At 40.0% G+C, this 115343-nt stretch carries 114 protein-coding genes (2 of these 114 running past the window's edge); 59 read left to right on the top strand and 55 right to left on the bottom strand.

The window, feature by feature from the left end:
* The 4 genes from AC0N32_RS00785 to AC0N32_RS00800 all read right to left on the bottom strand — a co-directional run.
* Positions 1–1788: the 5' portion of an alpha-amylase family glycosyl hydrolase gene (locus AC0N32_RS00785; protein WP_476391979.1), read on the bottom strand. Its footprint begins 1053 nt before the window's first position; 1788 of the gene's 2841 nt are visible here — the first part of the coding sequence; the start codon lies at positions 1786–1788; its stop codon lies off the left edge, out of view.
* Positions 1789–2020: 232 nt separating this feature from the next.
* Positions 2021–2887, bottom strand: coding sequence for a T9SS type A sorting domain-containing protein (locus AC0N32_RS00790; protein ID WP_476391980.1), 867 nt, complete (start codon positions 2885–2887; stop codon positions 2021–2023).
* A complete protein-coding gene (locus tag AC0N32_RS00795; protein WP_476391981.1) occupies positions 2814–4076 on the bottom strand; it encodes an NHL repeat-containing protein in 1263 nt (420 codons plus the stop codon). The genes AC0N32_RS00790 and AC0N32_RS00795 overlap by 74 nt, the downstream gene beginning before the upstream one ends.
* A gap of 106 nt (positions 4077–4182) precedes the next feature.
* Entirely contained in the window at positions 4183–5226 is a 1044-nt protein-coding gene (locus AC0N32_RS00800; RefSeq protein ID WP_476391982.1) for a T9SS type A sorting domain-containing protein, read from the bottom strand.
* A gap of 127 nt (positions 5227–5353) precedes the next feature.
* On the opposite strand from AC0N32_RS00800, the gene AC0N32_RS00805 reads away from it, so the two are divergent.
* Positions 5354–6223, top strand: coding sequence for a helix-turn-helix domain-containing protein (locus tag AC0N32_RS00805; protein WP_476391983.1), 870 nt, complete (start codon positions 5354–5356; stop codon positions 6221–6223).
* Between the two features lie 93 nt (positions 6224–6316).
* Here AC0N32_RS00805 and AC0N32_RS00810 read toward each other — a convergent pair whose 3' ends face one another.
* The 3 genes from AC0N32_RS00810 to AC0N32_RS00820 form a co-directional block, all read right to left on the bottom strand.
* The gene (locus AC0N32_RS00810) at positions 6317–6625 is read right to left on the bottom strand and encodes a hypothetical protein (protein WP_294300754.1); all 309 of its coding nucleotides are present in this window, start codon (positions 6623–6625) and stop codon (positions 6317–6319) included.
* 115 nt (positions 6626–6740) lie between these two features.
* The gene (locus AC0N32_RS00815) at positions 6741–7805 is read right to left on the bottom strand and encodes a serine hydrolase domain-containing protein (RefSeq protein WP_476391984.1); all 1065 of its coding nucleotides are present in this window, start codon (positions 7803–7805) and stop codon (positions 6741–6743) included.
* A 78-nt stretch (positions 7806–7883) separates the two neighbouring features.
* Entirely contained in the window at positions 7884–9491 is a 1608-nt protein-coding gene (locus AC0N32_RS00820) for a fumarate hydratase (protein WP_476391985.1), read from the bottom strand.
* 301 nt (positions 9492–9792) lie between these two features.
* Between AC0N32_RS00820 and fumC the strand changes: the two genes are divergently transcribed.
* On the top strand, positions 9793–11187 hold the full coding sequence (gene fumC / locus AC0N32_RS00825; RefSeq protein WP_476391986.1) for a class II fumarate hydratase: 1395 nt from the start codon (positions 9793–9795) through the stop codon (positions 11185–11187).
* 716 nt (positions 11188–11903) lie between these two features.
* On the opposite strand, the gene AC0N32_RS00830 is transcribed toward fumC, so the two are convergent.
* From AC0N32_RS00830 to AC0N32_RS00855, 6 genes are all read right to left on the bottom strand, one after another.
* Positions 11904–13178, bottom strand: coding sequence for a DUF6080 domain-containing protein (locus AC0N32_RS00830; protein WP_476391987.1), 1275 nt, complete (start codon positions 13176–13178; stop codon positions 11904–11906).
* A gap of 74 nt (positions 13179–13252) precedes the next feature.
* Positions 13253–14611, bottom strand: coding sequence for a T9SS type A sorting domain-containing protein (locus tag AC0N32_RS00835; protein WP_476391988.1), 1359 nt, complete (start codon positions 14609–14611; stop codon positions 13253–13255).
* Between the two features lie 86 nt (positions 14612–14697).
* Positions 14698–16239, bottom strand: coding sequence for a protein adenylyltransferase SelO (locus tag AC0N32_RS00840; protein ID WP_476391989.1), 1542 nt, complete (start codon positions 16237–16239; stop codon positions 14698–14700).
* Positions 16240–16314: 75 nt separating this feature from the next.
* On the bottom strand, positions 16315–18693 hold the full coding sequence (locus tag AC0N32_RS00845; protein WP_476391990.1) for a penicillin-binding protein 1A: 2379 nt from the start codon (positions 18691–18693) through the stop codon (positions 16315–16317).
* A 6-nt stretch (positions 18694–18699) separates the two neighbouring features.
* Positions 18700–19164, bottom strand: coding sequence for a gliding motility lipoprotein GldH (locus AC0N32_RS00850; protein WP_476391991.1), 465 nt, complete (start codon positions 19162–19164; stop codon positions 18700–18702).
* Positions 19157–20563, bottom strand: coding sequence for a PSP1 domain-containing protein (locus AC0N32_RS00855; RefSeq protein ID WP_476391992.1), 1407 nt, complete (start codon positions 20561–20563; stop codon positions 19157–19159). Before AC0N32_RS00855 ends, AC0N32_RS00850 begins: the two co-directional genes overlap by 8 nt.
* Positions 20564–20837: 274 nt before the next feature.
* On the opposite strand from AC0N32_RS00855, the gene AC0N32_RS00860 reads away from it, so the two are divergent.
* The 5 genes from AC0N32_RS00860 (at position 20838) to AC0N32_RS00880 (ending at position 26742) form a co-directional block, all read left to right on the top strand.
* Positions 20838–22070 (top strand): OmpP1/FadL family transporter, encoded by a 1233-nt coding sequence (locus AC0N32_RS00860; protein ID WP_476391993.1) that lies wholly within the window; start codon positions 20838–20840, stop codon positions 22068–22070.
* 9 nt (positions 22071–22079) lie between these two features.
* The gene (locus AC0N32_RS00865; protein WP_476391994.1) at positions 22080–23639 is read left to right on the top strand and encodes a G-D-S-L family lipolytic protein; all 1560 of its coding nucleotides are present in this window, start codon (positions 22080–22082) and stop codon (positions 23637–23639) included.
* Between the two features lie 86 nt (positions 23640–23725).
* On the top strand, positions 23726–24664 hold the full coding sequence (locus tag AC0N32_RS00870) for a ribose-phosphate pyrophosphokinase (protein ID WP_476391995.1): 939 nt from the start codon (positions 23726–23728) through the stop codon (positions 24662–24664).
* A gap of 55 nt (positions 24665–24719) precedes the next feature.
* Complete coding sequence (locus tag AC0N32_RS00875) at positions 24720–25364, top strand: 50S ribosomal protein L25/general stress protein Ctc (protein ID WP_476391996.1); 645 nt, start codon at positions 24720–24722, stop codon at positions 25362–25364.
* A gap of 157 nt (positions 25365–25521) precedes the next feature.
* On the top strand, positions 25522–26742 hold the full coding sequence (locus tag AC0N32_RS00880; protein ID WP_476391997.1) for a cysteine desulfurase: 1221 nt from the start codon (positions 25522–25524) through the stop codon (positions 26740–26742).
* 57 nt (positions 26743–26799) lie between these two features.
* On the opposite strand, the gene AC0N32_RS00885 is transcribed toward AC0N32_RS00880, so the two are convergent.
* Positions 26800–26991 carry a bacteriocin-like protein gene (locus tag AC0N32_RS00885; RefSeq protein WP_476391998.1) on the bottom strand — a complete coding sequence of 64 codons (192 nt, stop codon included), beginning with the start codon at positions 26989–26991 and terminating at the stop codon, positions 26800–26802.
* Between the two features lie 212 nt (positions 26992–27203).
* Between AC0N32_RS00885 and AC0N32_RS00890 the strand changes: the two genes are divergently transcribed.
* The 3 genes from AC0N32_RS00890 to AC0N32_RS00900 are packed head-to-tail and all read left to right on the top strand — an operon-like array spanning position 27204 to position 29436.
* Entirely contained in the window at positions 27204–27764 is a 561-nt protein-coding gene (locus AC0N32_RS00890; protein ID WP_476391999.1) for an RNA polymerase sigma factor, read from the top strand.
* Positions 27751–28365, top strand: a complete 615-nt coding sequence (locus AC0N32_RS00895) for a hypothetical protein (protein WP_476392000.1) — start codon at positions 27751–27753, stop codon at positions 28363–28365. The genes AC0N32_RS00890 and AC0N32_RS00895 overlap by 14 nt, the downstream gene beginning before the upstream one ends.
* A 33-nt stretch (positions 28366–28398) precedes the next feature.
* A complete protein-coding gene (locus tag AC0N32_RS00900) occupies positions 28399–29436 on the top strand; it encodes an outer membrane beta-barrel protein (RefSeq protein ID WP_476392001.1) in 1038 nt (345 codons plus the stop codon).
* A gap of 89 nt (positions 29437–29525) precedes the next feature.
* Here the strand turns inward: AC0N32_RS00900 and AC0N32_RS00905 are convergent, their stop codons facing one another.
* Positions 29526–30065 (bottom strand): SPOR domain-containing protein, encoded by a 540-nt coding sequence (locus AC0N32_RS00905; RefSeq protein WP_476392002.1) that lies wholly within the window; start codon positions 30063–30065, stop codon positions 29526–29528.
* A gap of 184 nt (positions 30066–30249) precedes the next feature.
* Between AC0N32_RS00905 and AC0N32_RS00910 the strand changes: the two genes are divergently transcribed.
* The 14 genes from AC0N32_RS00910 to ypfJ all read left to right on the top strand — a co-directional run bounded on the left by AC0N32_RS00910 (position 30250) and on the right by ypfJ (position 47467).
* Positions 30250–31614, top strand: coding sequence for a c-type cytochrome (locus AC0N32_RS00910; RefSeq protein ID WP_476392003.1), 1365 nt, complete (start codon positions 30250–30252; stop codon positions 31612–31614).
* A 22-nt stretch (positions 31615–31636) separates the two neighbouring features.
* On the top strand, positions 31637–34699 hold the full coding sequence (locus AC0N32_RS00915) for a TAT-variant-translocated molybdopterin oxidoreductase (RefSeq protein ID WP_476392004.1): 3063 nt from the start codon (positions 31637–31639) through the stop codon (positions 34697–34699).
* Positions 34700–34724: 25 nt separating this feature from the next.
* Positions 34725–36122: an NrfD/PsrC family molybdoenzyme membrane anchor subunit gene (nrfD, locus tag AC0N32_RS00920; RefSeq protein WP_476392005.1), complete on the top strand. Its 1398-nt coding sequence runs from the start codon at positions 34725–34727 to the stop codon at positions 36120–36122.
* On the top strand, positions 36109–36630 hold the full coding sequence (locus AC0N32_RS00925; RefSeq protein ID WP_089693017.1) for a DUF3341 domain-containing protein: 522 nt from the start codon (positions 36109–36111) through the stop codon (positions 36628–36630). Before nrfD ends, AC0N32_RS00925 begins: the two co-directional genes overlap by 14 nt.
* Positions 36623–37351: a c-type cytochrome gene (locus tag AC0N32_RS00930; protein WP_476392006.1), complete on the top strand. Its 729-nt coding sequence runs from the start codon at positions 36623–36625 to the stop codon at positions 37349–37351. The genes AC0N32_RS00925 and AC0N32_RS00930 overlap by 8 nt, the downstream gene beginning before the upstream one ends.
* An 8-nt stretch (positions 37352–37359) precedes the next feature.
* The gene (locus AC0N32_RS00935) at positions 37360–38691 is read left to right on the top strand and encodes a quinol:cytochrome C oxidoreductase (protein ID WP_476392007.1); all 1332 of its coding nucleotides are present in this window, start codon (positions 37360–37362) and stop codon (positions 38689–38691) included.
* Positions 38692–38846: 155 nt separating this feature from the next.
* Positions 38847–39848: a hypothetical protein gene (locus AC0N32_RS00940; RefSeq protein WP_476392008.1), complete on the top strand. Its 1002-nt coding sequence runs from the start codon at positions 38847–38849 to the stop codon at positions 39846–39848.
* 203 nt (positions 39849–40051) lie between these two features.
* Positions 40052–41053, top strand: a complete 1002-nt coding sequence (locus AC0N32_RS00945; protein WP_476392009.1) for a hypothetical protein — start codon at positions 40052–40054, stop codon at positions 41051–41053.
* Positions 41054–41109: 56 nt separating this feature from the next.
* Positions 41110–42291: a hypothetical protein gene (locus AC0N32_RS00950; RefSeq protein WP_476392010.1), complete on the top strand. Its 1182-nt coding sequence runs from the start codon at positions 41110–41112 to the stop codon at positions 42289–42291.
* A 3-nt stretch (positions 42292–42294) separates the two neighbouring features.
* A complete protein-coding gene (locus AC0N32_RS00955) occupies positions 42295–42831 on the top strand; it encodes an adenine phosphoribosyltransferase (RefSeq protein WP_476392011.1) in 537 nt (178 codons plus the stop codon).
* A 177-nt stretch (positions 42832–43008) separates the two neighbouring features.
* Positions 43009–43716 (top strand): YfgM family protein, encoded by a 708-nt coding sequence (locus AC0N32_RS00960; protein ID WP_476392012.1) that lies wholly within the window; start codon positions 43009–43011, stop codon positions 43714–43716.
* A 3-nt stretch (positions 43717–43719) separates the two neighbouring features.
* The gene (ribH, locus tag AC0N32_RS00965) at positions 43720–44238 is read left to right on the top strand and encodes a 6,7-dimethyl-8-ribityllumazine synthase (RefSeq protein ID WP_169231786.1); all 519 of its coding nucleotides are present in this window, start codon (positions 43720–43722) and stop codon (positions 44236–44238) included.
* A 216-nt stretch (positions 44239–44454) separates the two neighbouring features.
* A complete protein-coding gene (locus AC0N32_RS00970) occupies positions 44455–46539 on the top strand; it encodes an LTA synthase family protein (protein WP_476392013.1) in 2085 nt (694 codons plus the stop codon).
* Between the two features lie 76 nt (positions 46540–46615).
* Positions 46616–47467, top strand: coding sequence for a KPN_02809 family neutral zinc metallopeptidase (gene ypfJ / locus AC0N32_RS00975; protein ID WP_476392014.1), 852 nt, complete (start codon positions 46616–46618; stop codon positions 47465–47467).
* 44 nt (positions 47468–47511) lie between these two features.
* Here ypfJ and AC0N32_RS00980 read toward each other — a convergent pair whose 3' ends face one another.
* Positions 47512–48333 (bottom strand): GLPGLI family protein, encoded by an 822-nt coding sequence (locus tag AC0N32_RS00980; RefSeq protein ID WP_476392015.1) that lies wholly within the window; start codon positions 48331–48333, stop codon positions 47512–47514.
* Between the two features lie 15 nt (positions 48334–48348).
* On the bottom strand, positions 48349–49260 hold the full coding sequence (locus tag AC0N32_RS00985) for a GLPGLI family protein (protein ID WP_476392016.1): 912 nt from the start codon (positions 49258–49260) through the stop codon (positions 48349–48351).
* A gap of 215 nt (positions 49261–49475) precedes the next feature.
* Between AC0N32_RS00985 and AC0N32_RS00990 the strand changes: the two genes are divergently transcribed.
* The 5 genes from AC0N32_RS00990 (at position 49476) to sufD (ending at position 54130) form a co-directional block, all read left to right on the top strand.
* Positions 49476–49805 carry a HesB/IscA family protein gene (locus AC0N32_RS00990; protein ID WP_476392017.1) on the top strand — a complete coding sequence of 110 codons (330 nt, stop codon included), beginning with the start codon at positions 49476–49478 and terminating at the stop codon, positions 49803–49805.
* Positions 49806–49885: 80 nt separating this feature from the next.
* On the top strand, positions 49886–51334 hold the full coding sequence (gene sufB / locus AC0N32_RS00995; RefSeq protein WP_294265026.1) for a Fe-S cluster assembly protein SufB: 1449 nt from the start codon (positions 49886–49888) through the stop codon (positions 51332–51334).
* 146 nt (positions 51335–51480) lie between these two features.
* Entirely contained in the window at positions 51481–51867 is a 387-nt protein-coding gene (locus AC0N32_RS01000; RefSeq protein ID WP_476392018.1) for a GxxExxY protein, read from the top strand.
* A 106-nt stretch (positions 51868–51973) separates the two neighbouring features.
* Complete coding sequence (gene sufC / locus AC0N32_RS01005) at positions 51974–52720, top strand: Fe-S cluster assembly ATPase SufC (RefSeq protein ID WP_273075981.1); 747 nt, start codon at positions 51974–51976, stop codon at positions 52718–52720.
* Positions 52721–52822: 102 nt separating this feature from the next.
* A complete protein-coding gene (sufD, locus tag AC0N32_RS01010) occupies positions 52823–54130 on the top strand; it encodes a Fe-S cluster assembly protein SufD (RefSeq protein WP_476392019.1) in 1308 nt (435 codons plus the stop codon).
* 323 nt (positions 54131–54453) lie between these two features.
* Here the strand turns inward: sufD and AC0N32_RS01015 are convergent, their stop codons facing one another.
* Positions 54454–55380, bottom strand: a complete 927-nt coding sequence (locus AC0N32_RS01015) for a DUF3078 domain-containing protein (protein ID WP_476392020.1) — start codon at positions 55378–55380, stop codon at positions 54454–54456.
* Between the two features lie 242 nt (positions 55381–55622).
* Between AC0N32_RS01015 and AC0N32_RS01020 the strand changes: the two genes are divergently transcribed.
* From AC0N32_RS01020 to gdhA, 3 genes are all read left to right on the top strand, one after another.
* A complete protein-coding gene (locus tag AC0N32_RS01020) occupies positions 55623–56393 on the top strand; it encodes a rhomboid family intramembrane serine protease (protein ID WP_476392021.1) in 771 nt (256 codons plus the stop codon).
* A 64-nt stretch (positions 56394–56457) separates the two neighbouring features.
* Positions 56458–57567: a DNA-processing protein DprA gene (gene dprA, locus AC0N32_RS01025; protein WP_476392022.1), complete on the top strand. Its 1110-nt coding sequence runs from the start codon at positions 56458–56460 to the stop codon at positions 57565–57567.
* A 190-nt stretch (positions 57568–57757) separates the two neighbouring features.
* Complete coding sequence (gene gdhA / locus AC0N32_RS01030) at positions 57758–59116, top strand: NADP-specific glutamate dehydrogenase (protein ID WP_169231776.1); 1359 nt, start codon at positions 57758–57760, stop codon at positions 59114–59116.
* A 191-nt stretch (positions 59117–59307) separates the two neighbouring features.
* On the opposite strand, the gene AC0N32_RS01035 is transcribed toward gdhA, so the two are convergent.
* From AC0N32_RS01035 to AC0N32_RS01055, 5 genes are all read right to left on the bottom strand, one after another.
* Complete coding sequence (locus AC0N32_RS01035; protein ID WP_476392023.1) at positions 59308–59592, bottom strand: hypothetical protein; 285 nt, start codon at positions 59590–59592, stop codon at positions 59308–59310.
* A 181-nt stretch (positions 59593–59773) separates the two neighbouring features.
* Entirely contained in the window at positions 59774–60112 is a 339-nt protein-coding gene (locus AC0N32_RS01040; protein WP_476392024.1) for a hypothetical protein, read from the bottom strand.
* 121 nt (positions 60113–60233) lie between these two features.
* Entirely contained in the window at positions 60234–60722 is a 489-nt protein-coding gene (locus AC0N32_RS01045) for a YkgJ family cysteine cluster protein (RefSeq protein WP_476392025.1), read from the bottom strand.
* On the bottom strand, positions 60722–61042 hold the full coding sequence (locus tag AC0N32_RS01050) for a hypothetical protein (RefSeq protein ID WP_476392026.1): 321 nt from the start codon (positions 61040–61042) through the stop codon (positions 60722–60724). The genes AC0N32_RS01045 and AC0N32_RS01050 overlap by 1 nt, the downstream gene beginning before the upstream one ends.
* On the bottom strand, positions 61043–61693 hold the full coding sequence (locus AC0N32_RS01055; RefSeq protein ID WP_476392027.1) for an ion channel: 651 nt from the start codon (positions 61691–61693) through the stop codon (positions 61043–61045).
* A gap of 308 nt (positions 61694–62001) precedes the next feature.
* On the opposite strand from AC0N32_RS01055, the gene AC0N32_RS01060 reads away from it, so the two are divergent.
* From AC0N32_RS01060 to AC0N32_RS01085, 6 genes are all read left to right on the top strand, one after another.
* Positions 62002–62289, top strand: a complete 288-nt coding sequence (locus AC0N32_RS01060; protein WP_476392028.1) for a hypothetical protein — start codon at positions 62002–62004, stop codon at positions 62287–62289.
* 4 nt (positions 62290–62293) lie between these two features.
* Complete coding sequence (locus AC0N32_RS01065; protein WP_476392029.1) at positions 62294–63913, top strand: hypothetical protein; 1620 nt, start codon at positions 62294–62296, stop codon at positions 63911–63913.
* On the top strand, positions 63903–64157 hold the full coding sequence (locus AC0N32_RS01070) for a hypothetical protein (protein ID WP_476392030.1): 255 nt from the start codon (positions 63903–63905) through the stop codon (positions 64155–64157). The genes AC0N32_RS01065 and AC0N32_RS01070 overlap by 11 nt, the downstream gene beginning before the upstream one ends.
* A 149-nt stretch (positions 64158–64306) precedes the next feature.
* The gene (locus tag AC0N32_RS01075) at positions 64307–64717 is read left to right on the top strand and encodes a hypothetical protein (protein ID WP_476392031.1); all 411 of its coding nucleotides are present in this window, start codon (positions 64307–64309) and stop codon (positions 64715–64717) included.
* A 9-nt stretch (positions 64718–64726) separates the two neighbouring features.
* Positions 64727–65110 (top strand): hypothetical protein, encoded by a 384-nt coding sequence (locus AC0N32_RS01080; RefSeq protein WP_476392032.1) that lies wholly within the window; start codon positions 64727–64729, stop codon positions 65108–65110.
* Between the two features lie 134 nt (positions 65111–65244).
* Entirely contained in the window at positions 65245–65625 is a 381-nt protein-coding gene (locus tag AC0N32_RS01085) for a group III truncated hemoglobin (protein WP_476392033.1), read from the top strand.
* Positions 65626–65642: 17 nt separating this feature from the next.
* Here AC0N32_RS01085 and AC0N32_RS01090 read toward each other — a convergent pair whose 3' ends face one another.
* From AC0N32_RS01090 to AC0N32_RS01145, 12 genes are all read right to left on the bottom strand, one after another.
* Positions 65643–66713, bottom strand: coding sequence for a calcium:cation antiporter (locus AC0N32_RS01090; protein ID WP_476392034.1), 1071 nt, complete (start codon positions 66711–66713; stop codon positions 65643–65645).
* A 65-nt stretch (positions 66714–66778) separates the two neighbouring features.
* The gene (locus tag AC0N32_RS01095) at positions 66779–67117 is read right to left on the bottom strand and encodes a DUF6122 family protein (protein WP_476392035.1); all 339 of its coding nucleotides are present in this window, start codon (positions 67115–67117) and stop codon (positions 66779–66781) included.
* A 13-nt stretch (positions 67118–67130) separates the two neighbouring features.
* The gene (locus tag AC0N32_RS01100) at positions 67131–68357 is read right to left on the bottom strand and encodes a hypothetical protein (protein ID WP_476392036.1); all 1227 of its coding nucleotides are present in this window, start codon (positions 68355–68357) and stop codon (positions 67131–67133) included.
* Positions 68357–70420 (bottom strand): hypothetical protein, encoded by a 2064-nt coding sequence (locus AC0N32_RS01105; RefSeq protein WP_476392037.1) that lies wholly within the window; start codon positions 70418–70420, stop codon positions 68357–68359. The genes AC0N32_RS01100 and AC0N32_RS01105 overlap by 1 nt, the downstream gene beginning before the upstream one ends.
* A gap of 16 nt (positions 70421–70436) precedes the next feature.
* Positions 70437–71105, bottom strand: a complete 669-nt coding sequence (locus tag AC0N32_RS01110; protein WP_476392038.1) for a hypothetical protein — start codon at positions 71103–71105, stop codon at positions 70437–70439.
* 17 nt (positions 71106–71122) lie between these two features.
* Entirely contained in the window at positions 71123–71839 is a 717-nt protein-coding gene (locus AC0N32_RS01115) for a DNA alkylation repair protein (RefSeq protein ID WP_476392039.1), read from the bottom strand.
* A 51-nt stretch (positions 71840–71890) separates the two neighbouring features.
* Positions 71891–73171: a cation:proton antiporter gene (locus AC0N32_RS01120; RefSeq protein WP_476392040.1), complete on the bottom strand. Its 1281-nt coding sequence runs from the start codon at positions 73169–73171 to the stop codon at positions 71891–71893.
* A gap of 25 nt (positions 73172–73196) precedes the next feature.
* Positions 73197–73826 carry a DUF4919 domain-containing protein gene (locus AC0N32_RS01125; protein WP_476392041.1) on the bottom strand — a complete coding sequence of 210 codons (630 nt, stop codon included), beginning with the start codon at positions 73824–73826 and terminating at the stop codon, positions 73197–73199.
* Positions 73826–75055, bottom strand: coding sequence for a GTPase HflX (hflX, locus tag AC0N32_RS01130; protein ID WP_476392042.1), 1230 nt, complete (start codon positions 75053–75055; stop codon positions 73826–73828). Before hflX ends, AC0N32_RS01125 begins: the two co-directional genes overlap by 1 nt.
* Before the next feature lie 294 nt (positions 75056–75349).
* Positions 75350–75724: a VOC family protein gene (locus tag AC0N32_RS01135; RefSeq protein ID WP_476392043.1), complete on the bottom strand. Its 375-nt coding sequence runs from the start codon at positions 75722–75724 to the stop codon at positions 75350–75352.
* Between the two features lie 35 nt (positions 75725–75759).
* Positions 75760–76665 (bottom strand): AraC family transcriptional regulator, encoded by a 906-nt coding sequence (locus tag AC0N32_RS01140; protein WP_476392044.1) that lies wholly within the window; start codon positions 76663–76665, stop codon positions 75760–75762.
* A 486-nt stretch (positions 76666–77151) separates the two neighbouring features.
* Positions 77152–77325: a hypothetical protein gene (locus tag AC0N32_RS01145; RefSeq protein WP_476392045.1), complete on the bottom strand. Its 174-nt coding sequence runs from the start codon at positions 77323–77325 to the stop codon at positions 77152–77154.
* Between AC0N32_RS01145 and AC0N32_RS01150 the strand changes: the two genes are divergently transcribed.
* Together AC0N32_RS01150 and mutS are read left to right on the top strand one after the other, a co-directional pair.
* The gene (locus tag AC0N32_RS01150) at positions 77324–77482 is read left to right on the top strand and encodes a hypothetical protein (protein ID WP_476392046.1); all 159 of its coding nucleotides are present in this window, start codon (positions 77324–77326) and stop codon (positions 77480–77482) included. The two genes, AC0N32_RS01145 and AC0N32_RS01150, sit on opposite strands and share 2 nt — an antisense overlap.
* A gap of 171 nt (positions 77483–77653) precedes the next feature.
* A complete protein-coding gene (gene mutS, locus AC0N32_RS01155) occupies positions 77654–80242 on the top strand; it encodes a DNA mismatch repair protein MutS (protein ID WP_476392047.1) in 2589 nt (862 codons plus the stop codon).
* Positions 80243–80304: 62 nt separating this feature from the next.
* On the opposite strand, the gene AC0N32_RS01160 is transcribed toward mutS, so the two are convergent.
* Together AC0N32_RS01160 and AC0N32_RS01165 are read right to left on the bottom strand one after the other, a co-directional pair.
* A complete protein-coding gene (locus AC0N32_RS01160) occupies positions 80305–80733 on the bottom strand; it encodes an energy transducer TonB (protein ID WP_476392048.1) in 429 nt (142 codons plus the stop codon).
* 59 nt (positions 80734–80792) lie between these two features.
* Positions 80793–81587 (bottom strand): hypothetical protein, encoded by a 795-nt coding sequence (locus AC0N32_RS01165; protein ID WP_476392049.1) that lies wholly within the window; start codon positions 81585–81587, stop codon positions 80793–80795.
* 134 nt (positions 81588–81721) lie between these two features.
* Here AC0N32_RS01165 and AC0N32_RS01170 point away from each other — a divergent pair, with 134 nt between their 5' ends.
* The gene (locus AC0N32_RS01170) at positions 81722–82108 is read left to right on the top strand and encodes a ribosomal maturation YjgA family protein (protein ID WP_476392050.1); all 387 of its coding nucleotides are present in this window, start codon (positions 81722–81724) and stop codon (positions 82106–82108) included.
* A gap of 4 nt (positions 82109–82112) precedes the next feature.
* Here AC0N32_RS01170 and AC0N32_RS01175 read toward each other — a convergent pair whose 3' ends face one another.
* From AC0N32_RS01175 to AC0N32_RS01185, 3 genes are all read right to left on the bottom strand, one after another.
* Positions 82113–83030: a YARHG domain-containing protein gene (locus AC0N32_RS01175; protein ID WP_476392051.1), complete on the bottom strand. Its 918-nt coding sequence runs from the start codon at positions 83028–83030 to the stop codon at positions 82113–82115.
* Positions 83031–83072: 42 nt separating this feature from the next.
* Positions 83073–83711 (bottom strand): DUF2306 domain-containing protein, encoded by a 639-nt coding sequence (locus AC0N32_RS01180; protein WP_476392052.1) that lies wholly within the window; start codon positions 83709–83711, stop codon positions 83073–83075.
* A 104-nt stretch (positions 83712–83815) separates the two neighbouring features.
* Complete coding sequence (locus tag AC0N32_RS01185) at positions 83816–85018, bottom strand: BaiN/RdsA family NAD(P)/FAD-dependent oxidoreductase (protein WP_476392053.1); 1203 nt, start codon at positions 85016–85018, stop codon at positions 83816–83818.
* A gap of 301 nt (positions 85019–85319) precedes the next feature.
* On the opposite strand from AC0N32_RS01185, the gene AC0N32_RS01190 reads away from it, so the two are divergent.
* Complete coding sequence (locus AC0N32_RS01190) at positions 85320–85811, top strand: acyl-CoA thioesterase (protein ID WP_476392054.1); 492 nt, start codon at positions 85320–85322, stop codon at positions 85809–85811.
* Positions 85812–85892: 81 nt separating this feature from the next.
* Positions 85893–86945, top strand: a complete 1053-nt coding sequence (gene thiL / locus AC0N32_RS01195) for a thiamine-phosphate kinase (RefSeq protein ID WP_476392055.1) — start codon at positions 85893–85895, stop codon at positions 86943–86945.
* Positions 86946–87031: 86 nt separating this feature from the next.
* Here the strand turns inward: thiL and pepT are convergent, their stop codons facing one another.
* A complete protein-coding gene (pepT, locus tag AC0N32_RS01200; protein WP_476392056.1) occupies positions 87032–88279 on the bottom strand; it encodes a peptidase T in 1248 nt (415 codons plus the stop codon).
* 186 nt (positions 88280–88465) lie between these two features.
* Here pepT and AC0N32_RS01205 point away from each other — a divergent pair, with 186 nt between their 5' ends.
* On the top strand, positions 88466–89314 hold the full coding sequence (locus AC0N32_RS01205; protein ID WP_476392057.1) for a hydroxymethylglutaryl-CoA lyase: 849 nt from the start codon (positions 88466–88468) through the stop codon (positions 89312–89314).
* A gap of 29 nt (positions 89315–89343) precedes the next feature.
* The gene (locus tag AC0N32_RS01210; protein ID WP_476392058.1) at positions 89344–90180 is read left to right on the top strand and encodes a sulfurtransferase; all 837 of its coding nucleotides are present in this window, start codon (positions 89344–89346) and stop codon (positions 90178–90180) included.
* Between the two features lie 76 nt (positions 90181–90256).
* Here AC0N32_RS01210 and AC0N32_RS01215 read toward each other — a convergent pair whose 3' ends face one another.
* From AC0N32_RS01215 to AC0N32_RS01225, 3 genes are read right to left on the bottom strand one after another with little or no spacing between them, the layout of a single operon-like run.
* The gene (locus AC0N32_RS01215; RefSeq protein ID WP_042722805.1) at positions 90257–90583 is read right to left on the bottom strand and encodes an SUF system Fe-S cluster assembly protein; all 327 of its coding nucleotides are present in this window, start codon (positions 90581–90583) and stop codon (positions 90257–90259) included.
* Positions 90584–90586: 3 nt separating this feature from the next.
* Positions 90587–91291: a 3'-5' exonuclease gene (locus tag AC0N32_RS01220; protein WP_476392059.1), complete on the bottom strand. Its 705-nt coding sequence runs from the start codon at positions 91289–91291 to the stop codon at positions 90587–90589.
* 12 nt (positions 91292–91303) lie between these two features.
* Complete coding sequence (locus AC0N32_RS01225) at positions 91304–91651, bottom strand: tRNA-binding protein (protein WP_476392060.1); 348 nt, start codon at positions 91649–91651, stop codon at positions 91304–91306.
* A 269-nt stretch (positions 91652–91920) separates the two neighbouring features.
* On the opposite strand from AC0N32_RS01225, the gene AC0N32_RS01230 reads away from it, so the two are divergent.
* The 5 genes from AC0N32_RS01230 (at position 91921) to AC0N32_RS01250 (ending at position 97167) form a co-directional block, all read left to right on the top strand.
* Complete coding sequence (locus AC0N32_RS01230; protein ID WP_476392061.1) at positions 91921–92496, top strand: DUF4840 domain-containing protein; 576 nt, start codon at positions 91921–91923, stop codon at positions 92494–92496.
* A 97-nt stretch (positions 92497–92593) separates the two neighbouring features.
* Positions 92594–93160 (top strand): RNA polymerase sigma factor, encoded by a 567-nt coding sequence (locus tag AC0N32_RS01235; protein WP_476392062.1) that lies wholly within the window; start codon positions 92594–92596, stop codon positions 93158–93160.
* Positions 93153–94499 (top strand): outer membrane beta-barrel protein, encoded by a 1347-nt coding sequence (locus AC0N32_RS01240; protein ID WP_476392063.1) that lies wholly within the window; start codon positions 93153–93155, stop codon positions 94497–94499. The genes AC0N32_RS01235 and AC0N32_RS01240 overlap by 8 nt, the downstream gene beginning before the upstream one ends.
* Before the next feature lie 30 nt (positions 94500–94529).
* Positions 94530–95501: a T9SS type A sorting domain-containing protein gene (locus AC0N32_RS01245; protein WP_476392064.1), complete on the top strand. Its 972-nt coding sequence runs from the start codon at positions 94530–94532 to the stop codon at positions 95499–95501.
* 130 nt (positions 95502–95631) lie between these two features.
* On the top strand, positions 95632–97167 hold the full coding sequence (locus AC0N32_RS01250; protein WP_476392065.1) for a YifB family Mg chelatase-like AAA ATPase: 1536 nt from the start codon (positions 95632–95634) through the stop codon (positions 97165–97167).
* Between the two features lie 6 nt (positions 97168–97173).
* Here the strand turns inward: AC0N32_RS01250 and AC0N32_RS01255 are convergent, their stop codons facing one another.
* The gene (locus AC0N32_RS01255) at positions 97174–97650 is read right to left on the bottom strand and encodes a YdeI/OmpD-associated family protein (protein ID WP_476392066.1); all 477 of its coding nucleotides are present in this window, start codon (positions 97648–97650) and stop codon (positions 97174–97176) included.
* An 86-nt stretch (positions 97651–97736) separates the two neighbouring features.
* Entirely contained in the window at positions 97737–99938 is a 2202-nt protein-coding gene (locus AC0N32_RS01260; protein WP_476392067.1) for a S46 family peptidase, read from the bottom strand.
* A 111-nt stretch (positions 99939–100049) separates the two neighbouring features.
* Between AC0N32_RS01260 and AC0N32_RS01265 the strand changes: the two genes are divergently transcribed.
* The gene (locus AC0N32_RS01265; RefSeq protein ID WP_476392068.1) at positions 100050–100478 is read left to right on the top strand and encodes an META domain-containing protein; all 429 of its coding nucleotides are present in this window, start codon (positions 100050–100052) and stop codon (positions 100476–100478) included.
* 138 nt (positions 100479–100616) lie between these two features.
* Here the strand turns inward: AC0N32_RS01265 and AC0N32_RS01270 are convergent, their stop codons facing one another.
* From AC0N32_RS01270 to AC0N32_RS01300, 7 genes are all read right to left on the bottom strand, one after another.
* Positions 100617–101132: an SH3 domain-containing protein gene (locus AC0N32_RS01270; RefSeq protein ID WP_476392069.1), complete on the bottom strand. Its 516-nt coding sequence runs from the start codon at positions 101130–101132 to the stop codon at positions 100617–100619.
* Positions 101133–101149: 17 nt separating this feature from the next.
* Positions 101150–101434: a DUF6232 family protein gene (locus AC0N32_RS01275; protein WP_476392070.1), complete on the bottom strand. Its 285-nt coding sequence runs from the start codon at positions 101432–101434 to the stop codon at positions 101150–101152.
* Positions 101435–101535: 101 nt separating this feature from the next.
* Positions 101536–102606 (bottom strand): type I restriction endonuclease, encoded by a 1071-nt coding sequence (locus AC0N32_RS01280; protein WP_476392071.1) that lies wholly within the window; start codon positions 102604–102606, stop codon positions 101536–101538.
* Between the two features lie 10 nt (positions 102607–102616).
* Positions 102617–102949, bottom strand: coding sequence for a YegP family protein (locus AC0N32_RS01285; RefSeq protein ID WP_476392072.1), 333 nt, complete (start codon positions 102947–102949; stop codon positions 102617–102619).
* A 131-nt stretch (positions 102950–103080) separates the two neighbouring features.
* On the bottom strand, positions 103081–103743 hold the full coding sequence (locus AC0N32_RS01290; RefSeq protein WP_476392073.1) for a response regulator: 663 nt from the start codon (positions 103741–103743) through the stop codon (positions 103081–103083).
* Positions 103744–103746: 3 nt separating this feature from the next.
* Complete coding sequence (locus AC0N32_RS01295; protein WP_476392074.1) at positions 103747–105378, bottom strand: tetratricopeptide repeat-containing sensor histidine kinase; 1632 nt, start codon at positions 105376–105378, stop codon at positions 103747–103749.
* Between the two features lie 22 nt (positions 105379–105400).
* On the bottom strand, positions 105401–105589 hold the full coding sequence (locus AC0N32_RS01300; protein ID WP_476392075.1) for a hypothetical protein: 189 nt from the start codon (positions 105587–105589) through the stop codon (positions 105401–105403).
* 401 nt (positions 105590–105990) lie between these two features.
* Here AC0N32_RS01300 and AC0N32_RS01305 point away from each other — a divergent pair, with 401 nt between their 5' ends.
* From AC0N32_RS01305 to AC0N32_RS01325, 5 genes are all read left to right on the top strand, one after another.
* Positions 105991–106806 carry a hypothetical protein gene (locus tag AC0N32_RS01305; RefSeq protein ID WP_476392076.1) on the top strand — a complete coding sequence of 272 codons (816 nt, stop codon included), beginning with the start codon at positions 105991–105993 and terminating at the stop codon, positions 106804–106806.
* A 74-nt stretch (positions 106807–106880) separates the two neighbouring features.
* Positions 106881–108671, top strand: a complete 1791-nt coding sequence (locus AC0N32_RS01310) for a metallophosphoesterase (RefSeq protein ID WP_476392077.1) — start codon at positions 106881–106883, stop codon at positions 108669–108671.
* A 689-nt stretch (positions 108672–109360) separates the two neighbouring features.
* The gene (locus AC0N32_RS01315) at positions 109361–110662 is read left to right on the top strand and encodes a complement C1q domain-containing protein (protein WP_476392078.1); all 1302 of its coding nucleotides are present in this window, start codon (positions 109361–109363) and stop codon (positions 110660–110662) included.
* Between the two features lie 192 nt (positions 110663–110854).
* The gene (locus AC0N32_RS01320; protein WP_476392079.1) at positions 110855–111154 is read left to right on the top strand and encodes a DNA-binding domain-containing protein; all 300 of its coding nucleotides are present in this window, start codon (positions 110855–110857) and stop codon (positions 111152–111154) included.
* Positions 111155–111260: 106 nt separating this feature from the next.
* The gene (locus tag AC0N32_RS01325) at positions 111261–111587 is read left to right on the top strand and encodes a DUF4469 domain-containing protein (protein WP_476392080.1); all 327 of its coding nucleotides are present in this window, start codon (positions 111261–111263) and stop codon (positions 111585–111587) included.
* Positions 111588–111738: 151 nt separating this feature from the next.
* Here AC0N32_RS01325 and AC0N32_RS01330 read toward each other — a convergent pair whose 3' ends face one another.
* On the bottom strand, positions 111739–112182 hold the full coding sequence (locus tag AC0N32_RS01330; protein ID WP_476392081.1) for a hypothetical protein: 444 nt from the start codon (positions 112180–112182) through the stop codon (positions 111739–111741).
* Between the two features lie 121 nt (positions 112183–112303).
* On the bottom strand, positions 112304–113188 hold the full coding sequence (locus tag AC0N32_RS01335) for a cupin-like domain-containing protein (protein WP_476392082.1): 885 nt from the start codon (positions 113186–113188) through the stop codon (positions 112304–112306).
* Positions 113189–113383: 195 nt separating this feature from the next.
* On the opposite strand from AC0N32_RS01335, the gene AC0N32_RS01340 reads away from it, so the two are divergent.
* The 3 genes from AC0N32_RS01340 to AC0N32_RS01350 all read left to right on the top strand — a co-directional run.
* Positions 113384–114286, top strand: a complete 903-nt coding sequence (locus tag AC0N32_RS01340) for a bestrophin family protein (protein WP_476392083.1) — start codon at positions 113384–113386, stop codon at positions 114284–114286.
* Between the two features lie 63 nt (positions 114287–114349).
* Positions 114350–114880 (top strand): RNA methyltransferase, encoded by a 531-nt coding sequence (locus AC0N32_RS01345; RefSeq protein ID WP_476392084.1) that lies wholly within the window; start codon positions 114350–114352, stop codon positions 114878–114880.
* 185 nt (positions 114881–115065) lie between these two features.
* Positions 115066–115343, top strand: the 5' end (the start) of a protein-coding gene (locus tag AC0N32_RS01350; RefSeq protein WP_476392085.1) for a CBS domain-containing protein. It continues 373 nt past the right edge of the window; 278 of the gene's 651 nt are visible here — the first part of the coding sequence; it begins with the start codon at positions 115066–115068; the stop codon falls past the right edge of the window.

A 115343-nucleotide genomic window follows, 5' to 3' on the forward strand; every position in this document is an offset into this window, starting at 1 on the left:
CTGTTGCTCTTCCGCATCCGTTCCCAAATGTTCAAAGATCATGTAAGAATTCGGATCAAGCGCCCACTGTCTGTCGGCATAATATTTTAAGATGTCTACCCGGTCCTGCTGATAGGCATTGGTGCACGTTTCATCATTTTCGGAGCAGCTTTGGGTAAAGCCTTTCGTTAAATCCCAACGGAAGCCGTCGATACGGTATTCCGTAAGCCATTGCTGAAGACACCTTTCAACGTAATATTTCGTTGAAGCACTGGTGTGGTTGAAATCGTTAAAGACATTATAGGAATGTTTAGGCACCTGATTGAAGTAAGGATTATTGGCTGCAATATCGCCGTAACCGTCTCCGTCCGGGTCGATGTTCCACAGTCTGGCCAATGGAGAACGCCCTGTAGCATGGTTGAAAGCGACATCCAGAATCACTGCGATCCCGTTTTGGTGGCACAGATCTACAAATTCCTTAAATTTTTCCGGGGTTCCGTATGCTTTATCCAATGCATAATGGAAAGAGGTATTGTAGCCCCACGAAAGGTTTCCTTCAAATTCCATGATCGGCATCAGCTCAATGGCATTGATGTTTAACCCTTTTAAATAGGTGATTTTATTGATGAGTGACTGCCAGTTTTTCTCCTGTGTGAAATCCCTCAGCAATAATTCGTAAACCACAAGATTTTCTTTAGCCGGCCGCTGGAAGTTCGTCACCTGCCAATTGTACGGCGTTTGTCCGGTTTTAAACATGGAAACTTCAAAACCCTGTCCCGCAGGAAATGCCGGCAGGTTCGGATAAGTGGTAGCGGAAATGTACTGATCGTCATACGAAGACAGAATCTGCGGAGAATAAGGATCGGCTACCTTTCTCAGGTCATTCGTCCTGTACTGGAAAGTGTACAGCTGCTGCGGAGTAAGACCGCTCAACTCAATCCAGTATAGATCAGGATTCGCCGTGTCTCTTTTCATTAAATAAGCATCGTTTACCGTCCAGCTGTTGAAACTTCCGATCACATGAACGAAATTTTTAAACGGAGCATACAGAGCCAGCCCCACTTTCGTATTATCGGCAGGATTGTAGTTGATCCCCTGCTTTATCCAGCTTGGAATCGCCTGTGAAACCACGTTTCTCGGAACCTGCAATGTGAATGTCGCATTTTTAACGGTTGAATTGGCATCCGTTGCGATCAGTTCCATATTTGCATCCTGCGTTACGGTATAGCTGTAGGCATAAGAAGTGGAAGGTGTCGATGTAGAATTTACCACCGTTCCATTGGCTTTCAGCTGGAATGTGGCACTTACATTCGTTGTTGCGGTAATGTTGATTGGGTTTCCTGCAGGAACCGATGTTAAGCTGTTTGCCGCCGGGTTGGTCATCGTCAGGTTTAAGATTCCGACATTAACGTAGATATCCGGGGATGTCTGATGGGCTCCCGTTTTATCTTTCAGTAAAAACCCGAATCTTCCGATTCCGGTTCTCCCGTAAAAAGCAGTTGGGGTAAACGACAGCGAATACGTGTCGGTCGTTGCATTGTAAGCAAGCCTGTTCAGCTCGTTGGAATTGTTCCAACTTCCGTTGGTAGGGCAATCCTGGCTGTTCTGGTAATTGGTATCCAGCGACCAGGACCAGATGTAAATGGCATGGTTTGACACACCCCAGGCCGCTTCGTCGATCTGGTTTCCCGGAACGGTAAGGGTAATGGCGGTCGTCTCATTGAACGGGTTTGGGGTAATCGTATAGCTGATCTGGCCGAATACAAAGGCCACCATCAGCAATAAAAGACCTGAATAAAACTTTTTCATATAGTTTCTAATTTTTTAGTACAGTTTAATAAAGATAATTTATTTTTCATCACTTTTTGATTTTCGTCCGGAAAAAATAAAATTAACCCACTGAAATCCTATGCGTTGAATTACTTCTGAAAGTTTATTCAGCTAAACGATCAGCCTGGAAGTAATCAGACACAAGGCAAAATAAAAAGGCAGAAGATCCTTTTACGAATCTCCTGCCCTATCAACTTAATATGGACTAATTTTAATTTCTGATTACTTTTTTAACAATACTTTCCGATTGTCCTTTTAATTTTATTTCCACCATGTACAGCCCTTTGGGAAGGTTCTGCATATTTAATTGGCTGCCTGAAAGATCTGCCGGTATTTTCTGACCGACTGCATTAGTAATAGTTGCAGCCTCAACAGACAAATCGGCTTTTATGTACAGCATTCCATTAGTCGGATTCGGATAGACCTGAACCGGGTTTACGGTAAGGGCTATGTCGGAAGTAGCCAGTGCGGAGAAATCCTTCACACACCTTACGGATTCTCCCTGTCCTCTTGGCCCTCCGGAAGTTGGTGTGACAATCGTTGATCCGACGTATAAATACCTGCCGCCTGTACTGGCTGTTTCGGAACTCCAGAAATATCCGCGTTGCCCGACAAATGTGAAAGTTCCGGAAGTATTGCTCCGGTATCCTCCGGCCGGCAGTTTTAATCGGCTTGCATAAGCGGTTGCCGGATTATTAATTCCTTCTGCACTTACCAGGGTTACCCATTCCGCCGAAGTCGGAAGTCTCCAGCCCTGACTTATTGCCTTGCAGGGATCTGCTCCGGTTGCTGCGTTTACCGAAGATGGAGAATCAGCATTCCATTGGTTACTGGTTGCATTGGTTGCCCACCAGGAAGAAGCGCCTGAACCTATTACAAAAGCATTGGTCCCGGCTAATCCGTCCGGCGAATTTACTGTAAGGGTCGTTGCCGTTGCAGAATTTCTCAGCTGATGGCCGTCATCCCATCTTCCCCACTGGAAAAGATCCCCGTAAGAATTAGCATCATCGAAAGAAGCCGCCACCTGGGCACTTCCCAGATTCTGCTGAAGCCATACTTTTCCATCTGCTGCCCTCACGGTAGTATAGCTGCCCTCTGTAGTTAAATCTTACACAGCCTAAATCTCCAGGATTGCTTCCCGGATCGGTATCATTACAAGCCGGAGTAAGCGAAATCCTTTTCACTTTTGTTCCGTTTTGCGAATACGCCAAAACGAGATAATTATTCGCCTTGTCATAGGCTAGATCATTGTAAACCGCCTGCCCGTCGGAAATAAAACTTCCGCCGAATGCTCCCCAGGTCTGGGTAGCAGCGTCTAGCTTATAGACGGTATTTCTTGAAAAGTCATCATTCTCCCAACGGCTGGCCACAACATACGGATCTCCCGTATTGGTAACAGCTATCGCCAAATGCTGCACCCTGCCACTGGAAAAGTTAGCATTTCCCAACTGTGACCAGGCTGTTCCGTTGAATTTTTTTACATTTAACTTCTGTCCGTTGGCGGAATTGGAAACATAAGCCACATACAGATTATTATTCGCATCGATCGCTAAATCCGAATTGTACTGTTCGCTGGAAGATGCGGCATCCACAATACTGCCTCCTGCTAAAGTCCAGTTATCTGAAGCGGTGGCCGTCGTTGTGTTTTCATATACTTTCACACCGCCAGAGACATTGCAGGTATACACTTTATTATTACTGCCGATTACCATTTCCGCAAAAGATGCTCCGCCTGAAAAGCCGGCATTTCCTACCTGCTCCCAGGCTCCGTTCACAAAACGCTGCACCGTTCCCGAATTGTGGGTGGAATAGGTAAAAAGAATATTGGCAGAAGAAACAGCCGATGCCTGATAATTTACCATAGAGGTAGTGGGACTTGGCAGTTGCGACCAACTCGTTCCGTTGAATTCCCGGACTTCCAGACCTGTTCCCTGGTTGGTGTAGTAAATATTTCCGTTGGGAGCCAGCGACAAGGAGTTGTAGGTTGCATAAGTGTTGGTAATGCCCGGACTTCCGCCGACGTATGACCATAAGCTTCCATCAAACCTTTGCACCGAACCTTTAGCCGCGGCTACATCATAATAAGAAAGAAAATATTTTCCTGACGGACTTATCGCCAGATTGTTAAAGCTTGTTCCACCCGTAGAAACCGTTGGTACTCCCCCGACATTCTCCCATTGCTGTGCGTGGGAATAATTTGCAGCTATAGTAAGCAACACTACACTTACCCCGATTGTTTGTACTGCATTATATAAATTTTTGAACATAAGCAATTCTTTTTATTTCTAAATTATATTTAATCCTTTATGGAAATTATTTTACCAAAAAGAGATCATCATTTCCTAACATTCAATGATCATCTGCAATTGGGTATTACTTTTTCAGAATTTTTCGGGAAAGTGTTTTTCCGTCTTTCAAATGAATTTCCAGAAAATATGTTCCTTTTGGAAAGTGTTGTAAATCAATTTTATTTTCAGAAAATTCGACATTCAATTTTTGTCCTGCCGCGTTGAAAATCATTACATTTTCAGCAGGAGTATCTGTTTTGATGTTTAAAATACCGTTGGTCGGATTAGGATAGACGCCTGCATAAGACTTTCCTAAGTCAGAAGTTCCCAACATAACTGAAGTATCTTTAATGCATCTTACGGACATTCCGCCATCTCTTCCTCCATTATTGGTAAGTGCAGAGTACTGGCTGATATACAGATGCTGGCCGGAACCGGCATAAGGCGATGATGAAGAAGACCAGAGATAAAGCCTGGTTCCCGGTGAAAAGATTCCGTTGTAGTCTTTCATACCTGCAGGCACCAGCTTCAGGTTGCTGGCAAGCGCGGAACTTGTGTCCGAAATATTTTCCACTGTAAGAACAGTCTCTATTTCATTGACTGTAGGAAGCCTCCATCCGGCTCCGATGGCTTTGCATGGATCTGCTCCGTTTATCGCAGTGACAGAAGAAGGGCTTGATGCCGTCCACTGATTATCCGGGGCACCTCCCGACCACCAGTTGGCCGATGAATTATAACCTGCCGAATAAAAACCTGTACTGTTTCCGCTGAGTCCGGAAGGATTATTCGGTGTGGGAGCGTTCGCCTGCAGGGCGGAATTCCTCAGCTGATGGCCATCATCCCATCTTCCCCACTGGAACAGGTCTCCGTAGGCTCCGGTATCGGTTAATGATGAAGCCACCGCGCTACTTCCCAGGTTTTGCCGGAGCCAGATCTTTCCATCCGCGCTTCTTACCGTAGAGTAAGTCACTCCCTGTCCCCGATAGACGAAAGACACACATCCTGTATTTCCAGAAGTGTTTCCCGGATCTGTATTGTTGCAGGACTGTGCATCTGCATACCCTGATATTATTAATAACAAGACCGCCAGCCCTGTTGTGCAAAAAGAAGTAAATACCGTATTCATCATAAATATTATTTTTATTTATTCTAAATTATAATTAATTTTGCGCAAAAGTATTGGACTTATTTAAGACCAGGTTATCATTAACAAACTTTTTGTTATCGTATTTGTACTTATTTGTAAAATCATCCGTATGAAGAATCAGGAATTATTATTCAGTTCTGAAAACATCAACATTTTTATGAAGGAAAGGTTGTATGCCGGTATGTTTTCCAAATCTAATATGACAGAAGGCAGGGCAAGCTTCAATCTTCTTTTTTTTCTAAGCGAAAATATTCACCTCAGTGCCGAAGACTGCGGAACGGAATTCCTGTTTAAAAAAAACCAATATATCCTGCATTATTCCCGTGAAGAAAACACAGCCCAATTGTGGACGGAAGATGAAGGAATGCTCAAATACTTACAGATCCAGATCAATTACGACTATATTTTAAACCTCATCAATCCGGAATCCAATAAGGAAAATGCCGAGATTCTGGAAGGCATGATCCGGAACCGTTATATTTTCCTGCATAGGCAAACGCCTCCTTCTATGACAGTGGAAATGCACTTCATTTTACAGGAAATTATTAGCTATTCCAAAAAAGGAGTGCTGCAAAAATTGTTTGTCGAAGCTAAAATGATCAAACTGCTGCTCCTTATTTTTGAACAGTTTCATGAAAAAAATACGTTGGAAGAAGTTCCCCGGACTCCGTCCGTGATTAAAAAATTTATCGATGAGAATTACCACAGAAATATAAAAGTTGAGGAGATCGGGAAACTGATCGGGATCAACCAGAACAAGATCCGGAAAGAATTTAAAGCACAGTACCATCTTACGGTAAGCGATTATATGGCAGAACTAAGAATGCTGAAAGCCAAAAAGCTGATCATTGATAAGAAAATGATGATCAAAGAGATCGCCATTGAATGCGGATATGAGTATGTTCAGAATTTCACCCGCGCCTTTAAAAAGAAATTCGGCGTTGCGCCGGAAAAGCTTAGGGCAGAATCGTTAAACTAAAAAACCACTTACCGAGATAAGTGGTTTTAATATATGTTGTTTTGCTTTGATATTGCTTTCCCGGAATTCATGTGGGAAAACAATGACAATCAATTAATGATGTCCTTTTTCGTGGATATCGTGCCCATGACCGTGATCGTGGATGAACGGACCGTGTCCTTTAGGCTCGTTGTAAATCACCTCTACACCTTCCTGCTCATACACCATTTTGCTTCTGATGTCTTCAGGATTGAAGGGCTTCACTTTTCCGAAGTACTCTTTTAAACCTTCCGTTAACCATAACGGGATAACAAATCCGAAGAACATGAAAATACACCAGAACCCTACAAGGAACATCATGATGAAAAATACTGTCCAAAGGAACTGATAAAACGGCCAAAATGCTGATAAAATCGTTATCATTTTTCTTAAAGATTTTAGGCAAAAATAGGACTTTTTATTTTTTTACACAAAAGATATATCTCCTATTTTATTATTTATTTTGATTTTAAACTAATCAGAAGCGAATACTGTTCCATTATTGCGGGTTCTTCGCTACAAGCCCTGCCATATCTTTTATGATCTGGGTCGGGGAATGGCAGTCACAATTGCTGAATCCTACAACATAGATATCTCTTTCCGGGATATAGACCGCCATGGATTTGAATCCGAAAACACTTCCTCCGTGTTCTCTGTCGGGTACTCCGTTAATATCTTTCAGATGCCATCCGTAGCCGTAGGAAAATTCCTCACCGCTGTTGAGCTTATATTTTGTAAATGCTTTTCGGGTGTGGGCCGCATCCAGAATAAGATTGCCGTTAATAGCTTCTTGCCACCTCAGCATATCTTCTACCGTAGACATCAGCGAACCGGATGCAAACGGAACACTGAAGCTAATGACTGTTTTATTCACAAAGCCATCGCTTTTTTCATGATAGCCATAGGCCCTGTTCTTAATAATTTTCCGGTCGCTCGCATAAAAAGAATGGTTCATTCCCGCTTTTTCAAAGATGTTTTTCTTAACGAAATCTTCATATTTTTCACCGGAAACCAGTTCGATCAGGTATCCCAGCAATACATAGCCGGAATTGTTATAGTCGAACTTTTCCCCGGGTTGAAAATCTACCGGCTCACTTTTAAAAAAGTCTACCATCATTTTTGGAGACATTTCTTTCTGGGCAATCTCCGAAAGGGCTTTCATTTTGGTGAAATCTTTAATACCCGACGTATGCGTTAAAAGATGATGAATGGTAATTGTATTTCCCGAAGGATAATCAGGAATATATTTAGAAACGGGATCATTTACCTTCAGTTTTCCCTGTTGCTCGAGAATAAGAATTGAAACTGCCGTAAACTGCTTGGTCATGGAACCGATCTGAAAAACATTATCGGTAGTCATGTCGACATCTAATTCAAGATTGGCTTTTCCAAAAGCTTTTTCATAAATAATGTTACCTTTTTTTGAAACCAGAAAGGCTCCGCCCGGAGCATTCCGATCCTTAAATCCGGTTTGTATGATGCTGTCAATCTTTTGAGTAAGCTGAGCAAATGATAAATTAATAAGAGCAATGCTTAACAGTAATGCGAGAAATGTTTTTTTCATGATACTAATTTGTATTGCAAAAGTAGCTTTTAAAAAAGTACCATGCAATACAAAGTAGTGTTTATTTTATAGATTGTTTTAGTGAGCGAGATCTGCAAAAAAATCATTCCCTTTATCATCGGTAATGATGAACGCCGGGAAATCTTTCACTTCGATCTTCCGTACCGCTTCCATCCCTAATTCCGGGAAATCCACGACCTCAACGGAAAGAATATTGTCTTTCGCCAGGATTGCTGCCGGACCACCGATTGAGCCCAAATAGAACCCGCCATATTTTCCGCAGGCATTGGTAACGTCCTTGCTTCTGTTTCCTTTGGCCAGCATGATCATGCTTCCGCCGTGGCTCTGGAATTCATCCACATACACATCCATTCTTCCCGCTGTTGTCGGTCCGAAACTTCCTGAAGCCATTCCTTCCGGCGTCTTGGCAGGTCCCGCGTAATAGATCGGGTGGTTTTTGAAATATTCAGGCATCGGCTGGCCGCTGTCGAGGATCTCCTTGATCTTCGCGTGGGCAATATCTCTTGCTACGATCAGCGTTCCATTTAATTTTAATCTTGTTTTGATCGGGTATTTTGAAAGTTCGGCTAAAATTTCCGGCATCGGTTTGTTCAGATCGATTTCCACCGCTTCTTCCAGGTGTGGCGGCGTTGCCGGTAAAAATCTTTTCGGATCTACTTCCAGCTGCTCCAGAAAAATACCGTCTCTGGTAATTTTTCCTTTGATGTTCCGGTCTGCTGAACAGGAAACACCCATTCCAACCGGACATGAAGCGGCGTGACGCGGAAGCCTGATAACCCTCACGTCGTGCGTCAGGTATTTCCCTCCAAACTGTGCCCCGATGGCACTTTCCTGGCAGATCTTCTGTACTTTCGCCTCCCATTCCAGGTCTCTGAAAGCCTGTCCTGCTTCGTTTCCTTCGGTCGGAAGGTTATCGTAGTATTTTGCAGATGCTTTTTTCACCGCAGCCAGGTTGGCTTCAGCAGAAGTCCCTCCGATCACCAAAGCCAAATGGTAAGGTGGGCAAGCCGCAGTTCCAAGATCCGAAATTTTTTCTTTGATGAATTCTTCCAGGGATTTTTCGTTTAATAAGGATTTCGTCTTCTGATACAGGAACGTCTTGTTGGCCGAGCCTCCTCCTTTGGTTAAGAATAAAAATTCATAATAGTCCCCTTTTTTAGCATAGATGTCGATCTGTGCCGGAAGATTGGAACCGGAATTCTTTTCATCGAACATCGTTAAAGGAACGACTTGGGAATAGCGTAAGTTTCTTTTCTGATAGGTATTGTAGATTCCTTTACTCAAATATTCTCCGTCATCCACTCCTGTGTACACATTCTCCCCCTTTTTTCCCATCACGATGGCTGTTCCGGTATCCTGGCAGGAAGGTAAAGCTCCTTCTGCCGCCACCGCAGCATTCTGTAACAGGTTGTAGGCGACAAAACGGTCGTTATCCGTTGCTTCAGGATCATCGATGATTCTTCTCAGACTTTCCAGGTGTGAGGAGCGAAGCATAAAAGAAACGTCCGCCATGGCTTCTTCCGCCAACAATTCCAACCCTTTCGGATCAACGGTTAAAATTTCGCGGTCTCCCAGTTGCTCCACTTTTACATAGTCTGAGGTAAGCTTCTTATACACCGTATCATCTTTCTGAATCGGATACGGATCCTGATATTTAAATTCCATTCTCTTTTCTTTGGCTGCAAAAATAAAACATCGTGAAAAAAGCATGAGCAAAATCAGTGACTTGGATTGATATTTATAATGATTATAAATTGCGAATGTTTCGGGCAATGATTAACTTTAGGAAAACTTTTTAAACCACAAAAGGCACAAAAGTTTTTGTGGCACATTAGTCACGTAAGTTTTAAGTTGAGAACAAGAGAACACTTAAGTAAAAATCAAAGATTTCATTTTTTACTATCAATCTTAAAATTTAAACTGAATTTTTATGTCTTTTATGGTTGAATTAAATCTATCCATCACAATGAATTACAGAATAGAAAAAGACACCATGGGTGAAGTGCAGGTTCCTGCCGACAAATTCTGGGGTGCCCAGACCGAACGTTCCAGAAACAATTTCAAGATCGGACCGGAAGGCTCCATGCCGCATGAAATTATCGAAGCTTTTGCTTATCTAAAAAAAGCCGCCGCTTTTACCAACACGGATCTGGGCGTTCTGCCAGCGGAAAAAAGAGATATGATCGCTAAAGTATGCGATGAAATCTTAGACGGAAAGCTAAATGATCAGTTCCCTCTCGTAATCTGGCAGACCGGCTCTGGAACACAATCGAATATGAACGTGAATGAGGTGATCTCCAACAGATCGCATGTAAACAACGGCGGTACCCTGGGAGAGAAGGCGGAAGTTCACCCGAACGACGATGTCAACAAATCCCAATCTTCCAACGATACGTATCCTACCGCTATGCACATCGCCGCTTATAAAAAAGTGGTGGAAGCGACAATTCCTGCGGTTGAAAAATTGCGGGATACTTTAGCTGAAAAATCAGAAGCTTTCAAAGACATCGTTAAAATCGGAAGAACCCACCTGATGGATGCCACCCCGCTGACTCTGGGACAGGAATTCTCCGGGTACGTAGCCCAGTTGAATTACGGGATCAAAGCATTGAAAAACACCTTACCTCATCTTTCCGAGCTGGCTTTAGGCGGAACGGCAGTAGGCACAGGTCTAAATACACCGAAGGGTTATGATGTAAAAGTAGCGGAATACATTTCCCAATTTACCGGACTTCCTTTTTTAACGGCAGAAAATAAATTCGAGGCACTGGCGGCCCATGACGCTATCGTGGAATCCCACGGTGCATTGAAACAGCTGGCCGTTTCCCTGTTTAAGATTGCCCAGGACATCCGGCTGTTGGCCTCGGGACCACGTTCGGGAATCGGGGAAATCCACATTCCGGAAAATGAGCCGGGATCTTCCATTATGCCGGGAAAAGTAAACCCTACGCAGAATGAAGCGATGACGATGGTTTGCGCACAGGTGTTAGGAAACGACACCACGATTTCATTCGCCGGAACCCAGGGGAATTATGAGCTGAATGTTTTCAAACCGGTAATGGCGTACAATTTCCTGCAGTCGGCCCAGCTGATCGCGGATGCCTGTATTTCTTTCAATGACCATTGTGCCGAAGGGATCGAGCCGAATCATGAAAGGATTAAAGAACTGGTGGATAAATCATTGATGCTGGTGACCGCCCTGAATACGCACATCGGTTATGAAAATGCAGCCAAAATCGCGAAGACGGCCCATAAGAACGGCACCACTTTAAAAGAAGAAGCCGTGAATCTCGGCCTTTTAACTGCCGAACAGTTTGATGAATGGGTAAAGCCTGAGGATATGGTGGGAAGCCTGAAGTAGATTTACGGCAAAAAAGCTCATCATTAATAACTCACAATCTTATTAAACTCCGGTATTTCAGCCGGAGTTTGGTTTTATTTTTACCACTTAATTTGTTGACCTTTAAAATTCACCTTGATGATTTCCGGAAATCATCAAGATAAATCGTTCAATTTACCTTGATAAATTTTAGGGTTCATGCGGATAAATATTTCTGGCTATACCAATCTCTGAAAACCCGGCATCACCAACAAGCACGTAAAAGAGGGCTCATCCATCAAAAATGTTTCTGCCTGAGTTTATTTTTACACATGAGTCACAGAAGATATTTGGCATATTTTGAAAATATTTTAGATCACATAAGAGAAAAAGAAATTCATGTTATTATATTTTATAATTACGTCAAGCTTTAGCCCGACATGAAATTGTAATTCCAAATTGGCTTTAGCCAAGATTATCGTAGGTTTCGGCTAAAGCCGCTGATTATCCGACATAAGGTAAATGGGCTAAAGCCCATTTCTATTGATATTTGAATAGTATCGTTAAACCGAACTCACTTTAATTAAGAAATTAAACCTTAATTCTAAATGTTAAAAATAAAGTTAGAATTTAAAAACGATTTAATAAATTTATAATAAAGAGGATTTCCGAAAAGGATGTCACTGAAAACTAACTTTTAGTCAAATTTATTTTAAAACGGAATGCTTTCGAAAGATAATTTCTATGAAATTTTTTAATTAATAATATTTATTTAAAAATATAAAAAATTCGTTCATTCTCAGGCAGTTATTTGCTAATACATAAACGAAAAGTATAAAGAATACAGAGATGATGAATGAAAGTGTTTTCGGGGAATTTTTATAAGCACTCATCAGCCATCCGATAAGTAAAGGGTATACGAAAACAAAGTGCCCTCCATAGATGAAAGCGGTATGCAATCCGAATCTCATCACGCAATGGATGATGATGTCAAAAATGAATGATACCATAAGAATCTGCACCAGTTTATTTCTGAAATTTTTAAAATAGCTCCACAAAATCAATGCGAGTAAAACGGCGATAAAGATGTAAGGAACCCACGAAGAATAAACATCCATCAAGAGTCCTTTGTACTCATATCCCTGCATATTGTTTCTGTCGGTAACAATGAAGTTTGAAAATAATACGTTCCCGCCGAAGAAATAGGAAAGAATCATATCCCATAAAGGTCTTGAATTTACGTTTGAGAATTTTTCGTATTGTTCATTCGTTTTGCTGAAAATGTTTTCGTACTTAAAATCGATTCTGTTAAGATAAAGCAGGATAAAACAGGTGCAGGTCAATACTACCCTTAAAGCAGCATTTCCGAATTTTCTCCAGTTTTTAAAAACCCCTTTTTCAAAGGTTACAGGAATGAAAACCTTAAAAATATTGGTAATTGTAAGACCGCCAATGGCTACTCCCGAAAAGGCCAAAGCCAGCGCAGGTATCTTCTCCTCATTGTTAAGTTTTACCGCTGAATAATAATTGAATAGGGCGAGCAATAAAAGCGTATAGGTGAAGTTTTCCGGGGTAAATGATAAGAGAATTGTTGTAGAAAATGACCCTAAAAAAAGGATGAGTAAAATACTGATGTACACGGGCAAATGAATGATATTCTTCAGATATTTATACACCTGAACAATACTGAGACTTACTGCGATATTACTAAACCAGGCCAGGGCAAATCGGAAATTCCCGTCCATTTTACCGTCTGAAAAAAACAAAGCAGTCTTTCTGATACCCTTAAAGAAATAATAGGAAAGCGGATGTCTTTCGAAGCTTCCTCCGGTCATAACAATAGACTTGTTGTCGAAACTGAAATAAGCATCCCACGGAATTCTGCTGTCAAAAATAATCTTGTAGTGGATGGCTATATAAGAGCCCAGATAGCCGTAAACAACCAGGAAGAAGAGGAAAATGACAAGTTCAATTCCGGTTGATGGGAAGATGATCTTCAAAAGATCTATAAATTTTTTCTTGAATGTTGGCACTTCTAATGTTTTTGCAAAAATAAAATAAAAAAACTCACCATGAAGGTGAGTTTAAGAATTTAAATACGATGTAATTATTCTTTAATAATTTTTTCAGAACTTGAAGATCCGTCTGTAAATTCTATCTTCAATACATAAGCTCCTTTTGCAAGTGAAGAAAGATCTGCTTTTTCTGATGAGAAACTTAAGATTGATCTTCCGGCAATATCTAAAACCTCAGAAGACTTAATTTTCTTGTCAGACTTGATGCTGATTTCCCCTTTGGTTGGATTAGGGTAAACAGATAAATTGCTCATTGCTTTATTTAAATCTTTTGTTCCCAGAGACTGTGATGATTTAAACATTCCACCAACTGTAGCCGAAGTATTAAACCCTCCGGAATAGCATGTATTAGCGTCTGAGCATCTTACGCTTAAATGTTGCACATTATCTATTGCAGTCCAAGTCGATCCATTGTCTAAACTTTTCCAAGACCCGCCTGCAGAACTTGTTGCCAACAAAATATTTGTGCCCGGTACATATGTGATATCATTAATTCTATTAGAAGCAGTAATTCCTGTAAATGTTACACTTGACCATGTCGATCCGCCATCTGTAGTTCTGTAAAGTGCGATAGCTGAAGGTGTTGGATTGCTCGATGATCCGATAAAATTCTTTTTAAGCACGATCCCTCTATTCGCATCACTCCACGCCATATCTCCGTTTACCGTTGCTGATCCAAAATCTGTAAGGCTATACGTTGAACCCTCAAATGCAATGCTCCATGTTGCCCCTTTATCTGTTGATTTAAAGATACGCCCTTTATTCGTATAGAAAAATATATTGTTGCCTACAGCATAATATCCTGCATTATAACCATACTCATTAGCAAGAGGAAAAGGAATATTTATTTCAGAAACTCTCGTCCACGAAGTTCCTCCATTAGAACTTGTATACACTTCGAATACTCCTGTTTCTGGATCCCCACCTGCAACGACGTTGTTTGCATCAAATGCATGTACAAAATTTAAATAAGACTCTCCAACCGAAGAAAACTCCTGTTGAGCTGTCCAGGTTAAACCTCCATTAACGGTTTTATATACGGCACCCAAACCATCAGTATTAGTAGATGCCAAGGCACCTACCCATGCAGTTGTACTACTAACTCCTGAAATATTCGTTATTGTTAATGTAGGGTCTCCAACATTAATTGTTCCTGAAGTCCAAGTGGTACCTCCATTAGACGTTTTAGTAAACTCTTGTATGTTTGGTGGTGTACCAGATTGAGCACTTCCATCATAAGCAAAAGCCCAAACGGTAGAGGCATCATAAACCTCCAGTCCTGCAATACCTCTAGATGCAGTAGCGAAAGCAGTATTTTGTGTTGTCCAATACTGAGAAAAAGCCGATGAGCTAATAGCCAGCGCAAGAGCAGATAGTAAAATTCTTTTCATAAAAATTCTTTTTTTGTAAAACTAATAAAAAAAGCAGATATGTTGACCTATTTCTATGTTAATATTTTTTTATTTGTGACTTTAACTTAAGAACTACACGAAAGCATTGAGCATCCTGAAATATCATCATACCCTGACGGCCTCTTGGCAGAGAATTCCGGATAAATGGTATGGTACGGATTTTCAAGGGCATGGGTTAATTTTTGCAGCATTTCCGTTTTTCCTTCATTAATTTCTTGAATGCATTGGTACAAGAGGTAATTTCTTAAGATAAATTTGGGATTGGTTTTGTGCATGATGTCCAAAGATCTTTCTTTTGAAATAATATTTTTCTCCAATCTTGACTGATATTCTGTCATGAAATCTTTCAGTCTCAGAATTTTCTCATCATTCAGAAAAGCATAGGAAACATTCTCAAACTGAAGTCTCAGATCTTTCTGATCATCATACTTTTCAAGTTCATTAAAGAACAGAGTGTAGTCAAGCTTAAGATCCTGCATCAGGCTTTGCCAGTTTGTGAAAAATTTCTCATCATTTGTCAGCAACTGATCAAAACCGAATTTTCTGCAGAGCATTCTGTCGTGAGACTCCCAAAAATAACTTCCATAATCATTCAGGACGTCTTCCAGGAACTTTTCATCCTTGATTATTGGGTGAAGTGAATTCGCCAGCTGCCAAAGATTCCATTGGGAAACCTGGGCCTGTCTTCCGAAAGCATATCTTCTTCCTGGCAAGTCGGTCGTATTGGGTGTGAAATTCAGATCGTATTCATCCATCATTGAATATGGGCCAAAATCAATAGTAAGGCCTAAAACCGACATATTATCCGTGTTCATTACGCCATGTACAAACCCTACACGGTACCATTCGACCATAAGATCAGCGGTTCTTCTGCAGACAGCTTCAAAAAAATCCCTGTATTTCTGATGGCCTTCTGATTGGATTTCTTTAAAATAATGCTCAATAGTAAAGTCTACGAGTTCCTGCAGGGTGGTATATTCTTTTTGGGCGGACATCAGTTCGAAATGACCGAAACGTAAAAAGCTTTCTGCTGTTCTGATGATTACAGCCCCTTTTTCGTATTGTGGGTTTCCGTTATACATCATATCCCGAATCACTTCTTCTCCTGTAAAAGTAAGGCTTAAGGCTCTGGTTGTAGGAATTCCGAGGTGGTACATGGCTTCACTCATCAGATATTCCCGAACCGATGATCTCAGGACGGCCCTTCCGTCTGCATGTCTTGAGTAGGGCGTTGCTCCGGCACCTTTCCACTGTATTTCGTTTTTCTGTCCCAAGCTGTTCGTGATTTCTCCCGCAAGGATTGCCCTGCCATCTCCCAGCTGCCCTGCCCAATTGCCAAACTGATGCCCTGCATAGGCGGTTGAATAGGTTTTTATGTTTTGAGGCAGGTGGTTTCCAACGAGGAAATCAAGATCTTTTTTTTCATATGTCCCCAAACCGATTTCTTCCGAAAGTTTTTCATTAAAAACGATAAGTTCATGACGCTCAAAATCCGCCGGGCTTACCGTTGAAAATAAAACTTTGGGAGTATTTCTCTGCATCATATTCCCCGAAAAATCTCCCGGAAATTTTTTTATAAATGGTTGCTCTATATTTTCAATATTCATATCCCAAAGGTATTAATTAAAAAAGAAAAGACCTTCCAAATCATTGAAAGGTCTTGTGTATTTCTAAAAGAGAATTTATTTATTGTTGAAGTCTATATCTTCGCTGGAATTAAGATTCTCATTTACATTTTCTTCTTTTTTGCCTTGGCTTTTCGGTCCGGATGGCTCTGCAGGTCTTGGATTTTTGATCTCATCGATGGTCTGTAATCCGCCTTCGTCGCCGTATCCTGCGCCGAGTCCTTTCAGATTCGAGCAGCCGTCTTTCCATTCGGAAGGTTTCACGAATTTATCATCCGGAGAAATTTTCAGGCTCTTATCTGCCCAGACCTTCTTCATATAAATCGCCCAGATCGGAAGTGCCATTTTAGCTCCCTGACCTTCACCGGTTCCGTAGAAGTGGGTGGCCCGGTCTTCCCAGCCAACCCATGCGCCGGTGGCAAGCTTCGGAACAATACCCATAAACCAACCGTCTGAGTTATTCTGTGTCGTACCGGTTTTACCAGCAATTTCGATATCTTTAGAAATCCCTTTTCTTCCAAGCTCTCCTGAAGCAGTTCCATATTGTGCTACCCCTTTCATGAGTTCAATCATGGTGTAGGCATACATCGGGTTCATAACTTCTTTTGGTTCTACATTTACTTCTTTAATTACTCTTCCGTTTGCATCTTCAATTCTCCAGATCATTTCCGGTTTGTTGTAATTTCCATAGTTGGCAAAGGTACTGTATGCGCCTACCATTTCATAGATGGTAATATCTGATGAACCTAAAGCCATTGGGAGACTTGTCGAGATTTCCTCTGTTACCCCAAGATCTCTGGCGGTCTGAATAACACTCTGGGTTGTCGTCATTTCAGCAAGACGTAACGCAACAGGGTTTTGGGAATGGGCGAGCGCGTCTTTTAAAGTAAGCATTCCACCTCTTCCAGGAACATGATAAGTTCCTTTGTTAAAGCTCGCATTGGAGACTACTGAACAAGGTGTCATTCCCAGTTTCATAATCGCCGTTGCATACACGAAAGGTTTGAATGTGGATCCCACCTGTCTTTTTCCCTGTTTGATGTGGTCGTACTGGAAATGCTGCCAGTCGATTCCGCCTACCCAGGCTTTGATTTCCCCGGTTCCCGGAACCATAGACATCAGACCGGCCTGCGCCACTTTCTTGTGCCATCTGATAGAGTCCCAAGGTGACATTTCAACCTCTTCTTCACCTGCCCACGTGAAACGTGATGTTTTGATCGGTTTTTTAAATTCCATCATAATGGAATCTTCAGACACCCCTGCGGCTTTCAGCTGCTTGTAACGCCCTGTTCTTTTCATGGCCTGAACCATCAGGCTATTGATCTGCTTGCTGTTCAGGTAATAGAACGGCCAGTCTTTTCGCCCTCTCTGTTCTGCATCGAATCTTTTCTGAAGATCGGTCAAGTGTTCTCGGATTGCCTCTTCAGCATATTTCTGCATTTTAGAGTCAAGCGTAACGAATATTTTTAAACCATCTTTGTACAGATTCAGTTTTTTGCCATTTTCTTTTTCGTAATCTTTAAGATAAGCATCAATTTCCTTCTTCAGATAAAACTTATAATAAGCAGAATAATCATCATTGATATTTTTGATAGGATGATAATCTAAAGTAATCGGTGTTGCTGCCGCTTTATCATAAGTAGCCTGGTCGATATATCCTGTTTTGAGCATCTGTTCCAAAACCACATCTCTTCTGGCCTTAGCTCTTTCAGGATTTCTCATCGGATTATTCTTTACCGGATTTTCAAGCATTGCCACAAACATAGCAGCTTGCGGCAGAGTAAGTTCGGATGTTTTTTTATTAAAATAAATCTTTGAGGCCATTTCAATACCGTTGGCATTGTAAAGGAAATCGAATTTATTAAAATACAAAGTAACGATTTCTTCTTTCGTATATCTTTTTTCAAGACTTACGGCCACAACCCATTCTTTCAGTTTTTGAAAGGCTCTTTCAATTTTGTTCTGAGAAGCACCATTCGTAAAAAGCAATTTTGCCAGCTGTTGTGTAATGGTGGAACCACCACCACGGCTACCACCGTAAACCACTGCTCTTGCCACTGATTGCAGATCAATCCCTGAGTGTTCTTTAAAACGCTCATCTTCTTTAGCCTGTAGGGCATACACAAGAAAAGGCGGTAGATCCTTGTAGGTAATAGGCTGGGTTTTTTCTTTTTCGAATTTACCCAGCAAAACGCCGTCCGAAGAATAGATTTCGGAGGCTACATAAATATCCGGATTTTCCAGTTCTTTTACATCAGGCATTTCTCCGAGAAAGCCCTGCGAAACAGCAAAGAAAAGTCCTGAAATTCCCAATACTACGGCGATAAGTCCGACCCAGATAAATTTCACCCACTTTTTCCAGCCGGTATTTTTCTTCTTAGGAGGAAGAGGGAATGTTTTCCCCTTGTTTCCTGTATTTTGTTTGTTCACTTCCATTTATGATTACGGTTTAGCCGTTTCTATTTTTACTCCAATGTCTTCAATTCCCGGAAGGTTATCATTTCTCATAGCCTGTGAGAGGCCGATTTCATATTTTCCTTTTGCCGGAAATCGATAATTCAGTTTATACTGAAAGAAAGTTTCCTTGGTATCGCCAAAACCTGTTCCCAGCCATTCTCCATTAGGCTTTGCCAAAATATAATTCAGCGTATCCGTCTGTTTCTGTTTGGTTTGCAGGTCGGTAAAGTTCACAATAAACCTGATATTGCTGTAAGGATATTCATTGTTATTTCTTACAACAAATATAATATTTTTAGGATTTTGCGGATCTGAAACTTCAAGATTAAATTTCTGTTCACTTTTCTTATTCCATTTGTTATTAACGGAATTCATCATCACTTCTCCTTCTGAAGAAGAGTTGCAGCTCAAGAAAAGGATAAATGAGAATAATCCTAAAATTTTACGCATTGTTGTCTTTTTTTGGAGGAAACTTCTTTTTAAATTTTTTCTTGTTCGGATTCGGTTTTTTATCGGCCGAGGAATCTGTAGAAGCAGCTTCAGCTTTTTCCAACTGAGGTTTTTGCGGTTGGTTTTTTTGTTGCTTCTGCTGGTTATTCGGACTCTGCGGTCTTTCCTGTCTTTGAGGCCTGTCGGATCTTTCAGGACGGTCCTGTCTCTCGGATCTGCTGTTTTTTTTCTGGCCCTGATTCTGGCTGTTCTGGTTGTTCTGACTATTATTAGGTCTGTTTTGATTTCTGTTCCTGTTATTGCTTCTGCCTTTTTTCTCAAAACGGTCTACATTATTCTCCTGAATCAGGTCAATGCTTGCAAATGGCGTTTCAGGCTGTTTCAGATCTTCAAGAGGAAGCGTTTTTTCGCCACGCTTGTTTTTGGCAATTAATTTTTTGACAAGATCAATATCAAAGTCATACCAGGCTATTGAGTGATCTACATAGGCAAACCACATTTTCTTTTTGAAAACGTCGATTTTTATACAGAATGCTCTTCCTTTTTCAGTGTCCAATGTTGTAGAAGAAGAAGGGAAATTGCTCAATGCATCCAGGTAACTGTCCAATTCGTAATTTAAACAACATTTAAGCTTACCGCACTGTCCTGCCAGTTTCTGGGGATTAATGCTCAGCTGCTGGTATCGGGCTACATTTGTATTTACAGACCTGAAATCCGTAAGCCATGTCGAGCAGCAAAGCTCTCTTCCGCAAGAGCCGATTCCTCCCACTTTTGCAGCTTCCTGCCGGAAACCGATCTGTTTCATATCGATCTTGGTGCGGAATGCGCCTGCGAAATCTTTAATCAACTGCCTGAAATCTACGCGGTTATCGGCGGTATAATAGAAGGTGACTTTTGAAGCATCACCCTGATATTCCACATCGGTGATTTTCATTTCCAGACCAATCCTGTGAGCGATCTTTCGTGCTTCTATCTTTACATTTTCTTCTTTTTTCCGTGCTTCCTGCCATACCTCCAGATCTTTCTGGTTGGCCAGCCTGTATATTTTCTGTACCGATTCTTCAGAAAATTTTTTCTTTTTCATCTGAATTTTTACCAGTTCGCCGGTGAGACTTACCACACCTACATCATGTCCGGGACTCGATTCTACTGTTACGACACTACCTATGTGTAATGGAATATTATTTACATTTTTATAAAACGATTTTCTGTCATTTTTAAACCTAACTTCAACAAAATCACACCTGTTCGGTGCGGGATTGTTGATGTTGGAAAGCCAGTCGAAAACACTTAATTTATAACTATTACCACAGGTATTTACATTTTCACAGCCATTCGCGGTCTTCTTGGGTCCGCAAGAATGTGCAGAATCGCCGGATGTTTTACATCCACAACTCATATATTATATATTTAATTTGCAAATTTATGATTTTTATCTTTATAAGGTCTAAAATAATGAAATAATCAGAAAGACTGCTGTTTAGTTTTAAACAAACCGACAATTTCTTTCATTTGGGTTTTACTAATTTCCTATAAATGTTTTATTTAACTCACTTTTTAATGAAAATATTATTTTAAACATAGTTTTCTTTGGTTTTATTGTTTAAAATTTTATGATTTATTAACAGGCGTAAGCAAATTAATTTTATATTTGGGTTATATAATAATAGTCTATGAAAAAAATATTAGTATCAACTGCATTATTGGCAGGGGTTTTATCTTACGCAGGCGGCTTCAGGGTTTCTTTGCAAGGGGTAAAACAATTGGCAATGGCACATACGAGTGCTCATGCTGAAGATGCGAGTGTGGCATTCTTTAACCCTGCCGGGATGTCATTCATTCCCTCGAAGTTAAGTATTGTAGCCGGTGGATTCGGGGCAAGCAATAAAGTGACTTTCCAAAATCTAAATACATTACAGAGTACACAAACCGACAACCCGATGGGAACGCCTATTTACGCAGCAATAGCGTACAAGCCAATTGAAAAACTATCCGTAGGTTTCAGCTTTTCCACACCTTTCGGAAGTACGATCGAGTGGCCAAACGATTGGGAAGGAAGAGAAATGGTTCAGAGGCTTGAGCTGAAGAGCTATTATTTCCAGCCTATGGTTTCCTATAAATTTAATGATTGGTTGGCATTCGGAGCCAGCTATATTTATGCAAGAGGAACCGTAAACTGGGATAAAGCGATCACTCAATTCGGCGGTCAGCTTAATCTTGACAGCAAAGCGAGCGGCCATGGCTACGGATTCGGTTTTTATTTCAGACCGGACCCAAAACTGGATGTGAGCATCGCCTACCGTTCTCCTGTTGATATGAAAGCAAAGGATGGTACCGCAACCTTTAAATTTCCTTCACAGTCTGTTTATCCGTTGTTAGGCTTAGATTCATCCGGAAAAGACGGCTTTACGGCAACTTTACCTTTGGTGGAAGAATATACCATCGGCTTAACGTATAAAGTAACCCCGAAATGGTTGCTTTCTGCAGATTTCAACTATCACGGATGGTCAAGGTATACACAGCTGACACTGGATTTTGCACACGCGCCTGTAGGAAATCAGGCAGATCCTACGATTTCTGTTTCGCCTAAAAACTTCAGAAATTCAAAAACCGTAAGATTAGGGACTCAGTATGCCTTTACCAATATGATCTACGGAAGACTTGGAGCTTACTACGATGAATCTCCTTACTCTGATGAAAACTTTATCCCGGAAACACCTTCTTTCAACACTTTTGTTGTAACGGGAGGGGTAGGATTTAAGCTGAAACAGTTCGGTGTTGATGTGGCTGGTGGATATGCAATGCCACAGGCAAGAGATGTAAATAATAAAACCCTTGCTTTTTATGGACAGGCTAAAGCTACAGCATTCTATTTAGGTTTAGGTTTATCTTACAATCCTTTTTAATTGAAAACTATGAAAAAAATTATAATTTCTACTTTCGCGATTTCCGCACTTCTGTTTACAACGAGCTGCGAGGATGATTTTGATACCGATGTGAATGACGTGGTGGTAACCAGCGGTGATGCGAACTTTTCAAAATATATTGCCTTAGGAAATTCCCTGACATCAGGGTATAGAGACGGAGCGCTTTATCTGGATGGGCAGAACGAATCTTACCCTTCAATGATTGCAAAGCAAATGAAGCTTGCCGGAGGTGGTGAGTTTAAGCAACCTTTGATGCCGAACAATATCGGAGGCTTCAGTGGATTGCCGGGATTCGGCGGTAAACTTACGCTTCAGGTAGTCAACGGATCTTTAACTCCTGTACCAAGTACTCCCGGAGGAACATTGGATAACGTGGCTTCAGGAAGACCTTATCAGAATATGGGAGTACCCGGGGCAAAATCTTATCATCTTGTAATACCGGGCTATGGAAATCAGGCAGGTCTTGCCACAAGTACGGCAAACCCTTATTTCGTAAGATTCGCTTCATCTCCTTCGACTTCTGTTTTGGCTGATGCGATGGCTCAGGCTCCTACATTCTTTTCCCTTTGGATAGGAAGTAATGATGTTCTATTATATGCAACAAGCGGAGGAACCAATTCCCAGACAGCAGGAGGGGTTACCACTTATACAGCAGCGACAGTACAGCCCGCAACTGCAAGCCCTGCAGATTACAAATCCAATGATATTTCGAATCCTAATGTTGTTGCAGCTTCTATTAAAGGAGTTCTAGACGGTCTTAAAAGTGTAGGCGCTACAAAAGGGGTCATTGCAAATGTTCCTTATGTAACTTCAATTCCTTATTTTACTACAGTTCCTTATAATCCTTTGACGCCGGCTGCTTTGGGAGCAAATCTTACAACACTTAATACCAGCCTATATGGGCCGTTGAAGCAGGCTCTTACTGCTTTTGGAGCAGGAGACAGGATCAATTTGCTTTCAGCAACTTCCAACAACCCTGTTTTAATTAAAGATGAATCGCTACCTAATCTTTCTCTTCAGCTTACGGCAGCATTAACGCCTTCATTGGGATTGCCTACAGCGACAGCCTTCGGACAGATTTTCGGACAGGCAAGACAGGCGACATCAGAAGATTATATCTTACTTACATCAAGCTCTTTAATCGCAACCGTAGCACCTGGAGCACCTTCTCCGGTAAATATTTACGGGATTTCTTATCCTCTGCAAAATCAGCATGTGCTGACAAAAACAGAAGCAGGATATGTAAAGACAGCGATAGACGCATACAATACTTCAATAAAATCTATGGCAGATTCTTACGGACTTGCTTTTGTAGATGCCAATGCTAAAATGGTTGAACTCAACGGACAGTCCGGGATTACATTCGAGGGAGTGAAGTATACGGCTAAATTCGTAAGCGGTGGTGCTTTCTCTCTGGATGGTGTACATCTTACCGGAAGAGGATATGCTATTGTAGCGAATGAATTTATCAAATCAATCAATGCAAAATACAGTTCTACCTTACCACAGGTAAATCCAAATAATTATTCGGGGGTGAAATTCCCTTAATAAAGGCATTCAGTAAAAACTTAGAAACCACAAGACAGATTCTTGTGGTTTTTTTTTAAATTTGCAAAATCTTTTAAAAAGTAAAAATGGCCCACCAGTTAAGTTATCTATTTTGTACAAGGACCAGCAAGGACCTGGCAGAGAAAATTGCCCAGTATTATGGGAAAGAATTAGGGAAAATCAACTTTCAGACCTTCAGTGACGGAGAATTCGAACCGGTATTGGATGAGTCTGTAAGAGGAGGAAGAGTTTTCTTAATCGGATCTACCTTTCCGCCGGCAGACAATTTATTGGAACTTCTTTTAATGATTGACGCTGCGAAAAGAGCCTCTGCAAAGAGTATTACCGTAGTTCTTCCTTATTTCGGACTTGCCAGACAAGACAGAAAAGACAAACCGAGAGCGCCGATCGGTGCCAAGCTTGTTGCCAATCTTTTAACGGCAGCAGGAGCAACACGAGTAATGACCATGGATCTCCATGCAGACCAGATCCAGGGATTCTTTGAAATTCCCGTAGATCATTTGTATGCATCTACAATTTTCGTAGACTACATCAGAGACCTGAACCTGGAAAATCTTACCATTGCTTCTCCGGACATGGGTGGAGCCAAAAGAGCAAAAAACTATGCAGGTCACTTGGGTGCTGATGTGGTAATTGCTTACAAGGAAAGAAAAAAGGCAAATGTAGTGGAAGAAATGTTCCTGATCGGGGACGTAGTCGGAAAAAATGTAATCCTGATCGATGATATGATCGATACGGCAGGAACGCTTTGCAAAGCTGCGGATATCCTGATGGAAAAAGGAGCGAAATCGGTAAGAGCCATGGCGACACACGGCGTCCTTTCAGGAAAGGCTTACGACAATATCGAGAACTCAAAATTGCTGGAAGTGATTGTAACTGACTCAATTCCTGTGAAAAATAATTTGTCATCTAAAATAAAAGTGCTATCTTGCGCCCCATTATTTGCGGACGTTATGAAGATGGTTCATGAGCATCAGTCAATTAGCAGTAAATTTGTTATTTAATTGATATTTAGAAGTTTGCAAATTTAATTTGAAACAATTTTTTAAATTTTTATAAATGAAATCTATTACAATTCAAGGTACAAAAAGAGAAAGCGTGGGCAAAAAGTCTACAAAAGCTTTACGTGATGCTGAATTAGTTCCTTGTGTTGTTTACGGAGGTGGTGAGCCATTGAACTTCTCTGCTACAGAGAAATCGTTCAAAGGTTTGGTATATACTCCTGAAGCACACACGGTATCTATTGAGGTTGATGGTCAAACAATTCCGGCTGTTCTTCAGGATATTCAGTTTCACCCGATTACAGACAAAATCCTTCACGCGGATTTCTACCAGTTAGCGGAAGACAAGCCGGTAATTATGGAAGTTCCTGTAAGAATTACAGGTCGTTCCAAAGGTGTTGTTGCGGGTGGTGTTCTTCGTCAGTCTTTCAGAAAGCTTAAAGTAAAAGCGATTCCTGCTAACTTACCAGACGAAATCGTTGTGGACGTTACGCCGTTAAGAATCGGTAACAAACTTTATGTAGGAGGAATCAAAACGGAAGGATATTCTTTCATGCACCCTGACAACGCAGTAGTAGTTGCTGTGAAGATGTCTAGAAATGCAATGAAAGGAGGAGCAGCAGCAATGGACGATGAGGATGAAGAAGAAGTTGCAGCAGAAGAAGGAGCGGCTCCGGCAGCTGAAGAAACTGCAGCAGAATAAGAATTTCTTATCTGAAAAATATAAAACCTGTCATTTTTTGGCAGGTTTTTCTTTTTAGATTACATCTATAATCATATTTATTCGCAAGCCTTTCAGAAAAAAAACCGTAAATTTGAAGAGTTCTAAATAAGAACAATTTAATTTAAATTTTTAATAAATGTTTGACATTCAGAATATCAGAAGTCAGTTTTCTATATTAGATCAGAAGGTGAATGATAAGCCATTGGTTTATCTCGATAATGCGGCAACATCACAGAAACCAAACTCCGTTTTAGAAGTTTGGAATACATATTATACGGAGCTCAATGCCAACGTTCACAGAGGAATCCACACGCTCAGCCAATTGGCAACCGAAGAAATGGAACTTTCCAGGAGAAAAATTCAGACATTCATCAATGCAAAGCATGATTTTGAAGTCATCTTTACCAAAGGAACCACCGAAGGATTAAATCTTATCGCTTATGTTTTAACCCAGAAATTAAAAAAAGACGACGAGATCATCATTTCTTACCTCGAACACCATTCTAATATTGTTCCGTGGCAGATGCTTTGTGAAAGAACCGGTGCAAAGCTAAAGGTAATTCCTATCGATGAAGACGGAATCCTTCAGTTGGATCAGTTTGATGAGTTTTTAAGCGAAAAAACAAAGGTGGTTTCTGTAAATCATGTTTCCAACGCATTGGGAATTGTAAATCCTATTGAAGAAATCATTGCCAAAACCAGAAAAAATACAGGAGCTTATATCGTCATCGACGGAGCGCAGTCTGCCCCGCACTTTACCATCGATATTCAGAAAATGGACTGCGATTTCTATGTCTTTTCAGGACATAAAATGTACGCACCGATGGGGACGGGAATTTTATACGGAAAGCAGGAAGTCCTCGAAAATCTGCCGCCTTTTCACGGCGGAGGCGAGATGATCGCTACGTGTTCTTTTGAAGGAACTACGTATGCGCCGCTGCCATTTAAATTTGAGGCCGGAACTCCTAATGTGGGCGGTAATATTGCTTTGGGGGCAGCTGTAGACTTTATCCTTAAAGTCGGACAGGAAAATATTCAGAAGCACGAAAATGCCTTGCTGGAGTATGCACAAAAAAAACTCCTGGAGCTTGACGGGATTAAAATTTATGGAGAAAAAGCCAACAGAACCGGAGTGGTTTCCTTTAACCTTGAAGGGGTAGGAATTGCTTCTGACGTAGGAATGATCCTGGATAAACTGGGAATTGCCGTGAGAACCGGGCATCACTGCACACAGCCTATCATGGATTTTTTCAATATTGCCGGAACGGTAAGGGCAAGTTTTGCCGTTTATAATGATTTTAATGAAATCGATCTTTTAGTAGAAGGGGTAAAAAAAGCACAGAGAATGCTCAGTTGATTTAAAAGGATGCTAAAATATAAAACAATGGCCGGAAATGACTCCGGCCATTTTTCATTAGCTGACTTCCGAATCACACATTTCAACAGGAACCAGGCATGAGGTAGACGTACATGGATTTCCCGTCGGAATTTGCAGGCAACAGGCATGATAGCCGTTGTACGTGATGTGGTACGTGTTCGGAGGGCACGTGTGGCCGCCCATTACCTGCTTTAGGCTTTCCCGCTGAAGTTTTTTTAGATTTTTCATAATGTTTTGTTTTGTAATGGTTTGTATTAATCACTAAATTATGAAAAAAATATTAATCATGACTTTTTTAATCTGATTTAAATTTTTACACTGCTAAATATTTTGTCTGTTTTTAAATGATTTCTTTTATTAGCTAAATTTTTTTTAAAAATAAATTTGTGCTTTGTAACCTTTTCTGTTTTTTATTGTCTTACTAGTAGAAACAAATAATTATGAAACTTTTGTTCGGAAATAAAAAAGATGATTTGCTCAGCCGCCTCAAAAAACAGGACCCGGCTGCACAGAAAATTTTTTATGATCAGAATGTCAAAAAATACCTGAGCGTAAGCAGAAGCTATATAAACGATCTTTATCAGGCAGAAGACTGTGTGATTAAGGCATTTTGCAAAATTTTCAAGAATATTGAAAGTTTCCGGGGAGAAGGTAGTTTTGAGGGATGGGGCCGGAGAATAGTAGTAAACGAATGTCTTAATTTTATTAAAAGCAATAAAACCGTTTTTTATCTCGAAGACATCAATCCCAATTACTCTGAGGAAATTCCGGAAGAATATGTTGACTTCAATTTCAATGCACAGGAACTGCTGGATCAGCTGCCGGATGCCTACAGAATGGTCTTTAATCTTTATGTACTCGAAGATTATTCCCATCAGGAAATTGCTGAAGCCCTGCAGATTTCTACGGCGGTAAGCAAAACCCAGCTTTTCAGAGCAAAAGAAAAGATGAGAAAAATTTATCATCAGCAACAAAGAAAATTACAAAATGAAAATTACTGAAAACACCATAGAATACCAGATCAAAAAGCAGATCGGTGAACGGGAAGTGACTCCCGCCCGTGATCTGTGGGCTGAGATCGAAAGCCAGACGGAGAATAAAAAGGTAAAATCGGGAGTGAATTGGTTTCTGGTAGCCGCATGTCTGGTTTTAACATTCAGCCTGGTAGCCGTACTCTTCTTTAACCATGAGAACCCAAAAGTTGAGAAATCCGCAAATCTCGCTAAAGCAGTAAATCCGGAAGTTCAGATTTCTGTACCGAATGAAACTCAGAAGAAACCTTCGGAATTAATCATTAAAAACAATCAGCAAAAAATTGCGGTAGAAAAGGTTTCTCCAAATATAAAGGAAGATTTCAAGCAATCGCCGGCTATAATTCAGGAAGAACTTCCTGCGATACGGCAAACTTTATCTGACATATCGGAAGCCTCAACTAATGAACCGTCTAAAGCTATGGCACAATCGGATTCAACCAAAATCCAGGTGAAAAAGAAACGGTATGTAGATCCTTCCACGCTGCTTTTTTCAGTAGAGCATAAAGATGTCATTGAAAAAACCAAAGGAAAAAGCAATATGGCGAGCATTGATCTGAACGGAAACTAAAATCATTTTTAAACAATTAAAAACTATTATAATATGATCAAGAAATTTATCATGATGGGCGGACTATGCCTATTGTCTGCATCAATATATGCTCAAAAAAAGCCTGTATTCAATCTCCAGCCTAAAGACGACACCGAAGTAAGCCCGATCGTAAAGGAAAAAGTGGATGAGTATGCCAAGAAAATCGATGCCATAATCAAAGAGGAAAAAAAGCTGATGGAAGTAGAGCTCACTGAGCTTCAGTCGAAGAATCTCTCTAAAGCGGAATTCGATGAACAGAAATCCCTGATTGCCAGCAGGTACTCTGAGAAAATAGATCAGCGGATTGAAGAGCTGGGCTTTGATATGGACGCCGTTATTCAAAAACAGGTGCGATATTCTCTGCTTAATTCGGACGTCACTTCGAATGAAGAACTGAAAGAAAAACTGTTGAAGAAGTTCAGGCCAACAAAAGACCTTTCTCCTTACATTTCTTACGGGATCATGAACCTTACCAACGATAAGCCGGACAATGCGCTGGACACGAATTTACGCTACGCCGGAAATTTTGAATTCGGCCTTAAATTCAATTACCAGTTTGGACGTACAAGCCCCTGGGGATTGATTTCCGGAATCGGGTTTTCCTGGAGAACACTCATTATTGATAACGATATGTTTGTGACGAAAGATGCCAATTCCAATGTATATCTTGCAAATTATGACAAAGGATTGAGCAAAAGCAAACTCAGAACAGGATATATTATTGTTCCATTGGGATTGCAGTACAATTTCTCAAAGGTGAAAAATGCCGGTCTCGATGTGCAGTACCTGGATTATTCCAAAGGATTCAGGGTAGGAGCTAATATCTACGGAGGCGTAAAAATGTCGACCAACAACATCATCAAAGGCGAAGGAATCAGCGACAGGGATAGAAGTGATTATAAAGTAAGTCCCTTCATTTACGGAGCGCAGTTTACGGTTTCTTATGACGACTTCAGCATCTTTGTGAAAAAAGACTTTGGAAACTTCTTCAAAAGCGGAACCTTCGAAAATGATAAAGCATTGGTTTTCGGACTGGCACTTTGGTGGTAAAAATATACCTTATTTATTCATATTAAGTGAATTGGCTGCCCAAAAAGTTTGGACAGCCAATTCGCTTTCTAATTCTTTAAAAATACTTTTTATTTCGCTTCTGCGCAGAAAATTCTGTATTGAACCGCTATAGCAGATTTGAAATATTCTCTTACCCTCGCCAGATCGGAAGCAGCACTTTGTTTTGTGAAATAACTTCCTGCAAGAATTTTATAATTAGGTCGTAACGAAGCATCCGTCTCCACTTTTAAGTTGGGAAATCTCTTCCTGAAGTAAGACTTTACTTCATTGGCTTCATCATTACTTTTCACCGTAGTGATTTGGATTTTATACCCCAAGATCCTTGGATTTTTTCGGCAGATCTCAGCATTGGTAAGCTCACGGCTCGGTACATAGATCTTTGCCGGCTTAGACGGTCCGAAATCTTCATCATCATCTCTGGACACCACCGTATTTGTGGTTCTGGAACATTTATCCTCAATGCCTTCCAAGGCCGCATTTACCTTAGAATCCATCGTCATTACCAATTCCGTACCTGCTAAGGTATCTTTTTTTACAATCTGTTGGGCATCAATCGTATAAAATCCTCCAAACAACAATATCGAAAATATTTTAATCAAATTTTTCATTTAAACTTGTTTCCGCAAATTTAGACAAATTAAAAAATTATACCAAATAGAGTTATTTAGAATGAGTACAAATTAAACGTAAATGATATTTTCCCCTTTCTATATACCGTTAAATTCCTGTTAAATATATTATTTTTGCGGAATTGATTGAATGTTCAATATTTACTAACATAAGATAATTTAAATGATTAGTTGGAGAAAGCATTATAGACAAACGTTGATCGCAATAGGCTTATTGTTATCAACCAGTGCTTCAATTTACGGGCAGGACGGTGATCCTAAGAATGGTGAGAAGCTTTTCAAAGCAAATTGTACTGCATGTCACGCACTAGACAAACAAGTTGTAGGACCACCCCTCAAAGGTGTTGTAGAACGGGTAAAGACAGAAGGCGGTGTAGACAAAGATTGGCTTCACAAGTGGATCAAAAACAACAAGGAGCTCAGAGCTTCCGGAGACAAGTACGCCAATGAAATTTTTGAAAAGTACAACAAGACTGAGATGCAGGTCTTTCCGAATCTTTCAGATAAGGATATCGATGACATCTTAGCATATACAACTAATCCTCCGGCTCCGGAACCTGCCAAAACAGATACTTCCAAAGATACAGCCAGTGCCGGAACAAACGCAGCACCACAAAGTTCTGCAACGACAAACGTAGTTATCATTTCTCTTTTAGCCATAGCCGGTTTATTAGTTTGGATCTTACTGAAACTAAGACAATTGGTAAAACTGGGCCAGTCTGAAGACTTGGCGGGGCTTAACGAAACAAGGGTTAAATCTTTCCGTGAAATATATGAGAAATACCATTATGTAGGTAAGGGATTGATCGCAATCCTGGCAATTCTAGCAGCTTATGGAGTATGGAACTGGATCATGTGGATCGGGGTTTACAAAGGATATAAGCCTGAACAGCCTATCTACTTCTCTCACAAAATCCACGCAGGGGAACAGAAAATCGACTGTCAGCTTTGTCACTCCAGTGCCAAATACGGTAAAGTATCTGAAATTCCTTCGATGAACGTTTGTATGAACTGTCACAGAACAATTTCCGAGTACAACGCAGAGCACTATATGGAGCCAGGAAAAGACAAGGCTTTCTATGACGGAGAAATCCAGAAAATCTATGCGGCTACAGGTTGGGATCCTGCAAAACAGCAGTACACCGGAAAAACCCAGCCGGTTGAATGGACAAGAATCCACAACATGCCGGACTTCGTTTACTTTAATCACTCTCAGCACGTTGTAGCTGGTGAACAGGCCATCATAAATTCTTTCAACAAAAAGAATCCAAACAACAAAATCGATGTTGTATGTAAAGCATGTCACGGTAAAATTGATACCATGAATGTTGTTCAGATGGCTAATGACTTCACCATGGGATGGTGTATCGAATGTCACAGAACTACTGAAGTTGATATGAACAACGGTTATAATAAAGAATACTTCAAGAATCTACATGACAAGTTGAAAAAACAATACCCTAAAGATGGTGGTAAGATTACTGTAGATGCAATTGGAGGTCTTGAGTGTGGTAAATGTCATTATTAATAACTAAAAATTAGAAGTATAAATGGCTTCAAACAAAATACAATTTAGAAGTATTCACGAACTTAAAGATCCGGCTTTAAACAACAAGCTGGCTCAGAAAGAGTTCCAGGAAGAAATTCCGGTAGAAGATTTCCTTGGAGATGCTGAAAAGAACGGATCCAGTACTTCAAGAAGAGATTTCTTAAAACTGTTAGGATTCTCTACAGCAGCGGTAACATTGGCTGCCTGTGAAGCTCCGGTAATCAAAACGATTCCTTATGTGGTAAAACCGCATGATATCATTCCGGGGATTCCAAACTATTACGCTTCAACATATTTCGATGGTTTTGACTTTGCGAGTGTTTTAGTAAAAACCAGAGAAGGAAGACCTATCAAAATCGAACCGAACCCTACAGCAGGGGATTTAGGAAAAACAAGTGCGAGAGCTCAGGCAAGTGTACTTTCTCTTTATGACAACGATAAAGTAAAGCAGCCTAAATTTGAAGGTAAAGATGAAACTTTCGATAAAGTAGACAGCTACGTTATCAAAGGACTAGAAGAAGCTAATGCGGCCGGAAAAAGAATTGTTTTATTATCACATTCTTTCGCTTCCCCTACTTTCAAAAAATTATTCACTGAATTCAAAGCAAAATATCCTACAGCTGAATTAGTAACGTATGACGCTTACCCTTATGCTGCCGCACTAGACGCAGCTCAGGAGGTTTTCGGAACAAGAGCTTTACCGGTTTATGACCTTAGAGGAACTGAACTGGTTGTTGCTTTCCATGCTGATTTCTTAGGAGACTATAACGGAGGAGGTCTGGAATCTTCTTACGCTGCTGCAAGAAAGCCGGGGCCAAACATGTTGAGACATATTCAGGTAGAATCAAACATGTCATTGACCGGTGCGAATGCAGATTCAAGATATAGATTAAAGCCTAGCCAGGTAAATAAAACTTTGGTTGAAGTGTACAATGCTATTGTTGGCGGAGGAACTTCAGACAAAACAGCTTCCGAAATTGCTAAAGAACTACAGGCAAAAGGAAGTAAGGCCGTAGTTTTCGCTGACGGTTCCAAAGGTGCTCAGGTTTTAGCTCACCTGATCAATCAGAAACTTGGTTCTACAGCTTTTACAGGAAAGGCGAACTTATTAAAAGAGTTTGACAAAGCAAGATTCGAGGAATTCCTTGGATGGGTAAATGCAGGTCAGGTTGGCGTATTGATTGCCAATAATGTAGACCCTATTTATTCTTACCATAAAGGAGAAGACTTCAAAAAATCTTTGGCAAAAGTTCCTTACGTGATTGCTGTTGCCGATAAGAAAAATGAAATGTACAAAGCTGCGAAAGCGGTAATTCCTGTTGCCAACTGGCTTGAATCTTGGGGTGACATCGAACCTCAGACAGGTGTATATTCATTAATGCAGCCTACCATCCAGAAAATCTATAAATCAAGACAGATCGAAGAATCTTTATTGGTTTGGAAAAATGGTAAAAACAATGCTGCCAATAATTACTACGATTATTTAAAAGCAAACGCTTCCTCTATTTTAGGAGGAACTTCTTTCAATAAAGCTTTATATAACGGATTCAATACCTCTACCAATGCTACTACATTGTCGTATGCAGGAGGTAATGGCGCTCAGGCTGCCGCTGAATTAGGAAACTTCAAAGCTTCCGATCTGGAATTGGTGTTATATACCAAGACCGCAATGGGAGATGGTACACAAGCTAATAATCCTTGGCTGCAGGAGTTACCGGATCCGATTACCAGAATGTCCTGGGATAATTACCTGACGATGTCCCCTAAGGATGCAGAAAAATTAGGAATCGACAACGATCTTAATGCAAGGATGCAGCTGGATGGTTCTATCGTAAACCTTACGGTAAACGGAGTAACCATAAAAGACGTTCCTGTATTCGTTCAGCCTGGACAAGCAGAAGGATCTCTTGGTCTTGCGTTGGGTTACGGTAAGAAAAACTCAGGAGCTACGGCTGATACAGGAGTAAATGCTTATCCTTTGTTCGACGGTTCTAATTTAGCCGTATCTAATGTTAAAATCGAAAAAACCGGAGAAGATCACGAATTCGCAGGTATTCAGCTTCAGAATACATTAATGGGACGTTACGAAATCGCAAAGGAAGTTCCTTTGGCAGAATTCTTAAACGTAGCATTTGATGATGAGCACAAAGGATGGAATAAGCCTTTGGAATATCACACCATCAGCGGAGCACTTCCTGCAAGAAAGATTGACCTTTGGGATGCATTTGATGATACGGACGGTCCTCACTTCAACATGTCCATCGACTTGAACTCTTGTACAGGTTGCGGATCTTGTATCATTGCCTGCCAGGCGGAGAACAACGTTCCTGTTGTAGGTAAAGAAGAGATCAGAATGTCCAGAGATATGTACTGGTTAAGAATCGACCGTTACTATTCTGCAAGACAGAAGGTAGAAGTATACGAAGGATTAAAAGAAGGAATGGCCGTTCCTGAATTATATGGAACAGCATTCAACAAAGAAGGCGGTGCATTGAATCACCCTGCTGACAATCCTGATGTAATCTTCCAGCCGGTAATGTGTCAGCACTGTAACCACGCACCTTGTGAAACAGTTTGTCCGGTAGCGGCAACTTCGCACGGTAAGCAGGGACAAAACCACATGGCATACAACAGATGTATCGGTACAAGATATTGTGCAAACAACTGTCCTTATAAAGTAAGACGTTTCAATTGGTTTACATATAACCTTAATGACAAGTTCGACTTCAATATGAATAACGATCTTGGAAGAATGGTTCTTAACCCGGATGTTGTCGTAAGAACTAGAGGGGTAATGGAGAAATGTTCAATGTGTATCCAAATGACTCAGACGACTATTCTTGAAGCTAAAAAAGAGGGTAGAATCGTGAAAGACGGAGAATTCCAGACGGCATGTTCAAAAGCTTGTACAACGGGATCTATCCAATTCGGAGACATGAATGACAAGGCATCTGAAGTTAGAAAGTTATATGCTGGCGACAGAAGATATTATTTACTGGAAGAGATCGGAACCAAGCCAAACGTGTTCTATCACACCAAAGTAAGAAACAGAGTAGAAAAATAAAGTTTAAATAATAAATAGGTAAAAAATGTCAGGACATTACGAAGCTCCGATAAGGGAACCTCTAATTATTGGTCACAAAACTTATCACGATATTACGGAAGATATCGCACGACCTATCGAAGAAAGAGCAGGCAAATTATGGTGGATTTCATTATATGCAGCCTTGGTTCTATTCATCTACGGATTCGGGTGTATCGCTTATACTATCGGAACAGGTATTGGAGCATGGGGACTTAACAGAACTATTAACTGGGGTTGGGATATCACTAACTTTGTATGGTGGGTAGGTATCGGTCACGCCGGAACACTAATCTCAGCGGTATTATTATTATTTAGACAGCGTTGGAGAATGTCTGTAAACAGATCTGCAGAGGCGATGACGATCTTTGCGGTAGTACAGGCAGCGATCTTCCCGGTAATTCACATGGGTAGAGTCTGGGTAGGATATTGGGTATTCCCTTTACCGAACCAGTTCGGCTCTCTTTGGGGGAACTTCAACTCTCCTCTACTTTGGGACGTATTTGCGATCTCCACTTATTTCTCAGTATCTACGGTATTCTGGTTCATGGGATTGATTCCTGACTTTGCAATGATCAGAGACAGAGCAAAAACACCCTGGACCAAAAAGATTTATACATTCCTTGCCTTCGGTTGGGGTGGTAAAGCAAAACACTGGCAGAGATTCGAAGAGCTTTCTTTGGTTCTTGCAGGGTTGGCAACACCACTTGTATTCTCGGTACACACCACGGTATCCTTTGACTTCGCCACATCGGTAATTAAAGGATGGCACTCTACGATCTATCCTCCTTACTTCGTTGCCGGTGCGATCTTCTCAGGTTTCGCGATGGTACAGACCCTTTTGTTGATCGCAAGAAAAGTTTGTCACCTTGAAGACTACATCACAATGTATCATATAGAGATTATGAATATCGTAATCATCTTAACAGGAGGTATGGTAACGGTAGCTTATGCTACGGAATATTTCATCGGATGGTATTCAGGATCAAGATTCGAAGACTTTACGTATCTGTCTCCGGGTGCTGCCGTTGGTCCTTACTGGTGGGCATTCTGGGCATTGATTACCTGTAACCTTATTGTTCCTGCATTATTCTGGTTCAAGAGAGTAAGAACAAATATCATTGCTACGTTTATCATTGCACTGATCATCAACATCGGTATGTGGTTTGAGCGTTTTGATATCATCGTTATCAACCTTTCAAGAGACTACTTGCCAGGTTCATGGACAATGTTTAAGCCGACGATCATTGATGTGGGTGTATATTTAGGAACAATCGGATTCTTCTCTGTATTATTCTTATTGTACGCAAGAACATTCCCTGTAATTGCACAGGCCGAATTAAAATCGATTTTGAAAATCTCAGGTGAAACTTATAAAGCAAAAGAAGGAGATGAGCACCACTAAAATTGTATACGGACTTTATGCTGATGACGACGATTTAATGAACGGCGTTAAAGCATTCAACGATAAAGGAATCGCAATTAACGAAGTTTATACTCCGTTTCCGGTTCACGGACTAGACAAAGCTTTAGGTTTAAAGAAAACAAGAATTTCTGATGCAGCCTTTCTTTACGCTCTTTATGGAGTGACGATCGGGGCTACTTTAACCTGGTATGTGATGAATCACGACTGGCCTCAGAATATCGGTGGTAAACCGGCTTTCGACTGGGCTCACAACATGCCTGCATTCGTAGTTCCGATGTTTGAGCTTATGGTATTCTGTGCCGCTCACATGATGTCATTAACATTTCTGGTAAGAAACAAAATGTATCCCGGAGCACCGGCACAAAACCCGGATCCGAGAACAACGGATGATAAATTCATGATGGAATTCGTAACGGAAGATGTAGAATCTGTGAAGCAGTTGCTTATTGAAACCGGAGTTGAAGAAATAACTGTTAAAGATGCTTAAAATGAAAAAGAATGTATTAAAAATTACAGCAGTTTTAGGTTTAACAGCAGTTTTACTTAACTCTTGCGGACCGAAAGAAAATACGCCTCTGGTATACTTTCCGGACATGTATTTCCCGGTAGCTTATGATCCTTTGATGAAAGCCCAGGATGCATATTCAGATCATGAAAATGAAATCCCTGCTTTCGTAAAAAATAACGGGGCAACAGGCCTTACTCCAGTAGAAGGATCTGTTCCGCAAAATAAAGACGGCGTTTTTGAAGAAGGTTTGCTTCCGAAAAATGTGGATGAATATAATGCAGGCTATGATGCTTCTAAGAGCATGACAGCCTCTCCACTAAATCCAGCCAACGCAGCAAAAGACCTTGAAAGAGGAAAGATATTGTTTGAACATACTTGTGCTGCCTGCCATGGTGTAGGAGGAGACGGACAGGGACCAATCGTTCAGTCAGGAGCATTCTCCGGTGTACCGAACTATGCCGACAGAGAAATTACGGTAGGATCTGTTCATTATGTGATAACAAACGGTAGAAACGCCATGGGATCTTATGCGGGCCAGCTGAATGCAGGAGACCGTTGGAGAGTAGCCATGTATGTGATGAATGCCTTCAAAAAAGGAGCAGCGGCACCAGCAGCAGCTACGGCAACACCTGCCGGAACGACAGCTACAGCGGCAGCACCGGCAACAACTGAAACAAAGACTACCGAAACTAAAAAATAAGAAAAGAAATGTATAGTTTTTCACCAAAATTAAAATCAACTTCTATAATCCTTCTTGTTGTAGGTTTAGTTCTGTTTGGTATCGGTTTCTTTTTAAATAAAGGAATTTCCACTGAGAAAATAGAACAGATGATGGAGGCGGTTCACGCTTCCGGTCATAATGCACCTACACACTCCAGTGAAATGGTAGGTCCTCAGGATCATGCGGCTCACCTTGAGCATGCTACTCTTCAGGTACACAACCAGCCTTTAGCGGCAATACATTTTGTAGCTGTATTTTTCTTCGGAGTGAGCTGCTGCGTATTGTTTTTCTACTCTATTCAGCACGCTGCACACGCAGGATGGCCGATTATCATTACCAGAGTAATGGAAGCCATTGCTTCTTATATTCCTTATGGTGGTGCTATTCTGATCATCTTAATGCTTTTAAACATTACCCACCAAGGTCACCTTTTCCACTGGATGGATCCTGAATTGACAAACCCGAATTCTGCTCACTTTGATGTGATCTTATTTGAAAAGAGAATTTTCTTAAACATACCTTTCTATGCCGTAAGAACATTTATCTATGTATTAGGTGCTTCTTTCTTTGCATGGAAACTGAAAGCGCAGTCTAAAAAAGTAGATGAAACAAAATCTAGAACAGAATATCAGATGCTTTACAGATGGGCTGTGGGATATATCGCCTTCTTCGGATTTGCGTCTGCAGCGTGGGCCTGGGACTGGTTGATGTCTATTGACCCTCACTGGTACTCTACCATGTATATCTGGTATTCTATGGTGAGTTGCCTTTCAAGTGGTATTGCGGTAATCATTCTTTTAAGTGTTTATTTAAAGAAAAACGGATTCCTTCCTCAGTTCAATGACAACCATTTGCATGACCTTGGAGTATTCCTTTTTGCTACAAGTATGCTTTGGACGTATACCTGGTTTGCACAGTTTATGCTGTACTGGTATGCGAACATTCCGGAAGAGGTAAACTACTTCTTCGGAAGATTCCAGCACTACTCTCCTACTTTCTTACCGATGCTGATCGTAAACTTCTTATTACCACTATTGGTATTAGTGAGCAGCAGCATCAAGAGAAACTACAAAGTAGTAACAACAATGGCAGTCGTGGTGATCTGTGGTCACATTTTAGATTACTTCAACATGGTAATGCCAGGAACAGTAGGACCATACTGGAAAACTCCTGAAGTATTCATCCTGATCTTGGGAGCTCTTCTTTTCGTAGTTGGATTATTTATGTTTACCGTGCTTTCCGCATTATCTAAACTTAAACTTATCCCTACAGGTAACCCTTACCTACACGAATCTGAAATTTATGAATATCCTTTCTAAGGATTTTATACAAGATAAAACGAAAAAGACTGATTGTAATGATCAGTCTTTTTTTGTAAAATAATTTGAAGAAATTTTCAAATTAGGGCAACCTTTTTAAATTTCTGTTGTCTTATGATTAAAGAAGATTCATTTAATCATTTAACAGAAAAATTATGAAAAAAAGTCTCCTATTATTATTTTTGACATTCGCACTAGGCCTATTCAATGCACAAACCATTACTTTCATTTCTGAAAAAACCACTAAGCCTTTGCCAAGAGTTTCAGTTTTTGCCAAGGACGGAAGTATCGTTGCGTATTCAGACATTGATGGCAAGATTGATAAAAATTTAATAAAACAGGATCAGGAAAAATTCCAACTGGTGTACGACAATGTTGTTTTGGCACAGCTTACTTTTTCAGAAATTAATAAAGATGTGGTGAAACTTGATGATAAAATCAAGGATATTGAACCTGTAGTAATCAAGAACAACAAGCCGGCAAAGTATATTCTTATCAAAGGAAATTTCAATACCTACGTAACCGTCAACAATCAACTCAAGTCTTATGCTGACGGAATCGTAACTTATATATTCGACAATAAAACCAAAAAACTGAAAAGTACGAATGTGGAACAATACAGAATCTTCGCATTGCAGACTGAAGTAAATGGTTCTTTCTTATCTTACACAGCAGGATTAGAGATCCCAAGACTTAAATACGTAGGAAACCCGGAGGAATATAAAACCGAAAAAAAGAATTTTAAAGAACTAAAGGGCGACAAAAGTGATCAAGTAGAAATCATAGATAGAATGGGTTCGGAAAAAGGATCTACGTCTTTCGGAATAACCCTTTACGATTTTAAAAAAATTATAAACCTATCCTTTGAAAAAGAATCAGGAAAAACGCTTAGAGACTTTCTGGAATATAGTGATGTACGCTACTCAAAAATTAAATATAAAGAAAAACCAGATCCTAATCAATTAGCGTTATACAATAATTTTTATACGACAGAATATAGTTTTAGTGATGATAAAGACATTAAAAGAGTAAAATTCAACAAAAACAACAGCAATTACCAGACCGCATACTGGCAGGATCTTTCTTTTCCAAATATGCAGACGGTCTTCAGCAGTTTCTTCAGAGACGATTTAAAAGAAAAACCAAATGAAAACTAAAAGAAATTTTTCACATTTTATTTTTTATAATCCGACAAGCATCCCGAAATAACCGAAAATCAAAGACATTTTCATAGAATATTTTGTACAGTGAAAGACTGATGGTAGAGGTCAGTCTTTTATTCACTTTAAAAATTCATTTTAAGAAACTATTTTGCCTTTTAAAAAGCGCTATAAATACAACAATTTCAATTAATAAAACTATGAAGAGAATTATCCTATTATTATTTTTGATGTTTGCGTTTGATTCTTTCAATGCACAAACCATTACGTTCATTTCAGAAAAAACCAATAAGCCTCTGCCAAAAGTTTCAGTTTTCGCAAAAGACGGAAGCATTGTTGCCTTCTCGGATATTGACGGTAAAATCGATAAGCAATTGATAAAACCCGAACAGGAAAAATTCAGGCTTGTTTACGAAAATATTGTTCTGGCAGAACTTCCTTATTCTGAGATTGATAGAGATATTGTAAAACTTGATGAAAAAATCAAGGACATTGAGCCCGTCGTGGTAAAAAATAATAAACCAGCAAAGTACCTTTTGATAAAAGGCAACTTTAATGCTTATGTCACCGTAAACAATATGCTTAACTGTTATGTGGATGGAATCGTAACGTATGTTTTTGATAATAAAAACAAAAAAGTAAAAGATATTAAGGTACAGCAATATCGTATCTTCAGTCTTGAAAGCGCCACATTTGAAAAAAAGCAGGCCTGGGCCTGGGATTACAGAATGTTTTTAGACTTACCAAAATTGAAATACGCCGGAAATCTTGAAAAATACAATAACGGAGAACTTAGGGTAAAGGAACTGAAAACGCCAACCAAAGACGAAATAGAAATACGTGGGGAAGACCTCCAGGAAAAAGAACTTTCCATTTTAGGATACCGGCTTTTCGATATTCGGGGGATTGCCAATTTTTCATTCGAAAAGGATTCTAAAAAATCGTTGCGTGATTTTACTGAATACAATTCAATCAAATACCTGAAACTGAAGCATAAAACGGAACCCGAATATAACCAGATCATTTCCTACAAAAACTTTTATCCGACCGAGCTCGATTTCAGTAATGACAAAGATATTGCGGACGTAAAGTATAATATAAATCAAGGCCATTACACCTCAAAATATTGGGAAGACTCTTCGTTTCCAAACATGCAGACTGTTTTCAGTTCGTTCTTTAAGGATGACTTAAAAGAAAAATAAAAAATAAAATCCCCTATTAATAAACGTTTTAGTAAATTTGTGGCAAACGAGAAAAAATGAAAAAACTGTCTTTTCTACTAATTTTCAGTTTGTTGCTGTTTACAGCATGCAAAAAGGATCACGTAGATGCCACCAATACCAAAACGTTACAGTCGAGTATCAATGATATGACGGCAAGTCTTCCTACCATTAAACAGATCAAATTTAATGAAGCGCTCTACATTTTAAAGACTTTTGGGGTAGAGGCAGATGGAGATGTTGCGGAACTGAAAGCACTGGGCCAGCTGATCAACGGAAAAAAAGTTCCGGAAATTATGGCGATGGCAGACGAGGTAGCTCAGAAAAACGGCATTGAGTGGGCCAGCACAGCACCTCCTTCTCTTGGAGAAATGAATATCTTCGGAGATGATAAGGCAAAAGAAAGTGATCCCAACGATGTAAAAGCAAATTCATTAAGCATCATTACAAGACCTTCCGGTGACGATGGAACCGGCGCCCCTACGGCGATCCAGGTGGTTCCGAGACTTGTTGACAACGCAGGAAATCCCGTGTCATTCACAGGAGCAGGACTGGAAGCCACCCTTGAGGTTTTCAGTAATGGGGTGAAGCTTTCTACCGCAAAAAACCTGATGCAGGATAATAATTTTAAAGGATTTAATTTAAAATTCTCTTCCATTCCGGCAGCTAAGGTCGTAGACAATAAAATCGATATTACCGTATCGGTGAAAACCACGGCAAAAACATTTAAAATGACAAAAATCGGGTTAGATGTAAATCCTCTGTTACTGAAAATGCCTGCACAGCCGGTTGTTGATTCTACAGCTGTAAATCAGGATCCGGCAGTAATCGACCCGAATAATCCTGAGGGAAATATACCTTCTGCAGATCCAAACGTTCCGGCTACTCCAAAGCAACCGGCAGCAGAACCTAAAAATGTTGTGTCAGGCTTCCTGAACAATGTAAGTTCTCAAAACCTTAAAGCAGCTTATAATGCGGCAAGCAATCCAAACTGGGGGAGCTACGAATCATTTGCCAATCCTACCTCCGGCTTCGGATCTGTAAAAAATGTGAGCGTTAAAAACATTTCCACCAATCTTTCGAATGCCAATGTAGCCAGCGTAAACGCGACGTATGATGTGACCGACAAAAGCGGAAGAACCACTTCGTTAAAAGCTACTTTCGGTTTAAAAAATGTAAATGGGGAATGGAAAATTTCCAGCTATAAAATCAATCCTTAAGCAATGCCTTCACAAGAATTAATCAACAGACTAGAAGAAACCATAGAGAATATTCCTGATTTTCCGATTCCGGGAATTCAGTTTAAGGATATATCTCCTATTTTCTTGGATCCGAAATTATATGAAGATGTCATTTCAGATCTTGTGGAATTCAGCAGAGGAAAAGTTGATGCCGTCTGTGGAATCGAAAGCCGGGGCTACCTTTTCGGAATTGCCATCGCTGTTGCGTTGGAGGTCCCCTTCGTTTTAATAAGAAAATCAGGAAAACTGCCACCGCCGGTCATTTCTGAAAAATACGATCTCGAATATGGCAGCGCTATTATCGAGACCCGTGAAGGCCAGATAAAACCGGGGCAAAGGGTTTTGATCCACGACGATCTCCTGGCCACAGGAGGAACGACGGAAGCCGCGGCAAAATTAGTTGAAAAACAAGGGGCAACTGTCGCACAGTTCAGTTTCCTGATCGGCTTAAAAGAATTAAACGGCGAGGAAAAATTGAAGAAATTTAATGCTGAAGTCTATCATATTTTAGAATATTAAGCTTTTAGAATAAAATAAATGCTTTGTGAATGATTTCATAAAGCATTTTTTATGACATTATATCGCTATTTAGTCAATGAAGATTTACAATTCATAACATTTCATCAATAATACGCAGAAAGTATTTTGTAAATCATTCAGAAACAATTAAATTTGCAATTCAATTTTTAACAATTTATGGCAAAACTTACAAAGAATGCTCAGCACGAGCAAGAAGGTAAAGAAACAGTGGAGTTTTTTAAAGATCTTGACAGAGAAGCTTTAAACACCGAAAGATTTATTGAAAGATATTCAAAACCGTTAGGTATTGTTTTCGGGGTGCTTGTTTTAGGCGTTCTGGGGTTCTTCGCTTACAAACAGTTTGTGGTAACGCCTAAAAATGCTGAAGCTGTAAAAAGTTTCCTAGCTGCCCAGAAAAATCTTACAGAAGGTAAAGATAAAGAGGCTTTAGGAGGAAAATCTGCTGCAAATCCTGGTTTCTTAGGAACTTATAATGAATATTCTGCCACAAACATCGGTAAACTTTCTGCTTATAATGCAGGAATTCTGAAGTTTAAAGAAGGAAAATTCCAGGAGGCGTACGATCTGTTAGACAAGTTTTCATCAGACAATAAAACATTGATGGCCATGAAGTACGGTGCAATGGCAGATGCGCAGTCCGGTCTTAATAAAAATGACGATGCTTTGCAATTGCTTGATAAAGCATCTTCTGCTTCAGATGATCCGTACACCACCTATTATTTCACAAGAAAAGCAGGTATCTTGGCATTAGGGCTTAACAAAAAAGCAGATGCTAAAAAATATTTTGCAACCATTGATGAAAAATATCAGGACTATGACAACGGAATGTCTGATTCTTATATTGAAATGACTAAATATTACTAAATAATGGCAACAGTTAATCTTTCCGATTACAAGCCACTTCATATAACCAATGCCGATGAATTTTCTATCGGCATTGTTTTTTCTGAGTGGAATGATTTTGTAACCTACAATCTACGTGACGCAGCACTGGAAATTCTTCAGAAAGAAGGGGTAAAACCTGAAAACATAAAGCTTTTCCCTGTTCCGGGTGCTTTTGAGCTCAATTATGCAAGCATGCAGCTTTGCAAAGAACGAAAATATGACGCGGTAATTTCTATCGGATGTGTCATTCGTGGAGAAACACCTCATTTTGACTACGTTTGTTCGGCGGTAGCCCAGGGAATTAAGGACTGCAATATTTTAACGGATACTCCCACTATTTTCTGTGTTCTTACAGACGACACCAAAGAGCAATCCATAGCCCGAAGCGGCGGAGATTTAGGAAACAAAGGAGTTGAAGCTGCAGTGACGGCTTTACGAATGATTGATTTCAGGAAAAATTTATCCGGCAAAAAAGGGAATATCGGGTTCGGACATTCGTAAATCCGCATATTGCTTATAAAATTTCAGACTGCTTTTGCAGTCTTTTTTTTATTGAAAACACTTCAAACTCTTTCTGCAAAAGGGTTTAGCATACTATTAAATTTTTAATATTATTTTAAATAATTATAAATATTCCAATTATTTCCAAATTTTATGATTTTATAATGAGAGATTCTTGTCAATTGCTAAATTTGCAGGAATTAATATTCAGTTAATATGTTCCTTCAAAAAATAAAGCCGTTCTTTTATTTAGGCATTTTTTATCTCACCATTTCTTTGGCTTTAAGGCTTATTTTTATCTTTCATCCTATTACCACCGCGGATTTCAGCTTTTTTGAAGTGGTAAAGATTCTGATGATCGGAATTTTAAATGATGGTCTTGTATTTGTCCTAACGTGTCCTTTTCTGGCTTTGTATTTTTTGTTTTTATCCGATTCAAAATACCAGAAGCCGTATGGACATATCATCCTGGGATTACTAGTCATTTTATTTTTATATATCCTCCTCATTCCGAACAACATATTCAAACAGTACGGAGGATCGGTTGCCGAGATAGCCCTGGCTTTCATTGGGCTGAAGATCATCTTTTTCAGTCTAATGCTTTTCTTGCCGGAAAGACGGGTAAAAATCAGAAATACCCTCTATTTCGTTACGGTTTTCCTCTACGTGCTGCTTATCGTTTTTAATGCCGTAAGCGAATATTTCTTTTATAATGAATTCGGGTTACGATATAATTTTATCGCGGTAGACTACCTGATCTACACCAATGAGGTCATCGGGAATATCATGGAAAGCTATCCTGTGGTGCCTTTGTTTCTGGCTATTTTCGGGGTTGCTGCAGCCATTAGCATTTTCATTTACAGAAAAACAAAAAATGAACTTCTGGCACTCCCGAATCTGAAGCAAAAAACCATTTTACTGGGTTCTTTTATCATCTTAGTCGCTCTAAGCCTTATCGGATTAAATTTTACAACAAAAATCAGATCTGCCAATGTTTTCGAAGGAGAAATCCAGGCCAATGGACTTCCTAAATTTTACTGGGCATTCACCCATAATGAGCTGGATTATTTTCAATTTTATCCGGTTATCAATCAGCAGGAAGCCGAGAAATCTTTTTTAAGCCAGTATTTACCGCCTGTTTTGAAGAGAACCATCAAACCCGAAAAACCTGAATTAAAGAAAAATGTGGTTTTAATCTCTATTGAAAGCCTCTCGGCAGATTTTATGGAGCATTATGGAAATACCCAGAAAATAACGCCTTTCTTAGACAGCCTGGCAGACCGGTCGCTACTCTTTACAAACCTTTATGCTACCGGAAACAGAACCGTTCGCGGACTGGAAGCGCTTACCCTGTGTATTCCTCCCACTGCCGGCGAAAGCATCATTAAAAGAGAAAACAATAAAAATAAATTCACGACCGGAAGTATTTTCAAATCAAAAGGATACGACGTAAAGTTCCTGTATGGCGGCTACAGCTATTTCGACAATATGAAAGACTTTTATGAAGGAAATGGCTACGGGATCGTTGACCGAAACAATTTTAAGCCTGAAGAAATCACCTTTGCCAATGTCTGGGGCGTTGCGGATGAAGATATGGCTATAAAGGCCATCCAGACCATGAATGCCGAAGCAAAATCGGGCAAACCGTTTTTCAATCACTGGATGACCGTTTCCAATCACCGTCCGTTTACCTATCCTAATGGAAAAATAGATATTCCCGGAGATGCCAAATCCAGAGAAGGCGGCGTGAAGTACACCGATTATTCCCTAAGAAAGTTTTTTGAAATGGCTAAAAAACAACCTTGGTACGCCAACACCGTTTTTGTGATTATCGCCGACCATTGTGCCTCCAGTGCAGGTGACACCGAACTGCCTATGGATAAATACAGAATTCCGGCTATGATTTTTTCCGAAGGATTTATTCAGCCTCAAAAATTTACCCAGACCATGTCACAAATCGACGTAATGCCCACTCTTTTTGGTATTCTTAATTTCAATTATCAGTCGAAATTCTTAGGGCAGGATGTTTTCACCAAAGAGTTTCAGCCTAAAGCTTATGTGGCAACTTATGAGGACCTGGGATTGATTAAAGATGGATATTTAACGGTAATTTCTCCGGTCAAAAAAGTAAAACAATATGTCTTAACGCCGCAAAAAAACAATCTTTCCCCTGAATTCAACATTTACTACGAAGAGAAAGACCTGAAACCCGATGCACAGGATAAGAAACTTATAAATCAGACCATTGCGGCCTATCAGTCAACTTCATACTGGCTTAAAAGAAACCAACTTAACCGGTAATTTCTAAAAATATTTTTTCATCCATAGAAAATACATTTTAAATAGTTAAATTTATATATCACAAAATAATAAAACTATGAGATGGACTGACGACAGAGGCGGCAACGTTGAAGACCGGCGTGGACTAGGCGGTGGTGCCGTGGTAGGTGGCGGGCTGGGAACGCTGATTATTGCTGCCATTATTTTTTTCCTCGGAGGAGATCCCTCTTCCATATTATCTTCCGGAAGCGGATCCGGGTCGGCAAGGACCGAGCAACGCGAGCTAACCCCCGAAGAAGTAAAAATTGGGGACATGGTAGATATGATGGGAAAATGGAATACCACTACCTGGGAGCAGGTTTTTAAAGAAAACGGAATGACCTACGAACCTCCGAAGATTGTGCTTTTTGAAGAAACAACACAGTCCGGCTGCGGAACGGCACAGGCTGCAATGGGACCTTTCTACTGTCCTGCAGATCAGTCCGTTTACATGGACATGACCTTTTTTAATGAGCTTCAGCAACGATTCGGAGCCAAAGTCACCGAATTTACGGTTGCGTATGTTCTTGCCCATGAAGTGGGGCACCACGTACAGACGCTTTTAGGAACCACCCGGAAAGTAGATGAAATGAGAAGAAGCGGCCGGTACAGTGAAGCAGAGATGAACAGGGTTTCTGTAGCAACAGAATTGCAGGCTGATTTTTATGCCGGACTTTGGGCAAAGAAAACAGATGACCAAAAGCACATCTTAGAGCCTGGAGACATTCAGTCGGCTATAGATGCCGCAGAGGCAGTAGGAGATGACAACATACAGAGAAGATCTCAGGGCTATGTGAACCAGGAAAGCTTTACCCACGGATCTTCCGCACAGCGTAAAGAATGGTTTATGAAAGGCTACAACACCGGAGACATCAGGCAGGGCGATACCTTCGACCAGCTGCTGAAATAATAACAAAATAAAACCTGAGAACAATTTATTCTCAGGTTTTATTTTTACTGCAGTTCTATAGGATTGCTGTTTCTTTTGGCTTCATCTTTCACCCTTTCCTCCATTCTTTTTCTGAAATCAGCCGGAGGGTTACCTCCTCCGCCACCACCGATTCTGATCTGGCCGCCTCCCTGCGTCATAAAAGACATCGGATCTTCCATATATTTTTTCTGCTGCTTTAGATAATCCGCTCTTTTTACTTTAATGATGTTTCCGAATTGGCTTAATGCCGGAAAATCGGCAATTTTATAATTCTTCATCAAGTCAAAAGAATATTCGCCTTTATCATCTTCCACTTTTACGATAAGTCCGGGCAGTCCGCCGAACTTGTACGGACCGTCCTGATAAGGTAAATCGGTGGTAAACCAGGCCGTCCATTTTCTGCCGCCGAAATCCGTTTCCGCTTTCTGAACTTTGTATTCACCGATTTTGGTGGTTTCCGGAAGGATTTTCCAGTTTAAAGAACGGTCTTCCTCATAAGTATAGAGATCACGGCCAATTCTGTCCTTGAAAGTAATTTTCTGGGTTTTCTTATCTTTCTCCACAGAATAGTTGATTATTGACCGCAGCCCTTCCATCTGTTCCCTGTTGAAGCCTCTTGCACCGCCACTCTGCATGGTCGCCTGAATGATTGAATCCCTTTTAATCCTGTTCTCGGAATAAAACACCGATTTTTCAGGAGAAATATCGAGATAGGCATTTTCTGTTTTTACATCGCTTTTATTGGAAGCGTCCGGTTTCATAGTAACCTGATAAACAAATCTGTTCACTTGCGCAAAAGCGGTCTGCATAACCAACATTAAAGCAATGATTCCTAATTTTTTCATTTATAATAATTTTTTCTATTTTAATTCTATCGGATTCTGACTCCCAACATTAAAGGGAACATTTACACTTCCGGCACTTTGAACAGGAAAGCTATTACCGCCACCTTCCATTCCCATACCGCCGCCGCGCATTCCTCTTCCTCCTCCGTGGCCTCCTCCATTCATTCCACCGGCACGATCTTGCATTCCGCCTCCGTTATTTGCCGCAATGGGTTTTCTGCTCTTCATCACTTCCAATTGAAGTGCCGCTTTATCACCGTGGAAATCAATTCTTGTACTTTGTTTTGCGGCAGGACTAATCGGTTCTTCAAAAGAATTTTTAAGGATCATTTTTTTAACCAAATCAAACTTATAATCCCCTTTATCATCTTCCAGTCTGACAATCAATCCCGGCAAGCCTGAAAATTTGTAAGGACCGTCGGAAACAGCAATATCTTTTGTAAACCAGGCAGTCCAGGTTCTTCCTGCAAAATCAAATATTGCTTTCTGAGCCGGATAACCGTTTTGCTTTTCTACGTCATTGGTGATCTCCCATTTTATCGGTCGGTCTTCCTGATAATAAATTTGCTGGTCTCCTACCCTGTCATAGTAGTAAACTTTTTGCTCAGGAATGACCTTCGTTATAAAATATTCAAAAAAAGTAGGCTCGGAATGCCTGTTCAGCTTGGGAAAATCTTTTCCTTCTTTTTTATGAGTTTCTTTGTCTTCCAGCTTAATGGAAGCAAACAGAGAATCTTTAATCAATTTATTTTCACTGATGAACAGTGACTTTTCTCCCTTAACATCCAAAAAAGTACGCTCCGTTCTCATACTGACGAGATTAATGGAATCAGGATTTACCGCCGTTTCGTAAATATATCTCGTTGTCTGTGCCTGAGAAAATACCATTGCAAATAATACAAAAAAACCTAGTAGTTTCTGTTTCACTGTCAATTTATTTTTATAGATCATAATTACATTTCAAAGTTAAATTAAAAACAGCCCGAATGGTTTACGACTAAACATTTTATCTAATTTTAACATTAATTTAATTCATATTAATCATGTTATGAGAAGAGAATCATTAAAATAGATATCTTCGATTTGAGATTGCGGAAATTAGTTTGTACTTTTGCATTATTAAATCATTCTAAATAAATACAATGATAAAAGTATCAGATCAAGCGAAGGCAAAAGCGATTCAGCTGATGACAGAAGAAGGCTTTAACCCTGCCGAAGACTTTGTAAGAGTAGGGGTAAAAAGCGGAGGATGTTCTGGTTTAGAATATGTTTTAAAGTTTGACAACCAAAAAACAGACACTGATCAAATATTTGAAGACAATAACATTAAAATTATTGTAGATAAAAAGTCCATCCTCTATTTAGCAGGAACCACTCTTGAATATTCGGGAGGATTAAACGGAAAAGGATTTGTTTTTAACAATCCCAATGCGTCCAGAACTTGCGGATGCGGTGAAAGTTTTTCTTTATAATTAGAAATTAGAATCTAGAGGTTAGAAATTAGCGGATTGCAAAACTAACATCTAAAATCTAATATCTAAAATCTAATAAAATGAATAAATATACTGAAGACGACCTAAGAGTCGATCTGGAAAATAAAAAATACGAATTCGGCTGGGAAACCAAAATCGATTACGAAGAATTCCCTATCGGATTGAATGAAGACATCATCCGCGCTATCTCTGCCAAAAAAGAAGAACCGGAATGGATGACGGAATGGCGCCTGGAATCTTTCAGGATCTGGTTGAAGATGACCGAACCGGACTGGGCCAACATCAAATACGAAAAGCCTGATTTCCAGGCTATCCGATATTATGCTGCACCCAAAGTAAAACCGGAGCTCGAAAGCCTGGATGAAGTAGATCCTGAATTATTGGCTACTTTCGCCAAATTGGGAATCAATATTGAAGAACAGAAGAGACTTTCCGGAGTGGCTGTGGATATTGTGATGGACTCGGTTTCCGTAAAGACGACTTTCCAGGATACTCTGATGGAAAAAGGCATCATCTTCTGCTCTATCTCCGAAGCAATCAAAAATCACCCGGACTTAGTAAGAAAACACCTGGGGAAAGTGGTTCCTAGAGGCGATAATTTTTATGCTGCCCTGAATTCTGCGGTATTTTCTGACGGAAGTTTCTGTTATATCCCGAAAGGCGTAAAATGCCCGATGGAACTTTCTACCTATTTCCGTATTAACCAGGCGGGTACAGGCCAGTTTGAAAGAACGCTGGTGATTGCCGATGAAGGAAGTTACGTTTCTTATCTCGAAGGCTGCACTGCACCATCGAGAGACGAAAACCAGCTTCACGCCGCGGTAGTGGAACTGATCGCTATGGATAATGCCGAAATTAAATATTCCACCGTTCAGAACTGGTATCCGGGGAATGAAGAAGGAAAAGGCGGGGTTTTCAATTTTGTAACGAAAAGAGGCCTTTGCGAGAGAAACGCCAAGATTTCATGGACGCAGGTAGAAACCGGTTCTGCCGTAACCTGGAAATATCCTTCGTGTATCTTAAAAGGTGACGGATCAATCGGAGAGTTCTACTCGATTGCCGTAACCAACAATCACCAGTATGCCGATACGGGAACCAAGATGATCCACATCGGAAAGAATACGAAATCAACGATTATTTCCAAAGGAATTTCTGCCGGAAAATCACAGAACTCCTACAGAGGGCTGGTAAAAGTAATGCCTTCCGCAAAAGGGGCACGAAACTTCTCCCAGTGTGATTCCCTGCTGATGGGTAATGAGTGCGGCGCGCATACCTTCCCTTACATCGAAATTAAAGATCCGACGGCACAGCTGGAACACGAAGCGACCACTTCAAAAATCGGAGAAGACCAGATTTTCTACTGTAACCAGAGGGGAATCGATACGGAAAGAGCAATTGCTCTGATCGTGAACGGTTTCAGCAAAGAAGTTTTAAACAAACTGCCGATGGAGTTTGCCATTGAAGCGCAGAAGTTGCTGGAGATTTCTTTGGAGGGATCTGTAGGGTAAAAGTTATTCTCGCAAAGGTAAACTAAGATTTTTAATGCTGTTGTGTAATACTAAGATAAACAAAGGCGCTGAAGCTTAATAAAGTAATACAAAGGTTATATTGAATTCCTACAATTAACTTATGTATCTTTGCGAAAATTATACAAATGACTGAGAATGAAATTTCAAAAATTGTTTTTGAAAGCGGTTTAAAAATCCACAGAAAGTTAGGAATCGGCTTGTTTGAAAGCATTTATGAAGAATGTTTATTTTACGAGTTAAAGAAAGAGGGGATTCAAGTAGAAAGACAAAAATCTCTTACCCTGCAATATGAGGAATTGCTTTTGGAAAATGCTTTTAAAATGGATCTGTTAGTTGAAAATAAGGTTGTTTTGGAACTCAAATCCGTTGAGACCTTAAACAATTTCCATGCGGCACAATTAAAAAATTATTTAAGGCTAGGAAATTATAAGTTAGGGATGCTTATAAATTTCAATTCTCAACTGTTTAAAAATGGTGTTATGAGAATCGCAAACGGTCTTGACCAATTTTAAGATAATAAAAATAGTATTTCATTGATAAGCGTTAGCGCCTTTGTTTATCTTAAAAAGCAAAGGAGATTAAAAAATCTTTGTCTAACCTTGCGATAAACTAAAATATATGTTAGAGATAAAAAACTTGCACGCCAAAATTGAAGATGGCGACAAAGAAATTTTAAAAGGAATTAATCTTGAAATAAAGCCGGGTGAAGTTCATGCCATTATGGGACCGAACGGAGCCGGTAAGTCTACCCTTTCTTCCGTTATCGCCGGAAAAGAAGATTATGAAGTGACAGGAGGGGAAATTATTTTCGGGGGAGAAAACATTATTGAAGATGCTCCTGAAGAAAGAGCACACAAAGGGATTTTTCTTTCTTTCCAGTATCCGGTAGAAATTCCGGGGGTTTCTGTAACCAACTTCATCAAAGCGGCGATGAATGAAAACAGAAAAGCCAACGGATTGGGAGAAATGCCTGCCAAAGAAATGCTGGCAATGATCCGTGAAAAATCCGAGAAATTGGGCATTAAAAAAGATTTCCTTTCAAGATCCCTGAACGAAGGGTTTTCAGGAGGAGAAAAGAAGAGAAATGAGATCTTCCAGATGATGATGCTGGATCCGAAACTGGCTATTCTTGACGAAACCGATTCCGGACTGGACATCGATGCCTTGAGAATTGTTGCAGACGGAGTGAATGCGTTCAAAAACGAAGGAAATGCAGTATTGCTGATTACCCACTATCAGCGATTGCTTAATTATATTCAGCCTGATTTCGTTCATGTTCTTGCTAACGGGAAAATCATCAAAACCGGTGATAAATCTCTTGCTTTAGAGCTTGAAGAAAAAGGGTACGACTGGCTTTTAAATTAATTAAAAGGAGAAAAATTCGGGGATTGACGAATTGATCTTCCGGTTTAACAATTCAGCCAAAACAAACAAGAAAAAATGGTGCAAACCACAGATATACCAGTAATGGCATTAAAAGAACAGATTACAGAAAACCATCAGGAATTCCTGGAAAGTCTTCGTCACCGATTTTTGGATGAAGACCGGAAAGCAGCTCTGGAAAGATTTGAAAGCATTGGTTTTCCTACAAAAAGAGACGAAGAATATAAATACACCAACTTAAAGGAGATTACGGAAAAAGCCTATAATTTTTTCCCGAAAGAAAATCATAACATTACCAAAGAGCAACTGGACCAGCTGCACCTGGGTGAAGAAAATTTCGATTGGATCACTTTCGTCAACGGCAAACTTCATAAAGAACTGTCTAAAGTTTCGATTGAAAACGTTGAGTTCCTTTCCTTCAATTATGCTTTAAATGATGAGAAGCACCGGGATATTTTCGACCGGTATTTCAATACGATCGCTTCCGATAAATCCGCATTTACCAATCTGAATCAGGCTTACTGTAAATACGGTTTTTTCCTGAAGGTTCCTAAAAATGTAGTGATTGAAAAGCCGATCCATATTTTCTATATTTCTCAGAATCAGGAAGAAAACACCTTCTATAATACCAGAAATTTATTAATTGTTGACGAAGGTGCCAAAGTGGAAATCATTGAAAGCCACCATAATTTTGACAGCACGTATGTTCTGACCAATTCGGTAACGGAAATTTTTACTTACCCGAATGCAAAAGCAGACTGGCATAAATTGCAGAACGATAACGATACGTCTTACCTGATCGACAATACGTTCGCAAGGCAGGAAAAAGACAGTTTAACGACGGTAAATACATTCTCTTTCGGTGGTAAGCTGGTAAGAAATAACCTGGATTTCATTCAGAACGGATCGAACATCAATTCGTTCATGAACGGGATCACGATTATCGGTAAAGACCAGTTGGTAGACCACCACACGGCGGTTCACCACAACTTCCCGAACTGCGAAAGCTACCAGAACTACAAAGGGATCTTCGACGGAAAATCCCGCGGCGTTTTCAACGGAAAAGTTTTTGTTGATAAAATTGCACAGAAAACAAATGCCTATCAGCAAAACAACAATGTATTGCTGAGCGAAGGTGCAGCCATCGATACCAAACCACAGCTGGAAATTTTCGCAGATGATGTAAAATGTTCTCACGGCTGTACAGTAGGCCAGTTGAACGAAGATGCTTTGTTTTACCTGAGAGCAAGGGGAATTTCCAAAAAGGAAGCACAGGCTTTATTGTTGTACGCTTTCGCCAACGATGCGATGCAAAATATCGATATCGAGCCTTTGAAAGAAAAAATCTCTAAGCTGCTGGCGGAGAAACTTAACGTTGATATAGAGTTTTAACAATATATAATTGATAATAATAAAGCACTCCAAATGGGGTGCTTTTATTTTTATTGTTTTTAAAATATTGAGAATATCTTCGTTCGCAAAGGCATTTCATTCAGCAAATTACAAATACTTTTTCACTGTTGAGAAGAAATGATTTAGACTTTGAACACAAAGCGTTACATTTATGAATATGGATGTAATTTTGTGAACATATTTGCGGTAGTTGCTTAACTCCTTTTTAAATTTCGGCTAAAGCCTTTATGGTACTTAATAAAAAGTGGGCTAAAGCCCACTCCTACTGTTATTTATAATATTTTTATTCAATTTACTTTTGATTATTTTTTGATCCACCACTGACTGTCTTTTCTTCCGGAACGCTTCACGCCATTATCAAGAGTATAGGCAAAACCTACGCCCAGCGTTTGTTTCAGCTGTGTTTTCTGGATCTGGTTGTGATCATACATCAGATCGACGGTGATATTAGAAGAAATGAATTTATTAACCTTTAAATTTAAAATCATCCCATAAGCAAGAACCAGTCTTTCAGGGTGATCCAGGTAATTGGAAAAGACGGATGCGGTATTGGTAACATTCACGTTTTCCATCAATTTAAATTTATAATAGGCCGTTCCCAGGAAACCATATTGTAAGAGGGAATTATCACCATCGGCTTTCAATCCGTAGGTTCCCGCAGTCTGAAGATCTTTGTCAAAAACAAAAACCCATCTTGCGTTGGAAGGCCTCAGCGTTACATTAATATTATCATTAGGCCTGTAGGTGATCCCCATCCCGACATTCAGATAGCCTGGTGCCATAAAATTTGAGATTTTCTTCGCTTCGGGATTATTGCCGTCTTCGTATCCTGCCATAAACTGAGATAATACGCCGGCTCCCGCAGAAAGATACCAGCTTTTAGACACTTTTCTTCCGTAATTGGTAGATACATTGATGACATCCTGAGTTTTTCTTACACCGATACCCTGCGTGTCATTTTGCCCGTAATTTAGAAGAATGATATTCTCCCAAAGATCTTTGTCTTTTTCGTAAGTAATATTGTAATCTGCCCCTAGTAGCCAGCCGACATTATTGGCGCCTCCACCAACCCAATTGGAGAATGCCGCCTGATTGATCATTAACGATTGCTTGCCGAGAACCGACCAGTGTTTTACGGTATCTACTTTAATGGACGCCGTATCCAGAATAACCTGTGCATGGCTGAAAATCCCTAAATAAAAAGAGAGAATTAATAAAAACTTCTTCATGAGTTCGCGATTTCATTTTACAAAATTCTACACAAAAATATTAAATATAAATTTGAAAGGAGAACATCCGCGTGTAAATCTATGCCTTAATGGTTTTTATTCTTTAAATTTTAATGACAATAAATAATTGCAGCTGAATAAAATAATATTACTTTTTGGCTGAAATAAAATGAATGCCTGTGTGATTCATCGACAAATTTTCCGAAATTTAGCATTGGCTTTTCATTTGACGTAGACAGTACATGCTAAAAAACAATGTAATTTCCAAAAAAGCGCTCATCAACCCTTTGCTCATGCTTGCGGCAATGTGGCTGGGCTATTTTCTACAGCAGCACGGCTTTTTTGAAAGTTGTTTTGGTGCTATTATTCCGCTTTTGCCAGAAGGGCTTTTGGGAATCGTTACTTCTCCCCTGCTTCACGGAAATTTGGATCATATTGTAGGAAATTCTATTCCCATTGCTATTCTGATGTTTCTCCTGTATCAGTTTTATCCTTTGGTAGCCAATAAGGTTTTTGTGTTGGGATGGCTCGCTACAGGACTTCTAGTGTGGCTTTTGCCTCCCATCGACATAATGACCGGCGAGTATCTTTATACCTGTACCATTGGCGCCAGCGGTGTGGTGTATGTCCTGGCTTTCTTTCTTTTTTTCAGTGGTATTTTTAAATGGAATATGAAGCTGCTCACCATTTCTCTCCTGGTTGTGCTTTACTACGGAAGCCTTGTCTGGGGAATGCTGCCGGAAGAATTGTTTTATAACCTCCAGGAGCCTAGCAAAATCGCGTGGCAGGCACATATTGCCGGTGCCGTAGTGGGTATTATCCTGGCATTTATGTTTAAAAAAGTAGGTGACAAAAAGAAAAGATTTATCTGGGAATTTCCCAATTACTATAATGAGAAAGATGATAAACTCTGGCAGGAATACAAGGAAAACCATCCGGAAGATTTCATGGAACTGCCTTATAAAAAGAGAGATGATATCTGGGAACACCTGGAAGAACTGAGAAGAAAATAAGTTTAAGTCTTCACACCCATAAAAAATTAACAATAATTTTTTTACATTTGCGAAAACAACACAAATGTATTCTGAAGAACAATTATACGCGATCGCACTCCGCGAATGTAATTTAATCGGTGACATCAACTTCTACAAACTCGTCAGGGCCTTTGGCAGCGCAGAAAATGCCTGGCAGCACGCCAAAAGGGACTACCGGAAACTTGACGGCTTCGGGTATAAAATAGTCTCCGACATTGGCAATTCCAGTCATCTGAAATTTGCCGAAAAGGAGCTGGCCTTCTGTGAAAAGAATAACATCCTGATTAACCTTCGGCATCTCGGCCAGCTTCCCAGATTACTTCATGAGTGTTATGATGCACCGGCCATTCTTTATCAAAAAGGAAAATTCAACGATCACCAGCAAAAGATAAGCATTGTAGGCACCAGAAATATGACTTCTTATGGCAGCCATTTCCTGAATTCTTTTTTTGAAGAAACAAAATCTTGTCGTTTTACATCGGTCAGCGGCCTCGCTCTAGGCATTGATAAAGAAGTACATGAGCTGTCTCTGCATAATGGGATTCCAACCGCAGCAGTTTTAGCCCACGGATTTCACATGGTTTACCCTTCAAAAAACCGGAAGCTTGCCGAAAAAATCGTCGAGGAAGGCGGAACATTATTTACGGAATTCAATTCTTCCCGGAAACCTGACCGGGAAAATTTTATCCAGAGAAACCGAATTGTAGCGGGAATTTCCCCCTCCACCATTGTCGTGGAAACCGCTTTCGGAGGCGGTTCGGTAAGTACGGCTACTTTTGCCAATCAATACAATCGTGAGGTATTTGCGCTGCCTGGAAAAATTACGGATAAACAAAGCCAGGGCTGCAACCATTTAATCTTTCAGAACAAAGCTGCGGCGATCTCCACGGTAAAAGATCTTATCGACAATTTAGGAATCAAAAAGCCCAAAACAAGAATGGAAGAGTTATTCTGCCATAGCGAAATCAATATTCAACTTACTGACAGCCAACTGCTCATCCTGAACACCATTTCAGACGCTCCGCAAATTTCTCTGGATGATATGATAGAGAAAATAAACCTGCCTTCTCACAAAATTTTACCGATAATTCTGGAACTGGAACTTTTAGGGAAGGTAAAATCACTTTCGGGGAGACAATTTATTGCAATATGAGATTTAACCTTTTCTTAATATTGCATTATTTTAAAGATAACATTTAATTTTTAATAATATTAGAGCTAAAATTATCAATTTAATAATATTAAGTATTTATATTATTAAACTTTCAACAATCATTCATTAAGGTGTTGTGAATCTTGAAAAAAAAATTAAATTTGTTGACAATAATATTCAACCCTAATATATGGAACAATATAATATTGACCAGAAAATCCAAGAGTTTATCGCAAAAATTGAGGCCAAAAACCCTAACGAGCCAGAATTTTTACAAGCCGTAAAAGAAGTTGCTGTGACAGTAATTCCGTTTATTATGACTAAGAAGGAATATACGGGCATGAAACTTCTTGAAAGAATGGCGGAGGCTGAAAGAATCATCATCTTCAGAGTTCCGTGGGTTGACGATAAAGGAGAGATCCAGGTAAACAGAGGTTTCAGAATTCAGATGAACTCTGCTATCGGACCATATAAAGGAGGAATCCGGTTCCATCCTACGGTAAACCTTTCGGTTCTTAAATTCTTAGCATTCGAGCAGGTATTTAAAAACTCCCTTACCACATTGCCAATGGGTGGTGGAAAAGGAGGTTCAGACTTTGATCCGCAAGGAAAATCTGACATGGAAGTAATGCGTTTCTGCCAGGCATTCATGACTGAACTTTGCAAGCACGTTGGTCCTGAAACCGATGTCCCTGCAGGAGATATCGGTGTGGGAGCCAGAGAAATCGGTTACTTATTCGGTCAGTATAAAAAAATCAGAAATGAATTTACAGGAGTGCTTACCGGTAAAGGCCTGGCCTACGGTGGTTCACTGATCCGTCCTGAAGCAACAGGTTACGGGGTGGTTTATTTCGCTGAACAGATGCTTAAGACGATCGGGCAGACCTTTAAAGATAAGACCGTAACGGTTTCAGGTTTCGGAAACGTAGCCTGGGGAGTAATCAAGAAAGTATCGGAACTTGGCGGTAAAGTGGTGACCATCTCCGGACCGGACGGATACGTATACGATAAAGACGGAATTGATGGCGAAAAAATCGATTATCTGTTGGAATTAAGATCTTCAGGAAATAACAGAGCCGAAGACTACGCAAAAAAATATCCTTCTGCGCAGTTTTTTGCAGGAAAGCGTCCTTGGGAAGTAAAATGTGATGTTGCCATCCCTTCTGCAACCCAGAATGAGCTTGACCTGGAAGATGCTAAACTTCTTGTAGAAAATGGATGCGTTTGCGTAACGGAAGCAGCCAATATGCCTTCAACTTTGGATGCCATCAATTATTTCCTTGATAATAAAGTGCTTTTCTCTCCGGGGAAAGCTTCAAACGCAGGTGGTGTTGCCACTTCCGGATTAGAAATGACCCAAAACTCTATCCGTCTGAACTGGACTTCAGAAGAAGTAGATGCAAGACTGAAAGAGATCATGATCGGAATCCATAAAGCCTGTAGAGACTACGGTAAAGAGGAAGACGGCTATGTAAACTACGTAAAAGGCGCCAACATCGCCGGTTTCGTGAAAGTTGCTGAAGCAATGCTCGCTCAGGGAGTCGTATAAACACAAGGTTGGGAAATTTTCCTGACCTTTTTTGATACAACCTGTTCCCGGGATTATAAATGGGATAAAAGTAAAAAGTGAAAGGAGAAAGCGTTGATTATTCAGCGCTTTTTTTGTGAAGTGCTTTTAGGCTATTAAAAATGATCCAAAAAAAAATCCTGAAAAAAATTCAGGATTTCAAATATGATGCATTATCTATTATTTTTCTTTTTCATTTTTCTGTCGCCTGTTGTTGCATCTTTATTTTTTAAGGCGGCTGTATCAGTCTTGGCCTTATCCCAATCTTTAGTACTATTCATAGTCCCCTCGTTGTTTCCGTTATTCATGGTACCGTTGTTTCCGGTATTCATGTTGTCGGTTCTCATGTCTTTGTTCTTAGTCGTATCGGGTCTTGCCGTATCAACTGTTGTCGTCTGTGCAGATACTGCGATCGTTCCAAACATTGCGAATGCTGTCGCTAAAATTAACTTTTTCATAATATAAATGATTTGTGGTTGGTTGTGTTACAATAAGTACAATAATCGTACAAAGTGGTAGGCAGTAGAAATGTTTTAACTTGATTTATAATAAATTAAGACAATTTACATTATCAGGAGGTTGAATAAAAATCCCGGAATATAAAATTCCAGGATCTCATTTCTACTTTCACTTAAATACTTACTTAGACTTTTTCTTTTTAGACTTCTTATCTTCTTTAGTAGCCTCGTCATTAGGTTTGGTGGCCTCTGCATTCGGATCTGCACTTACACTTGCTGACGCATCAGTAGCGGTGGTTGCAGCAGATGCATCTACCGTGGCAGTAGCCGTTGTGTTTTGGTCCTGACCAGCGGCGGCACTTGTTCCTGCGCTTGAAGCTGCCTGTGGATCCTGTTGTGTTTGAGTTGTCGATGGGTTATTAGAATTTTGATTTTGAGACGGGTTTTGTTGTTCCGTCTGAGCCGATACTGCGATTACTCCGACTAATGTAAACGCTGCTGTTAAAACTAACTTCTTCATAATAATTAATATTTTTAATATGGTTTGTTTAGCTAAAACGCCGTCGATTTACTGAATATTGTCTGTGAACCCTTTATTTAACGTACTTTATAATTATTTAAGAATGATTTTGAATAATAAATCATTTTGCTAAATTTTTCATAATTCTCTCCACAAACTCGTATGCAGCGGGACATATGAGCGTATTTTTCATGGTCAGATTATTGATCTGATAGATTTTTTTCCGGTCGGTATGCGGATATTCCCGGCAGGCTTTGGGACGCACATCGTAGATAGAGCAGGTGTTATCGCTGTTGAGAAATAAACAGGGAAGACTCTGTAAAACTTTGTCGTTGTCTTCGTCTGTACGCAAATATTTAGCCTCAAAATCAGCAGGCTTCATGCGGAGGTGCTTAGCTATTCTTTCGATATCTTTCTCTGTGTACAGAGGTCCCGTGGTTTTGCAGCAATTGGCACATTCCAGGCAGTTGATTGTTTCAAAAACTTCATCATGGGTTTCCTGAACAACATAATCAAGATTTTTCGGCGGCTTCTTTTTAATGCCATCCAAAAACTTTTTATGCTCTTTCTGCTTCTGTAGAGCCTGTTTTTTATAAAATTCTAAATTCATTATCTGTTTTCTTCCTGAATTGCAGGAAGCTCTGCCCGTTGATATTGGTTTATTTTGTCCAGATCAAGCACCGTTGAAAGATTTTGCCTATCCGGGTAATACATCGGGATAAACTTTGCTCCGTACACAATTTCTTCCGATATATAAGATGTTCTCTGCACAACAGTATTGGAAAACACTTCATCGAACGCCCGTACATGAACGATAATTTCAATGTATGTATTTTTAAAATCTTCTTCCGAAAACCCGAAGAAAGGTGAATTTTCATCAATCTGATGCACTATCGTCCAGTTAAGAGCCAGCGTGTTGATCTTATTCAACTATGTTTTCAGGGTATAAAAATTACTTCTGGGCACGCTGTTTTCGATAACCTCAATGGCTGCAGAGACAATGACATCTGCATCGGTCAGCGAATTATTTTTATAGGGAGCCAGCCTGAACATTAACGCCGTCTTATCTTTAAAAGGGGCAATTAATGCTATATCCGAAAATTTCAGGTAAGCCCTCGGCCTTGAAAATCTTCCGTAAAAAAGTCCCGTTGCAATGGCAAAGGTAAGCAATCCCAGGAAAGCTTCAAAAGTAGCCACCAGACTTGCCAGAAATCCTACCGGCGCGATCCTGCCGTAACCTACTGTGGTAAAGGTCTGCGAGCTGAAGAAGAAAACATCGATAAATTCATTGATCGGATCACTCTTGTCGATTCCCGTGAGATGCTCTACCCCAATGAGATAATAAATCAGAGCAAAGAAAAGATTGACCAGGATATAGGCAATCACCAGATATGAAAGAAACTGAAAGGTGGAAAGATCCAGCATGGTATGATACCAGCTGAAGCGATTGAAAAGATTTACCCCTTTCCTATTGACATTCGGAAGTCCGTCTTTATTGATGAAACGCCCTGAAGCATTATCTCCGAAGCCACTGTTATCGGTATTTTTCTGGCGAATTTTCTGCCGGAATCCTTTTGCCATGGTACTGTTTAGTTTTAAAATTTACATTTAAAATGACATGCAAAGATAAAATATTGTTTCCATGAAATTTATCTTATGTTTTTGATAAAGTAGAGAAAATCATCTCATGATAGAAGACAATGAAAATAACATCCAATCAATTTAAGAATATTCAGGTCGAACAATTAACATATTTAGCCTAAGCAATTAACAATCAGTCCAATATACTTTCTGGAAAATAAAATTAATACGACGTGTTCTGACGCTTCATGCTTTGATATTTGTAAAACAGAAATAATGACATAGGATTTTAAAACTAAAAAAAGAAAATGATGACCTACGAAGAATATTTAAAAGAGATAGAAGATTTTGACGAAATCACGAAACAGGAGCTCCTTGCAGATTTTCCGAATTATATTCCCCTACATAATCCTGCGATGATGGAAGAAATGGGCTATGTCATGCCATCAGGAAAAGACCCTTTTGAAGGAATAAGAACAGATAAAACATTTTACGAAATTTCAAATGAGATCGGACTTAGTACACCTTTTGGAAAAGACAGCGTCTTTTACAGAGAACTGCGAGAAATAATAACCGGGAAAATACCAAAATTATAAAATTATGGGCTATTGGAAATATGAAATAATACACGATTATGACGCTACAAAACTCATCAATGAATTCCGGGAAGAAAATTTAAAAATTAAAAATTCCAAAGGAGCAGAAGATAACGAGACAGACTTTATCATGTATGCAGAAAAAGACGACCATACCATTAGCTTAGGCAGAGTGTTACTCATAAAGATGAGCGATGTAATGGTGAAATATTATTACGGATACACAGGAACTGAAGATCTGCCAAAATATTGGGCAACATACATTTATGAGGAAAATAAAAACAACAAAACGTTTCAATTCAAGGAAGATGAAATAGCAGAGGCTTTTATAGAATCGATTAAGTTGCAGACAAGACTGATCTCCAATATATCGGCTTTAGATGCACAGAATTTTATCAAGAAAATCACGGAAAATATGTCAGCATCTTTCCGAAGAGATGAGCGCTTTTCACAGGAACAATGGGATCCTACCCTAAAATCTCCCGAATATCTTTTTGCAGAACCGGAAAAAGCCATTAATTTCTTCATTAAAAAATGTGATGGCTTGCGAAATGTTCTTCATCGAACTAAAGTCCAGCTGGAAATTCTGAAATCGTTTAAAATATTTGGTCATGAATTTAAAATTCAACCGATCGAAGACATCATCGAAGGAATTGATGAGCAGATAAAAAGCGTTGAAGAACTTAAGAATTGGCTCATTGAGAACCGGGATGACATTGCATTAGAAATTCCGTTTCTTTGCGGGGTATGGAATGGTTTGGTTGAATTTATAGGCGGATTTTTAGATCTTGGTTTATTAGCTATAAATATTACCGTAAGCGATTTGACAGGTGGCGAAACCAATCTTGAACTGTTGTCGGTGAAGGAAGGCATAGAGGAAGCCCTGGCTGCTGTTTTAAAAGATCCGGCAAAAGTGTTTAAGGACGCAATAGAAGGCATTAAAAACTATAAATACTCCCGGTATAACGATCCGAAACTAAATCAATACCAGATACAGCACAATGAAGGAGAAGACCTTAATTTCGCGGTAGATATAGTCATTACCATTGTTACCATTATAAAAGGTATTGTCAAACTTGCTCAACAATTATCTAAATTTGTAAATTGGATAAATGAAGTTTTGCTAAGAAGAGGGAAAGGAGCCTTAAAAGCAGAAGAAGCTTTGCAAGAAGCCAAGCGGATAGAATTATTTTCTAAAATTGTAGGAAAACCTATAAGCAAAGAATTACTTAGAAAATTACAAGATGAATTTAAAAAACTCGGCGGAGATTTAGTATATGACAAAAATTCTTTTGAGTATATAGCATCACGAGAAAAAGTTTATAATGAAGAAATTGAAGCACTTACGTTTAATGAAGAACTTATTTATCTTAATAAAAATGCAACAACTTCAGCTGTATATGAGGAATTAATTCATGCTGAACAATTTAGAAGTGGAAAGTATAATGATTGGGTAAATAAATATAATAATATTATTGCTGAAAACTTAATGGAAAAAGAAGCAGCAGAAGAACTGTTGGAAAATGCAACAAAATGGAATTTACCAAAAGATGAAGTACAATTAATAAAAGAAAGATTAGAATATTTTAAAAACGAATTAAAAAGATTAGAATATGACAAATAAAATAGAAGTACTTGAAGTATTTAATTTATCTAACAAAATAATTTTTGTAGTAAAAGTTGAGGGAGATAAATATTTGATAAATGATAAATATCAAAACTCTGAAAATAATTTAGCATTTATTTTAAAAGGAGTAGGAATGGAGAATAATCCTAATAGCGAAAGTAAGTCTATTTTAGTAGAGATATTAAACGAAAATTATTCATTAGAAGATTTTAAAGATAAAATATTTATCAAGAAAGATTAATTCCGCAAAACTCCGAAGCTTTTGGCTTCGGAGTTTTGTTTTGAAAAATTGCCAAACTTTTATCTAATTTTACGAAGTGGGTAGATGATGTTTTGGTAAGAGGTGGGAAAGGGGCGAAGAAAATTATCAATAAGATTAAAAAAACTACTTTGCAAGATGTACTCAATTGGAGCAAAAATGATTGGTTAGCAGCTAAGATATTAAAATTTAGCGATGATGGTGCTACCTTTCATAATTCAATAAAGCTGCTTCAAAGAGAGGAAGAAGACATATTTAATATTGTGGCCCATGGCAGTGATAATGGGAACTTTGTTGATTACTCTGGAAAATGGACTAAAGCCGAAGAATATGCAGACATTATAAAATCTGAAGGCTGGATAGAAGGCACTCCAATAAGATTAGTTTCTTGTTATTCAGGCTCTATAAAAAATGGTTTTGCAGCAAAATTAGCTAAAATACTAAAAGTGGAAGTTGTAGCTCCTACTCTTAAGATTCGAGTTGATGACCTCGGTAACTTTGTTCATGACAAAAATGGAAAATTTATGACATTCAAACCTTAAACAAAAAATATGGAATTTATAGGATTTATAAAAAAGCATGATGATTACTTCTTCGCAAGAGATTTGCAAAAATATTATTTAGCAGGTACTGAGGAAAATATACATAGAAATGAAGTTATTGAGTATCTGAAAAAAGGAATATTATGTGGTGCAATAATGTGTATTGCCGAAGACACAGATGATGAGAGAATGGGTTCAGTCTCTGCATATACTGACGGTGAGTGGTATTGGCCAGAGTATTTGGTAAATTATTTAAAGAAATATCAAAATTTTAAAATTGATGAAGATTTTGTAAAACATGTGCTGAAAAATAAAGATAAAAAAATAGAGTTAAACGAAGAAGAAGTTTCTGAATTGGAAAATGAATTTTTTAAGATTGCTTGGGATAAGTAATATTTGAAAAAATATTTTTGACAAGTTTCGTATGAACCAGAGCTTTTGCTCAGCAGATAAAAAAATTAATAGCCTATGAAATTTATCAATTGAACCATTGAATTTTACAAAGAATTTTGACTTAATTTTGAGCTATGAAAAAGCTGGAAACAAGAGAAGATATTGAGCATTTGGTCAATTCGTTTTATGCAAAAGTCATTAAGGACGAAACGATAGGAATTTTCTTTACCGACATTGCTAAAGTAGACTGGAACAAACATTTACCAAAGATGTATTCCTTTTGGGAATCGATATTGTTTGGGCAGATGACCTATAAAGGAAATCCAATGGGTGCCCACTTCCCCATTAACGAAATCCAGGCTATGGAACAGAAACATTTTGACCGCTGGCTCCACCTATGGAAAAACACGATAGAAGAAAATTTTGCCGGCGAAAATGCAGATATGGCAATCTATAAATCCGAGAACATCGCCAAACTCATGGCCTTCAAGATGGATCTTGCAAGAAGATTATAGTTTAATTAAGTATACCATTACGGAACAATTACCGTGAAGATGTAAGCTGCCAGGTTGACGAGGAGAACCGTTCCATACAGAATATTGGTTTTACCGCGGCTTAAAGACAGCATGACGATAAAAACAGACAGAGATAGAAGAATAATATCCTTTTTATCTAAACCCAAAACCAGTGGAATATCGTACATGATGCACACGATAGAAACCGCGGGAATCGTAAGTCCTATACTCGCCAAGGCAGAACCCAGAGCCAGATTAAGACTTGACTGGATCTGATTGCTCCGCGCCGCCCTGATCGCTGCCAGCCCTTCGGGCAACAATACCACTGCCGCAATGATCACTCCAACAAGTGATTTCGGCGCGCCGAGGCTTTGCACCATGTTTTCTATAGTTCCCGAAAGTCCTTTAGCCATGAGCACAACAATCGCAAGACAGATGACCAGGAAAACAAAACTGATCATTGTTTTCTGAAATGAGGGAATATAATTTTCTTCAGGATGCTCATCCGGAACGATAAAGTAATTACGGTGACGCACGGTCTGCACCATCAGAAAAACACCATAAATCACCAGACAAGCAATCGAAACAAATATCAGCTGGGCCTGATTATAGAAAGGGCCATTGACACTTGACGTGAAATTAGGAAGAACAAGGGTAAGAATGAGAATTGAAACAATACTGACCAGATAGGTCGTAGCCGATGTTCTTGCAAAAAACTGTTCGTAATATTTTACACCTCCTACCAGTATTCCGATTCCCAAAATACCGTTGAGAATAAGCATGACGGCCGCAAATACCGTATCTCTGGCCAGCGTGATCGCCTGATCGCCGCCGGCTACCATCAGCGAGATAATCAGCGCTACCTCAAGAATGGTGATGCAAAGTGCCAGGATGATGGTTCCAAAAGGTTCCCCAACTTTATGAGCGACCACTTCCGCATGGTGAACCGCAGAAATTACGCTTCCTGTCAATAAAATTCCCGCAATAATATCAAAAATAATTCCGGTTCCCATTAGTCCGGAGAAGTAATATCCTACTGCCAGAACAGGAAAAATATAGGTATAATGTAAAAGTTCTTTTAATTTCATAAGCGTCTACAAAATACAAAAAATCTATGGTTTTTGAAATATTAAAAGAAAATATTAATCTTATTTTAATGGTTCCAGAAGTAAAAATCCTGGAAATCCGTCAGCATGTGGAAGAGAAGACCAATGCCGATGATTCTGATATTTCCTTTAAAAAAGAGCATCAAAAAATACACCGCAATAGCAAAATACGAGTGCAAAAAGTGAAATCCGATGCTTGCCCTGTCCGGATCGAAAACAGGATCCGCGAAAAGATGATCCAGATCCACAAGCATGGTCGCCAATAAAATAAGGTACACCTTTTTCCAGTCTTTACGGTAAAAGATCAATGCAATGAAAACCGGAAAAACAAAATGCAGAAAATAATGTACAAATGTCCTGGCGTTAATAAAGTCTGATAAATCCATCTTTTTGGGCTTGCTACCACCTCAGAAGTAAAGGCAGATTGTTTTCTCTAAATTTAAATTTAACATAATAATCCTGGTCTTTCTGACCATAAAAAATATAGTCAATATCAGAAATCATCTTCTTTTCCTTTGGGGTAACCGATTTTAAATCAGCATATAATAACTCATTATTTCTGATAAAAATATAATTTTCATTCAGCCTCAATGAAGGTTGAATATTTTTTCCTTTAGACCGAATTTCAAAACCACCTTGCTTTTTTTCGATCACATTCGGCTGAAAAGGAATCGCCACAAACTGTCGTTGGGCATTCATCCACTTTTTGTTTTGAAAATATTGCTCAGTCTTTTCAGGATCGGAACTATGAAGAGATATAATGTAAGCAGGCTGCACAATTTTCCGGACGGTCTTTTTTTCAATTTCATTAAAATCATCATCATATTCGTACGTGATGATGGTGTCATTGACCTGTTGCAGGTCTGCATGGACTTTTAAATAATCAATTTTGGTATCTCTCAAATTCAAAGGAAAAACAGGACTCAACAAACGTATATTCTCAGCATCCAATTCCGTCTCAAGAAATGACCTGGTTCTTAATAACTTTCCGGTAACAGATTCAGGATCGTAGAAATTTGAATTGGTTTTAATCTCTATCTCGTTTGAATTCAGCTCAATAGTAAGATTAAAGCTGCTTTTACCGTTATTAAAAATGATACTGCCGATGCCTTTATCAATAAGAGAATTCGCATCAAAAATATTTTTTTGTGAAAGCTTAAAAACCTGTTTATAAATATTTTCCAGTCCCGCGACTGAAGTTCCTGCAATACATCCGTTATCGTAAACCCAAATGAAAATATGATCTTTCTTGAATACATTTCCGTTCAGCGCCTTAAATTTCTGTGACTTCAAAAACTTTAAAAACTGTTCTTTGTCCTTCAGGTCAAAAATACCGTACCAGTCTGCGGGTGACGAATTTTTAAGATGAAAAAACTGAAAAAAATCGGGAATAATAATCCCCGAATCTTTCAGGAAATCTGAATTTTTATGTCTTTTTTCAAACCACACCGACGGATGTGTCAGGAAATCAGAAATATATTGCCACTTTACTTTTTTAGCATTGATTAAAACGATTGCATCTGCATTTAGAGGCACCGGGGTATAGCTGTTCTTCGTATCATAAAAAACAAAATAGATGATCCCCGCAATAAGCAGTATAAAAGCAACAATAATTTTCTTCTTCATTACAGAACCGGCTGCTTTTTGTCTAATTCACTCAGTTTATAAATCTCATCGAACAGATCGAAGAAATACATCAGGCTGTTTTCAGAGGAATTTTCAATAGAATAATCGATTTCCGTTTCGATATTATTTCCTTTTGACTGGGATTTAAAATAAACTTCTCCCACATTCTTACGCAAGAGGTCGAGTATTTTTCTTTCGGAACCGCTTTTAAATTCTTTTTCCATCCCAACCAGAAGTTTCCTGACATCAAATCTTCCGGAAGCCGGATATTTTGATGAGTCCTTCATCCAGTCTTTAGATTTAGCACTTTGGTTATCAGTATTTAAACTCTCCACAGAAGTCGTCACATACACAATATTTTCTTTTACCGTGAAAAAAATCTGATCCATAAATCCACTTTCCTTATCATCTTTAAAAATGTAGAAATTCCCGTTTTTAGAGAAGTTCTTAGAGGTGTTCTTATTGGTGGCCAGCAGATTGAAGACCCGGTTCCAGTAGCCTTCATTTTCAGTAGCGAAAGCAAAAGTAAAATCCGGAACCACTACTTCTTTTGTTTTTTTCACTTCTTTTTCATTGTAATCATCGTCGTATTCGTAATCGGTATACGGTACGGTCTTGGATTTCAATTCATTGAGGACAAAAATTCCGTTTCCGGGGGCAATTTTAGAGATTTCTTTTTCATCCAGAACAATTTTTACAGTCTCCATGATGAGTTCCGCTTCCTTTTGATATTTAACATCTCCAGCATTTTTCATGAGTGCGTAGATCATATCGAAGTATTTGCTGCCATCCATATTGACGGCATAATACCCAATGCTTTTATCATTGATGAGCCTTGCGAGCTTCTTATTCTTTTTGCCGTTATAAATTTCTGCAAAGCTTTTCTGAACTTCAGGATCCGAATGCTGGTAACTGTTGACAAGTCTTACTTTATCCTTATCAAAATAAAGATTGTAGGATGAATTGGAATTATACACAGATGTAAAAAGACCGCCGAACTCGTAATTTTTCATCATTTTACCATACACCCCATTATTAACCAGGCGCCCATAATCCGTGTATACGAACACATCCGAACCTGCATCTCTGAAAGCGGTCATTTCCTTGGGAACTTCCAGTTCCATATCGGAGGAAAAGTATTCATCAAAAGACGTTTCGGCAAGTTTTTTCAGCACTTTAAATTTTTCTATTTTAAGAGAATCCATTTCTTTCTTAAAATCATCATATTCAGGAATCCGGAGATCCTCCATGTCTTCTTCCGGGCCGGGTTCCGGAACCGTTTCCGGAATTTTTTCAGAATAATTTTCATCGGTGGTATCTTTCTTTTTTTTCGGATACTCGTGATGTTTTTCGAGGTATTTGATATCTTTCTGTATTCTTTGTATTTCCGCATTATTGTCTTTAATGCTTTCCTTTAAATATTTAATATCATCTTTCAGATAATTAATCTCTTCTTTATAATCGAACGGTTTTTCAGGCTCTTCAACATAAGCGCTGTCTACGACAACACTATCTACCGCAGCGGCAACACTGTCAATGATTACAGCTGCACTATCTGCAACAGCCATATCTCCCCATTTGTCCTGATAAGGCTTTTCGTAACTTATCATTTTCAAAACGGCTCTGCTGCCATTCCATGCCACAAAAACATCATCATCCAGATTCACATAAGAATAATTGTTTCTCTTGGAAATTTCGAGTCCTTCTTTTTTAACCGAATGAATAAACTCACTGAATTTATCTTTATTATCCACGATAAAATGTGCCGAATACATCTTCACGGAATCATTGAAGGAAGCATAATGATACTGGGTGGCATCGTATTTAATGCCGGTCTTCGAATAATCGGTCCATGAATTTTTACCTTTTCCCTTTCCTTTTTTCGTCACTTCCTGGAGGATCGGGTTAAACTTCTGCCAGTTGATCTTTTTATCCAGCTGTTTCCCGTTGATTTCCATATAAAACAGGACATCAGCAGGCATTTTCATGCGCTGTTGGGCAAAAGCGAACGAAAAAACAAGGAATAAAATAAAAATTTGCGTCTTCTGTACGATAGATTTCATGAATCGTGGGGTGTATTTATTGAAAGAGGATATTATTTTGGAGCGGTTTCTTCTGAAGAATCAGATCTAAAAGATTAGCCTCAAGCTTCAGCGCTTTTCTGTTCGGAGAAAGTGAATAGGCGCTGTTGGATTGCGATTTTACTGTATTTTCAAATTGTAATACCGAAATGTAGCGCGCATTATTGAAGATTTCTTTATCGGCAGTGCTCATCTTCTCGTAATCGGTTTTGAAAGTATTCACTTTATTTCTGGTAAATGTCTTTTTAGCCGTGTTCTGGCTGTAAATATTGGTAGGAACCATTTTTCCGATGACGTTCCTGTTTTTCAGCTGTTCCAGTCCGACATTGATGTTTTCGATCTTCGTAAAATGACAGCTTAATTTAATGATGTAGTTATCAAAATCCATCGAAGTTTTCACATCCGAAATCCCGGGAGTCGACTTAAAAATCCTTGCTGCTTCATTAATTTTAGCTTCAATTTCCGGCTTCTTCGGAACTTTCTTCCCGTTGACGGTTTCCATTTTAGAGATGGAAGCCAGCCTTGTTTTACTCTTACTTGCATTCAGGATGATGGTGTATTCGCCGCTTCCGTCAGCATTTACGTGTACTTTATCTAAAATATCGAAACAGCTCGTAAGCATCAGCAAAGGCAGCAAAACGAAAAGCCGTTTAATATAATTTTTCATAGGTGTTATTTATTTCATTAAATTCTGCCTTTCAGATAATCCTGCCGCACATTTTCGTCAAGCTTTTCTATGGCATAACGCAGGCAGGTTCTGGGCATTTCTTTATAATACAGGTTCAGATAGTTCACTAATTCCAATTCATTTCTCTGCCCCATTTCCCGCAGCATCCAGCCATTGGCTTTATGCATCAGGTCGTGGGAATATTTCAGGTTCCGGATAACCAATTCCTTGGTGAGTTCAAAAACACCCTTTTTAATATAAAACAGGGTTCCCACAACCGCAATTCTCTTGTGCCACATTTCATCGGAGGCGGAAAGTTTTTGAAGCAGATCTTCTTTCTGATTTTCAAAACAATATCTGCCCAGAATTTTATAACAGCTTGAATCGACCAGATCCCAGTTGTTGATATAGTTCAGATGATCCAGATAAAACTCAACGATCTCTTTTTTGATCCTTTCATCCTTTGTTTTTTCAAATTTAGAAACCAAAATCAATAAAGCCGTGAGCCTGTGCTCATGGTATTTTGATGAAAGCAGCCCGCCAAGTTCCTGCAGTGTGATTTTAGAAAAAAATGCTTTGGCAACAGACCGCTGATCGGGAACTTTCACTCCGAGAAACAAATCTCCTTCACCATATTCTCCTTTTCCTGTTTTAAAATACTTCGGAAAGAATTCCGCTTTTTCGGGGATGGACAATACGGCGAGCGCTTCCTGTATTTCTTTTACTGTACTCATCTGCTGCTTCCGGATTAAAAATCAGATCTTAATTAATGTATTGACAGCCTTTTACTTCTCGTTATGTAAAGCGACCGTTTCCAACTCTTCTTCTTCCTTGGCAATCTTCTTGGGGTTGGCTATTTTGGCAATGGTAAGTCCCTGAACCACTATAGAAAATACAACCACACAATAAGTAATACTTAAAACAGCATTGCTGTATTCATTTTTCGGAATAGAAAGCGCCAGTGCAATAGAAACCCCGCCCCGGATTCCTCCCCATACCAGAACTTTTACCGTCTGCGGACTAAAGGTTCTCTGCATAAATTTGGTAGGCCCGTAAATGGAAACCAGCCTGGCGACAAGAACCACGACGATAGCGACGAGCCCCGGAATCATATAATGGCTGAGATCTTTGATCACCAAAAGCTCAAACCCGATAAAAAGGAATAATACCGCATTGAGTATTTCATCGATCAGTTCCCAGAATTTGATCAGATAATCCTGGGTGATGGATTTCATTTTAAATTTAACATTAAAGTTACCCATGAACAAACCTGCGGCAACCATGGTCAGCGGTCCCGAAATATGCATCTGGCGGGCAATAAGATATCCTCCCATGACCACCGACAGCGTTACCAGTACGGAAATAATATAATCATCCACTTCACGCATCAGCCTTGAGGTAACCCATCCTAACACAACACCCAGCAACAAACCTCCACCAGCTTCTTTCAGCAGCAGCAATCCTATGCTTTCAATGCCGAGATCGACTTCATTACCGATCGCCAGCTGAAGCACAACCGTAAAGACCACAACCGCCATACCGTCGTTAAACAAAGACTCTCCCGCCACTTTTGTTTCCAGCGATTTCGAAACATTCGCCTGTTTCAGGATACTCAAAACGGCTACAGGATCGGTAGGCGAGATCAGCGCCCCGAAAAGCAGGCAGTAGATAAACGGAAGATGGATCCCCAGAAAAGGCAGGAGATAAAACATTCCGAAACCCACCACAAACGTGGAGATGACAACACCTAAGGTGGAAAATATCAGTACGGGCCGCAGCTGTTCTTTAAGATCATCAATATTAATATGAATACCTCCGGCAAAAAGCAGGAAGTTCAACATGGCGCCCATCAGGACTTCCGTAAAATCGATACCGCTCATCAGGTTGTGAAGATGGCCGAATGTTCTGGGCAGCACCGCCTCTCCGAAAGAGACCAGGAATATGGAAACGGCAATGGCGATGACCATGATACCGATTGTGCTGGGAAGTTTCAGGAACCTGTAGTTCAGGTAGGCAAATATGGATGCTAAAACTATTAAAGCTGAAAATGAATAATATAATTCCACTAAGCGGTTTTTTTGTTATTGGGTATTAAAAATCGATATAAAGTACTTTGATGTAAACGCTGTTATTGTCTTTCTGCCAGATGTCGAGCATCCCGTCCTTTGCGGGCTTGGAACCCCTTTCATAGTCTTTCCCAAGGTTCAGGATGTTGAGAAGGATGTATTCATCCCCTACCGAGTTTACCAGGTATGCCGTTTTCTCGGATTTTCCGTCACCCGAACTTCTCATCGCATCGGTAAGGATGCGGAACTGGCTCAGGTAATAGAGAAAATTGTTTCCGTCTTTCTTGGAATCATAGGCCTGGAGCAGGATCAGAAGGACATCCAGATTGGTGGGATCTTTTTCATACAGATCTTTTCCTTTCCTGATACACTCATCAAAATCACCATTCTTAAAGGCTTCTGCTAGGGTTTTAAAGGCTTCATCGGTGGTAGAGACCAGATCACTTCTGAAATTCCTGCCGTAGTACAGATGCTGGGCCTCTATCGTGTCCAGCGATTTGGGATAGGCTTTATATTTAAAAATCAGCTTATCATAATGGTAAGGCGATTTCTGGTTTTTAAGGTCTTTCCCGATCATTTTCAGATCGATCTTCGCTTTCTGGCCGAAGCTGATCACTGAGGTGAGCAGCAGTAAAAGGAACAGCGGATATTTCATTATTCTTGATGTTGGTTTTCGTCCTCGTCATTGTCGAAATATTCGAAGAGGAAATCGTTGTACGGGAATCTTGAAATATGGATCTTCATCACCTCATCGTAGATCATTCTCTTCATTTCAGGAAAGTTTTCCTTCGTAAGCGCCGAGATAAATACGGTCGGGTATTTAGATTTTGCCATCCAGGTATTCTTCCATTCTTCAAGAGAAATATTCTTCCGGGTGGAAGGGGTAAGATCGTCCTCGTCTTTCTTTTCGTAGCTGAAATCATCGATCTTGTTGAACACCATCACCATAGGCTTCTGATGCGCATTGATCTCCATCAGAATCTGGTTTACCGAATCGATATGATCTTCAAAACTTTCATGGGAAATATCCACGACATGAATCAGAAGATCTGCTTCGCGCACTTCATCGAGGGTAGATTTGAAGGACTCCACCAGCTGGGTAGGCAATTTTCTGATAAACCCTACCGTATCGGTAAGCAGGAACGGCAGGTTTCCGATTACGACTTTCCTTACGGTGGTGTCCAGTGTGGCAAATAATTTATTTTCGGCAAAGACCTCAGATTTCGAAAGGGCATTCATCAAGGTTGATTTTCCGACATTGGTATATCCCACGAGCGCTGCCCTTACTACTTTCCCACGGTTATTTCGCTGGGTCGCCATCTGTTTGTCGATCGTTTTCAGCTTATCTTTCAGGAGGGAAATCCTGTCGCGGATGATCCGTCTGTCGGTTTCGATCTCCGTTTCCCCAGGACCTCTCATCCCGATTCCCCCTTTCTGCCGCTCAAGGTGGGTCCACATCCTGGTCAGACGTGGAAGAAGATATTGGTACTGCGCCAGCTCCACCTGCGTTCTCGCATAAGAAGTGGTGGCTCTCTGGGCAAAAATATCGAGGATAAGGTTGGTTCGGTCCAGTATTTTTACTTCCATCTCCCGCTCAAGGTTTTTCAGCTGGGATGGTGACAGCTCATCATCAAAGATGACGGTGCCTATTTCGTTTTCTTTTACATAATCTCTGATTTCCTGTGCTTTACCGCTTCCAATAAACGTTTTGGAATCGGGCTGCGTCAATTTCTGGGTAAATCTTCTGTCTACGGTAGCCCCGGCAGTGTACGCCAAAAACTCCAGCTCATCCATATATTCCTGAAGTTTATCCTCATCCTGATGCTGTGTGACAACACCTACCAAAACGGCCTTCTCGTAATTGTGTTCTTTCTTTTCTAGCATTAAATTCTATCTGTATTTGTGAGATTTACAAGATACCATTTTTCATCAAAAAAACCAAGACGAATTTTCGTGGTATGGATTCCATAAAGCATTAGCCCTATCTTCAAATACGGAACAAAATAATGGCCTAGCTAAATTTACCATAAGTTTTGGCTAAAGCCCTTTTTCTGTGAATCCGGGAAAGTGGGCTGAAGCCCACTCCTATTGATATGATCCCTGAAGTTCAATAAAAAACAGGATGCCTGTAGAGAAATCCTGTTAATTCATAGTAATCGATAATCTTTCTGAGTTGCTTTACTCTGCCGGTTGCCACAGCTGAATCTTATTTCCTTCGACATCAAGGATATGAACGAACTTCCCGTAGTCGTAGGATTCGATTTCGTCGACAATCACAACGCCCTGCTCTTTCAGTTCTTTCACGAGCGATTCCAGGTCTTCTACCCTGTAATTGATCATAAAATCCTTCTCTGAAGGGTTAAAATAAGTAGTGCTTTCCGGAAAAGGATTCCATTGGGTAGTACCTTTATTACCGGTATCTTTTTCCAGCCACTCAAAACTTGTTCCGTAAGGAGTGGTATCAAATCCGAGGTGTGTTTTGTACCATTCATTGACTGCTTTGGGATCTTTGCATTTAAAGAAAACCCCACCGATTCCTGTTACTTTTTTCATTTTGTTTTAATTGTTTATTGTTATTTCTTTTTATCCTAACCTTCCAATGGCATCACCGGTATGCAGAATTCAAGGTGAAAATAACTCCAGTTGAACCTGTTTTCCTTATCCAGGAAAATCTCCATGGCAGGCATGTGTCGGCATTCATACGCACTGCGGATCAGCCATATATCAAACATATAATTCATGGCTGCCGTCACCTCACCGAGATCACCGGATACTTTGGTCACGGCGTAAGTGCAGGCCGGCAAAACGGTGGTCTGCATAAGGCTGTTGCCGGTTATCCTGAAATGATCGGGAAGTGTGATGCATACTTCATACCTGTATTTTTCTTTTGGGGTCACATCCGGATCGTCCAGCGACATCCCGAAAACCGTTTCGATTTCAAAAAGACCATGCTCTTTCGCCCAGTCTTCCATATCCTTAAATGCATTCAGAACCACACCCTCCCTGAAAGCATCCACCACCCGGATGTAGGCGATCTTTCTTTCCGGAAACGCCCTGATCTCTACCGGAAACCTTTTCTGCAGCTCCCCTTCATCCCTATTGCAATGATCGGTATTTACAGGGTATAATGCTTTGCGGATCTTGCTATTTTTGATCTCCGTGCCGTTTTTGTATTCGGTGGGGCTGATCCCGAAATAATTCCTGAACAGCCTCGAAAATGAAGAAGTACTTGAAAAGCCGCATTCCAAAGCAATATCAGAGATTCTTCTTCCTGAAAACCTCAGGAGCCGTGCCGCTTTTTCCATACGGATGCGGTTGATAAAATTCTTAACAGTTTCACCCGTTACCGCCACAAAGATCCTGTGAAAATGAAACGGCGAGAAAAAAGCTTCCGCAGCCAGTTCTTCCAGCGAAATATTTTTATCAACGTGGGTATTGACATAGTCGATGGCCCTGTTGATCCGGTTTACATAGATCTCGTTTGTCTTTTTCACGTTCTTGTTTAATAGCATCGTCCCTTCTGATCCGGAACTCATACCCGCTTATCAAATATAACGCTATTAAGTTTCATCCTGCCTATTTTCAGGATAATCCTTTAAAGCTTTTGTTAAATGAAATAAGTGCAAGGATTTACTCGTCTTTTCATAAACACAGAGTATACTAAGGTTCCTTCAGGGTACACGGCCCTTCGAGAGCATAGGTCCGCCAGTCGATTGCTTTCTACCGATTCTATAAATTCCATATCCATATACCCTAAACCCTCAAACTCTACTACCTTAAACTAATGCACACCCCTTATCACTCGGTAGAAATCCGACCTCGCCGATAACATGCGCATGGAAAGATTCGTGTTGAGATCCTTTCAGGATGACAATTGGAGTGGTAACTAGGCCCTTCAACATTTAACCGACTACTTTTAAATTCCACTCCTCCGGAGGGGTGGCGGAAATTCCAACGGAATTTACGACGGGGTGGTTCTATTACGCTGTTACACTCGAAACCATCACTCCCACAAAAAACTCCCGCCGGGAAAGATCTCTCAGATCGGAGTCAACACACTTGATGAAAACTCCCGCCCTCTTGATAAAATGCTTGGCACTGATGGCAATGACCGGTCCGCCCGAGTGAGAGTGAACGGACAGTGCTGATGGCATGGTCCAGACAGTACGTGAGAGGGAAACCCTGTCCTCCGAGCGAGGGAAACATCTTCCTTCGGGCGGAGGACGAGGCATCTTACGGGCGACACCATCGGTTTCCTTTCAGGACTTAACCGTTTTCTCTAAAATGACCTTGGGATGTTTCGAATCATAAGCGCCTGACGACGATGCAGGAAACATTTAGGGTTATTCGTTTTGGCCGGAAGGATCTATCCCACTCATTGGTTTTAGTTTATTCCAAAAAATATCTATTGCAATTTCAAAAACTTTCCTTCTACTGTTTTATTTCATATTTTTACCAACCTAATTTTTAAGACCGATTTTAATGGCAAAGACAGCGAAGAAAGAAACCCCGTTAATGATGCAGTACAATACCATCAAGGCGAAATATCCTGATGCACTTTTACTATTCAGGGTGGGTGATTTTTATGAAACCTTCGGTCAGGATGCTGTCAGAACGTCTCAGATTTTAGGGATTGTTCTCACCAAAAGAGCCAATGGAGAGGGCCATATCGAGCTGGCGGGATTTCCGCACCACTCCGTGGATTCTTATCTGCCCAAACTGGTACGGGCCGGAATGCGGGTAGCCATTTGCGACCAGTTGGAAGATCCGAAAATGGTGAAAGGAATCGTAAAAAGAGGGGTAACGGAACTGGTAACTCCGGGAGTGACCTTCAATGACCAGGTTTTAAATTCTAAAAAGAATAATTTCCTGCTTTCCCTGCATAAGGAAAAAGAGAAGTTTGGGATTGCCTTGGTGGATATTTCTACCGGCGAATTCCTCGTGAGTGAAGGAAACCTGGAAAAGCTGCTTCATATTGTGAACACCTTTGATCCCAGCGAAATTATCTATCAGCGAAGCGTACAGATTCCGGAGCAGATCAGGAACAGGAGTGCTTTTAAGCTGGAAGACTGGGCTTATCAGTATAATTTTGCCTACGAAAAACTGACGGCCCATTTTAAAACCAACTCGTTAAAAGGTTTTGGCGTGGAGAATCAGCAGCTGGCGATTACGGCTGCAGGGGCCATTTTTGCTTACCTGGTTGAAGATACCCATCATAATTTACTGTCACACATTACCAAAATGCAGGTTATTCCGCAGGAAGATTACCTGATGATGGACCATTTTACTTTAAGGAACCTTGAAATCGTCTATCCCAGCAGTCCGCAAGGTAAATCCCTGCTGGATATTATCGACAAGACATCTACCCCGATGGGAGGAAGGCTGCTTAGGAGAAGGATAATCCTTCCGCTAAAATCTGTAAGTGAAATCAACAGAAGGCTTTCTTTAATTGACTTTTTAAACGAAAACGATCATCTTAAATATGAAATTTCCCAGCTGCTGAAATCCATTTCGGATCTTGACCGGCTGATGGGAAAACTGGCAGCAGAAAAAATCTCCCCGAAAGAGCTGGGATACCTGCGCCAGAGTTTGCTTAATATCCACAAAATTAAAGGGCTGCTGCACCCGCATGCTGAGGTATTGGCGTGGCTGGATCCCCTGTACGACCAGGAGGAGCTGATCAAATGTCTTCAGAATCATCTGAATGACGAACTCCCGGTGAATCTTGCCAAAGGAAATGTGATTAAAGAAGGGATCTCCGAAGAGCTCGACAGGCTGCGTGGCCTTCAGTCTAAGGGGCGCGGCTTCCTGGATGAAATGTGCCAGAGAGAAATTGAAAGAACGGGAATCACCAGCCTTAAGATCGATTTTAATAATGTTTTCGGGTATTATATCGAAGTCCGCAACACCCATAAAGATAAGGTTCCGGCAGACTGGCTCAGAAAACAGACGCTCGTGAACGCTGAAAGATACATCACGGAAGAGCTGAAAGAATATGAAAACCAGATTCTGGGTGCAGAAGAAAAGATCGGTGTGCTGGAAAACGAACTATACCGAAAAGTATGCGGAGACACGATCATCTATATGGATCAGATTCAGGAAAACTCGAATATCATTGCGCAGCTGGATGTCGCAGTCGGACTTTCCGAGCTGGCGGTTTCTGAAAGCTATACAAAACCTGTTCTCAATGAGAGCTTTTCCATCGACCTGAAAGAAGCGCGGCACCCGATCATTGAAAACGCACTTCCTTTAGGGGAAAAATATATTCCGAACGATATTTTCTTAGATAAAGACTCCCAACAGATCATCATGGTGACCGGGCCGAATATGGCGGGTAAGTCGGCGATCCTCCGTCAGACCGCTATTGTGTGCCTGATGGCACAGATCGGAAGTTTCGTTCCGGCAAAATATGCTGAGATTGGCATTTTAGATAAGATTTTCACAAGGGTTGGGGCAACGGATAATATTTCTGCAGGAGAATCAACTTTTATGGTGGAAATGAATGAAGCCGCGAATATCCTCAACAATATTTCCGAAAGAAGCCTTATTCTTCTGGATGAAATCGGCCGCGGAACATCCACATATGACGGGGTTTCCATTGCCTGGGCCATTGCTGAGTATCTTCACCAGCATCCTACGCAGGCCAAGACCCTGTTTGCCACCCATTACCATGAACTGAATGAAATGACGGTGAATTTTGAAAGGGTGAAGAATTTCCATGTCTCCATCCAGGAAAACAAAGGCAATATCATATTCCTGAGAAAGCTGGTTCCCGGCGGAAGCGAGCACAGTTTCGGGATTCATGTCGCAAAACTGGCGGGGATGCCTTCTAAAGTGGTCAACAGGGCCAACGAAATCCTGAAAACCCTGGAAGCCAGCCGTACCCAGGGCAGCTCTTCGGAAAGCATCAAAAGAGTGACTGAAGAAAATATGCAGCTTTCATTTTTCCAGCTGGATGATCCCGTGCTGGAGAACATCCGTGAAGAGCTGACAAAAATAGACATCAATACGCTGACACCGATAGAAGCTTTAATGAAGCTGAATTCCATAAAAAAAATGATTGGCGGATAACCAATCATTTTAAGTCTGCTTAAACTTTATGGTTAATTCTGCAATTTGTTTAGGCTATTTATTTAATTTTTCTTGAGTGTTAAAGGAAAAGTGTATAGATAGCGTACGGGTTCGCCATTGATGGTGGCAGGCTTCCATTTCACGAAGAGCCTTCTCACGGCAGCTTCAGCCGCATCGGAATGTTTTTTGTCGCTTCCTGTCGCAGTCACGAATCTTACGTAACCCGTTTTTTCGACAATGAAATAAACTCTGGTATCAATACTTTTGGATTTCACATCGATGATCTCCATTTTTTCTGCAAATTGTCTTCTGAAATTCTCCATTCCGCCGGGAAATTCTGCCTGCGTATCGGCTTTGGTAACGACATCATCCAGTTTCATTTTCTTTTTTAAAACGTTGTAATCCGGAAGCTGCGAAACCGAGCTGTAGTCTGCCTGTGCAAACATTAAACAACTGCTCAACAATACTGAAAATAACAAAATCTTCTTCATACTGTACATATTTGATTGTTTTTCAGCAGCAAAAAGAGCGCCGAAGCGCTCTGATATGATCAATGGTTGTATTCGTAGGTCGTGATCTCCGATTTGTATGGTTGGTTGTTACTGTGATAATAATCCCGGACTGCTTTTACAGGATAGCTCTTACTGTTGTATTCATAGGTTGATTTGAAAATGGTCGATTCTTCTCCCCCGCTGGAATATGTTATGAGGTTTCTGTACTCCTTGACGTTTCTTGAAGATCCGTTCAGGTCTTCGCTTTCCAGCATCTTTATAAAGCCTGTTACGTTTTTGAAAGGATAATTTCCGCCGTCGTACACAATATTTTGCAGGCTTCCCGTTCCGGTACTTGTTGTTGTGCCCTGAACGCTGGTGACGGTTTCCGTCCAGTTTTTTAATGACCCGTCAGAATTGGTATAAGCGTTCCTCACGTATATTTTGCTGCTGCCCTGAGCAGTCATCGTGTGTGTTATTTTGATCTGATCACTGCCAATATAAAGATAGGTTACCGTATTCGTCACATTGGGAAAATCGGTGGAGGTATACGTTTTCTTGGTAATTTTCTGGTTGCTGTTGTACGTAAGGAGCACGGTATCGATGGTTCCGTCAGAAAAAGTGTCTGTGTATTTGGTAATCAGATCTCCCGTATAGGTAAAAGCCCTCGTCCAGTTTTCGGTGGTGTTTTTCATTTCGGTGATTTTGGCTCCGCTGTAGCTGAACGTAAAATTGTCGCCATCCTGAACCATTTTGGTAACCAAAACCGGATTATCGAATTCTGAAGTGTCCTGATCGGCAGTTCCGCAAGAAATAACGGCACATAAAGTGAATAATAAATAATTTCTTCTCATCTTGTATTAATTTCCACAAAAATAGCGGAAATATTTTTTAATATCGAAATTAAGCCGTAAAATATTTGAGTTTTTATTCCAAATATGTTTAGCTTTTTATTAAATTCAATATTATTGCGTAGAAATAAAACCTCATGATAAAATTTAAATTCAATCTTAAATATTTTCTGCTCTCGTTTATCCTGTTCATTACTGAAGTACTCATTGCTACCGTATTGAAGCATATTTTCTTTGTGCGGGCTTATCTGGGAGATGTCATCGTGGTGATGTTACTTTATACCCTGGTGAAATCTTTTTTCATCGTCAAAGACGACAGGAAACTCATTGCCGGAATCTTTATCTTCTCATTTCTGGTTGAATGGGCGCAGTATTTCAATATTGCTGATAAAATGGGACTTTCGCCTGGCAGCATCATGTACATTATGGTTGGAAATTCATTTTCCTGGGTAGATATAGCGTGCTACGCCGCCGGATGCCTGCTGCTTTTGCCTTTCGTGAAAGCTAAATCAGAAGAGATTTGATAAACTATCTTCCGAAACTGTCGTATTTGTCTTCTGCGTATTTGATAAAGCGGTTCAGTAGAGCCACGTTTTCCTTTTCCAGCGGCGTAAGGTCGTTGTCTACATTATTGGAAACAGGAATATACCAGTCGGTCTGCTCAAAAAAGTTTCTGTAAGTCGCTTTTTTAAAGGAGTATCCATGGCGGGCAAATACGGAATTCTTAATAATTTCCATATCCAGTTTACGGAGATTCTTAAGATCTTTTTCCGTTAATTTCTGTTTAGAGGCATTGATTTTAAATACCGCATCAGAAGCAATCCTGTTTTTGGAAGCGGTATAGGTTTCTGTTTTGCCGGTTTCTTCATCGGTGTATTTTTCAACAAAACTTTTCGGGTTTTCCCAGTCGATAAGGTCATTATCGGGACTCAGCATAAAATTCGGGTTATAGACAAATTCTTTTTTCACCAGTTTCAGTGTCTTTAGCGGTGCTTTAACGGCTGTTTTATTGAAAGCGCTCCATTTTCCGGTAAGGCTGTCATTGTTTAATTTAACCTCAAACCTGCCGTCTGTTTTATCATTTCCGGGTTCATCCAGAATAAAAGATTTTGACGCCTCTTTAAAAACGCCGCGAAAAGGCCTTTGGTTGCCATCAACAATGCTCTGCCCGTATACGCTGTCTTTGGTGATCCTGTTGATTTTCAGCGATAATTTTTTATATACATCATCTTCATAAGCTTCACCTATTTCCGGGGTAATCATCTCCTTGCCTGCAAAGTCCCCCATGTAGATTCCGTAATATTCTTTGTAAATTTCAGGAATAGCTACAGAGTCTTTTTGTGCTTTAAGGCTGTCTTTATTTTTACTCGTATTTTTTGATTCTTTTTTACAGCTTATCAGGGCGATGGCCAAAACTGAGATGAAAGTGAGTTTTAAAATTTTCATATTTAATGTGTTATTGTTTAAAAATACAGGATTTTGAGAATATCAGAGCCATTTTCTTGCAATTAAATATTCAATCAACAAAATATTGGGGACCCAGCCCAGCCATGCAATGATCTGATACACATCCATTGGATTCGGATAAAATAAATATACAATAATTACTTTCCACATCCGCAAGGTGATGGCAGAAATCGTTAGCGCAAAACTTCGCCACATCCATTGCTTGTGTTGTTTAAACTTCTTTTGCCTGGCGTAGTGATAGGCTTTAAGCGTTGAAAACCACCATAAACACCCTAAAATAACGAATGAGATCTTAGAAGACCATCCTCCATTGGCAAAAATACCCATATAGATGCCTGAAGGAGCAGCAAGGAGCAGGATCAGAAAAATATAGATCTTACCTGCATTCTTATGAAAATCACGGACCCCGAAATCTTTCCTGAGAATAGCTAAAAAGCCGGTGAGCAGAACAAAAATGCTTGTATAAACATGCGTGTAAAAGAAATAAAGATACTCCGGGCGGCCGGTAACTTCCGTCTGCTTTATCATTAAAAAACTGACCTCCTTATTCAGTGGAATATACTCCAGCGTAATGTTCAGCATCAGCCAAAAGAAATAGGCAAATCCTGCAATGAGAAGGATTTTAAAGATCTTTGGAATATTTTTTCTCGCAAAAAGCATTTTAGATTAAATTCTTTTAAACACGAATATCGCAAATATTCTCACAAATATTCACAAATAAAATGGTGTTATTCGTGGAAGCATTAGTCTGATTTGTGTTTACATCATTTCGAATTCAAATCCTGCGCAATCAGCCATGCTTCACTCCAGCAAGCCTGAAAATTAAAACCTCCGGTTACCGCATCAATGTTCAGCACCTCTCCTGCGATATAAAAATCGGGAAGTATCTTCGATGACATATTTTTGAAGTTAATTTCCTTTAAATCAACACCCCCGGCGGTCACGAATTCATCTTTAAAAGTTGACTTTCCGGTTACCTGAAATTTCTTTTTACAGAGATTTTCTATAATGGCCTGTACTTCTTTGCCTGAGACATTGGCGACCTGCTTGTTAAGATCGACTTTAGAAATTTCCAGAATTCTCTGCCAGAAACGGTTTGTTATTTCAAATATCTTTGACTGTCCGATCGTTTTTTTAGGATTAGACTGTCTGAATTTCTGAAACAGTGCTGTGGCTTCTTCCTCCTCTTTAGAAATAAAATTTACTACAATTTCAAAATTGTACTTCGCCTTTGCCAGATTAATTGCTTCCCAGGCCGAAATCTTTAGGATAGCCGGCCCAGAAAGCCCCCAATGAGTGATCAGCAGCGGACCGCTTTCTTCTGTCTTAAGCTTAGGAATAGAAGTTTCCGCCATTTCAAAGCTGGTTCCTGCAAGATCCTTCAGCAGATCATCTTTGATATTAAAAGTAAAAAGCGATGGAACCAGATCAACAATCTTATGTCCCAAATTTTCAATCATTTTCAGTGATTTCGGGGAACTTCCGGTAGTGTAGACGATATATTCTGCTTCGAAATCCCCTAAACTTGTCTTCACCAGATACTTTCCGTCAAGCTTTTCTATTTCCTTTACGGAGCATTTGGTTTTTACTTCAATATTTTTCTGCTGAATTTCCTGTTGCATCGCATTGATGATACTCTGCGACGAATTGCTTTCCGGAAAAACACGGTTGTCATTCTCAATCTTCAACGGGACTTTTCGGTTTTCAAACCACTCCATAGTATCTCCGGGCTGAAATTTAGTGAATACACTTAATAATTCCTTATTTCCACGCGGATAAAACCGAACCAGCTCTCGCGGATCAAAACAGGCGTGGGTCACATTACAGCGGCCGCCTCCGGAAATTTTCACTTTTTGAAGTACATCCGAGTTTTGTTCGAGAATGGTAATTTTGTACAGGCTTTCGTCAAGATTGGCAGCGCAGAAAAATCCTGCCGCACCACCTCCGATGATGATGATTCTTTTCATAGTTCTCTTAATCTTATGCTCAAGATTATTTTTGCAAAACTACAATTTTTATAAACCATCTTATTTGAGTAATTTTGAAGAATATAATTTTTTGATCAAAACCTAGAAATTATAAGTCACAAAAGTTTTTTTTAAACACATCAGGCACATTAGATTTTAGTCAACTGCGTTGCGTATATTTCAGATCATATAAGAAGAAAATCAAAGATGTTCAAAAATCGGTATATTCTTCTTATGGGTCAAAAAGTGAATTAAAAAAAACTTTTGTGGTAAATTAATTCATATTTAAAACAAAATTTAAATGATATTTTACCATAAATTCGAAGTGCGCTGGAGCGATCTCGATGCCAACAAACATTTGGCCAACTCATCTTATGTACAATATTGTGCACAGGCGAGGATGGCATTTATGACCAAAGAGAAAATGGGGGTTACCCAGCTTAGCCGTTGGGGAATCGGGCCGGTTATCCTGCATGAAAGATATTCTTTTTTCAAGGAAATATATGCCGACCAGATTGTCTTTGTAAGCCTGGAAATCGACGGATGTTCGGAAGATTCATCGATTTACCGTTTTGTACATAAATTCTATACTCCGGATGGTGTACATTGTGCGACTTCTGAAGCCACCGGTGTCTGGATCGATATGATGCTCCGAAAAATGACAACCCCACCGGATGATGTGGTGGAAGCCATGAATAAATACAAAACCCCGGAAACGGTAGTGCTGACCAAAGAGGATTTCAAGAAATTCCCTTTCCACCCGCATAATATTGATCCTTCGGAATTCAGTTAATCAATTGATAAGCGATAAATGACTGATAAAAATTGTTGGTGATCATTTATCAACTATCAAACATCAATTATAATTAAAAATATGTTTGAAGATAAATCACAGGAACTCACGCCGATCTCCAAATTGGGGGAATTCGGACTGATAAAGCACTTGACAGAACATTTTTCATTATCCAACGACTCTTCGGAGCTTGGAGTGGGAGATGATGCGGCAGTTATTAACCCCGAAAATAAAAAAGTCGTACTGACAACCGATGTTCTGGCGGAAGGGGTCCATTTCAATCTGGGATATGTTCCTTTAAAACATTTGGGATACAAAGCGGTGGTCGTTAACCTGAGTGATATTGCAGCCATGAATGCCACGCCGACCCAAATTCTCGTTTCTCTTGCTGTTTCCAATCGCTTTCCGGTGGAAGCGCTGGAAGAAATCTATGCCGGAATACAGGCAGCCTGCACAAGATATGAAGTTGACTTAATCGGCGGAGACACAACAAGTTCCAACGCCGGTCTCGTGATGAGCATCACAGCCATTGGTATGGAACACGAGGAAATCATTGTGAAAAGAAGCGGGGCAAAACCGAACGACCTTCTTGTGGTAACCGGTGATCTTGGTGGTGCCTATATGGGCCTTCAGATCCTGGAAAGAGAACACGCCGTTTTTCTCGCAGATCCGAATATGCAACCTGAAATGGAAGGCTATGACTATATCCTTGAAAGACAATTGAAGCCTGAGGCAAGAACAGATGTGAAAAGTATTTTAGAACAACTGGATATTAAGCCCACTTCGATGATTGACATTTCAGACGGCCTTGCTTCGGAAATTCTCCATCTTTCAGACCGTTCGGAAGTTGGATTCAGATTGTATGAAGAAAAAATACCTATGGACAGCCTGACGATTTCCACCGCGGATGAATTTAATTTAAATCCTGTCATGGCTGCATTGAGCGGCGGTGAAGATTATGAATTGTTATTCACCATTTCCCCGGACGATTTTGATAAGATTAAAAACCATCCTGATTTTACGATTATCGGGCACGCCGTTGAAAAAGAAGACGGCAACTTTATGGTAGCGAGAGGTTCTAATCAATTGGTTGCTTTGACAGCGCAGGGTTGGGATGCTTTTTTAAATCAATAATTTACTTTTGCGAGAGATAAAAAAACTTTGTCAAAGTTTAAAACTTTGACAAAGTTATATTTCGCTAATCAGACTAAACAGTCTCCTTACGCTTTCACAATATTAAGAATCACTTCCATCGCTTTTTCCATACTTTCCAGTGCCACATATTCGTAAGGCCCGTGGAAATTGATTCCTCCCGCGAAAATATTCGGACACGGAAGCCCCATATAAGACAACTGGGCGCCGTCGGTCCCCCCTCTGATCGCTTTAATTTTAGGTTCGATTCCGGCTTCTTTCATTGCGGCTGCAGCCAGATCAATGATGTGCATTTTGCCTTCAAACTGCTGCTTCATGTTTCGGTACTGCTCTTTAATTTCAATTTCAGCGGTTCCTTCACCATGTTTCTGATTAAACTCAGCAACCTTTCCTTCCATGAATTTCTTTCTTGCCTCAAATTTATCGGCATCGTGGTCACGGATAATGTATTGCAATTTAGCCTCAGAAATATCGGCATTCAAGTCCATCAAATGATAGAAACCTTCAAAACCTTTCGTTGTGGCCGGGGTTTCGTTGGCCGGAAGCATCTGAGCAAACTCGGAAGCCAGCAATGCTGCATTCACCATTTTTCCGTAGGCATAACCCGGATGTACACTCAGTCCATGAATTTTTACGACGGCTCCTGCGGCATTAAAATTTTCGTATTCCAGCTCTCCTACTTCACCGCCATCCATGGTGTAAGCGAATTCCGCCCCGAATTTCGCAACATCAAATTTATGGGCTCCTCTTCCGATTTCTTCATCAGGGGTAAATCCTACTGCTATTCTTCCATGTTTGATTTCCGGATGAGCGATCAGGTATTCTGCAGCGGTTACGATCTCAGCACAACCCGCTTTGTCATCGGCTCCCAGAAGGGTATTTCCGTCTGTCGTGATCAGGGTCTGGCCGGTATATTTTTTCAGGCTTTCAAATTTTGAAGGGGACAAAGTAAATCCTGTAGTTTTATTTAAAACAAGATCTCCTCCATCGTAATTTTCCCATACCTGAGGTTTTACATTTTCCCCGCTGAAGTCCGGCGACGTATCATAATGAGAAATGAATCCGATCGTTGGCTTATCGCTGGCCTCAAGATTAGAAGGAATATAGCCCATGATGTAGCCGTTCTCATCGATTGAAACGTCTTCCAGGCCGATTGTTTTCAGCTCTTCTGTGATATAGTTTGCGATATCCCACTGTCGTTCGGTAGACGGTGTGGTTTCACTTTCAGCATCGCTGGTTGAATATATTTTTACATAATTAAGAAAACGGTTCAGTAACTTTTCTTTCCACAACGGGTTGAATTCTATTGCGCTCATTATTAGTATTGATTTCCGGCAAAGTTAGCAATTTTGAGGTTCAGAATAGTTTATTTGTAACCTGATATCCTTAATCGAAATTTTAAATAACATATAACCGTTTGACAATCAAAATAATGGTAGATTTACTGAGGATACCGCTAAATTGTTTAGTTTTATTATATTTGAGAAAATCTAAAAGTAAAAATGTTTCTTACTGAATGTCCGCGTGATGCAATGCAGGGTTGGGGAGAATTTATCCCCACAGATAAAAAAATAGATTACATCAATTCTCTGATGGATGTTGGCTTTGATGTGCTTGATTGCCTGAGCTTTGTATCTCCGAGAGCAATTCCGCAAATGGCAGATTCTGCCGAAGTTGCCGAAAATATTGACAAATCCCGATCCAATACCAAAGTTTCCGCGATTATCGGGAACTATCGTGGCGCAGAAAAGGCTCTGAAACATGAGTCGGTAGATATTCTAGGGTTTCCGTTTTCTATTTCGGAAACTTTTCAGCACAGGAATACCAACAAAAGCCAGGAAGAAGCTTTTAACGAGATTGTAAGGATGCTTGAACTCGCAAAAAGCGAAAATAAGCAGCTTAATATTTATTTCTCTATGGCCTTTGGAAATCCTTACGGCGAAATGTGGAAATGGGAAGATGTAGATTTGTGGGCACAACGCTTTTCAGAAATTGGAATTAAAGACATCTTACTATCTGATACAACGGGTGTTGCAACACCTGAAACGATCGCTCTTTTATTTGATAAAATTCCAGCAAAATATCCTGAGATCAATTTCGGGGGACATTTTCACAATAGGTATGAAGATTCGTACTCCAAACTAAAATCGGCGTATGACAAAGGCTGCCGCAGATTCGACAGTGCCATTAAAGGAATCGGCGGATGTCCGATGGCCAAAGATGATCTCGTGGGAAATATGCCGACCGAACAGGTTATTAATTTTATGAGTGTGGAAAAAGTAAACCATAAACTGAACCTGCTTCATTTCGAAAGTTCTTATAACAAAGCGAAAGATATTTTTCATTTTTAAAGAAAATCATCATCTAAAATATACAGGCCATGTCTCCAATAATTTCACCTTCGGAACTCAAAAATTTATCCCCGGAAAAGCTTATCATTCTGGATGCCAGAGTGGGTAAAGATATTTACGGAAGTTATCTGGATAAGCACATTAAAGGAGCAAGGTTCATCGATCTCGACAAGCATCTGGCGGAAATCGGGGAAAATGCAGCATTTGGAGGCAGGCATCCTTTGCCGGATGTTCAAAAATTCGCCAAAACCATTTCCGACCTTGGAATTGGTGAAGATTCCCATATTATCGTTTATGATGATAAAAACGGAGCCAATGCCGCGGCAAGAGCCTGGTGGATGCTGACAGCTTTCGGATTTGAAAAAGTACAGGTTCTGAACGGCGGTTTCCAGAATGCAGAGAAGGAAGGCCTGGATTTTTCTTCCGGGAAGGAAACTTTTAACAAAGCTGAGATCATCGAAAAAGGAAGCTGGCTTCTTCCCGTATCAACATTGGAAAACACTGAAAATGAATTAACAAGCTGTTCTTCTACGGTGATTGATGTCCGGGATGCCTATCGTTATAAAGGTAAATCTGAGCCGATTGACCTGGTAGCCGGCCATATTCCCGGAGCGATCAATATTCCTTTTACTGAAAACCTGGATGAAAAGGGTCATTTTCTTTCGCCGGAACTGTTGAGAAAGAAGTATTCTGAATTGCTGGAAGGAAAACCCACAAGTTTAATCGTGCACTGCGGTTCAGGAGTAACAGCCTGCCATACTATTCTGGCGCTGGCTTATGCAGGATTCGATCTTCCTTCTCTGTATGTAGGTTCCTGGAGCGAATGGAGCAGAAGAGAAGGTAAAGAGATCGCAAGAGAGGTCTGAAACCATTATTATTTATATTTAAAAAAAAATAAAGGCTGTCAAATTTAAGTGACAGCCTGATTTATTTTAACCTGAATTAAAGCATTCCCAGCTCAAATTTGGCTTCTTCGCTCATCATATCTTTATGCCAGCTTGGCTCAAAAGTAAGCTCCAGATCGACACTTTTTACATTTTCTACTTCGGCTACCTTGTCTTTAACTTCCTGTGGGAGTGTTTCTGCAACCGGACAGTTGGGTGTGGTAAGGGTCATGATGATTTTAACATCCGCATCATCGGAGATCTGAACGTCATAAACAAGTCCCAGCTCGTAGATATCTACCGGAATTTCAGGGTCATATACGGTTTTCAAGACTTTGATAATCTCTTCACCTATGTCAGCAATCTGATCGTCTGTAAATTTCATTTTTTAATCTAAATTGATATACCTTTTCAATAAATCTTCCTGACGCATGCGGCGGAAAATGTTCGCCAAAGTTAAGACATCTTTTTCACAATAGTCTACTATTCTTTGCAAGTCTTTCTCTATGTAGTAGATTGATGAAACCATTGAGCCGTCGATATCATCTTTAGGGGTCGGAATTCCGAAGAGATGCGCCAGTAATTCAAGAGAGACAAAGCTTTTATAATCCCCGAATTTCCATAGCTCCATGGTGTCGATATGTGGGATTTCCCAAGGCTTTTTCCCAAACATCTGAAATGGAACGGGCGGCATCATTCCATTGATGAGGAATCTTCTGGCAATCCAGGGAAAATCAAACTCTTTCCCGTTGTGGGCACATAGAATGACATCCCTGAGCCGTTGGCTGTTGAAGATTTCTCCGAATTCAAGAAGAATCTTCTTTTCGTCATCTCCGGCAAAGCTTTTGATTTTTAAGGTGTCATTTTTCTCAAGCATTCCGATTGTGATGCAGATGATTCTCCCGAACTCGGCCATAATTCCTGCTCTTTCGAAATAGAATTCTCCTGCGGAAATTTCATCTTTTCTCTGGTGTTTCGTTTTTTTATCCCAAAGCATCTGTTCGGTTTCGGAAAGCTCTTCCCAGGCTCCGGATCCCGGAACAGTCTCAATATCAATAAATAAAACCCTTTCTATAGGAATGTGTTGTATCATTTGCTTTTATTTTTATCCTACCTGCTGCCCATTTTTTGCCGGCAACGAAGATGTTAAAAGAGTGACGTCTTTTTTATCTTCTCCGTATATTCCCAACACCAAACATTCGCTGAAGAAGTTGGCAATCTGCTTTTTAGGGAGATTAACGACAGCAAGAATCTGCAGGCCGATCAATTCTTCTTTTTGATATAATGAGGTGATTTGTGCGGAAGATTTCTTCACTCCCAAGTCACCAAAATCAATTTCAAGCTGATAAGACGGATTTCTGGCCTTTTCAAAAGTATTTACCGAAATGATGGTTCCGCATCTGATATCTATCTTTTCAAAATCTGCCCATGAAATTTCAGGTTTTATTTCCATGATAATGAATTAATTATAATTTAATATTTACGCACAAAACACTTGACATAAAGTTAAGAGGTTTGTTTTTACGCAAAACTCGTTCATAACAAAAGTATTAAAATAATGAAAATTAAATAATTTTTTGAAATATAAAAATTTTAGCCTTAATAATCAGCTTATTACGGATTTTTCACAAAATATAATAAATTGCCATGCAAGATTTCTCGAAATCAGGATTTATGTCAATGAGTACTCAAGCATAATGTTTAATGATAAAATTTAAAATAATGAAGAAAAAAGCAGTACTTCACATTTTAGTCTTTATGGGAATCGTTCTTTTGAGCATTCCACTAATATCTTGTCTAAATGAAAATTATGACCCTGTCCCTGTAAAGACAGATGACGTTAATGGCAGTTACAGGGCAAGAATTGTAATCTCACAGGGAGGAATATACAATGAAAAGATTACTGATTTTGCCGCTAAAGACAGTGTTATTACTTTCAGTGATTTTCCGGTGAAAGAGATCGTAAAGAACATTGTAAAAGATCCGGTAAAAGCTGAAGCTGTTTTGGCAGATTTAGATAAAATTGAATATAAACTGAATTTTAAACCCCGATTAAATGCAGCCCAGAATATCGTAGAACTCACTTTTGAACCCGAGGCTCTCATTTTCCAGATCGCACCGGATGGCATACCCAAAACTGTTTCGGTGAAGATGACCGCCAAACAAAAAGGTTTTTTTGTGGGCTATGACCATTCTTTGAGGTTTGCATGGGAAGCAGAAAAAATAACCGTTGAAAGCGTGGATCTGACCCCATATCAGACCATAAAGTATGAAATTCCGATTAGTATTAAAAATTAGGCAATGGTTATTGGCAGGATAGGCAGGCTTCTGTGGGAGCCGTCTATCTTTGCATTATGTTAAGTAAATGGCTACCCGAAAGGTCGTCATAAGATCAATGAAAGAAAGTAACGAACAGATTTTAGTGAGCCGTCTTTGGAAAAAGGAAGAAGCGGCCTGGAAAGAGCTTTTCGAAGTTCATTCGGGTAGCCTGGCCTATGTCTGTTCGAGATACATCACCGACCGTGACAGCGTGAATGATGTGCTGCAAAACAGCTTTATAAAGATGTTCCGTTCCATAGATTCTTTTGAATTCAGAGGAGACGGTTCACTGAAAGCCTGGATAACGAAAATCGTGGTGAATGAATCTTTAAAGCAAATTAAACAAAAGATCGATTTTAAAGCCATTGGGGATGACTCCCAAATCGCTGAACCTGAAGATGAAGACGGGCCCGGTCTGGAGGAAATATCACGGCAGGAAATCATGAATATCATCCAGATGCTTCCCGACGGCTACCGAAAGGTTTTCAACCTGTTTGTCTTTGAAGGGAAGAGTCACCGGGAGATCGGGGAATTACTGGGGATTGCTGAAAACTCTTCAGCTTCACAGTTTCACAGAGCAAAATCAATGCTTGCCCGGAAAATAAAAGAATATAAAATGTCTAAAACAGCGCAATATGAGTAATGAATGGTTAAATGATCTGCGCAGAAAGATGGAAGGTCATACAGAAGATGTTCCTGATGGATTGTGGAAGAGCATCAGTGAAGAATTATTTGTAAAGGTTCAAGACCAGGCGATGCCGGGCCCGGTTCCCAATGACCTCAAGGCGCAGAAGGCTGTTAATACATTTAATCATCTGCCGTTATGGTACCGTATCGGCGGTGTTGCAGCAGCCATTGGCCTGTTCTTGATTCTGGGTAAGCTATTTTATTTTCAGGAAAAAAATCTAAAAAAAGAATTTAAAAAAGAATACAAAATCACCCGAAGAGATTTTGATAACGGATCATTATCGACACCGGATCATCATGAAAAAAGATCAATACAAGCTATTGAAAAAGAGGAATTTAAACTAAAAACAGATGCTTCCGCTATAAATAATATTAAAATTTCATCACGGAATATTAATCCGGTGATCAATAATCCAGGACATACTGAAGACAAAACCTTTTTCAACCTGAGTTCAGCACCGGAAAAAAAAACGGCTCCTTTATCACAACAGCAAGGTAATGAAGAGGCTGAATCCAGCAGCCTGATGACAAAAGAGGAAAGGGAATGGAAAGAAAAGTTTGAGAATGACCCAAAAGCAAAGCTTGCAAAAAATAAAACTGAAAAAAAATGGATGTTCGGTCTTTCCACCGGCAACGCATCTTCAAATGCTACCGACCAGTTCCCCGGATATGCCACGTTGAACGGAACAACGCCAAGCCTTCCTGAAATGTGGGGACTGGAAACAGGCGAAGATCCTTTAATGGCCATCCTGCTGGCCAATCAGGATAAAAAGGTCGAGGCGACCATCAGGCACAAAACACCGGTGACTTTCGGAGCGTCAGTTTATAAGAATTTAGGAAGCAGATGGAGTATTGGATTGGGAATCAATTACACCAAACTTGCAGCAAACCTCACATCCGGAAGCCCTTCTGATTTTATCAGCAGCGAGCAGAACCTTCACTATGTCGGTATTCCTTTTCAGGTAAATTACGATGTCATCAGGAAAGGAGCTTTTACAGGTTATCTGACGGGTGGAGGCTCAGTAGAAAAAATGGTCGCAGGAGACATCAAAACCAAATACATCGTTGACGGCGCTGTGAAACAGGAAACGAAGGAGAAAATCGACCAAAAACCTGTTCAGGCATCGGTAAATGCGGCGGTTGGTCTTCAGCTGAAGGTGGTAAAATACATCGGGATTTATGCAGAGCCGGGAATAGGTTATCACTTTAAAGATAACAGCTCGCTCAATACCATTTACAAAGAAAAACCGCTGAACTTCAATCTGAAATTCGGAGTCAGGATATTGCTTGATTAATCTGAAAATAAAACCATTAAATAACACTATATGCAAACAAAACTGATTTTTTTTAGCTTTTTATTTTTAAGTTTTTTAAATATAAAAGCACAGCAATGCACCCCGGAAATTACAAGTCCGCGTCTCGGAACCATGTTCCCTGAAAAGATTGTTTTCTGTAATACGGAATCAGAAACCCTTTCTACAATCCAAACCTACGCTACGTATCAATGGTATAAGCAGGAATGGGACTGGCAGACTCCGAATACCAATCCTTGGGTAGCGATTCCAGGCGCAACATCGCAGACCTTAACGATTAATGGAACCGATGATATGCTGTATTATTTTAAAGTGGAAGTGACGCAGGCCGACTGTACCGCGGAAAGTTCACCGGTTCTTGCAGACGGATACGCTTATGGGCTTCCTTTCATGATGGTAGACCTGCAGCCGGGAACTTATGAGGAGATTGCGCCGGGAGAATACAATGTTTGCGAAGGAGCTTCAGTACAGTTTAACGACGGGTTTCCAGAGCTTTATGGCGTTCATACTTGGTTCAGCTGTCTTCCGGGGAATAATCCGCCTTCCTCTTCGGATCCATGTATCATCCCGGGCGAGACCGGAGATTCTTATACCGCGACAACATCAGGAACTTTCGGATTTTATGCCTGTACGACGTATTGCCCCGATCAGTGTGAAATGCTTTCGGAATTTGCTTTTACAAAGTTGAATTTCGGAAACTGGGACTTCTGCACCAACCTCGGAACAGGAGAGACAAAACCGAAGGAGAACAACCTGAGCGTTTACCCGAACCCTGCATCTCAGGTCATTTATATCGGAAAAGCGTCTGACAAAAAATATCCTGAGGTGTCCATCATCGATATGTCCGGAAAACTGATTTTTCAGAAAAAGGATCACCGATTCTCAGAGTCTATTGATGTAAGCACGCTGGTTCCGGGAACATATATTATTGTTTCTAAATCTGAGAGCGGAAAAGTATTTAAAAATAAATTTATTAAGAAATAGATCTAAGTGATAGTTTGAATTCAATTTGATGCAAGGCTCGGGATTAATTTCCTGAGCCTTTTTAATTTAAATTCCATTTTCATCGGAAGGTGATTGTAAAATTTATTATTTTTGCATCAAAACACGGACAATGTTGATAAAAATTTATGGAAGTGCCATTCATGGCGTTTCGGCACAGACGATTACGATTGAAGTAAATGTTGATACCGGCGGTGTCGGATATCATCTCGTCGGTCTTCCGGATAATGCCATTAAAGAAAGCAGCTACAGGATTTCTGCCGCTCTGAAAAATGTCGGATTCAAGATTCCGGGCAAAAAAATCACGATTAACATGGCGCCTGCCGATCTTCGTAAAGAAGGTGCCGCCTACGACCTGAGCATAGCCCTTGGTATTCTTGTGGCCTCTGATCAGATTATTGCTGAAAACATCCAGGATTATATCATTATGGGAGAGCTTTCTCTCGACGGGACTTTACAGCCGGTACGCGGTGTCTTGCCGATTGCCATCCAGGCCCGTGAAGAAGGCTTTAAAGGAATCATCCTTCCGAAACAGAACACCCGTGAAGCAGCGATCGTAAACAACCTGAATGTCTTTGCGGCAGAAAACATTAAAGAAGTCATTGATTTTTTTAATGAAGGCACGCCGCTCGAAAAAGTCGAAATAGATACCCGGAAAGAGTTCCAGGAAAGAATCAACGATTTTCCTTTTGATTTTTCCGAGGTCAAAGGTCAGGAAACGGCAAAGCGCGCCATGGAGGTTGCAGCCGCCGGTGGACATAATATTATTTTAATTGGCCCTCCCGGAAGTGGAAAAACGATGCTGGCCAAAAGGGTTCCGAGTATTTTGCCGCCGTTAAGTTTAAAAGAAGCTTTGGAAACAACAAAAATACATTCCGTTGCTGGTAAGATGGGAACTGAAACTTCTTTAATGACCGTACGTCCGTTTCGGGCTCCACATCATACTATTTCTGATGTAGCCCTTGTCGGTGGCGGCGGCTATCCGCAACCCGGAGAGATTTCCCTTGCTCACAACGGCGTCCTTTTCCTCGATGAAATGCCCGAATTCAAAAGAACAGTGCTGGAAGTCATGAGACAGCCTCTTGAAGATCGTGAAGTCACGATTTCAAGGGCGAAATTTACGGTAAATTATCCCGCAAGTTTTATGCTGGTCGCCTCGATGAACCCAAGTCCCAGCGGTTTTTTTCCTGACGATCCCAACAATACTTCTACCGTCTACGAAATGCAGCGCTACATGAATAAACTTTCAGGGCCGCTTCTGGATAGAATTGATATTCATATTGAAGTACAAAAGGTAGAATTTGAGCAACTGGCAGAAAGAAGAAAAGGGGAAAAAAGTGAAGAGATCAGAAAACGGGTGCTCATGGCCCGCGAAATTCAAAGAGAACGATATCAAGATTTGAAAATAAGCTACAATGCTCAAATCGGACCAAAAGAAATTGAAAAATACTGTGAATTGGATGAAGCCTCATTCAGCCTTATAAAAACAGCGATGGAAAAGCTGAACCTGTCTGCAAGAGCCTACGATCGTATTCTGAAAGTAGCCCGAACCATCGCCGATCTGGAAGGTTCTGAAAATATTCTTTCATATCATATTTCGGAAGCCATACAATACAGAAGTCTGGACAGGGAATTTTGGAATGGGTGATGTAAATCATACTCCTTTTTTCCCCTCCAGAATCATCTTGATCATTTTGGTTTTTCTGCTTTCACGGGTGTCGGTTTTTTTAGCTTCACTAATCCATCGGATATATTCTTTCCGGTGTGTGTAGCTCATTTTATCAAACAATGCTTTTGCTTCAGGGTTTTCATTAAAAACGGCAAGAATATCATCCGCTATTTCAACGGTTCTTTCTTCCTTATCTTCGGTAAGGCTTACGGAAATTTCATCCCCGAAAGTTTTGCCCAGCTCTTTTCTTATTTCCCGGGTAAGCCCTAAAATATGAGAGTTGGATTTCATTTTAGCCAAACTTCCGCGGTATTCTACCTTACCATCAAAGACTGCCTTGATTTTTACCTGTCCTTTCTTGTTAAATAATTCTTCCGTAGAAAATGGAAATTCCACAAAGGCCGCGTTCATATTGCCGCTTTGCTTAATGATCGCCTTGAATCGAATGAGTTGAGGTTTCATTAGTAAGAAAATTTTATGGCTAATTTATTCAAAAATAAAAGCCGCAAAAGAAAACTTTCGCGGCTTTAAAAATTTATCGGTTAGGATTATTTTCTTTTACCTTTAGCAGAAGTTGCCTTAGGCATTTTTGTTTTGGTATCGGCAGGCGTGTTTTCGTCTCTTACCAACTTCAATTCGTCGATCAGTCTTCTGGCACCGGCGTATTTGTCGATCGTCCAAAGTACGAAACGAACGTCTACGTTGATGGTTTTTTGCCATTCCGGTTCGAAAACGATGTCACCGCTTAAGGCTTCGCTGTTTCCGTCGAAGGCAAGACCGATAAGGTTTCCGTCTCCGTCGATTACCGGTGAACCAGAGTTTCCTCCAGTAATATCATTGTTGGAAAGGAAGTTAACCGGCATATACCCTTTAGCATCAGCATATTGACCGAAATCTTTAAGGTTGTAAAGGTCAATTACTCTTTGCGGAAGATCGAATTCTTCATCTCCTTTCTTGTATTTCCCTACAAGACCGGTCATATCCGTATAATAGTTATCCGTAACACCGAAGTAGTTTCTGTCTGCTCTGATGGGTAATGTATCTACGGTTCCGTATGTAAGTCTCATGGTAGAGTTAGCATCCGGATAGAACTTTTTCTCAGGCATTGCTTTCATTAATCCTGCTAAGAATAGTCTGTTGTTTTTAGCAAAATTATCATCAATCTTCACGAATCTTTCTGCTGAAACTTTCTGATCAGCTACAATTCCGTTGGCAATTTTCCAAAGCGGATCGGCATCCAATTTCAGTTTGTCAGGGTTTAATACAAAGTTCGTTGCTGAAGTTTTGTTGGCAAATATGGAAGAATAAGCAACATTGGAAAGGTTTTTAGCATCAAGCCCCATGATCGTTTCTGAAGCGACGTCCTTGTTTACTCTTGTCTGGTAAAGATTGACCATAGAATTCATCATTTCACCTTCAAGCTTGGTGTTGATGTTTTCGTAAGCTGATTTTAAAGCAGCATCTACTTTAGGCTTCATGGCAAGTCTTCCTTTCATATCCTGATCTGCGTAGGCTTTAAGAACGCTGCCCACCTGTAAAGCCAGGGAGAAGTATTTTGCATTTCTCGAAAGCTGAGACATATACATTCTTTCGACATTTCGGTCTGAAGTCTGTTTGTAATAAATGGCGATATCGTCTAAAACCGTTTCGTATTCAACAATATTTGCCGGCTGAACCGCCCATGTTTTGAATCTTTCTTCTACCTTCTGTTTGTCGGTAATGGTTCCGTTTTTAATAACGGCATCGATAGTACCCTGTCTGTTTTTCCAGTAGTTTGCCACTGATGCGTATTGTGAGGCATAGTTAAGCTGGGTTCCTTTATCCTTGTCCATATATTTTTTCATAACATCCATGGCAAGTTTGGAAGCTTCAACCCAAGCCGGGTAATCTTTATTGACCATCTGCTGAATTCCGTAAGACGTCAGGTAACGGTTGGTTCTTCCCGGATACCCTAAGATCATTGAGAAATCTCCCGGCTTCACGCCTTTAAGGGAAACGGGTAAGAAATGCTTCGGTTTTAACGGAACATTGCTTGGAGAATATTCAGCCGGATTTCCTGCTGCATCGGCGTATACTCTGAAAACCGTGAAATCTGCCGTATGTCTTGGCCACTCCCAGTTATCGGTATCCCCTCCGAATTTTCCTAATGCGGATGGCGGAGCTCCCACCAATCTGATATCTTTATAATCCTGGTAAACAAAATAATAAAATTCATTTCCGTTGAAGAAATCTCTTACTACTACCGTATATTTTCCGTTTTCAGAATTTTCAGACTGGATCGCTTTGGTTTCCGCATCGATCACTGCTTTTCTTTCTGCAGCGGACATATTGTTGTTTAATTTTGAATTGATTCTCTGCGTAGCATCATCCATTCTTACCAAAAATCTTACATAAAGATCTTTAGCATTGAATTCGTCTTTCTGCTTCATGGCCCAGAATCCGTTTTTCAAATAGTCTTTTTCCGGAGTAGAAGCTGCTGCTACCGCACCGTAACCGCAGTGGTGGTTGGTGAAGATAAGGCCCTGCCCGGAAACGATTTCTCCCGTACAGAATCCTCCGAAGCTTACGATGGCATCTTTTAAGCTCGAATTATTCACGGAATAGATTTCTTCCGGTGTAAGATGCAAACCTTCTTTTTGCATATCGACACCATTAAGTCTTTTAACAAGCATTAACAACCACATTCCTTCATCTGCCCTAATCTGAGCAAAGCTTAAAAGGAAAGTGAATAGTAGAAGTATTCTTTTCATTTTATAAAATAATTTTTGTGTGGCTAATTTACTAATTTTTACCATATTCTGGCCCCGGAATGGTATGAAATTGGTTTTTGGAAGCGTATGAGAGCAATAATAGTTTCGATTTTGAGTATTTTATTTTCAGGAATGCTGCTGAATTGTAGTGCTGTAAACGGCCATACTTCCTCACCTGATAAAAATTTTCAGATCCAAAGAGAATGGATGCTGGTAAGTTTCGGGGATTATACGAAATCTGATCTGATGAAGAACGGTGCCAAAGTAAACCTGACCCAAAAGGTGGAAAATGATAAAATAAAAGGGACCGCCTTCATGGGCTGCAACAGCATGTTTTTCACTGCTGAATTTAAAAGCGACGGCAACGTAAAAATCTCGGAGATCGGTTCGACTTTGAAAGCCTGTCAGGACATGAAACTGGAAACCGATTTTGCCAAAACATTTAGGAATATGACAAAATATGCCATCAAAGGACATACCTTAAGCGTCACCGATGACCATGGGAATAAAATGGAGTTTATAGCGGCAGACTGGGATTAAATAAAGTAAAAAAGCGAAGAAAATTCTTCGCTTTTTTAATGGTTCCGGTTTATATTAATTGCGTTTTAACTTTCTTCTTCGTTAATCTTAAATTGTTTAAAATCAGGATTGAATGATATTAAACAACCTTTTGTTTAGTTATTTCACATTTTTATAATAAACGTATCCTTTCTTACCACTCGATTTCACCTGTACTTTATACCATTCCCCTTCTTTTGCTAACTGAATCAGCTTGGCATTTTTAGAAACAATGGTTACTATTTTAGAGCGGACCGATGGTTTTTCATAAATATTCACCGCTCCGATGCCTGCGAGATATCTGTTGTTGGAATTGACATTGACATTCAGTTCAACTTTCGGACTCTTACCTGAATTATTTTTTGGAGAGGTATGGGAACTTGAAGTTTTGTGTTTTTTAGATTTAGCTTTCTTGTAAGAGCTTCCGGAATACGATGTTTCTGAAGATCTTCCGCTACATTTGCCGCAGGTTCCTCCGCTACCGCAATGTCCGCATCGGGAACAGTTGCTGCATGCCGTACAATAGGCAGAACCTGTACATCTTCCACCGTGTCCCAGGTTATCGTTTGCTTTTACACAGGAATGTAAAAGGATGAGGCCAAAGGCCAGTATGATGAAGGGTATTAGTTTTTTCATGGTTGTTCTTATTTTAATCATCCTCTGTAAACTATAGCATTATTTAATGCATTCACAATTTTTTGAATATAAATTTTATCTTGTGAAAGAATACTGTTTGCTTCACCTGCATTTGTACTGATTCTTACAGCATAATCGTTTTTGATACCGAACAGCCACAGAATTGCAAGAACTATAATTATTAGTCCTATCCAAAAAACATCTCCGGAAAACAAAAATGGGAATCCCATCAGAAACATAACTATAGGGCCGACACGGCTTTTTTTAATTTCAAAAACATGTACTGAAGAAATATTTCTCATAGCATAAGTTTTGATCGTGTAACAAATCTTAATTGGGTAACTGTAACAGACCCATCGTTGTAAAATTGAGTTTCAGATTGATTTTCCATGGTATTTATTTTTTAATTATAATTCTCTAAAGTCTGATGAAGCTGGTTCCTGTAATGATAGATCTCATCGAGATTATTTAACAAAATCTTTTCTCCGGCATCTTTGCCATTGTGAAACAGCTCGAAGTATTTTTTGGAAGTATTGAAATGGAGCCTGCACAGCGGTTTCCGGTTGTTGTCATCCAGCAAGATCCCGAAATAGGATAAAGTATCTCTATAAGCAATTCTCGAAGCAGGAACTCTCTCTCTCAAAATGGCTTTTACGATCTGAAACCCTTCCAGCTCTTCTTCGGTGGTGACAATTTTAGATTCGTTGTTGTCGTCGATCGGCTGTGCGTTTTTTACATCCTCTTCTCTTTTTTCGATCTGTTCGTTGATGCTCAGTGCCGATTTCAGCCTGAAGCTGATCGATTCATTAATAGAAGTGGCCAGTGCTTTTTTTGCATATTCTTTAAAGGAAACCATCCTGTTGGCCGTCAAAGGTTTTTCAAAAAACCGGTTCACCAGAAGTTTCACCAGTTCATCAGAAGGATTTTCAATTTCCTTTTCGAATTCTTTGCGGATGGCTTTGATGTATTTTAACGCTTCAGCAGAGTCTAAGATACTTTCGAGGTTATAATCTTTCTTGGTAAAATTCTCCAGGATTTTGATCGAACTGTCTTTTAAATCTTCAATATTAATCGTGAAAAAGGGCTTTTCATCCATAATATTGGGCTTTTCAAGATCGGTATAGAAGTTATAGATAATTCCGTTCGTCAGCACGCCAAATCTTGTTTTGGAAACATGATAATACCGGTGAAGCTGCGAGTTGTGGGCATCAGCGCTTTCTTTCCAGTGTTTGCATTCGATAATGAAAATCGGCTCGTCATTATTTTTGATGACATAATCTACCTTTTCTCCTTTTTTGGTTCCGATATCGCAAACGTGTTCGGGAACGACTTCTGTCGGGTTAAAAATATCATAGCCTAAAATCTGTATAAAAGGCATAACAAAGGCATTCTTTGTGGCTTCTTCCGTTCCGATCTGATCTTTCAGGCCGATGACTTTCTGCTGAAGCTGTTCAAGTTTAATTTTAAGATCCATAGAATTAGTATTAAAGTGTTTCATCAACAATTTCTGCAGTAGGAGCATTGGATTTTACGGAAGCGATTCCGTTTTCCATTCCTGATTTCGAGGAATAAAGCTGGCTTTTTCCGATGATCTCGCCATTCCTTGCTTTCAGAACAAAATAATCTTTTCCGTTTACGGCCACTCTTCGGTCGTATCTGGAATCGTCCTGGGCATTTACCTTCACCGATTCGATCCCTTTGTGACAAGAAGCTTTCTGAACGTAGCCTTCACTCATTAAAATAATTTCGCCATTTTCCGATTTAAGGTTAAACTGGTACTCTCTGTTTACCCTTTGACCGATTATAAATTTTCCCATAATTGATTTTTAATTAATAATCCAAAATTATGAGCATTAGATCCGGAATCCTTACGGTTTTCCGTAAATGGTAAAAAATAAACCTTCCGGATGATTCCGAAAGGTTTTTAAAATTGCTTTTTAATTGTACCTTATAATATGCCGATATCCTTGCACATGACGATCAGTTCAATATTGTTTTTAGCACCCAGACTTTCGCGGAGGTCATTCAGTCTTTTTTCTATAGAGCTTTTGCTGTCCGGAGTAATGCCGTTCTTTTTGAAATGTTCTTCAATCTCGCTCTGCTTCCAGCCTTTGGAAAGAAGTTCAAGCAAGGTAATATCGTAATCTGTAAATTCAAGAGAAGTGTTACGAATGGAATTTAAAATCTCCTGCGGAATCACCGTTTCTCCGTTAAACACTTTTTTTATTGTATTCTTCAGCTCTTTTCCGTCATTTCTCGCTTTGGCTACAAAACCGTTGATTTGATAAACTTTGTAAAGGTCATCAATGATCTTAGGCTTTTTTTCTATTGAAAAGGCGATGACTTTTAGATTCGGCTGAATCTTTCGTGCCTCATGAATTAATTCCTGACCGGATTTTATTTTTTGATGAATATGATCCTTATCAAATGAGAGATCAGTGATAAGAAGGTCATAAGGTTGATTCTCGGCAAACGCAGTCTGAATATGCTTTAGTGCATCATCGCAATAACTTACGAAATCGGAATTTTTAATGTTTAATTCCGCGAGAGTATTGACAATCCCGGAATTTCTGATCTCATGGTCTTCGGCTATTAGTGCTTTTTTAAACATAATTTAGTGTATTGGAATAGTTATTTGAATTATTAATCCGCCTGAAGGATTTTTTTCAAAAGTAATATCTCCGCCGATCGATTCAATACGGTTTTCCGTATTATGGATCCCTGCTCCTTTCCCGTCATTAAGATTTTCGATTCCAACCCCGTTATCGGTGTATTTTATTTTTAAAAGATCACTGGTTTTTTCAAATTTAAGAGAAGCCAGCTTTGCATTGCTGTGTTTTTTCATATTGACAAGAACTTCACGCAAAATATAATAAAGCTCAAGCTGAATATTGTACGATACGTTTTCCCAGATATTTTCATTGTACCCTACGGTAAGAACCTTTTGCTCCGGAGAAGAATAAGACGAAATCATTTTAACAAAACGTGACGAAAAATCTTCCTCAATGATCGTCTCATGAGAAATATCCCTGGATTCTTCATACATCTTTTCAATATTATTGAGGATTCTGGTTTTGTCCACTTCGGGATTATTCTGTACGTCTACCATCATATGATAAAGCCCATTTGCTACGACATCATGAACTTTCTTAGACATCTTGAGCTGCGTATTTTTTACTTCGAGTTCTTTTTCTTGCTGAAGTCTTTTCTTTCTTTTTCTGTACCAGAAAATGCCGATGATTATAGTTAAAACTAAGAATATAATACCAAAATTCTGTTTTAAAATTCTGTTTTGAGAAGCTAAAACCTCATTTTTATTTTTTTCTACTTCATAAATTATAGAAGTAAATAAGCTTTTAGAATTATTTACAGTATTTTGGATACTATCATTTAAAGTCTGATATTTTTCGAAAATAGGTTTTATATTTTTATCATCTTCAAGCTTTATTATTTTTTGCAAAGCGTCCAGTTGATCTTCATAGCTACCTGTCTTTTTTGAATTATCATACATTGCTTTAGCATAATATAATGCTTTATTTTTATTTCTACTATTAAAGTAATCAGTTAAATGTGAAAGGCTTGCATTGACTCCAGATAAGTCATTTCTATTAATTCTTTTTTCTAAAATAGAAACAAGATCACTTTCTGCATTATAATCTTTATATATTAAAGACTTTGTATATGTTAAGTTATCTAAAACTCTATTTCTAAAATCAATACTATCTTTTATTAAGGGATTTTTTGAAAGGTTATTAAAAATGTTCAATGCATAGTTATAATTTTTAATCTTTAGGTTTGAAACACCAATATTATTCTCTATACTTAATCCAGAATAAGAATCCTTATCAGTAAATGTTAAGGCTTTATTATAACAATAGATTGCCTCTTTGTAATTTTTTAATGCATTATGGTTTATTGCAAACTGATTATATATTGAATTGAGATTTTCATTATCATTTTTGCGTATAAAATTTGTTGATTTTTTTAAATTTTCATTACTACCAAGAAAATCTCCTTTTTCTGTTTGAATAATTGACAGAAAGATCAGACTATTGGCAATTTTGCTAGGTTCTTTAAGACCTTGAGATGCTTTAAAGAAATTAACAAAAGAACTGTCATAATTTTTTTTGTAATAAAAATCATATCCTTTATCGTAAAAAGTATCTGCTAGTATATTGCGTTTATTTTCTTTACATGAGAAAAATAATACTAATAGTAATAAAAAAAGGGAATGATGTATTTTCATTCCCCTAATTTAAAAAAATATATTACTTCTTTGGAGGTATTGGCTGTGTTTCCCCTCCTGTGTCTCCACCTGAACCTCCATCACCTGGGTTTATTCCTCCTCCCGGATTTACTCCGCTGCCGGTGTCTTGGGTGGTTACCTGTCCGTTGTTGTCGTTATGGCATGATTGAGTATTGGCACTATTATTCCCGAATGCTAAAGCGATTAGCATCAATATTAAGTTTAACATTTTTAAAAAATTTTGAAGTTGAAATTCTTTTCTTCCTCTCACGAAGTATTTATCGTGAGCTGTACACTGTTAAAATTTCGAAGCGCTTCTTAAATTTTTTGGGAAGTGAACCTTCAAAAACGGAAGAGAAACATCTGCTTCCCAACCCGGAGTTTTCTTCCGTCTTATCTGGTGATTTTTGAAATCAGTTTTGTAAATTTGTTTTTGTAATGTTTTGTTTATCACTGATCTCTGATGCAAAGATGCGACAAAGGCCGACGCAGGTGTTAGACAAAAGCTGGACATCGATGGACACGAAAATGGACACAAATGGTTTACGGAAAGCCGTAATGCGACATGAGGTAAAATCACTTATTTTGTAATAATCCCCTTAAAAACTAAATATGTCCAAGAGAAAACTATTAATGATTGAAGTCTTTGAGAAAGCTAAAAGAGAGTCTGAAAAAACTTCTAAAAATGGGTTAGCAATGTATTTAAAAGTACATTTGGAAACTTTTAAACTTTTTCTTGATGAGAAAACATTTACCAGATACCATGACTCGTTTGTGACGGGTATAAAAAAGGAAGTTAATCCCGATACTGATACTTTGGATAAATTAAGCCAATATATAGGCTACAAAAATTTCACAGACTTTTCCAACACCTTTATTAAGAAGGACGAAAATACCAACAAAACGACCGTAAAAGTAAGTGTTGATCATGATGAAGAATCTATAACGGAAAAGCTTTCGAAGATTATCATCAATATTACAAACGAACAACATTTCAAAATGCCTGATTTCATTAAGAAAAACGGAATGGGAATCCTGGAAATGACCTTTGTCATACTTCTCGCGACCGGAGGCGTAGTATTTTCTAATCCCAAGAATGCAAATCGACTTGGGATTATGTCCGGGTTAAATTCTCCCGCCACATACAAACCTTTTATGTATTGGGACAAAGATCGTTACATCGCAACGGACAGCAGCTATCTTGGCCCACAGATAGAAGTTGTGCCCATGGATTCAGGAAACTTCACCTATCTTAAAAAGATCACCAGACCGGATACCCTTACCGTAGATAATGCTTTGCATAAAGTCTGGTATGATAAAAGTGCTAACGAAGTAGAGTTTTTTACAAGCTTTGGTAAACATCCTGAAAATGGGAAAACCCTGAAAGAAGCAACGCCATATATTATCAGTACGTATGGAGGGGAGTAACTTTCTTCATAATTATTTAAAACTCCCGTAAACCCATTCCTGAAATATTCCTTTACCTTCGTCTTTTTTCCAGGATGAATAAAGGAATATTCTCATTTTTAATCTTTGTATTTTCGGTTCTTTCGGCGCAGCAGAAGCCGGTGCAGATTGCTTTTCTGTCGGATGTCCATTTTCAGGATCTGTATGGAAGCTTTTCTGATAACGACTTTAAAGGGATCATCAATCCGAAGACCGGAAAGCCCACCATTCTCCGGACCATGGATGCGCAGCTGCATTCGACCCGGATATTCAACGAAAACTATTTTGCCTTCCTGAAAGCCCTGGACGATATTGCCCGCAAAGGAATAAAGATCGTCGCCATGCCCGGTGATTTTTCAGATGACGGACAGGCCTACAATCTCCGTGGACTGCATAAGATTCTGGATAAATACCACCAGGAATACGGCATCGAATTTTACCTCACCACCGGCAACCACGATCCCGTAGGCCCTTTCCGAAAGGAAGCCGGCAAAGATGATTTCCTTGGGCAGGATGGGCATCCGCTTGGAATTTACAGTAAACAGACCCTGAAGAAACAGGGAAACAGCATCATTACCAAAGACATCGCAGAATCAGGCTATCTCGAAATCCTGGATGAGCTGAAAGACTTCGGCTTTTATCCCAAACCGGGCGATCTGTATTGGAGTACGCCGTTTTCTCCGTATTCCCTGAAAGACTATTTTTACGAAAAGGCCATGCAAAACGCAGACTATACCCGCAGAATGTATGATGTCTCCGAAGGGTTTCCCGTTCCTGATCTCAGCTATGTCGCAGAACCGGTAAAAGGAGTCTGGCTAATGGCCATCGACGGCAATACCTATATCCCTAAAAACACCAAAGAAAACCCCGCCAATGCAGAGAATTATAAAGGCGCCGGCATCGGATACAACAATGTGCTCACCCACAAAAAGCATCTCATTGAATGGGTAAAAAAGACCATGAAAGAAGCCCACAGAAACGGCAAAACCGTCATTGCATTTACCCACTACCCAATGATCGATTATAATGACGGGGCCACGCAGGACATCAAAACGTTGCTGGGCGAAAAGAAATGGCAGATGGAAAGAGTACCGGAAGAACAGGTTGCCAGGGCTTTTGCAGAAGCCGGACTGCAGATTCATTTTGCGGGGCACATGCACATCAATGATACCGGAATCCGGAAAACAGGGAATACCATGCTCGTCAATATCCAGGTGCCTTCACTGGCGGCTTATATTCCGGCTTATAAGGTTCTTACCATAAAGTCTCCCCGGCAAATGGAGGTCCGGACCGAAGTAATAGATGAGGTTGCCGGCTTCGATGAACTGTTTACCCTGTACGAAAAAGAATATGAAGTCCTGCAGAAAGACAGTAAGAATACCATCTGGAACAAAGACATCCTGAAATCGGCTTCCTATCATGATTTTATGCTCTTTCACCTTAAAGAGCTCGTACGGCTGAGGATGATTCCCGGCGACTGGCCCAAAGATTTTATTGAAGCGACAGAAAATCTTACCGGGGAAGATCTCCTGCTGCTGGTACAGACCGAAAAACAGCTGGAAGAAAAGCACATAGATAAAGACCTTTACCGAACCTGGAAAATGCAAGACCTCATCCTGGACCTCTACAAATTTCAGTCCGCCGATGAGCTGGCCTATAAGGATATCCCCGCAGAAAGAGTACGTCAATATGAAGTCCTGGAAAAGATTTTTGATCAATATAAAGGAGAAGACCCCCTGCTCCTGAGACTGAAAAGCCTCTTTAAAATACTTTCCCTGCTTTCCCACGGAGATCCTTCAGATCATTTTGAGATCCACCTTAAAAAGAATTCGGTGAAGAGACTGTAAGAGCGAGTTCTTTTTCTCCGTCACAGCATTATTTTTTTAGTCGATTCTTGAGCAAAAAAGCACCTCATTATGGTATAAAAAAAGTAGTCTTAGTTTGACTACTTTTATTTGACAAATGTAAATATTTTATGATTACACCCCAACAATAATCATTTGTTTTTTAATATGTTAAATGACAAATGTCGTCAAAAACCGGCCGTTTTTAAGCATTTTGACCAAATTCTGAATACCATAAACCTTACTGATTCTTAGACGTTTGAAGACAAAATATAGTCAAACTAAGACTACTTTTCATAAATGATGAAAAAACAAACGATTAGCCCTCTACGACTACCTCTATTCCTGCATTTCTGCGTAAAAACGTTATGCCTCATCCTGTTCGATAATAGACCTTTCCCTTTAAAGATTACGGCAAGCCACTTCAGCCGTCCTCCGCCTGGTTTTAAACACAAATGGCACGAATGATTTTGCACGAATAGCACTAATAATTTAGAAAGAGTAAGAGCCTTTTTGTTTAATCTCTGCAAGCTCTTATAAGCGAAGCGGCTTTGTGAAACTTAAAAGCATCATGCATTAAAAAAAACTTTGTGCACTTTGTGTTCAATAAATAAAGTAATCAAAACATTAACTATAATACATAAACAATGAAAAACATTATTACACTGGCTGTTCTATTCATCAGCCTTACAATGTTCGCCCAAGTGGGGATTAATAATACTTCCCCGAAAGCAACTCTTGATATCAGTCCTAAAACCACCGACGGCAGCAAACCGGAGGGACTTCTTATCCCGCAACTGGATGGAAATTCGCTCAAAACCGCATCTTACGGAACATCCCAAAAAGGAGTAATCGTCTATGCTAAGTCAGCAGCAAGTCCCACTGATGCCAAAACCGTAAATGTTACTGCGGAAGGGTATTACTATTTTGATGGAAGCGTATGGCAGAAAATGACCGGGGCAGCAGCCGGCGATACCACCAATGATCCTTGGGTAAATGATACAACCAATGGTCTGGTAAAGCTAGGCACCAAAGCAGACGGAACAGCCAGGGCCGCAGGAACTGATATTGTAGCCAAAGACGATGGAAGCGTCGGCATAGGAATTACCACACCGGCAGGAAAACTTGATGTTAATGGGAATATGATTTTACGTAATTCTGCGGTAAGCGGAGGAACGGTTAATCTCTCTATAAGATCAACAAACGGAACAAATCGATGGGGTATCGGTATGGATAATGTTGAAACAGGAAGTGGAAATACAGGAGGAGATCTAAAAATCTGGAATTATGCTGACGATGGTGGGTATATATCAAGCCCTGTAACGATTAAAAGATCTTCAGGAAACGTGGGTATAGGTACAATTTCTCCTGCTAATCAATTGCATATTAGTGCAACATCAGACCCGTTAAGACTTGATGGTCTGCAAGCAGGAACTAAAACAATGAATTACCTGGTAACAGATACAAATGGTGTCATTAAAACGGTAACACCAGAAAGTACAAATCCATCAAACGTTTATGTATTTGTAAAAATGGCTAACGATCAATCTGTAACTTATTCATCCAACAGTTTTGCAAATACATTAGTTCCTTTTGATACAAAAGTTACAGATACTAACAATGCTTATAATCTTTCAACACAAACTTTTACAGCTCCTGAAAACGGATATTATTTGATAAATCAGGTATTGAGTATGAATTTTGACTGTACTGGTGCTTCCAATACTTATGTTTACAGTATTGTTAATGCTGCTGGCAATCGGTTTCAAGCGGGATCATATTCATCAGATACTAATATTAGTTATGAAGGGGGTTCAGCAGTACAAAGTGTCGTTGCATATCTTACAACTGGACAGACGGCAAAATTTTATTATGTTGTCATTACCGGAGGCACTCCAGGTTCTGGGTCTTTTAAGTTTTCTGGTGAAAACTCTACACTTTGTGCCCATTCCAATATGGGATTAAGTAATTATTTGACAATAACAAAATTGTAACAATTATCCCTGCTGACGCGAGCATCTCTTTCGTGGAGGTTTTAGCGAGATTAGGGTAGAGCGGAATTGTATTCAGCCATCAAGCCATCAAGATCTAGCTTTATACTTTTTAAATTAAACCTCACGGGCTTTGAAAACCTGTGAGGTATTATAACCAAATTCAATACATCAATACTTAAAAAATAAGAAACAATGTCAAAAATTCTTCACCGCATCAAAGCGTATCTCTACGATAACGTTTTAACGAAAGACAATCCCAATGATTTCACGGCGCGCACGACCAGTGAGCGAAGCCTTAATGTCCAGCAGATCTGCCAGGCAGCGGTATCCCGTGGCGGGGCAGATATTTCCCCCTCTTCCATGGAGCATGCTACCGAGCTGTTCCTGAAAGAAATGGCCTACCAGCTGTGTGACGGCTTTTCCGTAAATACGGGCTACTTCACCAAGCACCACCATCCGCGGGGTATTCGACAGCCCATCGGAGACCTTTAACAAAGACAAGCACAGCATCATCTTCCAGTTCAACCAGGGCGAGAAGCTCCGCGCTGAGATCCCCAATATCGAGGTAAATATCTTAGGCATCGCCGATTCTTCAGCAGTGATCTTACAGGTCACGGATGTGAAGAGCGGTTCGGTCAACGACCTGCTCACCTCGGGAAGAAACCTGAAGATCGCGGGCAGCAAGATCAAAGTAACAGGCGAAGATCCTTCGGTAGGGGTGTTCTTTGTCAACGATGTTTTACAGGAAAGAACGAAAGTAGAGGCCAGTGATATTGTGACCAATAATCCTTCGGAGCTTATCGTGGTGATTCCGGCCCTGGCGGCGGGGACTTATAGAATAGAGATCATAACGCAATATGCAGGCAGTATTATTCTAAAGGAACCTCGCGTCGCAACCCTCAACAGACAATTGGCTGTAGAATAATAAGCGGCTTGCATCGGTGCATGCAAAAGGCGTGTAAGGAGGCGTGTAAGGGTATTGCAAGGAGGCTTGCAAGACGCTTGTTTGGTAGCAAGCAAACGGCTTATTCTAAAACCTACCCTAATACTGAAATTATATTATACCGTATTGAGGTTTAGATTAGCACAAAAATATTCCATCCTGGAGATGCTTTTTTCATCAACTGTGTTGACTCCGGTCTGGGAACTTTCCCGGCCGGAGTTTTTTTGTGGCTTCGGCTCCGCTCAGCCACCGGGAAGGGCTGGTGGCTGAGTGTAAGGACTGGTGGCTTCGAGAGCCTCAGCCACCACTCAACAGAGACCACCATTTCCCTGTAACAGCAACCCCAAAGTCCAGCGTAAGAAGACCGTCGTAAAAATTCCCCTCCCATGGAGGGGCGACAAAAATTCAAAGAATTTTTGGTGGGGTGGTTTAAGGAAGATTGCGGGATTGCTGCTTCCAGTGCCCGGTGGCTGAGCGGAGTCGAAGCCACCGGGAGACGGAGCGTAAGGACTGGTGGCTTCACGTATGGCCGCGTCATAAACCACCCCGTCGCAAATTCCTGTGGAATTTCCGCCACCCCTCCACAGGAGTGGAATTGGAAGCGGTCGTTGTGAGAAGGCGAAGATCTATTTTACAACCGGCGGCTGAGCGGAGCCGAAGCCAAAGCCGCCAGCTTCTTCAGGAAGTCAGCAATTGCGTTAAGCTTCAGATTTTCCGGCAGACATTTCGGCCAAAGCTTTTGCGCTTTTCTCATACGCCCATTTTTGCTTGTAATTTACCCATTTGGCTTTAAAGAGCTTCCTCATTAACTTGTCCGTGTACCGCATGATGAACACATGATACAGCATACTGGCAAAGACTTTGGGCTTATTGGGCAATGCGCGCAGCGACATCGAGAAACCAGGCTCCAGATACCTGTTGAAGTGCCAGAAAGCTCCCGGAATAAACAGGGCGTCCCCATGCTCCATGAAGATCTCATAACCCCTCGCCTGCTTCAGTGCGGGAAACTTTTCGTAATCAGGATTTTCATAATCGACCTCATAAATGGTATGAACCGATAACGGAACCTTATACAGAAAAGCAGACTGCTTCTGATCGAACAGCAGGATTCTTTTTTTTCCTTCAAAATGAATATGCAGAAAGTCGCCGAGATCTACGTCATAATGCATCAGCACATGGGCCTCACTTCCCCCGAAAAACAGCGTCGGAAGCCTTTTGAAAAACTTCATGCCCAGATCGGGATAGGTAAAGTTTTTCAGCAATTCCGGAAGGCGGTCGGTAATAATGTAAAAGAAAATACGGAGATCCGAAGGCTTGCTCCTGATGGTGTCGATATAATCCCTCATTTTCATGTGGGTGACCGGCGCATCGGAGCTTTTGGAGGCATCCGCAGGTTTGTTGTCGTAAAGAGGAACTTCCTGGTCTCCCGCCTTGTCGCGGATAAAATCAAAATTCCATTGATCAAACGCGTCCCATCTGCTGGCAAAATTCTTGATGAGCAGAGGCTTCTGCTTTTTAAAATAATTTTTCTGAAAGTCTTCTTTACTAATATCTGTTACAACATCTACGTTTCCGAGGATCATTTTGGTGGTGTTTTAATTGTGAAATAAAAGTAAGGTTTTTTTGAATCTTGGGAAAGTTTTAAAGATGATATCAGTTATCATTTACCATACATAATTGTTTTTATCCCATGATGTTTTGTTTTCAGCAAAGAAAAAACTGTCGCACCGTAAAATTTATGGTTTCCGTAAAACAAAAGTAAAAGTGAAATTTTATATTTGTACGGACGAACAGATCTTATGAGAGTTTACAATACCAAACATTTCCTGAAAATCCTTTTCAGCCTTCATAAAAGTGATACCCTGAAGATCCTTTTCCCCACCATGGTACTGGTAGGATTATACTCCTGGGGAATTGAATACCTCGAGGTGGAATACCTGCATCTTTCTTCCAAATCGCCCATCAGCAACGTCAGCATGATCCACTCGTTGCTGGGGTTTGTGCTGTCCCTGCTTCTGGTTTTCAGGACCAATACCGCCTACGACCGATGGTGGGAAGGCAGGAAACTCTGGGGCAAGCTCGTGAACGACTCCAGGAATTTTGCGGTAAAGATCAATACCATTCTTGCCGGCGACCGCAAAGATGCTGAGCAAATAGCGAGATACCTGAAATATTTCCCGCATTTTCTGGCTAAACACCTTTCGAAAGAATCTACAAGGCTGGCATTGGACGAAGATTATTCGGAGATCGAAGAATATATAAAGCATCACGGTCCCAGTGAAATTGTGATCCTGCTGAGCCACAAGCTGAACCAGCTTAAAAAAGAAGGCAAAATCTCCGATGTGGAAATGCTCTATCTGGATACCCAGCTTTCCGGATTTCTGGATGTCTGCGGTGGCTGCGAACGGATTAAGAATACACCCATCCCTTACTCGTACTCATCTTTTGTAAAGAAATTCATCATTCTGTATGTATTGGCGTTGCCGGTAGCCTACGTAATCTCGATCGGCCTTTTCATGATCCCGCTTACGGTATTCGTATATTATGTCCTGATGAGTCTTGAGATGATCGCCGAAGAAATTGAAGATCCTTTTAATAATGACGAAAATGATATCCCGATGGAAACCATTGCCCAGAATATTGAAAGAAGTGTTCACCAGATTATGGGTTCAGGAAAATAAATAAATCCGAAATGGCCCGGAAATCGTACATCATATAAACTTAATTAACAAAAAATAAACCCATTGGTACAAAAATTAAAGCTGGAAGAGCTCAACAGGATAGATGTAGAAACCTTTAAGACGGTCGAAAAAATTCCGTTGGTGGTTGTTCTGGATAACATCAGGAGCATGCACAATGTAGGGGCCACTTTCAGAACGGCAGATGCTTTTCTCGTTCAAAAGATTATCCTGTGTGGAATTACACCTCAGCCGCCGCACCGTGAAATTCACAAGGCCGCGCTGGGTGCAACAGAAAGTGTTGACTGGAGCCATAAAAGTGATATCAATACCACGATTAAAGATCTAAAATCACAGGGATTTGAAGTCGTAGGAATTGAGCAGACGACAAGCAGCACGATGATCACGGATTTTATCATAGATAAGACGAAGAAATATGCCGTGATCTTAGGAAATGAAGTAGAAGGAATCAGCGATGAGGCCCTTCCAAACATTGATTCTTTCATAGAAATTCCCCAGCTGGGAACGAAGCATTCCCTGAATGTAAGTGTATGCGGCGGAATCGTCATGTGGGAATTTGCAAAAGCCCTTAAATAAAAAAACTGCATGTGCCTAATAGACAGTGCAGTTTGAAATAAATCTAATAAAAAGTAAAAATGAAAGGCGACAAAGATACCTAAATTTTCATCACAAACAAATTTTAGGATCGCTTTTTTACTTTTTAAGGAAAAAAAGTTGGATTTTCAGAAATAGTTTCGTTTAATTTTTTATAAATTAGCACAATGTTTATCAAGGAATATATCTCAAAAGACTTTCCGTGTTTTAGCCTGACTGACTCTATAGAATCAGCACGTGATACGCTAGAAGCATTTGGATATTCTCATATTTTCATCAAAAAATCCCATCACTTTTACGGAGCCATCGCAGAAGATTTTCTCTACGAACAGGATGGCCTCCTGAAAGACCTGGAACATCAGATCGAGCGTTTCGCCATTCTTGAAGACAATAATATTATGGATAGCATCAGGCTGTTTTATACATTCAATGCCAATGTAATCCC

This window comes from Chryseobacterium endophyticum, assembly GCF_056333165.1.

Bases quoted from the DNA above. Each gene is read 5' to 3' on its own strand.
- AC0N32_RS00880 (WP_476391997.1), top strand. From the start codon at position 25,522: ATGTTTGACATTCAGAATATCAGAAGTCAGTTTTCTATATTAGATCAG.
- AC0N32_RS01320 (WP_476392079.1), top strand. From the start codon at position 110,855: ATGTCAAAAATTCTTCACCGCATCAAAGCGTATCTCTACGATAACGTT.
- AC0N32_RS01250 (WP_476392065.1), top strand. From the start codon at position 95,632: ATGTTGATAAAAATTTATGGAAGTGCCATTCATGGCGTTTCGGCACAG.
- AC0N32_RS00845 (WP_476391990.1), bottom strand. From the start codon at position 18,693: ATGGAAGTGAACAAACAAAATACAGGAAACAAGGGGAAAACATTCCCT.
- pepT (WP_476392056.1), bottom strand. From the start codon at position 88,279: ATGAGCGCAATAGAATTCAACCCGTTGTGGAAAGAAAAGTTACTGAAC.
- AC0N32_RS01070 (WP_476392030.1), top strand. From the start codon at position 63,903: ATGACAAATAAAATAGAAGTACTTGAAGTATTTAATTTATCTAACAAA.
- AC0N32_RS01150 (WP_476392046.1), top strand. From the start codon at position 77,324: ATGGTCCAGACAGTACGTGAGAGGGAAACCCTGTCCTCCGAGCGAGGG.
- AC0N32_RS01085 (WP_476392033.1), top strand. From the start codon at position 65,245: ATGAAAAAGCTGGAAACAAGAGAAGATATTGAGCATTTGGTCAATTCG.
- AC0N32_RS00930 (WP_476392006.1), top strand. From the start codon at position 36,623: ATGCTTAAAATGAAAAAGAATGTATTAAAAATTACAGCAGTTTTAGGT.
- AC0N32_RS00835 (WP_476391988.1), bottom strand. From the start codon at position 14,611: ATGAAAAGAATTTTACTATCTGCTCTTGCGCTGGCTATTAGCTCATCG.
- AC0N32_RS01215 (WP_042722805.1), bottom strand. From the start codon at position 90,583: ATGAAATTTACAGACGATCAGATTGCTGACATAGGTGAAGAGATTATC.
- AC0N32_RS01015 (WP_476392020.1), bottom strand. From the start codon at position 55,380: ATGAAGAAGTTTTTATTAATTCTCTCTTTTTATTTAGGGATTTTCAGC.
- AC0N32_RS00795 (WP_476391981.1), bottom strand. From the start codon at position 4,076: ATGTTCAAAAATTTATATAATGCAGTACAAACAATCGGGGTAAGTGTA.
- AC0N32_RS00850 (WP_476391991.1), bottom strand. From the start codon at position 19,164: ATGCGTAAAATTTTAGGATTATTCTCATTTATCCTTTTCTTGAGCTGC.
- AC0N32_RS01295 (WP_476392074.1), bottom strand. From the start codon at position 105,378: ATGAAAATACATCATTCCCTTTTTTTATTACTATTAGTATTATTTTTC.
- AC0N32_RS00910 (WP_476392003.1), top strand. From the start codon at position 30,250: ATGATTAGTTGGAGAAAGCATTATAGACAAACGTTGATCGCAATAGGC.
- dprA (WP_476392022.1), top strand. From the start codon at position 56,458: ATGTATTCTGAAGAACAATTATACGCGATCGCACTCCGCGAATGTAAT.
- AC0N32_RS01185 (WP_476392053.1), bottom strand. From the start codon at position 85,018: ATGAAAAGAATCATCATCATCGGAGGTGGTGCGGCAGGATTTTTCTGC.
- AC0N32_RS01315 (WP_476392078.1), top strand. From the start codon at position 109,361: ATGTTCGCCCAAGTGGGGATTAATAATACTTCCCCGAAAGCAACTCTT.
- AC0N32_RS01165 (WP_476392049.1), bottom strand. From the start codon at position 81,587: ATGAGAAGAAATTATTTATTATTCACTTTATGTGCCGTTATTTCTTGC.
- AC0N32_RS00810 (WP_294300754.1), bottom strand. From the start codon at position 6,625: ATGATAACGATTTTATCAGCATTTTGGCCGTTTTATCAGTTCCTTTGG.
- AC0N32_RS01280 (WP_476392071.1), bottom strand. From the start codon at position 102,606: ATGGATCTTAAAATTAAACTTGAACAGCTTCAGCAGAAAGTCATCGGC.
- AC0N32_RS01110 (WP_476392038.1), bottom strand. From the start codon at position 71,105: ATGAAAAATTATATTAAACGGCTTTTCGTTTTGCTGCCTTTGCTGATG.
- AC0N32_RS00890 (WP_476391999.1), top strand. From the start codon at position 27,204: ATGAAACTTTTGTTCGGAAATAAAAAAGATGATTTGCTCAGCCGCCTC.
- AC0N32_RS00960 (WP_476392012.1), top strand. From the start codon at position 43,009: ATGGCAAAACTTACAAAGAATGCTCAGCACGAGCAAGAAGGTAAAGAA.
- AC0N32_RS01060 (WP_476392028.1), top strand. From the start codon at position 62,002: ATGATGACCTACGAAGAATATTTAAAAGAGATAGAAGATTTTGACGAA.
- AC0N32_RS01040 (WP_476392024.1), bottom strand. From the start codon at position 60,112: ATGAAGAAGTTAGTTTTAACAGCAGCGTTTACATTAGTCGGAGTAATC.
- AC0N32_RS01105 (WP_476392037.1), bottom strand. From the start codon at position 70,420: ATGAAATCTATCGTACAGAAGACGCAAATTTTTATTTTATTCCTTGTT.
- AC0N32_RS01160 (WP_476392048.1), bottom strand. From the start codon at position 80,733: ATGAAGAAGATTTTGTTATTTTCAGTATTGTTGAGCAGTTGTTTAATG.
- AC0N32_RS01090 (WP_476392034.1), bottom strand. From the start codon at position 66,713: ATGAAATTAAAAGAACTTTTACATTATACCTATATTTTTCCTGTTCTG.
- AC0N32_RS01045 (WP_476392025.1), bottom strand. From the start codon at position 60,722: ATGAATTTAGAATTTTATAAAAAACAGGCTCTACAGAAGCAGAAAGAG.
- AC0N32_RS01270 (WP_476392069.1), bottom strand. From the start codon at position 101,132: ATGAAAAAACTAATACCCTTCATCATACTGGCCTTTGGCCTCATCCTT.
- AC0N32_RS01100 (WP_476392036.1), bottom strand. From the start codon at position 68,357: ATGAAGAAGAAAATTATTGTTGCTTTTATACTGCTTATTGCGGGGATC.
- AC0N32_RS01135 (WP_476392043.1), bottom strand. From the start codon at position 75,724: ATGAAAAAAGTAACAGGAATCGGTGGGGTTTTCTTTAAATGCAAAGAT.
- AC0N32_RS00950 (WP_476392010.1), top strand. From the start codon at position 41,110: ATGAAAAAACTGTCTTTTCTACTAATTTTCAGTTTGTTGCTGTTTACA.
- AC0N32_RS01000 (WP_476392018.1), top strand. From the start codon at position 51,481: ATGACTGAGAATGAAATTTCAAAAATTGTTTTTGAAAGCGGTTTAAAA.
- AC0N32_RS01095 (WP_476392035.1), bottom strand. From the start codon at position 67,117: ATGGATTTATCAGACTTTATTAACGCCAGGACATTTGTACATTATTTT.
- AC0N32_RS01275 (WP_476392070.1), bottom strand. From the start codon at position 101,434: ATGAGAAATATTTCTTCAGTACATGTTTTTGAAATTAAAAAAAGCCGT.
- AC0N32_RS01285 (WP_476392072.1), bottom strand. From the start codon at position 102,949: ATGGGAAAATTTATAATCGGTCAAAGGGTAAACAGAGAGTACCAGTTT.
- fumC (WP_476391986.1), top strand. From the start codon at position 9,793: ATGAATTACAGAATAGAAAAAGACACCATGGGTGAAGTGCAGGTTCCT.
- AC0N32_RS01310 (WP_476392077.1), top strand. From the start codon at position 106,881: ATGAATAAAGGAATATTCTCATTTTTAATCTTTGTATTTTCGGTTCTT.
- AC0N32_RS01065 (WP_476392029.1), top strand. From the start codon at position 62,294: ATGGGCTATTGGAAATATGAAATAATACACGATTATGACGCTACAAAA.
- AC0N32_RS01300 (WP_476392075.1), bottom strand. From the start codon at position 105,589: ATGCTAATCGCTTTAGCATTCGGGAATAATAGTGCCAATACTCAATCA.
- AC0N32_RS01245 (WP_476392064.1), top strand. From the start codon at position 94,530: ATGCAAACAAAACTGATTTTTTTTAGCTTTTTATTTTTAAGTTTTTTA.
- AC0N32_RS00875 (WP_476391996.1), top strand. From the start codon at position 24,720: ATGAAATCTATTACAATTCAAGGTACAAAAAGAGAAAGCGTGGGCAAA.
- AC0N32_RS00955 (WP_476392011.1), top strand. From the start codon at position 42,295: ATGCCTTCACAAGAATTAATCAACAGACTAGAAGAAACCATAGAGAAT.
- AC0N32_RS01255 (WP_476392066.1), bottom strand. From the start codon at position 97,650: ATGAAACCTCAACTCATTCGATTCAAGGCGATCATTAAGCAAAGCGGC.
- mutS (WP_476392047.1), top strand. From the start codon at position 77,654: ATGGCAAAGACAGCGAAGAAAGAAACCCCGTTAATGATGCAGTACAAT.
- sufD (WP_476392019.1), top strand. From the start codon at position 52,823: ATGGCATTAAAAGAACAGATTACAGAAAACCATCAGGAATTCCTGGAA.
- AC0N32_RS00980 (WP_476392015.1), bottom strand. From the start codon at position 48,333: ATGAAAAAATTAGGAATCATTGCTTTAATGTTGGTTATGCAGACCGCT.
- gdhA (WP_169231776.1), top strand. From the start codon at position 57,758: ATGGAACAATATAATATTGACCAGAAAATCCAAGAGTTTATCGCAAAA.
- AC0N32_RS01240 (WP_476392063.1), top strand. From the start codon at position 93,153: ATGAGTAATGAATGGTTAAATGATCTGCGCAGAAAGATGGAAGGTCAT.
- AC0N32_RS00970 (WP_476392013.1), top strand. From the start codon at position 44,455: ATGTTCCTTCAAAAAATAAAGCCGTTCTTTTATTTAGGCATTTTTTAT.
- AC0N32_RS01190 (WP_476392054.1), top strand. From the start codon at position 85,320: ATGATATTTTACCATAAATTCGAAGTGCGCTGGAGCGATCTCGATGCC.
- AC0N32_RS00885 (WP_476391998.1), bottom strand. From the start codon at position 26,991: ATGAAAAATCTAAAAAAACTTCAGCGGGAAAGCCTAAAGCAGGTAATG.
- AC0N32_RS01235 (WP_476392062.1), top strand. From the start codon at position 92,594: ATGAAAGAAAGTAACGAACAGATTTTAGTGAGCCGTCTTTGGAAAAAG.
- AC0N32_RS01145 (WP_476392045.1), bottom strand. From the start codon at position 77,325: ATGCCATCAGCACTGTCCGTTCACTCTCACTCGGGCGGACCGGTCATT.
- AC0N32_RS01205 (WP_476392057.1), top strand. From the start codon at position 88,466: ATGTTTCTTACTGAATGTCCGCGTGATGCAATGCAGGGTTGGGGAGAA.
- AC0N32_RS00865 (WP_476391994.1), top strand. From the start codon at position 22,080: ATGAAAAAAATTATAATTTCTACTTTCGCGATTTCCGCACTTCTGTTT.
- AC0N32_RS00940 (WP_476392008.1), top strand. From the start codon at position 38,847: ATGAAAAAAAGTCTCCTATTATTATTTTTGACATTCGCACTAGGCCTA.
- AC0N32_RS00855 (WP_476391992.1), bottom strand. From the start codon at position 20,563: ATGAGTTGTGGATGTAAAACATCCGGCGATTCTGCACATTCTTGCGGA.
- AC0N32_RS00925 (WP_089693017.1), top strand. From the start codon at position 36,109: ATGAGCACCACTAAAATTGTATACGGACTTTATGCTGATGACGACGAT.
- AC0N32_RS01210 (WP_476392058.1), top strand. From the start codon at position 89,344: ATGTCTCCAATAATTTCACCTTCGGAACTCAAAAATTTATCCCCGGAA.
- AC0N32_RS00860 (WP_476391993.1), top strand. From the start codon at position 20,838: ATGAAAAAAATATTAGTATCAACTGCATTATTGGCAGGGGTTTTATCT.
- AC0N32_RS01290 (WP_476392073.1), bottom strand. From the start codon at position 103,743: ATGTTTAAAAAAGCACTAATAGCCGAAGACCATGAGATCAGAAATTCC.
- AC0N32_RS00905 (WP_476392002.1), bottom strand. From the start codon at position 30,065: ATGAAAAATTTGATTAAAATATTTTCGATATTGTTGTTTGGAGGATTT.
- ypfJ (WP_476392014.1), top strand. From the start codon at position 46,616: ATGAGATGGACTGACGACAGAGGCGGCAACGTTGAAGACCGGCGTGGA.
- AC0N32_RS01080 (WP_476392032.1), top strand. From the start codon at position 64,727: ATGGAATTTATAGGATTTATAAAAAAGCATGATGATTACTTCTTCGCA.
- AC0N32_RS01125 (WP_476392041.1), bottom strand. From the start codon at position 73,826: ATGAAATATCCGCTGTTCCTTTTACTGCTGCTCACCTCAGTGATCAGC.
- AC0N32_RS00935 (WP_476392007.1), top strand. From the start codon at position 37,360: ATGTATAGTTTTTCACCAAAATTAAAATCAACTTCTATAATCCTTCTT.
- AC0N32_RS00900 (WP_476392001.1), top strand. From the start codon at position 28,399: ATGATCAAGAAATTTATCATGATGGGCGGACTATGCCTATTGTCTGCA.
- AC0N32_RS01260 (WP_476392067.1), bottom strand. From the start codon at position 99,938: ATGAAAAGAATACTTCTACTATTCACTTTCCTTTTAAGCTTTGCTCAG.
- AC0N32_RS01170 (WP_476392050.1), top strand. From the start codon at position 81,722: ATGATAAAATTTAAATTCAATCTTAAATATTTTCTGCTCTCGTTTATC.
- ribH (WP_169231786.1), top strand. From the start codon at position 43,720: ATGGCAACAGTTAATCTTTCCGATTACAAGCCACTTCATATAACCAAT.
- nrfD (WP_476392005.1), top strand. From the start codon at position 34,725: ATGTCAGGACATTACGAAGCTCCGATAAGGGAACCTCTAATTATTGGT.
- AC0N32_RS01305 (WP_476392076.1), top strand. From the start codon at position 105,991: ATGTCCAAGAGAAAACTATTAATGATTGAAGTCTTTGAGAAAGCTAAA.
- AC0N32_RS01225 (WP_476392060.1), bottom strand. From the start codon at position 91,651: ATGGAAATAAAACCTGAAATTTCATGGGCAGATTTTGAAAAGATAGAT.
- AC0N32_RS00840 (WP_476391989.1), bottom strand. From the start codon at position 16,239: ATGAATATTGAAAATATAGAGCAACCATTTATAAAAAAATTTCCGGGA.
- AC0N32_RS01035 (WP_476392023.1), bottom strand. From the start codon at position 59,592: ATGAAAAAGTTAATTTTAGCGACAGCATTCGCAATGTTTGGAACGATC.
- AC0N32_RS00800 (WP_476391982.1), bottom strand. From the start codon at position 5,226: ATGATGAATACGGTATTTACTTCTTTTTGCACAACAGGGCTGGCGGTC.
- thiL (WP_476392055.1), top strand. From the start codon at position 85,893: ATGTTTGAAGATAAATCACAGGAACTCACGCCGATCTCCAAATTGGGG.
- sufB (WP_294265026.1), top strand. From the start codon at position 49,886: ATGAATAAATATACTGAAGACGACCTAAGAGTCGATCTGGAAAATAAA.
- AC0N32_RS01220 (WP_476392059.1), bottom strand. From the start codon at position 91,291: ATGATACAACACATTCCTATAGAAAGGGTTTTATTTATTGATATTGAG.
- AC0N32_RS01055 (WP_476392027.1), bottom strand. From the start codon at position 61,693: ATGGCAAAAGGATTCCGGCAGAAAATTCGCCAGAAAAATACCGATAAC.
- AC0N32_RS01020 (WP_476392021.1), top strand. From the start codon at position 55,623: ATGCTAAAAAACAATGTAATTTCCAAAAAAGCGCTCATCAACCCTTTG.
- AC0N32_RS00870 (WP_476391995.1), top strand. From the start codon at position 23,726: ATGGCCCACCAGTTAAGTTATCTATTTTGTACAAGGACCAGCAAGGAC.
- AC0N32_RS00990 (WP_476392017.1), top strand. From the start codon at position 49,476: ATGATAAAAGTATCAGATCAAGCGAAGGCAAAAGCGATTCAGCTGATG.
- AC0N32_RS01175 (WP_476392051.1), bottom strand. From the start codon at position 83,030: ATGAAAATTTTAAAACTCACTTTCATCTCAGTTTTGGCCATCGCCCTG.
- AC0N32_RS01230 (WP_476392061.1), top strand. From the start codon at position 91,921: ATGAAGAAAAAAGCAGTACTTCACATTTTAGTCTTTATGGGAATCGTT.
- AC0N32_RS00895 (WP_476392000.1), top strand. From the start codon at position 27,751: ATGAAAATTACTGAAAACACCATAGAATACCAGATCAAAAAGCAGATC.
- AC0N32_RS01180 (WP_476392052.1), bottom strand. From the start codon at position 83,711: ATGCTTTTTGCGAGAAAAAATATTCCAAAGATCTTTAAAATCCTTCTC.
- hflX (WP_476392042.1), bottom strand. From the start codon at position 75,055: ATGCTAGAAAAGAAAGAACACAATTACGAGAAGGCCGTTTTGGTAGGT.
- AC0N32_RS00805 (WP_476391983.1), top strand. From the start codon at position 5,354: ATGAAGAATCAGGAATTATTATTCAGTTCTGAAAACATCAACATTTTT.
- sufC (WP_273075981.1), top strand. From the start codon at position 51,974: ATGTTAGAGATAAAAAACTTGCACGCCAAAATTGAAGATGGCGACAAA.
- AC0N32_RS01335 (WP_476392082.1), bottom strand. From the start codon at position 113,188: ATGATCCTCGGAAACGTAGATGTTGTAACAGATATTAGTAAAGAAGAC.
- AC0N32_RS00820 (WP_476391985.1), bottom strand. From the start codon at position 9,491: ATGGAATTTAAATATCAGGATCCGTATCCGATTCAGAAAGATGATACG.
- AC0N32_RS01115 (WP_476392039.1), bottom strand. From the start codon at position 71,839: ATGAGTACAGTAAAAGAAATACAGGAAGCGCTCGCCGTATTGTCCATC.
- AC0N32_RS00815 (WP_476391984.1), bottom strand. From the start codon at position 7,805: ATGAAAAAAACATTTCTCGCATTACTGTTAAGCATTGCTCTTATTAAT.
- AC0N32_RS00945 (WP_476392009.1), top strand. From the start codon at position 40,052: ATGAAGAGAATTATCCTATTATTATTTTTGATGTTTGCGTTTGATTCT.
- AC0N32_RS00915 (WP_476392004.1), top strand. From the start codon at position 31,637: ATGGCTTCAAACAAAATACAATTTAGAAGTATTCACGAACTTAAAGAT.